Origin of the sequence: Bifidobacterium apis (genome assembly GCF_036986835.1) — a bacterium.
GTDB classification, from domain to species: Bacteria; Actinomycetota; Actinomycetes; order Actinomycetales; family Bifidobacteriaceae; genus Bombiscardovia; species Bombiscardovia apis_A.
The window spans coordinates 692,059-807,401 of sequence record NZ_BTXD01000001.1; the positions used below are offsets into that span (position 1 = coordinate 692,059).

85 protein-coding genes, 1 tRNA gene, 3 pseudogenes and 2 riboswitches (2 of these 91 only partly in view) are annotated in these 115,343 nt (G+C 59.4%); of the genes and pseudogenes, 57 read left to right on the top strand and 32 right to left on the bottom strand.

The annotated features are described in order from the left end of the window. The 8 genes from AACP62_RS02890 to AACP62_RS02925 all read left to right on the top strand — a co-directional run. A protein-coding gene (locus tag AACP62_RS02890; RefSeq protein WP_339346183.1) for a primosomal protein N' family DNA-binding protein crosses the window boundary here: on the top strand, positions 1 to 831 show its end. It extends 1,473 nt beyond the left edge of the window; 831 of the gene's 2,304 nt are visible here — the last part of the coding sequence; the start codon falls outside the window, past its left edge; its stop codon occupies positions 829 to 831. A 101-nt stretch (positions 832 to 932) separates the two neighbouring features. Next, a complete protein-coding gene (locus AACP62_RS02895) occupies positions 933 to 1,637 on the top strand; it encodes an HAD family hydrolase (RefSeq protein WP_198205525.1) in 705 nt (234 codons plus the stop codon). A 45-nt stretch (positions 1,638 to 1,682) separates the two neighbouring features. Beyond that, complete coding sequence (gene fmt, locus AACP62_RS02900; protein ID WP_339346185.1) at positions 1,683 to 2,657, top strand: methionyl-tRNA formyltransferase; 975 nt, start codon at positions 1,683 to 1,685, stop codon at positions 2,655 to 2,657. A gap of 66 nt (positions 2,658 to 2,723) precedes the next feature. Further along, positions 2,724 to 4,286, top strand: coding sequence for a proteasome ATPase (arc, locus tag AACP62_RS02905; RefSeq protein ID WP_339346187.1), 1,563 nt, complete (start codon positions 2,724 to 2,726; stop codon positions 4,284 to 4,286). Continuing rightward, entirely contained in the window at positions 4,283 to 5,791 is a 1,509-nt protein-coding gene (gene dop, locus AACP62_RS02910; RefSeq protein WP_339346190.1) for a depupylase/deamidase Dop, read from the top strand. Before arc ends, dop begins: the two co-directional genes overlap by 4 nt. A gap of 90 nt (positions 5,792 to 5,881) precedes the next feature. Continuing rightward, positions 5,882 to 6,718, top strand: coding sequence for an inositol monophosphatase family protein (locus tag AACP62_RS02915; protein WP_045935548.1), 837 nt, complete (start codon positions 5,882 to 5,884; stop codon positions 6,716 to 6,718). A gap of 54 nt (positions 6,719 to 6,772) precedes the next feature. After that, positions 6,773 to 6,946 carry a ubiquitin-like protein Pup gene (locus tag AACP62_RS02920; RefSeq protein WP_415873639.1) on the top strand — a complete coding sequence of 58 codons (174 nt, stop codon included), beginning with the start codon at positions 6,773 to 6,775 and terminating at the stop codon, positions 6,944 to 6,946. Between the two features lie 3 nt (positions 6,947 to 6,949). Continuing rightward, positions 6,950 to 8,377 (top strand): proteasome accessory factor PafA2 family protein, encoded by a 1,428-nt coding sequence (locus AACP62_RS02925; RefSeq protein WP_339346195.1) that lies wholly within the window; start codon positions 6,950 to 6,952, stop codon positions 8,375 to 8,377. 100 nt (positions 8,378 to 8,477) lie between these two features. On the opposite strand, the gene AACP62_RS02930 is transcribed toward AACP62_RS02925, so the two are convergent. From AACP62_RS02930 to AACP62_RS02985, 12 genes are all read right to left on the bottom strand, one after another. Beyond that, the gene (locus AACP62_RS02930; RefSeq protein WP_015022121.1) at positions 8,478 to 8,765 is read right to left on the bottom strand and encodes an HU family DNA-binding protein; all 288 of its coding nucleotides are present in this window, start codon (positions 8,763 to 8,765) and stop codon (positions 8,478 to 8,480) included. A gap of 169 nt (positions 8,766 to 8,934) precedes the next feature. After that, positions 8,935 to 11,406 carry a lysylphosphatidylglycerol synthase transmembrane domain-containing protein gene (locus AACP62_RS02935; RefSeq protein WP_339346196.1) on the bottom strand — a complete coding sequence of 824 codons (2,472 nt, stop codon included), beginning with the start codon at positions 11,404 to 11,406 and terminating at the stop codon, positions 8,935 to 8,937. A 2-nt stretch (positions 11,407 to 11,408) separates the two neighbouring features. Continuing rightward, a complete protein-coding gene (gene purB, locus AACP62_RS02940; RefSeq protein ID WP_339346197.1) occupies positions 11,409 to 12,854 on the bottom strand; it encodes an adenylosuccinate lyase in 1,446 nt (481 codons plus the stop codon). A gap of 71 nt (positions 12,855 to 12,925) precedes the next feature. Then, the gene (locus AACP62_RS02945) at positions 12,926 to 14,353 is read right to left on the bottom strand and encodes a PGAP1-like alpha/beta domain-containing protein (RefSeq protein ID WP_339346198.1); all 1,428 of its coding nucleotides are present in this window, start codon (positions 14,351 to 14,353) and stop codon (positions 12,926 to 12,928) included. Next, a complete protein-coding gene (locus AACP62_RS02950; RefSeq protein ID WP_339346200.1) occupies positions 14,350 to 14,676 on the bottom strand; it encodes a hypothetical protein in 327 nt (108 codons plus the stop codon). The genes AACP62_RS02945 and AACP62_RS02950 overlap by 4 nt, the downstream gene beginning before the upstream one ends. Before the next feature lie 201 nt (positions 14,677 to 14,877). After that, positions 14,878 to 15,429, bottom strand: coding sequence for a DUF6466 family protein (locus AACP62_RS02955; RefSeq protein ID WP_339346202.1), 552 nt, complete (start codon positions 15,427 to 15,429; stop codon positions 14,878 to 14,880). Beyond that, positions 15,426 to 16,454 (bottom strand): vWA domain-containing protein, encoded by a 1,029-nt coding sequence (locus AACP62_RS02960; RefSeq protein ID WP_339346204.1) that lies wholly within the window; start codon positions 16,452 to 16,454, stop codon positions 15,426 to 15,428. The genes AACP62_RS02955 and AACP62_RS02960 overlap by 4 nt, the downstream gene beginning before the upstream one ends. Continuing rightward, a complete protein-coding gene (locus tag AACP62_RS02965; RefSeq protein ID WP_339346206.1) occupies positions 16,451 to 17,527 on the bottom strand; it encodes a vWA domain-containing protein in 1,077 nt (358 codons plus the stop codon). The genes AACP62_RS02960 and AACP62_RS02965 overlap by 4 nt, the downstream gene beginning before the upstream one ends. Further along, positions 17,524 to 18,057, bottom strand: coding sequence for a hypothetical protein (locus tag AACP62_RS02970; protein WP_339346207.1), 534 nt, complete (start codon positions 18,055 to 18,057; stop codon positions 17,524 to 17,526). The genes AACP62_RS02965 and AACP62_RS02970 overlap by 4 nt, the downstream gene beginning before the upstream one ends. Next, positions 18,054 to 18,986, bottom strand: coding sequence for a DUF58 domain-containing protein (locus tag AACP62_RS02975; protein ID WP_288805822.1), 933 nt, complete (start codon positions 18,984 to 18,986; stop codon positions 18,054 to 18,056). Before AACP62_RS02975 ends, AACP62_RS02970 begins: the two co-directional genes overlap by 4 nt. Then, a complete protein-coding gene (locus AACP62_RS02980) occupies positions 18,983 to 20,038 on the bottom strand; it encodes an AAA family ATPase (protein WP_029678580.1) in 1,056 nt (351 codons plus the stop codon). Before AACP62_RS02980 ends, AACP62_RS02975 begins: the two co-directional genes overlap by 4 nt. A gap of 45 nt (positions 20,039 to 20,083) precedes the next feature. Further along, positions 20,084 to 20,872, bottom strand: coding sequence for a uracil-DNA glycosylase (locus AACP62_RS02985; RefSeq protein WP_231578864.1), 789 nt, complete (start codon positions 20,870 to 20,872; stop codon positions 20,084 to 20,086). A gap of 150 nt (positions 20,873 to 21,022) precedes the next feature. Between AACP62_RS02985 and AACP62_RS02990 the strand changes: the two genes are divergently transcribed. The 3 genes from AACP62_RS02990 (at position 21,023) to groL (ending at position 23,976) form a co-directional block, all read left to right on the top strand. Continuing rightward, complete coding sequence (locus AACP62_RS02990; protein WP_339346214.1) at positions 21,023 to 21,667, top strand: LytR C-terminal domain-containing protein; 645 nt, start codon at positions 21,023 to 21,025, stop codon at positions 21,665 to 21,667. 169 nt (positions 21,668 to 21,836) lie between these two features. Then, positions 21,837 to 22,040 (top strand): cold-shock protein, encoded by a 204-nt coding sequence (locus tag AACP62_RS02995; RefSeq protein WP_015022108.1) that lies wholly within the window; start codon positions 21,837 to 21,839, stop codon positions 22,038 to 22,040. Between the two features lie 316 nt (positions 22,041 to 22,356). After that, positions 22,357 to 23,976: a chaperonin GroEL gene (groL, locus tag AACP62_RS03000; protein WP_015022107.1), complete on the top strand. Its 1,620-nt coding sequence runs from the start codon at positions 22,357 to 22,359 to the stop codon at positions 23,974 to 23,976. A gap of 193 nt (positions 23,977 to 24,169) precedes the next feature. Here groL and AACP62_RS03005 read toward each other — a convergent pair whose 3' ends face one another. Further along, the gene (locus tag AACP62_RS03005; RefSeq protein ID WP_015022106.1) at positions 24,170 to 24,463 is read right to left on the bottom strand and encodes a WXG100 family type VII secretion target; all 294 of its coding nucleotides are present in this window, start codon (positions 24,461 to 24,463) and stop codon (positions 24,170 to 24,172) included. A 75-nt stretch (positions 24,464 to 24,538) separates the two neighbouring features. On the opposite strand from AACP62_RS03005, the gene AACP62_RS03010 reads away from it, so the two are divergent. The 6 genes from AACP62_RS03010 to AACP62_RS03035 all read left to right on the top strand — a co-directional run bounded on the left by AACP62_RS03010 (position 24,539) and on the right by AACP62_RS03035 (position 32,331). Next, positions 24,539 to 25,324: a TPM domain-containing protein gene (locus AACP62_RS03010; protein WP_339346215.1), complete on the top strand. Its 786-nt coding sequence runs from the start codon at positions 24,539 to 24,541 to the stop codon at positions 25,322 to 25,324. Positions 25,325 to 25,328: 4 nt separating this feature from the next. After that, positions 25,329 to 26,087, top strand: a complete 759-nt coding sequence (locus AACP62_RS03015; protein WP_198177501.1) for a response regulator transcription factor — start codon at positions 25,329 to 25,331, stop codon at positions 26,085 to 26,087. Then, entirely contained in the window at positions 26,077 to 27,996 is a 1,920-nt protein-coding gene (locus AACP62_RS03020) for a sensor histidine kinase (protein ID WP_339346217.1), read from the top strand. Before AACP62_RS03015 ends, AACP62_RS03020 begins: the two co-directional genes overlap by 11 nt. A gap of 122 nt (positions 27,997 to 28,118) precedes the next feature. Then, on the top strand, positions 28,119 to 28,508 hold the full coding sequence (locus tag AACP62_RS03025; RefSeq protein ID WP_015022102.1) for a cold-shock protein: 390 nt from the start codon (positions 28,119 to 28,121) through the stop codon (positions 28,506 to 28,508). A 68-nt stretch (positions 28,509 to 28,576) separates the two neighbouring features. Then, the gene (locus tag AACP62_RS03030) at positions 28,577 to 29,581 is read left to right on the top strand and encodes a DUF3027 domain-containing protein (RefSeq protein ID WP_339346218.1); all 1,005 of its coding nucleotides are present in this window, start codon (positions 28,577 to 28,579) and stop codon (positions 29,579 to 29,581) included. A gap of 101 nt (positions 29,582 to 29,682) precedes the next feature. Beyond that, positions 29,683 to 32,331: an ATP-dependent Clp protease ATP-binding subunit gene (locus AACP62_RS03035; RefSeq protein ID WP_045935535.1), complete on the top strand. Its 2,649-nt coding sequence runs from the start codon at positions 29,683 to 29,685 to the stop codon at positions 32,329 to 32,331. Positions 32,332 to 32,748: 417 nt separating this feature from the next. Here the strand turns inward: AACP62_RS03035 and AACP62_RS03040 are convergent, their stop codons facing one another. From AACP62_RS03040 to AACP62_RS03055, 4 genes are all read right to left on the bottom strand, one after another. Further along, complete coding sequence (locus AACP62_RS03040; protein WP_253269670.1) at positions 32,749 to 35,193, bottom strand: energy-coupling factor transporter ATPase; 2,445 nt, start codon at positions 35,191 to 35,193, stop codon at positions 32,749 to 32,751. A gap of 21 nt (positions 35,194 to 35,214) precedes the next feature. Further along, entirely contained in the window at positions 35,215 to 35,820 is a 606-nt protein-coding gene (locus AACP62_RS03045; protein ID WP_015022098.1) for an ECF transporter S component, read from the bottom strand. 5 nt (positions 35,821 to 35,825) lie between these two features. Continuing rightward, positions 35,826 to 35,960: riboswitch (FMN riboswitch) on the bottom strand. A gap of 136 nt (positions 35,961 to 36,096) precedes the next feature. After that, a complete protein-coding gene (locus AACP62_RS03050) occupies positions 36,097 to 36,870 on the bottom strand; it encodes a histidine phosphatase family protein (RefSeq protein ID WP_029678403.1) in 774 nt (257 codons plus the stop codon). A 51-nt stretch (positions 36,871 to 36,921) separates the two neighbouring features. Further along, complete coding sequence (locus AACP62_RS03055) at positions 36,922 to 37,701, bottom strand: nitroreductase family protein (protein WP_029678404.1); 780 nt, start codon at positions 37,699 to 37,701, stop codon at positions 36,922 to 36,924. 173 nt (positions 37,702 to 37,874) lie between these two features. On the opposite strand from AACP62_RS03055, the gene ppgK reads away from it, so the two are divergent. The 4 genes from ppgK to AACP62_RS03075 all read left to right on the top strand — a co-directional run bounded on the left by ppgK (position 37,875) and on the right by AACP62_RS03075 (position 43,726). Continuing rightward, the gene (gene ppgK / locus AACP62_RS03060) at positions 37,875 to 38,645 is read left to right on the top strand and encodes a polyphosphate--glucose phosphotransferase (protein ID WP_015022089.1); all 771 of its coding nucleotides are present in this window, start codon (positions 37,875 to 37,877) and stop codon (positions 38,643 to 38,645) included. Between the two features lie 75 nt (positions 38,646 to 38,720). Continuing rightward, a complete protein-coding gene (locus AACP62_RS03065) occupies positions 38,721 to 39,908 on the top strand; it encodes a pyridoxal phosphate-dependent aminotransferase (RefSeq protein ID WP_339346224.1) in 1,188 nt (395 codons plus the stop codon). Between the two features lie 125 nt (positions 39,909 to 40,033). Then, positions 40,034 to 41,410, top strand: a complete 1,377-nt coding sequence (locus AACP62_RS03070; RefSeq protein ID WP_253269671.1) for an MFS transporter — start codon at positions 40,034 to 40,036, stop codon at positions 41,408 to 41,410. Between the two features lie 78 nt (positions 41,411 to 41,488). Further along, entirely contained in the window at positions 41,489 to 43,726 is a 2,238-nt protein-coding gene (locus AACP62_RS03075) for an exo-alpha-(1->6)-L-arabinopyranosidase (protein ID WP_339346225.1), read from the top strand. 18 nt (positions 43,727 to 43,744) lie between these two features. Here the strand turns inward: AACP62_RS03075 and AACP62_RS03080 are convergent, their stop codons facing one another. Then, positions 43,745 to 46,003: a hypothetical protein gene (locus tag AACP62_RS03080; protein WP_339346226.1), complete on the bottom strand. Its 2,259-nt coding sequence runs from the start codon at positions 46,001 to 46,003 to the stop codon at positions 43,745 to 43,747. Between the two features lie 50 nt (positions 46,004 to 46,053). Between AACP62_RS03080 and AACP62_RS03085 the strand changes: the two genes are divergently transcribed. From AACP62_RS03085 to AACP62_RS03095, 3 genes are all read left to right on the top strand, one after another. Next, positions 46,054 to 49,458, top strand: coding sequence for a tetratricopeptide repeat protein (locus AACP62_RS03085; protein ID WP_339346229.1), 3,405 nt, complete (start codon positions 46,054 to 46,056; stop codon positions 49,456 to 49,458). Then, positions 49,451 to 52,015 carry an NAD-dependent DNA ligase LigA gene (gene ligA, locus AACP62_RS03090; protein ID WP_339346231.1) on the top strand — a complete coding sequence of 855 codons (2,565 nt, stop codon included), beginning with the start codon at positions 49,451 to 49,453 and terminating at the stop codon, positions 52,013 to 52,015. The genes AACP62_RS03085 and ligA overlap by 8 nt, the downstream gene beginning before the upstream one ends. A gap of 69 nt (positions 52,016 to 52,084) precedes the next feature. Beyond that, complete coding sequence (locus AACP62_RS03095; RefSeq protein WP_198177512.1) at positions 52,085 to 53,281, top strand: Mrp/NBP35 family ATP-binding protein; 1,197 nt, start codon at positions 52,085 to 52,087, stop codon at positions 53,279 to 53,281. A gap of 133 nt (positions 53,282 to 53,414) precedes the next feature. Here the strand turns inward: AACP62_RS03095 and AACP62_RS03100 are convergent, their stop codons facing one another. The 5 genes from AACP62_RS03100 to AACP62_RS03120 form a co-directional block, all read right to left on the bottom strand. After that, positions 53,415 to 54,761: an MFS transporter gene (locus AACP62_RS03100; protein ID WP_339346233.1), complete on the bottom strand. Its 1,347-nt coding sequence runs from the start codon at positions 54,759 to 54,761 to the stop codon at positions 53,415 to 53,417. 202 nt (positions 54,762 to 54,963) lie between these two features. Continuing rightward, entirely contained in the window at positions 54,964 to 56,400 is a 1,437-nt protein-coding gene (gene glnA, locus AACP62_RS03105) for a type I glutamate--ammonia ligase (RefSeq protein ID WP_029678414.1), read from the bottom strand. 144 nt (positions 56,401 to 56,544) lie between these two features. Continuing rightward, a complete protein-coding gene (locus AACP62_RS03110; protein ID WP_198180000.1) occupies positions 56,545 to 57,279 on the bottom strand; it encodes a DUF4191 domain-containing protein in 735 nt (244 codons plus the stop codon). A gap of 48 nt (positions 57,280 to 57,327) precedes the next feature. After that, a complete protein-coding gene (locus tag AACP62_RS03115) occupies positions 57,328 to 58,815 on the bottom strand; it encodes a dihydrolipoyl dehydrogenase family protein (RefSeq protein WP_339346235.1) in 1,488 nt (495 codons plus the stop codon). A 141-nt stretch (positions 58,816 to 58,956) separates the two neighbouring features. Continuing rightward, positions 58,957 to 59,583, bottom strand: a complete 627-nt coding sequence (locus AACP62_RS03120) for a DUF3043 domain-containing protein (protein ID WP_339346237.1) — start codon at positions 59,581 to 59,583, stop codon at positions 58,957 to 58,959. Between the two features lie 66 nt (positions 59,584 to 59,649). On the opposite strand from AACP62_RS03120, the gene AACP62_RS03125 reads away from it, so the two are divergent. From AACP62_RS03125 to AACP62_RS08345, 5 genes and pseudogenes are all read left to right on the top strand, one after another. Next, positions 59,650 to 61,026: a dipeptidase gene (locus AACP62_RS03125; RefSeq protein ID WP_339346238.1), complete on the top strand. Its 1,377-nt coding sequence runs from the start codon at positions 59,650 to 59,652 to the stop codon at positions 61,024 to 61,026. A gap of 27 nt (positions 61,027 to 61,053) precedes the next feature. Next, a riboswitch (TPP riboswitch) is annotated at positions 61,054 to 61,169 on the top strand. Positions 61,170 to 61,218: 49 nt separating this feature from the next. Then, positions 61,219 to 61,893, top strand: a complete 675-nt coding sequence (locus tag AACP62_RS03130) for an ECF transporter S component (protein WP_339346239.1) — start codon at positions 61,219 to 61,221, stop codon at positions 61,891 to 61,893. Positions 61,894 to 61,903: 10 nt separating this feature from the next. Continuing rightward, positions 61,904 to 62,464, top strand: a pseudogene (locus AACP62_RS08335) (energy-coupling factor ABC transporter ATP-binding protein); the annotation flags it as partial. Between the two features lie 213 nt (positions 62,465 to 62,677). After that, positions 62,678 to 63,361 (top strand): annotated as a pseudogene (locus tag AACP62_RS08340) (energy-coupling factor ABC transporter ATP-binding protein); the annotation flags it as partial. Positions 63,362 to 63,670: 309 nt separating this feature from the next. Continuing rightward, positions 63,671 to 64,399, top strand: a pseudogene (locus tag AACP62_RS08345) (energy-coupling factor transporter transmembrane component T family protein); the annotation flags it as partial. A gap of 112 nt (positions 64,400 to 64,511) precedes the next feature. On the opposite strand, the gene AACP62_RS03140 reads toward AACP62_RS08345, so the two are convergent. Beyond that, positions 64,512 to 65,132, bottom strand: a complete 621-nt coding sequence (locus tag AACP62_RS03140; protein ID WP_015022073.1) for a superoxide dismutase — start codon at positions 65,130 to 65,132, stop codon at positions 64,512 to 64,514. A gap of 235 nt (positions 65,133 to 65,367) precedes the next feature. Between AACP62_RS03140 and AACP62_RS03145 the strand changes: the two genes are divergently transcribed. The 20 genes from AACP62_RS03145 to AACP62_RS03240 all read left to right on the top strand — a co-directional run bounded on the left by AACP62_RS03145 (position 65,368) and on the right by AACP62_RS03240 (position 87,412). Then, positions 65,368 to 66,288: a TrmH family RNA methyltransferase gene (locus AACP62_RS03145; protein WP_339346243.1), complete on the top strand. Its 921-nt coding sequence runs from the start codon at positions 65,368 to 65,370 to the stop codon at positions 66,286 to 66,288. A 69-nt stretch (positions 66,289 to 66,357) separates the two neighbouring features. Next, entirely contained in the window at positions 66,358 to 67,425 is a 1,068-nt protein-coding gene (gene pheS, locus AACP62_RS03150) for a phenylalanine--tRNA ligase subunit alpha (protein ID WP_339346244.1), read from the top strand. A 7-nt stretch (positions 67,426 to 67,432) separates the two neighbouring features. Next, positions 67,433 to 70,039 carry a phenylalanine--tRNA ligase subunit beta gene (gene pheT, locus AACP62_RS03155; protein WP_339346246.1) on the top strand — a complete coding sequence of 869 codons (2,607 nt, stop codon included), beginning with the start codon at positions 67,433 to 67,435 and terminating at the stop codon, positions 70,037 to 70,039. Positions 70,040 to 70,064: 25 nt separating this feature from the next. After that, entirely contained in the window at positions 70,065 to 70,676 is a 612-nt protein-coding gene (locus AACP62_RS03160) for a DUF4190 domain-containing protein (protein ID WP_288805424.1), read from the top strand. 267 nt (positions 70,677 to 70,943) lie between these two features. Continuing rightward, complete coding sequence (locus AACP62_RS03165; RefSeq protein WP_339346249.1) at positions 70,944 to 71,543, top strand: DJ-1/PfpI family protein; 600 nt, start codon at positions 70,944 to 70,946, stop codon at positions 71,541 to 71,543. Positions 71,544 to 71,617: 74 nt separating this feature from the next. After that, positions 71,618 to 72,709: an N-acetyl-gamma-glutamyl-phosphate reductase gene (argC, locus tag AACP62_RS03170; RefSeq protein WP_339346252.1), complete on the top strand. Its 1,092-nt coding sequence runs from the start codon at positions 71,618 to 71,620 to the stop codon at positions 72,707 to 72,709. Beyond that, positions 72,706 to 73,875, top strand: coding sequence for a bifunctional glutamate N-acetyltransferase/amino-acid acetyltransferase ArgJ (gene argJ / locus AACP62_RS03175; RefSeq protein WP_154312516.1), 1,170 nt, complete (start codon positions 72,706 to 72,708; stop codon positions 73,873 to 73,875). Before argC ends, argJ begins: the two co-directional genes overlap by 4 nt. Positions 73,876 to 73,939: 64 nt before the next feature. After that, on the top strand, positions 73,940 to 74,887 hold the full coding sequence (gene argB, locus AACP62_RS03180) for an acetylglutamate kinase (protein ID WP_044097800.1): 948 nt from the start codon (positions 73,940 to 73,942) through the stop codon (positions 74,885 to 74,887). Continuing rightward, positions 74,874 to 76,190: an acetylornithine transaminase gene (locus AACP62_RS03185; RefSeq protein ID WP_154312515.1), complete on the top strand. Its 1,317-nt coding sequence runs from the start codon at positions 74,874 to 74,876 to the stop codon at positions 76,188 to 76,190. The genes argB and AACP62_RS03185 overlap by 14 nt, the downstream gene beginning before the upstream one ends. A gap of 48 nt (positions 76,191 to 76,238) precedes the next feature. Next, on the top strand, positions 76,239 to 77,213 hold the full coding sequence (gene argF / locus AACP62_RS03190; RefSeq protein WP_029678429.1) for an ornithine carbamoyltransferase: 975 nt from the start codon (positions 76,239 to 76,241) through the stop codon (positions 77,211 to 77,213). After that, positions 77,213 to 77,749, top strand: a complete 537-nt coding sequence (locus tag AACP62_RS03195; protein WP_339346258.1) for an arginine repressor — start codon at positions 77,213 to 77,215, stop codon at positions 77,747 to 77,749. Before argF ends, AACP62_RS03195 begins: the two co-directional genes overlap by 1 nt. Positions 77,750 to 77,808: 59 nt before the next feature. Beyond that, positions 77,809 to 79,059 (top strand): argininosuccinate synthase, encoded by a 1,251-nt coding sequence (locus AACP62_RS03200; RefSeq protein WP_198177530.1) that lies wholly within the window; start codon positions 77,809 to 77,811, stop codon positions 79,057 to 79,059. 17 nt (positions 79,060 to 79,076) lie between these two features. After that, on the top strand, positions 79,077 to 80,522 hold the full coding sequence (argH, locus tag AACP62_RS03205; RefSeq protein WP_339346529.1) for an argininosuccinate lyase: 1,446 nt from the start codon (positions 79,077 to 79,079) through the stop codon (positions 80,520 to 80,522). Between the two features lie 92 nt (positions 80,523 to 80,614). After that, positions 80,615 to 81,346 carry an SGNH/GDSL hydrolase family protein gene (locus AACP62_RS03210; protein ID WP_154312512.1) on the top strand — a complete coding sequence of 244 codons (732 nt, stop codon included), beginning with the start codon at positions 80,615 to 80,617 and terminating at the stop codon, positions 81,344 to 81,346. A 244-nt stretch (positions 81,347 to 81,590) separates the two neighbouring features. After that, on the top strand, positions 81,591 to 82,922 hold the full coding sequence (gene tyrS, locus AACP62_RS03215) for a tyrosine--tRNA ligase (RefSeq protein WP_029678434.1): 1,332 nt from the start codon (positions 81,591 to 81,593) through the stop codon (positions 82,920 to 82,922). 23 nt (positions 82,923 to 82,945) lie between these two features. Beyond that, a complete protein-coding gene (locus AACP62_RS03220) occupies positions 82,946 to 85,054 on the top strand; it encodes a helicase (protein WP_229281542.1) in 2,109 nt (702 codons plus the stop codon). After that, positions 85,051 to 86,115, top strand: coding sequence for an HAD-IIA family hydrolase (locus AACP62_RS03225; protein WP_324611987.1), 1,065 nt, complete (start codon positions 85,051 to 85,053; stop codon positions 86,113 to 86,115). The genes AACP62_RS03220 and AACP62_RS03225 overlap by 4 nt, the downstream gene beginning before the upstream one ends. A 6-nt stretch (positions 86,116 to 86,121) precedes the next feature. After that, entirely contained in the window at positions 86,122 to 86,424 is a 303-nt protein-coding gene (locus tag AACP62_RS03230; protein WP_339346264.1) for a hypothetical protein, read from the top strand. Between the two features lie 47 nt (positions 86,425 to 86,471). After that, positions 86,472 to 87,230 carry a TlyA family RNA methyltransferase gene (locus AACP62_RS03235; protein ID WP_324612025.1) on the top strand — a complete coding sequence of 253 codons (759 nt, stop codon included), beginning with the start codon at positions 86,472 to 86,474 and terminating at the stop codon, positions 87,228 to 87,230. Between the two features lie 105 nt (positions 87,231 to 87,335). Then, positions 87,336 to 87,412: transfer RNA gene (locus AACP62_RS03240), tRNA-Arg, on the top strand. A gap of 148 nt (positions 87,413 to 87,560) precedes the next feature. Here the strand turns inward: AACP62_RS03240 and AACP62_RS03245 are convergent. Both AACP62_RS03245 and AACP62_RS03250 read right to left on the bottom strand, forming a co-directional pair. Further along, entirely contained in the window at positions 87,561 to 88,436 is an 876-nt protein-coding gene (locus AACP62_RS03245; RefSeq protein ID WP_154312460.1) for an Ltp family lipoprotein, read from the bottom strand. A gap of 905 nt (positions 88,437 to 89,341) precedes the next feature. Then, positions 89,342 to 90,424 (bottom strand): MFS transporter, encoded by a 1,083-nt coding sequence (locus AACP62_RS03250; RefSeq protein WP_339346267.1) that lies wholly within the window; start codon positions 90,422 to 90,424, stop codon positions 89,342 to 89,344. Positions 90,425 to 91,523: 1,099 nt separating this feature from the next. Here AACP62_RS03250 and AACP62_RS03255 point away from each other — a divergent pair. Then, positions 91,524 to 95,288, top strand: a complete 3,765-nt coding sequence (locus tag AACP62_RS03255) for a hypothetical protein (RefSeq protein ID WP_154312458.1) — start codon at positions 91,524 to 91,526, stop codon at positions 95,286 to 95,288. A 949-nt stretch (positions 95,289 to 96,237) separates the two neighbouring features. Here AACP62_RS03255 and AACP62_RS03260 read toward each other — a convergent pair. From AACP62_RS03260 to AACP62_RS03270, 3 genes are all read right to left on the bottom strand, one after another. Then, a complete protein-coding gene (locus AACP62_RS03260) occupies positions 96,238 to 97,047 on the bottom strand; it encodes a hypothetical protein (RefSeq protein ID WP_339346271.1) in 810 nt (269 codons plus the stop codon). A 251-nt stretch (positions 97,048 to 97,298) separates the two neighbouring features. Next, complete coding sequence (locus tag AACP62_RS03265) at positions 97,299 to 98,177, bottom strand: cysteine hydrolase family protein (protein ID WP_339346273.1); 879 nt, start codon at positions 98,175 to 98,177, stop codon at positions 97,299 to 97,301. Positions 98,178 to 98,235: 58 nt separating this feature from the next. Beyond that, positions 98,236 to 99,543: a purine-cytosine permease family protein gene (locus tag AACP62_RS03270; RefSeq protein ID WP_339346275.1), complete on the bottom strand. Its 1,308-nt coding sequence runs from the start codon at positions 99,541 to 99,543 to the stop codon at positions 98,236 to 98,238. Positions 99,544 to 100,673: 1,130 nt separating this feature from the next. Here AACP62_RS03270 and AACP62_RS03275 point away from each other — a divergent pair. The 7 genes from AACP62_RS03275 (at position 100,674) to AACP62_RS03305 (ending at position 111,784) form a co-directional block, all read left to right on the top strand. After that, complete coding sequence (locus AACP62_RS03275; protein ID WP_339346277.1) at positions 100,674 to 102,308, top strand: AIPR family protein; 1,635 nt, start codon at positions 100,674 to 100,676, stop codon at positions 102,306 to 102,308. Between the two features lie 2,167 nt (positions 102,309 to 104,475). Further along, on the top strand, positions 104,476 to 105,141 hold the full coding sequence (locus tag AACP62_RS03280; RefSeq protein WP_339346278.1) for a helix-turn-helix transcriptional regulator: 666 nt from the start codon (positions 104,476 to 104,478) through the stop codon (positions 105,139 to 105,141). Between the two features lie 1,081 nt (positions 105,142 to 106,222). Next, entirely contained in the window at positions 106,223 to 106,852 is a 630-nt protein-coding gene (locus tag AACP62_RS03285; RefSeq protein ID WP_339346279.1) for a Panacea domain-containing protein, read from the top strand. 87 nt (positions 106,853 to 106,939) lie between these two features. Beyond that, positions 106,940 to 107,449 (top strand): hypothetical protein, encoded by a 510-nt coding sequence (locus AACP62_RS03290; protein WP_313837922.1) that lies wholly within the window; start codon positions 106,940 to 106,942, stop codon positions 107,447 to 107,449. 1,543 nt (positions 107,450 to 108,992) lie between these two features. Then, positions 108,993 to 109,907, top strand: coding sequence for an ABC transporter ATP-binding protein (locus AACP62_RS03295; RefSeq protein WP_339346283.1), 915 nt, complete (start codon positions 108,993 to 108,995; stop codon positions 109,905 to 109,907). A gap of 31 nt (positions 109,908 to 109,938) precedes the next feature. Then, entirely contained in the window at positions 109,939 to 110,694 is a 756-nt protein-coding gene (locus tag AACP62_RS03300) for an ABC transporter permease (protein ID WP_339346284.1), read from the top strand. A gap of 322 nt (positions 110,695 to 111,016) precedes the next feature. After that, entirely contained in the window at positions 111,017 to 111,784 is a 768-nt protein-coding gene (locus AACP62_RS03305; RefSeq protein WP_339346286.1) for an LOG family protein, read from the top strand. Between the two features lie 18 nt (positions 111,785 to 111,802). On the opposite strand, the gene AACP62_RS03310 is transcribed toward AACP62_RS03305, so the two are convergent. From AACP62_RS03310 to AACP62_RS03320, 3 genes are all read right to left on the bottom strand, one after another. After that, entirely contained in the window at positions 111,803 to 112,480 is a 678-nt protein-coding gene (locus AACP62_RS03310) for an O-methyltransferase (protein WP_339346288.1), read from the bottom strand. A gap of 73 nt (positions 112,481 to 112,553) precedes the next feature. Further along, complete coding sequence (locus AACP62_RS03315; RefSeq protein WP_425332898.1) at positions 112,554 to 113,693, bottom strand: succinate dehydrogenase/fumarate reductase iron-sulfur subunit; 1,140 nt, start codon at positions 113,691 to 113,693, stop codon at positions 112,554 to 112,556. Positions 113,694 to 113,835: 142 nt separating this feature from the next. Beyond that, a protein-coding gene (locus AACP62_RS03320) for an FAD-dependent oxidoreductase (protein ID WP_339346290.1) crosses the window boundary here: on the bottom strand, positions 113,836 to 115,343 show its 3' portion. 394 nt of this gene lie beyond the right edge of the window; 1,508 of the gene's 1,902 nt are visible here — the last part of the coding sequence; its start codon lies off the right edge, out of view; it ends in the stop codon at positions 113,836 to 113,838.

Here is a 115,343-nt window from a genome sequence, read left to right on the forward strand (position 1 = left end):
CCGGATTGTGGGGGTTCACGGCTTCGGGTGGTCAGGGTAGGCGCCGCTGGGACGGCCCAGGAGCTGCGCATGCTCTTCAGAAATGTGCCCATCGTCATCTCTTCGCCCAGCCAGCCCCGTGGGGTGGTCGAGCGTGTACAGGATCGTCCCAGTCTGGTCATCGCCACCCCGGGCGCCGAGCCCAGGGTGGTTGGTTCGGGCGTTGATGGCAACAATAAAGACACTGGCGATCCGAATCTGCCCAGGCTGTCGCGAGGATACCGTGCGGTGGCAATTCTGGATGCCTGGACCAGCCTGTATGCCCCTGGCGTCGATGCACGTATGGACACTCTGGGAGCCTGGATGCGCGTGGCCTCCTTCTGTCGCCCCCGGGCCCAAGGAGGTCAGGTGCTCCTGCTGGGGGAGTGCGATCCCCAGCTGGCCCAGGCGCTGATGACCTGGCAGGGGCCGGTGTTGGCCGCCGCCGATCTGGAGGACCGCCGGTTGACTGCCATGCCCCCTGCTGTCGGCATGGCTGCAATCTGGGGCGAAAGGGAGGCCGTTGTCTGGATGTTGGACGCCGTCGGGATTGCGCCGGGTCAGGAGGCTGTGACGGATGCCGGCCCTGAGCCAGTTCCTGCCTTGCTTGGGCCTGTGCCCATACCGGCACCGTCCACGCTGAAAGCCGGCTATCTGGAGGGAACCCAGGACAGGGTCCGAGCCCTGGTTCGGGTGCCCACCAGCCGCCGGGACAAGCTGGCTGACGATCTCAAGCAGGCTCAGGCCAAGTATGTGGCCGGTCGCGGGCGAGGAGAGCTGCGCTTCCGGATGGATCCCAAGGATCTGACCTGATTGGCGATCCAGGTGGATACGCAGGGGGTCTATGCGGCGTGGTTTCATGAGGGGACGCAGGCAAAGGCGTATATGAACGAATTCAGGAAAGGCGGAGCGTCATGAAGGGCTGGCCGGGCGAGATCCAGGTTGAGGCAGATGTGATCCAGGCTGGGCGGCAAGCGGCTCAGGCCCAGGGTCAGCCCATTGAACAGGTCATCTTCGACTTCGGCAACGTCCTGATTCGTTGGCAGCCTGAGATGGCCATGGTGGCCCGATACGGGCGCAGCAGCATCGAAGCCATGCTGGACGACAACCGTTCCGGCTTCTACCGGGCCAACAACATGATGGACGGCGGAGCCACCTGTGCCCAGGCCTGTGACTGGGTGGCCGCCGAATGCGGGTCCCCCTGGGATGCCATGTTCGCCTACTACTGTGATCACTTCGTCGATTCGCTGACCGGCCCGGTGCCTGGTGCCCGCATGCTGGTGGAGGATCTGAAGGCGGCAGGCCTGGGCGTTTGGGGGTTGACCAACTGGGGTGCTGAGCTCTTCCATCACGCCTGGGACGGCGACTCCTTCCTGCATAGGCTGGACGGGGTGGTGGTCTCCGGGCCCATCCACATGCGCAAGCCTGACCCGGCCATCTACCGTTATGCCCTGGATCAGTTCGGAATCCAGGCTGGCAGGACCCTCTTCGTGGATGACAAGGGTATGAATGTAGTCGGCGCCAACAAGGCCGGCATCCGCAGCCTGCGATTCAGCGACCCCTACGGACTGCGCACCGCCCTGATCGAGGCCGGGGTGAACATTCCTCAGGTGCAGTGAAAGCGCGGAGGTCCACAGCCGTCGGATGAAAAGGAGATTGCCGATATGGTCATGACATTGCTGTTTGCGGGCACACCTCAGGTCGCCTTGCCATCTCTGAGATTGCTGGCGGCCGATCAGGAGCATTTCCGGGTTGCTGCCGTGCTCACCAGACCCGACGCCCCCCAGGGGCGTGGAAGGCATCTGCATCCCAGTCCGGTCAAGGCTGAGGCACTGAAGCTGGGGATCCCTGTTCTTGAGGACGACCCATCCGATCCGGATTTCCCGGCGCGGTTGCAGGATACGGGTGCCAGCTGTGCGGCCGTCGTGGCCTACGGGCGGATCCTGCGTCAGCCGGTTCTGGACGCCTTTGAGGGTGGCTGGTACAATCTGCACTTTTCCTTGCTGCCGCAGTGGCGGGGGGCGGCTCCGGTGCAGCGGGCCATCTGGGCCGGGGATGCCATCACCGGCGCCACGGTTTTTCGGCTGACGGCCGGCATGGATGAGGGGCCCATCCTGGCTCAGTCTACCGTGGAGATTGGGCCGCACGAGACCTCGGGCGAGCTGCTGGATCGGCTGGCTGAGGATGGGTCCCATCTGCTGGCTGCCAGCCTGGAGGCCCTTGCCGAAGGTCGGATTCAACCCAAGGAGCAGACGCAGGGCGCCTACCAGGTGGCCGCTAAAATCACGCACCAGGATGCTCACATGCGTTTCGATGTGCCCGTCTTTGCCCTGGATCGACAGGTTCGGGCCTGCAGCCCGGAACCGGGAGCCTGGTGCATGTATCAGCAAGGCGATGGCCCGCAGGACAAGCAGACAGGGCTGACCGTGCTCAGGGCGGCACCAGCCCAGGGGGATGAGCCCGGTCTTCCCTCGCATCTGGAGCCGGGTCGGCTGGCCATGGACCGTCGCCACCTCTGGGTGGGCACCAAGACCCTGCCTCTGGAGCTGCAGATGGTCAAGGCTGCCGGCAAGCGTGCCATGAAGGCCATGGACTGGGCCCGTGGCGCTCGCTTGGAAGACGGGGCCCGCTGCAGCTGAGCTCTTCCGCTCGGCTGGCGGTCCAAGCTGAGAGGGGATTCCAGGGACGGACGAAGGAGAGAAGCCATGCAGTCCGATGATGTCGAGCAGGCTGAACCTGCCAATGACCGGGACCAGGCCGCTGATCGGCGCAACCGGGCCTTGGCTGCGGCGCTGACCAGGGCTGCCAAGGAACTGGCCAAGGCCAAGAGCCAGTTGGCCCAGCTGGGTCAGCCGCCCTTGACGGTCGCCCTGGCCTTGGGTGTGGATTCCGTCGCATATGACAGCCAGGGGGTGCAGCAGGCCCGCCTGCTGATTCTGAACGGTTCCAGGCGGATGGTGGTTCCTCTGGCACCTGATATCCGTGCCGAACGGATAAGGGCCGGCCAGGAGGTTCTGCTCAACGCCGATATGGTGGTGGTGCGTGTGGGCGATCAACCAGTGACCGGGCAGGTCCGCACGCTGCGGGAGACCTTGGAAACCGGTGCCCTGCTGGTGGAAGACCCTTCCGGACAGACCCGCGTCGCTGCACGTGCGGGCTCTCTGCAGGACCAGCCCATCGAGGCGGGCAGCGCCTTGCTCATGGATGAAAGCTGTAGGATGGCCCTGGCTGTTCTGCCTGAGTCGGACCAGTCCGACATGCTGCTGGAGGAGACTCCTGATGTGGACTTCTCGGATATCGGCGGTCTGGACAGGCAGATCGAGCGGATTCGTGATGCGGTACAGCTGCCCTTCCAGCATGCCGATCTGATGCGCCGTTATGGGCTCCAGGCCCCCAAGGGTGTCCTGCTCTACGGACCGCCAGGCAATGGCAAGACCATGATCGCCAAGGCCCTGGCCCGTGCACTGGCCCAGGAGAGCGACGGCCACGGGGTCTTCCTATCGGTCAAGGGCCCCGAGGTGCTCAACAAGTTCGTGGGCGAGTCCGAACGTCTGATCCGCCGCCTGTTCGCCAGGTCCCGCAGCCTGGCAGGCCAGGGTGGACCCGTGGTGGTCTTCATCGACGAGATGGATGCCCTGCTGCGCACCCGTGGGTCGGGCATCTCATCGGATGTGGAGACCACCATCGTCCCCCAGTTCCTGACCGAGCTGGATGGTGTCGAGTCCCTGGACCAGGTCATGGTCATCGGCGCCTCCAACCGGATCGACATGCTCGACCCGGCGGTTCTGCGCCCGGGGAGACTCGATGTCAAGATCCGCATCGACCGGCCCGACAGGACCAGGTCGGCCGCCATCCTGGGCAAGTATCTGGGTTCTGATATGCCCATGGAGGATGATGCCAGGCCCGAGGAGCTGATCCAAACACTGGTCGACGGACTCTTCGCTCGGGATGATGACCACCTGCTGGGCAGGATCATGGATGCCACGGGCCGCTGGCAGCCCCTCTACCTGGAGTCCGTGGTCTCCGGCGCTATGCTGCACAACCTGGTTGACCGGGTCAAGACCATGGCGGTCAAGGCCTCCATCGAACAGGGTCGGCAGGTGGGTCTTGACCGTGGGTTCTGCAAGAGGGCGGTCCGCAGGCAGTATGAGGACACTCTTGAGGAGCTCCGCGGCCAGGACCCGGACCGTTGGGCCGATCTGGCCGGACTGCGCCCAGGGCAGGTCCAGGAGGTTCGCCCGGTCGACGGGCCAGGGGAGCGGTCATGAGTGCCGGGCGGGTCATGGGCACCGAGACGGAGTATGCCATTGCCGACCCCGGGGATCCCGGCGCTGATCCACGTGCTCTGGCCCTGCGTCTGGTAAGGGCCGCTGCCCAGCCGGACCTGGCTCACATCCGCTGGGACTATGGTGGCGAGGATCCGGTCAATGACGCCAGGGGAGGTCGGCTGCCGCGTTCCGCTGCCGCACCGAGCATGCTCACTGATGCACCCGGCGCCCGGCTGATCGATGTGGCAGCTGCCAATGGGGCACGGATTTATGTGGATCACGCCCATCCCGAGTATGCCTCTGCGGAAACGGTGAATGCCTTCGATGCTCTGGTCCAGGACCGAGCGGGTGACCGGATGATGGCCCAGGCCGCGGAAAGGGCCGGAGGTTTGGCCCTCTACAAGAACAACGTGGATGGCAAGGGTGCCGCCTGGGGATCCCATGAGAACTATCTGATGGATAGGGTGGTGCCCTTCGCCAGGGTGGCGGCCCTGATGACCATTCATTTCGTCACCCGACAGATCTATACCGGTTCGGGCAGGGTGGGTATGGGACCCAGGAGCGAGGGGGCCGGCTTCCAGCTCAGCCAGCGCGCCGACTATCTGACCAGCCGTATTGGACTGCAGACCACCTTCGGGCGGCCGATCATCAATACCCGGGACGAGTCACACGCCGGGCCGGGCAGCCGCCGTCTCCATGTGATCGTGGGCGATGCCAACCGTCTGGATGCGCCCCTGGTCCTCAAGCTGGGGACCACCGATCTGCTGCTGGGGCTCCTGGAGTCCGAGGGCGATTCGACAAGTCTGGTTGATGAACTGTTGGATCGCTGGATGCTGGATGATCCGGTGGCGGCCTTGCACACGGTTTCCCGTGATGTCACCTTGACCAAACCGCTGGCCTTGGCAAACGGAGGGTTCGCCGATGCGCTTGCCATCCAAAAGGCACTGCTGGGTGCGGTCCGCCAGGCCAGACGGGATGCCGACAGACCAGGTCCTGCCGACGACCGCGTTCTGAAACTCTGGGACCAGGCGCTTGAGGATCTGGCTCTGGTTCGGTCGGGCGACGACGAGGCCCGTCTGGCCATGCATGACCAGGCAGGCAGGTTGGAATGGCTGCTCAAGTGGCAGCTCTTGGAGCGTCTGCGCCGTCGTCGGTCCATATCGGACTGGTCGGATCCCCGTCTGGCGGCCCTGGACCTGGCCTGGGCACGGGTGGATCCCGGCCGTGATCTGCCTTGGCGGCTCAGAGGATCCGTTCTGCGACTGGCCGATTCCGACCAGATCACCAGGGCCATGGACCAGGGGCCTGAGCAGACCCGGGCCTGGTGCCGGTCCCAGCTGCTTCACCGTTGCCCTGATGCGGTCAGGGCCGTCTCCTGGAGTCGTGTCATCCTTGAGGAGCGGGGATCGGATGGGGAGCCTGGGACCAGGGTTGTGGACCTGTCCGATCCGCTGGGTCACACACGGTCTTCCTGCCGGGATGACCGCGACATATACTGCAGATAGCGCAGAAAACAGTCCGATATCCGACCGGACGACCACCGGTGGACCACGGTCGGCAATGCCTCGACCACCCGTTTGAAAGAGAAGAGAAGTATGGAATTGCGCGATTTGGCCATGCAGGCCGCCACCATCGCTGTGGAGGCCGGCCGTCATGCCCTCCAGGACCAGATCAACCCCCACGATCCCCGCTCCACCTCAGCCATCGGCCAGGGCACCCAGTTCTCGCCGGGCATCGATACGCGTCTGATCCGCTATTGCCGAACCAAGATCGCCGCCCTGGACCCCATGGACGGCTTCTGGGAGGAGGAAGCCGGCAACCGCCGTCCTGGCGGCCGCTACTGGTGCCTGGGCCACATCGACGGCCCGGTCAACTATGTGCGCAACATGGCCGAATGGACGCTGACCATCTCCCTGTTCGCCGTGGACGAGAAGGGCCACGCTTCGCCGGTCCTGGGCATCGTGCATGCGCCGGTCCTGGGCCTGACCTATCTGGCCGCCAAGGGCCAGGGCGCCATCAGGATCCGACGGACCATCGTGGGCGACAAGCGGGAGAAGATCATCCCCTCCACGATGACCACTCTGACCGGATCAGTGATCAGCTTCGGCATGTCCTACTTCCCCAACGAGTCCGAAAAGGTCCTGCAGATCGTCTCGCGCATGGCCGGCAAGCCTGCCGACATCAAGCGCGTCGGTCCGGTCTCGCTGGACCTGTGCCGGGTGGCGGACGGCAGCTACGACGCCTACTTCGAACCGGCCTTGCACTCCTGGGACATCCCTGCCGTCTCCGCAGCGGCTGTCGTGGTCCGGGAGGCCAAGGGCACCCTCTGGCGCTGGGACGGCGGGCATGTGCGTTGGGAGGGCAGCAACGACGTGGTGGCCACCAACGGACTCATCGCGGAGGATCTGAATACGTATCTGAGCGGGCGCTGATCCGCTCCGGAAAGGAGAGCGACCATGGCTGAGGCATCCCAGCAGGGACGGCGCATGGCAGCCGGGCAGCAGCAGGAGCAGGAAGAGGATCTGCCGCAGACCGGTGCACATGAACAGGACCAGGCGGCTGGGTCCGACCTGGATGCCGTCCTGGATGACATCGAGACCACCCTGGAGACCAATGCCAAGGAGTATGTGCAGGGCTTCGTCCAGAAGGGCGGCCAGTGATCCATGGCGGACGGGCAGGGGACTGACTCGGACTTTCGCAGGATATTCGGCATCGAGACCGAGTATGGACTGAGCCTGACCGGTGCCAGTGCCCCATATGCCGCCGGCAGGGTGGCCATGGCCATGTTCCGCCCGCTCATTGTTAAGCACGGTTCAACCAACATCTATCTGCCCAATGGCGCCAGACTCTACCTGGATGTGGGCTCCCACCCGGAGTATGCCACGGCGGAGGCGCGCGATCCGCTGACGGCACTGACCCAGGTGCTGGCCGGGGAGCGGATCATGACCGACCTCGCGGAGCGCGCCGGGAAACGCTTGGCGGAGGACCTGGGCAGGCCCGTGAAGGTTCACGTCTTCGCCAACAATGTGGATGCCCAAGGCCATGCCTTCGGCTGTCATGAGAACTACCTGTTGGACCGGCGAGTCCCCCTGGACATGATTGGGGCCTGTCTGGTCCCCTTTCTGGTAACCCGACAACTGATCGCCGGGGCGGGTCGTCTGAGTTCGGATGGGTTCCAGCTCAGCCAGCGGGCAGACTTTCTGGACGAGGCGGTCTCCTCGGCCACCACCCGTGCCCGTCCCATGGTCAACACCCGTGACGAGCCTCTGGCCGATCCTGAACGATGGCGGCGTCTGCATGTAATCGTAGGGGATACCAACCGGTCGCCGTTGGCCACTTGGTTCAAGATGGTCAGTACCCACCTGGTCCTCAACCTGATCGAGCAGGCCTGCCGTCGGGGTCGACGGCCAGACCTGGCCGACTGGGCCCTGGCTGATCCCGGTACAGCAGTCCGAGCCGTCAGCCGGGATCGGACCGGCCGGGTCACCCTGGAGCTGCAGGATTCCACGAAGACCGGCGGCATCAGCGCTCTGGGTCTGCAAGAGGCCTATTGGTCGGCCTGCAAGGCCTTGGTGGACCAGCAGGAGGATATAGGCATCGACCGGTCCCAGGCTCTGCGTGCCCTGCAACTTTGGAGGGCGGCCTTGGATGCGCTGGATGCGGGACGTTGGCGGGATCTGGCTGACTGGGTGGATTGGGCTGCCAAGCTGCGGCTGCTCCGGGGGCTGAGTCGACGAGGCGCCGGACGGGATCTGGACGAGGCGCTGGACCTGGACTATCACGATCTGAGCGCGGGAAGGTCCTACTCCGGCCTGATCAGTCATGGACTCATGCGCTCGCCGATCGACGATTCCGAGGTACAGCGCGCCATGGTTCAGCCTCCACAGGATACCCGGGCCCGTTTGCGTGGCGACTTCGTCCGTGCCGCAGACCGGGGAACACGCACATGGTCATGCGACTGGAGTCACCTGGTCCTGGGCGGTTCTCACCGAGTCGAGGTGGATTTGCCTGACCCCTTCGACCATCTGGGACCGTCCCGATACCACTCCCTGATGGACTTTCTAAAGAGTGCCGCAGAGCCTGGTGCCTAGAAGCCCGGTTTGCATTGCGGGACTTCAATTGGGTCTCTTCTGACAAGAAGGGTCCTGGCAACCGTGGATGGATGCCAGGACCCTTGCAGAAAGGCTGGTTTCACTTCTTGTTGGTGACGGCCTTCTTCAACAGCGAGCCGGCAGAGATGCGCACGCCATAGCTGGCCGGAATCTTGATGGTCTCACCGGTACGGGGGTTGCGGCCGGTGCGGGCGGCGCGCTTGACACGCTCGGCCGAGAACAGACCGGTCAGCTTCAGACCCTCACCGGACTTCATGGCCTCGACGAAGACATCCTGGAAGGCGTTGACAGCAGCTTCCGCCTGAGCCTTGGTCAGGTTGGACTTCTGCGCAATCTTCGAAACGAGATCAGACTTGTTGTATGCCATAGAACATCCTTCTTTCGGGGGCCTCCCATTGCTTGATTTGGGGAAAGCCCAACGGTCAATGACTGATATTACCGCAGATTAGGCCCAAACACCGCATTTTCCGGGGGTTTCCGACATTTCACCAGGCGATTTTTGAGGTCCTCTGGATTGGGCCTGCCCGAAGGGCCCTTCAGATGCGATTATGGCTGCCCAGCCAGCGCATGGCCAGGGCTCCCAGGGGGATGCGGAGCCAATAGGTGGCCACCCGGAAGACCAGAGTGGCCGATATGGCCACGCCCGAGGGAACGCCAGCCAGGCGGAAGGCGGAGAAGAGCACCGCTTCGATGGCCCCCAGGCCGCCGGGGGTGGGGACGGCCGAGCCTAGCGTGTTGGCCAGGAGGAAGACGAAGGTGGTCTCGAACACGTTGGTCCGACAGCCGAAGGCCATCAGGGCGGCCCAGAAACTCATGCCCAGGGCGGCTGACTGCAGTACGGCCCCAAGCACGGCCACCACCAGTTGCCTGGGCTGGGTCAGAATCTCCACAAGGTGGCGGGCGTAGGAGGCCACGATGGGCATCAGCCGCTCCATGACCAGTCGCCGTGTGTAAGGGATGGCCATAATCAGGGCTGCGACAATGGCCACCGTCCCGATGACGATGACCAGGGTGTTGGTGGGGATCATCCCGGATAGGGTGTTGCGCCCGGTGAACAGCCCGATGACGATCAGCAGACAGAAGGTGGTCGCAAACTGGACGGCAACCACGGCGCTCATGATGGCCGTGGCCATGGTGTTGTCATAACCGTCCCGCCGCAGGAACTGCAGGTTGACGAAGGCTGGGCCCACCCCGGCGGGCATGGAGACCGAGGTGAACGAGGAGGCCACCTGGGACAGGAAGATGCCCTTGAAGTCGCGCTTGGCTGGGTCGATGAAAACTCCCAGGGTGATGGCGCAGCCCACCCAGGACAGCGACCCCAGCAGGAAGGAGAGTCCGGCCATCCAAGGGTTGGCGTTGCGGACGGCGCTGATGACCTGGGGCAGGTTGAACTGGGTGACGATGACCGCCACAGCCACTACCAAGAGGGCCAGGGCCACGAAGCTGCGCAGGCTGAAGCGGGAGAGGGTCACCTGGCCGGTCTCCGCCACCGACTCAGGAGGAGCCAGGGCCCGCAACTGTTTGCGCAGGTCAGTCAGAATCTGTCGATCCCAGCCGGGCAGGGCCTGGGTCTGTGAGGGAATGGCCACCATCTGGCAGAAGGGCGACAGTCCCACCAGGGTCTTGACCCCCCAGGATGCGCGGGCGGCCTGGATGGCTTGGTCCACGCCGATCAGCGTGGCGACCAAGGTCAGAAGCTGGATTCGGTCCAGGGCGATGTTGGCCTGAGAGCTGGCGCTGTCGCCGTTCTCCCAGCCGGCGATGACCATGGATCCCGACTGGTCCATGGCCAGAGTCTCCGGACGGATGCGACGGTGCGTGAAGCCGCGCTCGTTGGCCCGGCGGAGGTAGTCCATCAGCTGCTTGGCCCTGTCCGTGTCCAGGCTTCCCGGTTCCAGGGGCCGAAGGTGGACGTCATCCTCCAGGACCAGAATTGAGGATTCCGCGCTCTCCGCCAGACCATAGGGATGCAGGGCGGTCAGCCCTAGGTCCCGCAGTTCAGCCAGCATGGCCATGTGATGTTGCATGGAGTTTCTGACCGACCGGTCCCGGCGCATGGAGACTCCGGACAGCTTGATCCACTGCCAGAGCTGCATCAGATAGCCCATGGTGTGCAGCTGGCCGTCCATGACCGACACCGTATAGTTATGGCCATCCCTGTCCCGGGCTCTGTAGATGCGGGAGGCCTCGATAAGGTCGTCGTCGAGGGCGGGCAGGGGCTGGCCATCAGTATCCAGACTGGGATCCTGACGTTCCAAGCTGGCGGCGTTGATACCGATGGAGGCTATGGCCTGTACCACTCCCTGCCCCCAGGCGCCCTTGTTCTGCGTGCCTGCCAGGTATCGGACGACCATGCCCATGATCCGTCCCAGAATCAGCGAGACCAGAACCCCGCTGGCCGAATTGGAGGATATGGCGACCATGATGATGGCCACAATATAGAGAGCGTTCCACCCCCACTTGACCGAGCTGCGCAGGCGACGGGGTCCTGCTGCACTCAGGAAGGCAGCCAGACCGGCATAGAAGTCAGGCAGCAGGACGGGAGACCCTATGGCGTTCTGGGAGCTGAATGAGGCGATCAGGGTCGGGTTGCCCGCCTTCAGGATCAGGTTGGAGGTCAGCATGACCAGCCCGAAGCCCAGGAACATGGCCAAGGGGGCAGTGATGGCCTGGATCCATTCCCTGTTGACCAGCAGATGGACAAGCACCGCCAGGACGACAGTCACGGTCACTGCTTGCTGAAGGAAGGCCGTGGGCACGTCCATGAGCCAGTCCATGGCATTGCCGGCCTGGCGCATGTCCGACTCGACCCCGGCGGCTATGCCCTTCAGATAGACAGCTGCCAGGGTGATCAGGATTCCCAGGATCAGGGCAGCCAAGGCTCGCAACAGGTCTTCGGCGTCGTGGACCCGTTGTGGAGGGGTATCCCGGATGACGACCTGATCTGTCTGATCGGTGTCGACAGAATCGGTGTCCTCGGGGGTGATGGTCGACTGGGACGGGGTCATGATCAGTCGCGATCGAAGTCCACCAAGGTTCCGGCTGCACCGGTGTAGGTTGCCGGTGTCAAGGCCTTGAGCCGACTGGCCGTGTCCTGGTCCAGGTCCAGGCCATCGATGAAGTGCTCGACATCCTCCCGTCCGATCCTCTTGCCGCGCATCAGCTCCTTGACCTGCTCATAGGGATGATCCATGCCTGAGCGTCCAGCCAGACCTGCAGCCCGCATGGCCGTCTGTATGGGCTCGCCCAGGACCTCCCAGTTGCTGTTCAGCTCGCGGGCCATCAGGGCCTTGTCAGGGTGGATGGTCTGCAGGCCGCCGTCCAGGTTGTCCAGAGCCAGCAGGCTGTAGCCCAGGGCCGAACCGATGTTGCGCTGGGTGGTGGAGTCGGTCAGGTCCCGCTGCCAGCGGGTTTCGGTCAGGGTGGCGGCCAGGGTGTCCAGCAGGGCTCCTGAGATCTCCAGATTGGCTTCGGCGTTCTCGAAGCGTATGGGGTTGACCTTGTGGGGCATGGTGCTGGACCCTGTCGCGCCTTTGACGGGTTCCTGGGCGAAGACGCCGCGGGAGATGTACATCCAGACATCCACGGCCAGGTTGTGCAGGATCCGCCCCAGGTGGGCGATGTTGCTGAAGAGCTCGGCCTGCCAGTCGTGCGACTCGATCTGGGTGGTCAGTGGATTCCAGACCAGACCCATCCGGTCCACGATGAAGGTCCGGGTCAGATCGATCCAATCCACCTGCGGCAGGGCGGCCAGATGGGCGCCAAAGGTTCCAGTAGCGCCATTCATCTTGCCCATGTAGTCCTGATTACGAATCCGGTCCAGCTGCCGGTGCAGCCGGTGGACGTAGACCGCCATCTCCTTGCCCAGGGTGGTGGGTGTGGCCGGCTGGCCGTGGGTCAGGGCGAGCATGGGCAGATCCCGGTATTGCTCAGCCATGGTGGCCAGATGCTCCTCGATCCGGGTGGCCTTCGGGAGCCAGACCTGCTCGACTCCGCCTCGGATGCAGCGGGCATAGGCCAGGTTGTTGATGTCCTCGCTGGTGCAGGCGAAATGGACCAGAGGCGCCAACCCAGGGAGTTGGCACTCGGGGCCAAGGGCTGTTGCTGCAGCCTCCAGACGGCGGTCGATGTAGTATTCCACAGCTTTGACATCGTGGTGGGTCTGGGCTTCGATGCCAGCCAGTTCGGTGATGCCGTCGGCATCGAAATCCTCGGGTATGGCTCGCAGGTAGGCCATTTCATCCTCGGTCAGAGGCTCTACGCCCGGCAGGACCGGGTGCTGGCCGTTGCTCTGGTAGCCGTTGGCCAACATGATCATCCATTCGACTTCGACCCGCATGCGCTCGCGGTTCAAGGCAGGTTCGCTCAGAAAGTCCACCAGATCGGCGGTCTGTCTGCGATAACGTCCGTCCAGGGGATTAAGGGGGATGACTGGGGTGATTCGGCTCAGGTTCATGCCTCCAGCCTAGACGACCGGGTCAACCAGCGGGAACCGGCATGGGCGCTCTGGGGGCCAGCGTGTCCCGTTCATCGTCGTAGTCTGCCACGGTAGTAGCGGGTCTCCTGCAAATCGCCCTCGATTGCATGGGCGAAGTGGTCGTCCTGACGTCGTACTGCGGGTGAGTTCTGATCTCGGGCATCTGCCCAGGCTGCCTGTTGGTAGGCCATGCCGTGGGTGGATTCCTTGCCGGGTCCAGCGGTGGTCACTGTCCGGCCAGTCTGGTCGCCGCCTGGAGGGGGAGGTCCGCCCGCTCTTCCCCTGACTGTCAGTCGATTGGGCCGGGAGGGGTTGTCGGCCCCATCAAGGCTGGAGACCAGCTCCTCGCGCATCTCCACGCTGGTGACCCAGGTGTCTGACTTTATTTTGCGATGGGCTATGGGCGATCCGACGGTCACGATGTGATCGAAGCTGTAGCGGTCCGAAAGATCCGAGGCCATGGTGGCGGCTACGATGCCACCCTGGGAATGGCCCACCAGGCTGACCGGATCGTCCGGGCGCACCCCCGCATCCCGCATGGCCTGGTCCACTAGACGTAGGGAGGCCGCCCTGTCGCGCACTGAAGCCTTGTCGCTCATGAGCTGGATGTTCTGGGCCCAGCCGATGGGGGAGTCCAGGTGGGAGCTGGTGCCGGGTATGTAGACCAGCCAGTGATCCTTGCCGTCGGCCTTTCGGTAGCGCTGTACGGCGACGGTTGCGTAGGGAATGCCGTCCCGGCAGGAACCCAGGGTCTCCAGGTTGTGCAGGGCGCCGGCGATGTCATGTGCCTCGCCCAATCCTTTGCCCTGTGGCTGAACGGGATCCATCGTGATTCGGTCACCCTGGAAATGAGCGAGTATCAGGGGCATCAGCAGGCCGGGGCCGGTGACCAATCCGCCGATGGGATCATGATGGTTCGAGGACAGGTCGGATGCGACGGCGGTCAGCAGAGGCTGTTGGATGCTGGCCGTGGTTTCCAGAAATTCCTGGAATTGCGATGCGTCCAGGTGGCCGGTTAGTTTGGCTACTCCCAGGACCAAACCGATGGATCCCAGCATGAGCGGGGCAATAGGCTGAAAGACGGTCAAGGCCTTGGAGGTCAGGGAGTTCATCAGCCTGTCCATGAACGATTCAGCCTGCGAGTACAGCCCGTAGGCCCTGGTCAGCCGGTCGGCCACAGACTGGAGCCGGTCGCGCAGGTCTTCGCAGGCCCGGGCCTGGTCACTGCAGAAGGACACCATCCGATCCATGGGCAGATGGGCATGGCCCGGCGGCGGTACGGCAGCCTGGGTGCAGGGGAGGGCAGGCAGTCCCGACATGGTTCTGCAGATGGCCTGATTGGTCAGAACCCATTGGGACTGCATGGTGACCAGGGCACCACCTGCCTGGTTGAGCCGGTCCGCCATGCCGGTCAGGTGGTCCAGCTCGGTGCGCGTATAGCCGTTGGCGTCGGGGGCGGCGGTGATTGTCCGCTTCATGGCCGGATCTCTTGATCGATCAGGCTCAGGGTGCGACCTGCCTGGATGCGCTGATCCTGGCAGACGGCATCCATGGCCCGCACCTGGGCCCTATAGGCCTCAGCAGCCTGGCCTTCCCAGTCGACCCTCAGAGCTTGGTCAGCTAATTCACTCAGATGGACCAGAGTGGTTCGCGACTGCCGTGCCATGTCGGACAGCATGGCCCGGCAGCGGGCCGTTCTAGCATGACAGGGGCAGGTTTGGGCCGCTTCCGGATCAGCCAGGAAGGATTGCTGCTCAAGGAAGGGACCCAGGGTGGGTAGTGACGAGGATGACCTATGCATGTCTCCACTACAACATTGCAATCATCCTGAAATGATCCCCGTAGGGCCATGTGGTCGAATGAGGTCCGATTCATCTGGCTGTGGACGGATTTACCGCTAATTCTGTCGGTCTGATAGTCATGGGACGTTCGTCTGTATGGGGATCGATTTGTTGGGAAAGAGGGTGGTGGAGTGACTCACACGAAAGGTTGTGTGGGCCGGTCACCAAGGCTTGACGTTCTTCCCTTGACCCTTGTTGTCGCTCGTCTTGCCTGTCGGCGTAGGGGAGACGGACGGTTCGGTCTGCTGCTGATTGCGCTTGAGCAGATCCTCCACCTCGGCCTCCTGCTGCTTGGTCAGCCCTGAGGAGGAGCCCTTGCCGGATCCGTTCTTTCCGTCCTGGGCCTTATCGGCATTCTGCTTCTTGAACAGACGCTCCGTGCGGCTGGTCAGCGCAGCATTGGCAGCGCGGTTGGCCTGGGCAGCCTGTCTGGTCTGTGGCAGAATCAGGGGTCCCGGCCGTTCGACCTGGGCGAAGAGGTGTTCAGCCTGGTCCTGCAAGGCCTTGATGGATGCTGGATCGGCATGGGGGTTTTGAGCCTGTCGAACATTGGTGCTTAGCGTGCGCGTGCCCTCGTTATAGGTGGCGATGGCCTTGACGTTGATCAGGCCCCAGGCTCCTGCCAGGGCTGCGACCAAGGCCAAGCCAGCCAAAATCAGACGCACCCGCAATCGGCGTCCGCTTCTTGCATCCTGCTGGGACTTCCTACTCATAGCAGTCTCCTAGAAGTGCGGATCCACAGCCCCGCCTCAATCAGGATCAGGACCAGCTCCACCAGAGCCAGCGGCCAGACCAGCGGGGTGACATGCTTGCGGACCTGATTGACCTTGGTCACCCGGTAGCGCTTGGAAACCGCAGCCGTGGCCCCCTCACGCACCGTGGTCCCCTTGGCCAGGGCCTGATAGTGGCCGCTCATCTCGTCGGCCATGGCCTTGAGGGTTTTCGGGTCCATGGAGGAGATGCCAGGCTGGCCGGTCTTGGGGTCCGTCACCCAGCCGTCGGCATCACTGCCAGCGACATCCGAGCTCATGGGCACCATGCCGCCCTTGGTTGAGCCCGTTCCCAGAACGAAGGCATCGTCCAGCCCCTCCCTGAGGACACTGAAGGATCGTCGTTCATCAGGTCCTGTCTGTTCGCCGTCGCTGATCAGGTAGAGCAGGATTCGGTCGTCGGGATGCCGATCCCTGGTCTGCTTCATGACCAGACTCAGGCGATCCAGCGGAGCATCCAGGCTGGAGCCGGCGGACCTGGATGTGGGCTCCGTAGCCAGCCCCCTGGCCCAATTGTCCACAGCCCGCACGTCGGGAGTCAAAGGCAGATCGACGCTGGCTGAGGCGCCGAAGCTCAGGGCTGAGAAGGAGGCATCCGGGTAGATGCGCGTCAGGTCGTGGACGGCTGACCGGGCCGCATCCAGTCGGCTGATTCCTTCCTGGTCGCCATACCCGGCATCCTTGACAGCCATGGACCCGGTCACGTCAACCGCAATGAAGACATCTGTGGCGTTGACGGCTTTATTGGTGGTCTTGCTTATCGTGCTGGGGGTCAGGACCATGAGGGCCAGAATCAGGACCATGGCGGTGCGTCGGGTCAGGGCCCAGCGATCGGCATCGGTATCCCGGCCCTTGCGCAGTCCATGGATGACCAGCGCAAGGGCCAGGAGCAGCAGCAGACCCGCCAGAAGGCCGCCGGCCACCCAGCCCAGGGCAGGCTCAAAGGTCAGGGATTTGAGTATGTTCATCGCTTCAGCCTCCAGGCCAGGAGCAGATAACCCGACAGTGCCAGGGCCAGGGCCAGGGTCCACCAGCCGGGTGCATCCACCAGGCTGGACTGCTCCTGCTGGCGGGGGTCGGCTCCGTGCCGATGCTCAATTTGGCGGACTAGCGCGTTGATGGAGTTCCCGTCCTGCCTTCTAAGGAAGATGCCGCCACGGGCCTCGATCAGCCGCTGCATCTGCTTGGTGCTCTCATCCTCGGTGCCCTGGTCCGGTCCCGAATAGAGGCCGTCCACGGCGATTCCTGCTGCCGAGGTCAGCTTGAGCGCCTCCTCCAGGGTGTAAGTGGGTTTGCCGGAGACCACGTTATCGGTGGCCAGGACCAGGGAGCTCGATCGTTGGCCGGCCTTTGCCGGTTTGCTCTGGTCCTTGGGGGCGAATTGCGGCAGGAGCGCAGCGCAGCCCACCAGCCCGTCGCCGATCAGTGAGGTGGTGTCCCGGCGGTTCTGTGTGCCCTCCAGCCAGTCGCTGATGTCCTGGTACTGTCGCCCGCTCATGGCATCGATGCGGTCCTGGGACTGCACCCCGTCCAGGATCCGCCGCGCCTTGTTCAATTCGGCGGTGATCATGTCGTAGTCATCGGTCAGGGGGAAGACGGTGCGCGAGGTGGAGTTGAATATGCTCAGAGCCATGCGTTCGCCCCGGAAGTTGCGGACCAGATCAAGGTAGGAGGCGATCACCTGCCGGTCGTAGGGCAGGGTGGAGCCGGACACATCCAGGCATAGGACAATATCGCGGTTATGGCCCTGCTCCAACGTCCGATCGACCCGGGCGGGCCTTGCAGCCAGGCTCAGAACCATCAACAAGGCCAGAGAGAGCAGGACTGCGGCGCAACGGTTCAATCGCCGCCAGCGCCGCAGGGCTTCGTGCCCCTCCTCGGTGTCCAGATCGCTGTTCAAGGTCCAGACCCGGGCTCCCGATTCCTGATCAGACCTGCCACGATGCGCCTTACGGTAGGCCAGCAGGCCGAACGCCAGGGCCAGGACCAGGGCCAGAACAGGCAGCCAGGGCCATCTCCAGGACAGATTGCCTATGCTCATCGCGGCCACCGTTCAATCAAGTCCCGTACCCAGTCGGCCGCCTGATTCACCGTGGCGTCGGTTCCTGCGCTGTCTCGGGGAAGGGCGAATTCAGGCGGGTAGAGGGCATATATGGTCTGCCGAAGCAGGTCCAGGCCCTTCCGGGTGCCCGGCGTACGGGGCTGGGCCTGGATTTCGGCCAGGGTCTTGGTCTTCATGTCGCTGTTCCAGGAGCGGGAGGCGAATCCACGAGCGATGGTGGCCAGTGCCGTCATGGCCTGGTCGCGGTCCAGCTCGCCGTTGTCGTACCGGGCCACCACCTGATCAATCCGTTGCCGCCATGCATCGCGGGAGTCGGAGCTCACCTGGGCCGGACCCTCCTCTTGCTGACGCCGGAACCTGGGCAGGAGAACGGCCGCTGCGGCCAGAGCCAGGGTCAGAATGATGGCGGTCGTCGTCAGGGTCAGCAACCAGGTGGGCTGGGTCATGGTGGGCATGACCTTGATTCGGCCATGACCTGACGCAAGACGAATAAGGGCGACAGCGTTCATGCCGCCATCACCGTCCGTCGCATGGGGATGCCCGGTCGGCCGGCTGAAAGCAGGTGGATGAACCTGTTGAACATGGCTGTGCTGGAGTCGGCACGGATCAGCGAGGCTCCGATTCTGGACAATTCCCGGCCAAAGGCTTCAATTTGATAGCGTCTGTGCAGGTCCACAGCCTTTGTTCCGTTCGCAGTGCGCAGGAATGCCGGGATCTTCCGTCCGCTGGGCGCATCCGTTACCGAGCCCACAGCGGGCTGCTGGCGCAGGGGGTTCATGGTCTCCACACCGATGAGATTCACGGGGTGGGTGGTGGCCAGCCGGCGGATGGTCGGCATCAGGTCAAGGTTCAAGGCCGACTGGTCGGTGGCGATGACCAGCATGGCCTGCCGGTCCTGGATGCCGGCGGCGTAACCCAGCAGGGCCTCAAGGTTGCGTGGCTGATCCGGCGGTGACTCCAGAGCCCGGTCCAGGGTCTGCTCGAAACGGGCGAAGCCGCCCTGGCAGGGTATGCGGCGGATGGCGGTTGAATCGACCAGGACCAGGTCCACCTCATCACTGCGGCGCAGGCAGAGGGAGGCGAACATGCACAGGGCGTTGGCCGCCACCTGGATGGCCTGCTCCCCATCAGGGCATGTTCCGGACATCTCCCGGCCGATGTCCAGCAGCAGCCAGACCCTGCTGGTGACCAGGCGCTCGCGCTCAACCACCATAGGCCGACCCACGCGTGCGCTGGCGTGCCAGTCGATCATGCGGGTTTCGTCGCCGAACTCATAGGCGCGCAGATCGGCACGTTCGTCTCCGCCGCCTCGACGGCCGGAGGAATGCTCGCCCTCCAACAGGCCCAGGGCCCGACGCACCGTGGGAAGGCGCAGGCTGGTATCCAAGGACTCGATCCGTCTGCGGACCGGGTCGCGATCCGAGCGTCGACGGCTCATGGCACCGGCACCGTGTCGACGATCTGGTCGATGACATCATCGCTGCTGATGCCGTCGGCCTGGGCTTCGAAGGTCAGCAGGATCCGGTGGCGGAGCACCGAATGGGCCCAGTCCTTCAGATCCTCGGGAATGACGTAATCCCTGCCTGTCAGCAGGGCTCTGGCCTGGCCGATGCGCACCAGGGCGATGGAGGCGCGTGGACTGGCTCCCAGCCTCACCTGCTCGGCCAGCCCTTGGATGGGCCGCGATCCAGCCCCCCTGCTGGTGGCTGCCAGATCGACTGCATATCGCATGATGGGCTGTGCCACGTGGACCTGCCGGGCCTTCCGCCTCAGGAAGTCCACATCGGCGATGGTCAGCGCATCCCGATCGTCCTTGCCGGGCATATCGGTGCCGCGGCTGGTCAGCATCTGCAGCATCCGGGTCTCCTGGTCGGCATCAGGATAGGTCATGACGGCCTTGAGCATGAACCGGTCCATCTGGGCCTCGGGCAGGTTGTACGTGCCCTCCTCCTCGATGGGGTTCTGGGTGGCGATCACCATGAAGGGCCTGGGCAGGGCTATGCGCTCGCCGCCGATGGTGGTGGCGCCCTCGGCCATGGCTTCCAGCATGGCCGACTGGGTCTTGGCGTTGGAGCGGTTGATCTCGTCCAGGAGGACGAAGTTGGCGTGGATGGGGCCCAGCTGTGTGGAGAATCGTTGGGTGGAGAAGTCATAGACCTGGGTGCCTACCAGATCCGAGGGCATCAGGTCGGGTGTGCACTGGATCCGTTTGAAGCTGCCGGAGACCGAAGTGGCCAGGGTCTGGGCGGCAGTGGTCTTGGCCAGTCCGGGAACGGATTCGATCAGGATGTGTCCGGAGGCCACCAGCGTCAGGATCAGTGCCTCGCGCAGGTTTTCCTGCCCTACCAGGGTCCTTGAAAAGCGGGTCCGGATGCGGTCGGCCAACTGACGGCAACGTTGCAGGTCGTCCTGGCTGATCGGCGGAACCTGCCGGTCCTGACTGGGCTGAACAGATGGGGACTGACTGGGTCGAGGTGGGAATAATGCCATAGCAGACATGGTAACGGCATTTCCTGACGACTCAGCCAGCAGGACTCAGGTCAGCGACCAGTCCACCGGCTCGGCGCCCATGGCCTCCAGCGCTTGGTTGGCCTTGGAGAACGGACGGGAACCGAAGAAGCCGTACCGGGCCGACAAGGGGCTGGGGTGCGGGGATTTGATGATGGCCGCGTTGGTCAGCAGGGGCTCCAGGCTCTGGGCCTGTCGTCCCCAAAGAATGGCCACCAGGGGACGGATCTTGCCCTCCTGGTCGCGTCTGTCGTTCAGAGCCCGGATGGCGGCGTCGGTGATCTCCTCCCAGCCCTTGTTCCGGTGGCTGGCCGGCTTGCCCACCCGCACGGTCAGGCAGCGGTTAAGCAGCATGACCCCTCGCCTGGTCCAAGGCGTCAGATCGCCGTTGGAGGGTGTGGGAAGACCCAGGTCGGCGCTCAGCTCGGCGTAGATGTTCCGCAGGGAGCCGGGGATGGGGTTGACAGCGGGGTCCACGCAGAAGCTCAGGCCCACCGGATGGCCGGGCGTGGGATAGGGATCCTGGCCCACGATCAGGACCTTGATGGAGTCGAAGGGGATGGTAAAGGCGCGCAGAATGTTTTTGCTGGCAGGCAGGTAGCGATGGCCCTGGGCCAGCTCGCTCCTGAGGAAGTCGCCCATCCGGTGGATGTTGGGTTCGACGGGTGCCAGAGCGCGGGCCCAGCCGGGGTCCACCAGGGCGCTCAAAGGTTTGCGCTGGGTTCGGCCCTGGCCTCCTGCTATGGTCGGAGGATTGGTACCGGTTCGGTTCGTCGGATCAGGGGAGGTTGCGGCAATTGGCTGGCTGCTGTTCATAAGGTCACTATATCGCTTGGCGTTATGGGCCGGTCAGGGCTGCCTCGGTCATTCCAGGGTTGGCGGAGGACGTCGAATGGCCGGTTGAATGTTGACCCGGCGACGCATTACTTATAATGGTTCATGATCCGGTGGAGCAGAGGAGAGTTCATGGCTAGCACGCGCGACAATGGGACGCAGGCGCGCCCTCAGGTTCATGATGCGTTCGACAACCCTCCCAAGGGGCCGGTCGGCGTGCATCGCGGGCCCCGTTCCCTGTCGGTCAGGGTCCTGCCCTACCTGTTGGTGGTTGTCTTGGCGGTGCTGTGCGGTCTGGGCGTATGGGCTGCGGTCAGCGGCTCCCTGCCCTGGCAACAGACGCACACTGAAGCCTCCAGGGTCATCAGCAGCCATCTGCCGAGGCGTTCAGCCTCCTCTTCGGCTTCAAGCAGCGCGACCGCTACCGATCAAGCCTCCCAGGAACAAACTTCTGAGCCCTCCTCCCAGTCGCCTTCAGCGAGCGCTTCCAGCAGCAGCCCGGCTCCTGTGGTCAACCGGGGCACGCGGGTAACCGTCATCAATGGAACCAGGGTCACCGGGTATGCCGGCAAGAAGCGCCAGGTTCTGGTCAATGCCGGGTACACTGCGGTCACGGCATCCAACCCGCAAGGTGCCCTGCCTGACGTAAGCATGGTCCGCTACCGTGACGAGGCCGACAAGGCCACAGCCCAAGAGGTGGCCAACGTGTTGGGTATTGCCCAGGTGGAGCAGTCCTCCGTGACCACGACTCCGGTTGAAGCCATCCTCATGAAGTGAAGTTCGGCCAACCGGAGAGTGGAAGAAATACCACGGCAAAACATTCGGAATTTCGGCTCGGCGTTTTGCAATTGCTCCATAAATAGGCCTAAACTGACCTTGCCGACCAGGCAGATGCGGTCAGTCTCGTATCTGTTGTGACGCGGCACCTATGTTAAGGAAGTTAGTTATGGCACAAGGCACTGTGAAATTCTTCAGCGCTGGCAAGGGTTACGGATTCATCAATCCCGACGATGGCGGCGAGGACGTGTTCGTGCACTACTCGGCCATTCAGTCCGATGGCTTCAAGACCCTTGATGAGGGAGATAAGGTCGAATATCAGGTGGAGCAGGGCCCCAAGGGTCTGCAGGCAACCAAGGTCACCAAGCTCTGATTGTCGTCTTCTGTATTCGTCATGGGGACCCCGGTCATTCCGGGGTCCTTTTTTATGGCACGTTGCCTATAGCCAGATCTGAGCCAGGACTGCACAGGGTGCGGATTGTTTGTCGGTGCGACCGATATTTCTGGGCAAATATGACATACAGCCTGCAGCGTATTTTCACTTCGGGTTGGCACTCGGCCACATCGAGTGCTAATCTGCTGAATTAGCACTCGAGGTGCGGGAGTGATAACGCGACAGCTGACGGTCGGGTTCCGTTCCACGCCGACGGTGGGTCATGAAACCTCAAGCCATGACGGAGGAAGCAACAATGGCAAAAATCATCGAGTATGACGAGGAAGCTCGTCAGGGCATGCTTGCCGGCCTGGACAAGCTGGCCGATACAGTCAAGGTCACTCTGGGCCCCAAGGGTCGCAATGTGGTGCTGGATAAGTCCTATGGCGCACCGACCATCACCAACGATGGTGTCTCCATCGCTAAGGAGATCGACCTGGAGGATCCCTACGAGCGCATCGGCGCCGAGCTGGTCAAGGAAGTCGCCAAGAAGACTGACGACGTCGCCGGAGACGGCACCACCACCGCCACCGTGCTGGCCCAGGCACTGGTGCATGAGGGTCTGAAGAACGTGGCTGCCGGGTCCAACCCGATCGCCCTGCGCCGCGGCATCGAGAAGGCTGCCGACGCTATCGTCAAGGAGCTCGTGGCCCAGTCCAAGGAAGTTGAGACCAAGGACCAGATCGCTGCAACCGCCACCATCTCCGCAGGCGACCCTGAGATCGGCAATGAGATCGCCGAGGCTCTGGACAAGGTCGGCCAGGACGGCGTGGTCACCGTCGAGGACAACAACCGCTTCGGCCTGGACCTGGAGTTCACCGAGGGCATGCGCTTCGACAAGGGCTACATCGCTCCCTACTTCGTCACCAACAACGATGACCAGACCGCTGTTCTGGATGATCCCTACATTCTGCTGACCTCGGGCAAGGTCTCCAGCCAGCAGGACGTGGTCCACATCGCCGAGCTGGTCATGAAGACCGGCAAGCCCCTGCTGATCGTGGCCGAGGATGTGGACGGCGAGGCGCTGCCCACCCTGATCCTCAACAAGATCCGCGGCACCTTCAACTCTTGCGCCGTCAAGGCTCCTGGCTTTGGAGACCGCCGCAAGGCCATGCTGCAGGATATGGCCATTCTGACCGGCGCACAGGTTGTCTCCGATGAGCTTGGTCTCAAGCTGGACTCCATCGACATGAGCGTGCTGGGCACCGCCAAGAAGGTCATCGTCTCCAAGGACGAGACCACCATCGTCTCCGGTGGCGGTTCCAAGGACGAGGTCTCCGCACGCGTGGGCCAGATCCGCACTGAAATCGAGAACACCGATTCCGACTACGACCGCGAGAAGCTGCAGGAGCGGCTGGCCAAGCTGGCAGGCGGCGTGGCCGTCATCAAGGTCGGCGCAGCCACTGAGGTCGAGGCCAAGGAGCGCAAGCACCGCATCGAGGATGCCGTCCGTAACGCCAAGGCCGCCATCGAAGAGGGTCTGCTGCCCGGAGGCGGCGTGGCTCTGGTTCAGGCCGCTGCCAAGGCCGAGAAGGATGTCAAGCTGGACGGCGACGAGTCCACCGGTGCCTCCATCGTCTTCCGCGCCATTGAGGCCCCCATCAAGCAGATTGCCGAGAACAGCGGCGTCTCCGGTGACGTGGTCATCAACAAGGTCCGGTCGCTGCCTGCTGGCCAGGGCTTCAACGCCGCCAACAACGAGTACCAGGACCTGCTGGAGGCCGGCGTGGCCGACCCCGTCAAGGTGACCCGTTCCGCCCTGCAGAACGCTGCCTCCATCGCCGGGCTCTTCCTGACCACCGAGGCTGTCGTGGCCAACAAGCCCGAGCCTCCGGCACCTGCTGCCGCTCAGCCTCAGGGCGACATGGGCTACTGATCCCTTGAGGTTCGGCCGGAGTTTCGGCTGAACCGGGTGATTGCCAGAGACAGGGGCCTGCGCACCGGACAATGGTGCGCAGGCCCCTGTCTCTGTTATGTTCTGCCTTTCCATGTGCCTGTCAGGTCTGGATCCGATACGTCATGAATACCCTGTGGTTGTATGGCTTTGAGCTGCCTCATCATCCAGGCGTTCAGGCTCCGGCGAAGAGGCGGGTGGCCTGGGCCTCGGTGTCTGCATAGAGAGCCGAGGCCTGGGTCAGGGCCGCCTGGATGCCTTCAAGCGCCTGCTCCATCTGGGCCTGCGAGGCACGCCACTGCTGGGCCACTGTGGCGAATTGGCTGGCTGCCGAACCCTGCCAGACGCTTTGGAGGTTGTCCAGATTGGTATACATTCCTGCGACGGCATCTCTGATGGCCCCTATCGAGCCGCTGACCGCGCCGGAGGCTGTCTGTATCTGATCCGAATCAACTTGGAATCGTGTCATGGTTGTCCTTTCCGTGAATGGCGGTGATGGTGGGGGAGTCCAAGGCCGTCAACCGCTACTGTGGACACTATGACAGTGTTCACGCAGTTGCCCCGTCCGCGCACCCATGTGGTCGAACGAGTTTCCCTCCACAAGACGGGTCTGTTCCGTCTTTCGACAGTGAGGCGGGTTCTGTCTCTTCTGCTTTTGATGGTTTTGGCGGTCGGCGCTCTTGGACCGACCAGTGCTTTTGCCGATGAACCTCAGACCGGGGCCGGAACCATGACCGATACAATCACCGATCCGCAGAATCTGCTGGGTTCTGATGTGGGCTCCGTCAAGGATGCAATCAAGGAGACTGCAGAGCAAACCGGAGTATCGGTCCGACTGCTCTACCTGCCGCATTTCTATGAGGGCGTCAAGCCGGAGACCTGGGCATCCCGGGTGCTCGAATCGATGAAGCCCGCCCACGACACAGTCATGCTGGCCGTGGCCTCCCAGGACGGCAAATTGGTCGTGGCGGTCTCTAGCAACTCGCAGGCCTGGCTCAAGGATCAAACCAGCGTGGATCAGCTCTCACAGGCTGCTCTGGAGCCGGTCACCAAGGGTCGGAACCCTGACTGGGTGGGCTCGGCCAAGGCCATGATGACCCAGGTGGAGACCCTGAACCAAAACCAACGGCATCACCGGATCATGATTATCGCTCTTTCGGCGACGGCTGTGGTCCTGGTCATTCTGGCCGTGGTCGTTGTGATCTGGTGGCGTCGCAGCAGCCGAGCCGGGGCTCATCATCGCAAGTCCAGAGCGGTGAAGAAGGAACCAAAGCCGACAGAGACGGTTAGCGAACTTTCAGACAATACCCAGAAAGAGGCGGCAAGCTGAAGTCATGAGCAAACCGACGCAAGCACAACTGGTCGTGGTCGACGACGAACCGTCCATCAGGGATCTGCTGGTGGCCTCCCTGCACTTCGCGGGTTTTGCTGTTGAGACCGCGGCATCCGGCTCCGAGGCCATTCAGGTCATTGAGCGCATCCAGCCAGATCTGATCGTCCTGGATGTCATGCTGCCTGACATCGATGGGTTCACAGTCACCTCCCGCATCCGTCAGGAGGGAATCGACGCGCCGGTGCTCTTCCTGACCGCCAGGGACGACACCCAGGACAAGGTCATGGGGTTGACTGTGGGCGGCGACGATTATGTGACCAAGCCTTTCAGCCTGGAGGAGGTTGTGGCCAGGATCAAGGCCATACTGCGCAGGACCCGCGAGCACCAGGAGGACGACCCGATCATCCGTGTGGGTGATTTGGAGATCAACGAGGATTCCCACGACGTCACCAGGGCCGGCAGACCCATCGACCTGAGCCCGACCGAATACAAGCTGCTGCGCTACCTGATGGACAATGAGGGTCGCGTGCTCAGCAAGGCACAGATCCTGGACCATGTCTGGCAGTACGACTGGGGCGGCGACGCTGCCATCGTGGAATCCTATATCTCCTATCTGCGCAAGAAGGTGGATGGTATCACTGTCAGCGACGGACACGGTGGGGAACGCAAGGTCACCCCGTTGATTGAGACCAAGCGGGGCATCGGCTACATGATCCGGGCACCCAGACAGAACGCATCGGATGGCGGCGATGGCGACTAGTCCCGAGGATCCGGCCCCTAAGACAGAACCGTCGGCCGCTCCCGACCCGAGGAAGGCTGACAGGTCCAGGTCCTTCATGGGTTCGGACTCCGGCAGGGCAGCCGGCTCCGGCAAACAGAGGGGTCGCTCCATGCCCAGGTCGCCTCTGGCTGCCATTCCCCTGAGCACCAAACTTGTGGCCAGCATGCTCATCCTGCTCATCGTGGGCACGGTGGGTGTTTCTGTGGCCATCTGTCAGATGGCAGACGACTATCTGATGAAGCGGACGGACACGCAGTTGATCCGCCAGGCCAACCTGGGCATTCGCAACGCCACCCTTCTGCGCCAGGAGGATCTGAGCAAGAACGGACTGGGTCCGACCGATTACTTCCTTCAGATTCGCGACAACGATCTGCACATCATTTCTGACGATCTGAATCCCATGCAGGTCAACGGAGTCATCTCCCGCCCGCGCCTTCCAGCCGACGGCAGCCTGGGCTCGATACCCTTGGGACAGCCGACCACGGTACCGGCCTACGTGCGCGTCTCCAAGCAGGCTTCGCCCGACCGGGATACCATGAAGCGAGCCCGTGCCTCCTGGCGGGTGGTGGCCATGCAGTGGAAGCTGCGCAACGAACTGGACGATTCCGAAATCAGCGGCGTGCTCTTCATCGGCTTGTCCATGAGCGACCAGGACGAGGCTGTGCATGATCTGACGGCTTTCTGCATGATCATTTCCGTCGTGGTGGTTCTTTTGGGCGGAGTCATCTCGGTCCTGCTGATCCAGTCCACCCTGGTTCCCCTCAAACGCATCGAGAAGACCGCTGCAAAGATAGCGGCCGGCGACCTTTCCCAACGCATTCCCAGCTTCCCGGAGAATACCGAGGTGGGCTCCCTGGCGGCATCCCTCAATGCCATGCTGGCGCGAATCGAGCATTCCTTCGACGAGCAGCGTCAGACCACCGAGAAGATGACACAGTTCGTTTCGGATGCCAGCCATGAGCTGCGCACCCCACTGGCCGCCATCCACGGCTACGCTGAGCTCTATAGGATGCAGCGCGACTATCCGGGGGCTCTGGAGCGGGCCGACAAGTCCATCCAGCACATTGAGGACTCTTCCACCAGGATGACGGTCCTGGTCACCGATCTGCTCTCGCTTGCACGCCTGGATGAGGGCAGGGGAATCGACCCGACCCTGCCGGTCGATCTGACCGGACTGGTGGGTGACGGGGTGGACGACTTGCATGCCCTGGATCCGGGAAGGGATGTGGCTACAGGAAAGGTTTGCCTGCACACCGAGGATCAGCCAGCCCCCCAGGAGGTCCCGGTCGCAGCCAACAAGGGTCTGCCGGGCCTCAAGGCACGCAGCAAGGAGAAAATCACGGTGGGCGGGCACCTGGGTCCATCCGTCAGCCTGGACATTCAGGAGGGCCCCCTGCCCCCGGTACAGGTGACTGGCGACCCCAGCCGCCTGCGTCAGGTGATCACCAATATCGTGGGCAATATCCACCGCTACACTCCGTCTGATTCGCCGGTTCAGGTGGGATTGGGCCTGGTCAAGGCGACCATTGCTCCAGCGGATCTGACCAGGCTGGAGGCCACCGAATCCTCTCTGGGACACCTGACCGAGGCGATCCAGGTGGCGGAGAACAGCCATGTGGGCACTGACTACGCCATCATCCGGGTGGTCGACCACGGGCCAGGTGTCCCGGAGGAATCCAGGTCCAGGCTCTTCGAGCGCTTCTACACAGCCGATCCGTCCAGGGCTCGGGAGAAGGGCGGCACGGGGCTGGGCCTAGCTATCGTCCAGTCCATTGTCAAGGCTCATCAGGGGTTCATCTGCGCCTCGCAGACCCCGGGAGGCGGTTTGACCTTCACCATCGTCATACCCCAGGGCGTCAGGCGGGATCAGGGGGGAGCTGAGGGTTAGGCCAATCCTGCCACCAACCGCCCCGTACGCCTATGACAAGATGGGTCGTCCTGCCCGTCCTGTTCAGGTAAACTGATTTCGGATATACCTGTTCAAGAAGCAACGTAAGGAAGTGGCAGAGCATGCCCAGCGGGAGAGTACGGTGGTACGACGCCAAGCGGGGGTTCGGGTTCATCACGGATGAACAAGGTGGGGATGTCTTCCTGCCCTCATCAGCCCTGCCCGCTGGTGTATCCACCATACGCAAGGGATCCCGGGTGGAGTTCTCGGTGGCTGAGGGCCGCAAGGGCCCCCAGGCCCTGGATCTGAAGCTGGTGGGGCCGACCCCCTCCATTCTGCGCGCCAAGCGACCCGATCCGGACGATATGGCCGCCATCGTGGAGGATTTGATCAAGCTGCTGGATTCGGCTGGCAATGGCCTGCGTCGGCACCACTATCCGGGTCGGGCCGAATCCGCCAAGCTGGCCACCCTCCTGAGGGCTGTGGCAGATGACTTTGACGTGCCGGACTGAGTGGACGGCGAGAAGAATCCGACGTGGATCGGTCTTGTCCGATCCCACTGATGATGAAGGTGTGATAGATGGTTCAAGAGGACCTGGATCCTGAGGAACTGGCCAGGCGGGTGGCTCTGAGCGTGGCTGCCGACAGCGATGAGGTCGGTGCGCTGGTCGGCCGTACCCTGATCGGGGATGGAGTCTGGGACTACCGGTTCGCCTCGGCCATCAAGGGCTATGAGGGCTGGCAGTGGTCGGTCACTCTTTACCGTGATGAGGATGCCGATACCTGGACTGTGGATGAATCCTCTCTGGTGCCCACCGATGCGGCCCTGCAGCCCCCGGCATGGGTTCCTTGGAAGGATCGTCTGCTGCCCTCGGATCTGAGCGTGACCGATGCCATGGGAACCGACCCCGACGACCCCAGGCTGACGGCCGGATACAAGCCTGTGCAGGCTAAGCCTCAGAATTCTGAAGTACAGCAGACCCCAGGGGACAATGAAGAAGGCCAGAAAGCATTAACCTCGGCGCAGACTGACGGCTCTGATCAGCAGACCGACGGTGCGGTCTTCCGCCTGGTGGAGCGCTCGGGTGACGAAAAAGACGTTCATGAGCAGGAAGCGGATGATCAGGTTTCATTCGGCGCACAGACCTCCTCCGACGACCTGGACGAGGCCGTCGATCGCTTCGCTCTGACCCGTCGGCACCTGATGACCCCTGAGGCCAGGTCCGCCACTGCCAAGCGCTGGTACGAGGGGCAGCACGGTCCCAAGTCCCTGTCGACCCGGACGGCCAAGGGCAAGGCCTGCGAGACCTGCGGCTTCATGATTCCCCTGGCAGGTGATCTGGGTACCATGTTCGGCGTCTGTGCCAACCGTTGGAGCCCGGACGACGGGCGCGTGGTCTCCTTGGATCACGGCTGCGGCGAGCATTCCGAGATCGAGCCCCAGGAGGAGTCCCATCTCTGGGTACAGTCCCAGCCGGCCTATGACGATCTTCATATCGATGTGGTCAGGCAGAAGCCACGGGAGGAGCGTCCTGAGGTGGAACTCATGGAGCAGATGCAGTCGGAAGACGGCTCAGAGGACTGATTCCAGGCCTCGTTGCGTTCAGAGCGCAATCACCGGCGGGCCGAGAATAAACGTCACCGTAAATCTGTAGAGTGAATTACGGATCAAAGGGAAGGACAAGTATGTTCGAACGGTTTACCGACCGTGCGCGGCGGGTGATTGTGCTGGCGCAGGAAGAGGCCCGCACCCTGCAGCACAATTACATCGGCACCGAGCACCTCCTCCTGGGCCTGATCAGGGAGGGTGACGGTGTCGCCGCCAAGGCCCTGGCCTCCAAGGGCGTGGAACTGGATGCCACCCGCAAGCAGGTCGAGGAGATGATCGGTAAGGGCAATGCGGTTCCCAATGGGCACATCCCATTCACGCCGCACGCCCGTCAGGTCCTTGAGCTGTCGCTGCGCGAGGCGCTTCAGCTGGGTCACTCTTACATTGGCACTGAGCACATTCTGCTGGGACTCATCCGCGAGGGTGAGGGCGTCGGCACCCAGGTGCTGATCAAGATGGGTGTGGACCTGGGCGATCTGCGGACCGCCACTATTGACATGATTCGCGGCAACCATGAGGGTGGCGATGCCGGCAAGGGCGATCTGGCCAATGCCGGCGGCGTTGCCAACAAGGGTGGACAGACCGGTTCGGCCATTCTGGACCAGTTCGGCAGGAACCTGACCCAGGAAGCCGCTGAGGGCAAGCTGGATCCGGTCATCGGCCGGGCCAACGAGATCGAGCGAGTCATGGTCGTCCTTTCCAGGAGGACCAAGAACAACCCTGTGCTGATCGGTGAGCCCGGCGTGGGCAAGACCGCCGTGGTCGAGGGACTGGCCCAGAAGATCCATAACGGCGATGTCCCCGAGACCCTCAAGGGCAAGCAGGTCTACTCGTTGGATCTGGGCTCCATGGTGGCTGGTTCACGCTACCGGGGCGACTTCGAGGAGCGTCTGAAGAAGGTGCTCAAGGAGATCAAGACCCGCGGCGACATCATTCTCTTCATCGATGAGATCCACACCATTGTCGGCGCAGGTTCGGCGGATGGGGCTCTCGGTGCCTCTGACATGCTCAAGCCCTTGCTGGCCCGCGGCGAGCTGCAGACCATCGGAGCGACCACTACCGACGAGTACCGTAAGTACATCGAGAAGGATGCGGCCCTGGAGCGGCGCTTCCAGCCCATCCAGGTCTCCGAGCCCACCATCGCCCAGACCATCGAGATCCTCAAGGGTCTGCGCGGCCGCTACGAGCATCACCACCACGTCACGATCACTGACAAGGCCCTGCAGTCGGCGGCCGAGCTCTCTGCGCGTTACATTCAGGACAGGAACCTGCCTGATAAGGCTATCGACCTGATTGATGAGGCCGGCGCACGTCTGCGCATCAAGCGGCTGACCGCCCCGCCGGAGCTCAAGGAGCTGGATGCCAAGGTGGATCGCATCTCCGCCCAGAAGGACCAGGCCATCAAGGACCAGGACTTCGAGAAGGCCGCTCAGCTGCGCGACAGCCAGGAGAAGCTGGAGGCCGAGCGCAAGGAGAAGGAACAGGCCTGGCACGAGGGCGAATCCGACGTCAAGATGGTTGTCGACGAGGATGTGATCGCCGAGGTGGTCTCTTCGACCACCGGAATCCCGGTCTTCAAGCTGACCCAGGCCGAGTCCAAGAAGCTCCTGGGCATGGAGAAGGAGCTGCACAAGCGGATCATCGGCCAGGATGAGGCTGTCTCCGCCCTGTCCCGCTCCATCCGCCGTACCCGTGTGGGCCTCAAGGATCCCAAGCGTCCCGCAGGTTCATTCATCTTCGCCGGTCCCACCGGCGTGGGCAAGACCGAGCTGGCCAAGGCTCTGGCCCAGTTCCTCTTTGACGACGAGAATGCCCTGATTCGGGTGGATATGTCCGAGTTCTCGGAAAAGTACTCCACCTCTCGTCTCTTCGGCGCCCCTCCGGGGTACGTGGGATACGAAGAGGGCGGCGAGCTGACCGAGAAGGTCAGGCGCAAGCCGTTCTCCGTGGTCCTCTTCGACGAGATCGAGAAGGCTCATCCGGACATCTTCAATACCCTTCTGCAGGTGCTGGACGACGGCCACCTGACCGATGGGCAGGGTCGCATGGTGGACTTCAAGAACACCATCATCATCCTGACCACCAACCTGGGAACCCGTGACATCGCCAAGGCGGCCAACACCGGCTTCAACGTGAGCGGCAACACCGAAACCTCCTATCAGCGGATGAAGGACCAGGTGACCAGTGAGCTCAAGCAGCAGTTCAGGCCCGAGTTCCTGAACCGCCTGGATGACATCATCGTCTTCCAGCAGCTGACCGAGCCCCAGGTCCGGCAGATCGTCGATCTGGACATCGCTCAGCTCAACGACCGTCTCTTCGAGCGCCACATGTCCCTGGATTTGACCGACAAGGCCAAGGATCTGCTGGCCGAGAAGGGCTTCGATCCGCTCCTGGGTGCCCGGCCCCTGCGCCGTGTCATCCAGCGGGATATCGAGGATGCCGTCTCCGAGAAGATCCTCATGGGCGACCTTACGGACAATGAGTCCGTCCAGGTCGATGCCGAAGGCGAGGGCATCCTGGGTGAGTTCACCTTCACTGGAAAGCCCTTCGAGGGACCCCGGCATGCGGCCAGCTCCGCTGATAAACAGGACCAGAAGTCTGAACTGGTGGGAGCTTCGGTGAGCTCTTCCGACGCTGATGTTCCGCCAGCAGGCGAGGCCGACAGCCAGAGCCAGGATGGTCAAGGTTCTGAGCAGTCCGCTCAGAGTTCGCCTGCCAGTGACTGAGATAAGGGTTGAGGCCCGACGCAGCTGACTGAAGAGGGGTTGGGGCACATTACAGTGCTCCAACCCCTCTTATTCTGTGCTGCCGGGGATTTGCGTCGATCTGTGTAATGCAGTTTCTGAAACGTCACTTGGAATCCATGGCTTCTATTGGCAGTGTGAGCTCGGCATTTGCTTTTGCTTACGAGTCCATCGAATGGTTCGATCATTCTCTTATATCAGGCTTAAGGCAGCGATGGAATTGGCAGGTAATTGACATCAGTGTTTGCCAGGTCAGCATTCCATGCATAACGGTTCGTTTACCCCAAACGGCCGGCGACTCAGGCAGTTGCGTGGTGAAGAACTCAGGCCAGGCGTGGAAGAAGGCCCTGTTGACCTTGAAGGAACAAGGAACCTAAATGCTTGACGTAGCCGGACCCCTCAGAACAGGGGATGCAGCAGCAGGGCCAACAGATAAAGGGCCATGAGAGCAATGAACAGGATGTCCATCCTGCCCAGTTGCAGCAATCGGTAGTGGGTGCGCTGTTGACGGCTGCCCTCGTAGCATCGGGCATCCAAGGCCCGGCTCAGATTGTCAGCGTGGCGCAGAGCTCCGGCGAAGACGGGAACCGTGATGGCTATGGCCGCATGCAGGCGTTGCGAGAGTGAGCCGGACTCGATGGATCCGCCACGGGCGGCCTGGGCTTCCACGATGGCCTGAACCTCACGTCCCAGTGTGGGGATGAAGCGCAGAGCCAGTGAGAGGACCAGGGCTATCTCATTGGTGTGGATGCCCAGCCTGGACAGTGGACTCAGCAGCGATTCACAGGCATCGGTCATCTGCGTTGGGGTGGTGGTCTCCACCAGGAGCGCGCCCAGAAAGATGATCAGCATGAAGCGGCAGGCATAGAGCACAGCCACCCAGATGCCACCGGTGGTCAGCACGAATGGACCCCAGGCAGCCAGTCTACGGCCGGTCTGGGTGACCAGAAGATTGAATACGGCCAGTAGAAGCATGAGGATCAGAAAGCCCTTGACTGATTTCATAATGGAACGAAGTGGGGCTCGGGCAGCGGTAAAGAGGCCGATAGTAACCACCAGCGCCAGAACAAGCTGCGCAGGCGTGGAAATGGCGAAAGCGGTGAACATGGCTAGGAGGAAGGTCACCAGCTTGGCTCGCGGGTCCAGCCTTGCCAGCAAGGATAAGGGTTTCTGGTCGGCTTGGGTGCGATCCGCTTTCCTGCCTGAAGTTTCTTTGCCAGCGGCCTCCTTCTCCGCTGCGTCTGTGGCGAGCAGCTGATGGTAGCGCTCCACGACTTTGGCAGTAGGCCCATAGGCTAGCGTTTCTCCATGCTCCAGGAGCAGGGTCTGGTCGGCCAGGTCCAGGGCCTCGCGATCGGCGTGGGTGCTCATGACGATGGTGACGCCGCGCTGATGGAGCACTCGAAGCAATGCCATAATTCGTACGCAGGCCTGGGGGTCGAGACTGGCGGTGGCTTCGTCCAAAACCAGCAGTTGCGGGCTGCAGGCCACGACTCCGGCGATGGCCACCAGGCGCCGCTGACCCCCCGAGAGGTCGAAGGGGGAGCGGTCGGCCAGGTCACTGATGTCCAGAAGCTTCATGGCCTCATCCACCCGCTGCTGCACCTGTTCGGGCCCATAGCCCAGGTTGTGCGGACCATAGGCGATGTCCTGGGCAACGGTGTCCGCAAAAAGCTGATGTTCGGGGTATTGCATGACATAGCCGACCCTTTGGCGCAGAAGCTTCAGATTCCGGCGTCGCAGATGCCTGGCCTTGGGCCGGTCGGGCCCGGCCAGGGGCAGACCGGCCACCTGGATGGATCCGCTGTCTGGGGTGGCCAGGGCGCAGATGAGCCTGGCCAGGGTGGACTTGCCGGATCCATTGCGCCCGATGATGGCTAGGGTCTGTCCTGCCGCCAGCTCCAGATTCACTTGGTTGAGGGCTTTGCTCCCGGAATCCGGAAAACTGTAAGAGACATCCGACAACTTGACCATGGGGAGAGCGTGGTCATCGACCGGGGTCTTCGCATCCGTGTCTGATACCTTGCTTTGGATCAGCGGATTTGGGTCAGGTTCGCCGACAAGGGCTGGCAGATCCTGCCTGTTCAGGATCTGGTTCGGACTTCCGGAGGCCACGATGCGCCCATGGTCAAGTACCAGGACCCGATCGGCCTGTCTGGCCTGTTCGAGCAGGTGGGTGATGTGCACGACAGCCGTGCCCTGGGTCGTCAGCCGGCAGAGGATTGATTGAATCTCCTGTCGACCGGCCGCGTCGAGCATGGCACCAGGTTCGTCCAGCACCATCATGCCTGGATTCATGGCCAGGCCGCCGGCCAAGGCCAGTCGTTGTTGCTGTCCGCCCGACATGCGGGTGGGATCATCAGTCATCCGCGTCTGCAAGTCGACCTGTTTCAGGGCCGCTGGCACACAGGAGAGCATCTTCTGGCGGGGCATGCCCAGATTCTCGGGTCCGAAAGCCACGTCGTCCTGGACGACGGTGGTCACGATCTGGTCCTCAGGGCTCTGAAAGACCATGCCGATGTTCCGCCGTACCTGTCGGTAGGCCTCAGTGTCGATCTGTCGGCCCTGATCCGGGGTGTCGAAGCAGACCGCTCGGCCCATAAGCTCGACCTGGCCGTGGTCAGGTGCCGTCGCACCCGAGAGGATGCTTCCCAGCGTGGATTTGCCGGAACCATTTGCTCCCAGGATGCATAGATGCTCGCCTGCATGCACCTCCATGGAAAGATGGTCCAGGGCCCAGGTCTGGCCTTCGTCATAGGAGAAAGAGACCTGGTTGAGTCGGGCGACGGTTGCCTTCGAATCCGCTGAATCGGAGCCTGTGGATTGGGTCATGGATGCTGCCATGACGTTCCGAACCGCCGTGGCCTACTTGTTGATCAGCGTGGAGATGGGCTTGTAGATCAGGAAAGTGACCACGCCGTGGATGGCGAACTTCATCAGGTTGAAGGGCAGAAGGATCGGCACGATCATGGCAATCACCTTGGCCATGGACATGTGCGCGTAGAAGGGGGTGATCACCACGTTGCACAGTATGGCTGCGATCACGCCCAGAACAGCGCCGGAGACGATTCCGATGACCGCTCCCTTACGGCTGTGCATCCTCCGGTAGACCAAGGCCGCCGGCACGCTCAGAGCCAGGGCCACGATCATCGAGATCAGAGCACCGAAGGGGTTGGTGAACAGGTGCGGGACGAATCCCAGGATGGAGATGATGGCGGCAGCCGCTGGGCCGAAGGCGAAGCCGCATACCAGGACGACGATGCCCGAGGGGTCATATTTGAGCCAGGGTGCGGCAGGAAAGATCGGGAAGGAGAAGAAGCTCAGAACCATGGCCAGGGCTACGAAGAGCGCGTAGACTGCAATCCGCTTGGTCGACCAGCGTCCTGAACCACCTGCACCTGTGGAATGGACATCGTTGAAGCGCGTGTCCTTGTTTGTAGTGGTGTGTGAATGAGAATTGGGCATGCTCATAGAGGGCCTCGTTTCTTCCATCCGGACTGTAACCGTTGGCTTCGGATTTTGACCGATATCCACCGCTTGCGCGGGTCGCGGGCTCCCGGCATTCAGCCGGATACCGCCAGTAAGGACTTTCACCTTCCCTGAAACTGACGATTTCAATATAGCTGCGGTCCTTGGAATGGTCAATTCCCTCTCGCTGCTTGTGCATTTTCAAGACAAGCAGGAAGGCAATAAAACCGCTAAAAGCCAACAGCCGGAGAAGTGCGGCGCGCTTGAACGTTCTGCCTGCTACTTGTCCTGGCTGCCTGCCTGGAAGTATTCCATGGAGCTGACCGGGCCCGCCAGGCGGAAGCCGTCATCCCCATAAATCACCTTGGTGACCGCGGTGTTGTCCATGTCGGGAATGGGGCAGTGGTCGTCGATGGCCACCAGGAACTGTTGCAGGCACATGCCCGAGGAGACCACCAGGACAGGTCCGCCTCCCTCTTCGATGGCAGACCGGGCGATGCGCGTCAGCGCGCCGATCATTCTACCGCGGACCTGGGCCGTGGTCTCAGCCCGATCCTCTTTCTCCAGTCCGGCGGACAGGACGTCCTGGGCATCCAGCCGATGGAAAGTGTCCTGCATATGGACGGGGATGTCCCTGCCGTAGGTTGCCTTGGCCGTGGCAAAGTCCTTGAAACCCATGGCGGCGCAGACCTGGTCCAGAGTGGTGGGCTCGTCCCGGCCCTCGAAACTGCCGAAATTGTCCTCGCGCAGATCGGGGTCCACCCCCACGCGCAGGTCTCCATTGCCGGACATGTCAAGGGCCAGGCGGGCCGTTTCATACTGACGACTCAGATTGCCGCTCCAGGCTGCCCGGAAGCGAATGGACCGCAGGCCCCGACCGAACTGGCGCACATCCTCGCGACCTTGCCTGGTCAGGGGGAAATCTGACCAGCCCTGCATCAGATGCATGACATTGGCCGTCGTTCTTCCGTGCCGGGTCAGGTACAGGGTTGTCGAACCTGCTTCAATGCTCGGTTCGGTGGTGGACTGGGATGAAGATGCTCCATTGTTCATAGTTCATCACCCTACACGGCCCCTTGCCGGGTCACTGGGATACCGCTACGGTCAGGACCTGATGAAACGGCCTCCATCGCCCCAGGTCCATGTGCCGCCCCCGGCCCCGATCTGGAAGTTCATTTTGGCTATGCCCAGGTCGACTGCGGACCCGTAGGAAACCGAGGGGTCCAGGGTGGCGATCGCATCGCCTGTGTCCTTGTCCCAGGCGAAAAGCACCGGCTGTCCGTTCATGGCCGAAGGAGCCTTGGCGGCGGCAGCCACGCCGGCCTTGAACCATTCCGGTGCATCCTGGCGGTCCTGCGCGCTCATGGCTGAGGTCAACTCCTCATAACTCTTGGAGGTTCGATGCTCACTCTGACGTTGGCAAAGCTTGTCGAAGTCCTGGTTGCCGTAGCCGACCTGGTCGGCCGGATAGCCGATGGTGACCACCAGATAGAGCGACTGGCTCGGGGTGATCCGGCAGTGGCGCTCGGCAGCCTGACGGTCCCAGCTGCCCGACACCCATCCTGTCCCCAGTCCATACAGCGTGGCGGCAAGAACCATGCGCTCGCCATAGAAGCCGGCTTTCTCCAGGCTCTCCTGATTATCCTTGGGTCCGACCAGGGCCAGGTAGTTGGCCGCATTGGTCAGGTGGCCGGAAGCGTTGTCGGCCGCAAAGGCGTCGGGTTTGCCCAGAACCAGCTGCATGTCCAGACCGCTCAGTGTGTTCAGAGCGTTCAAAGTGCTGCCCAGCTGCCTGGCCAGGTCGGGATCGATAGGCTTAGGATCGTATTCTCTGGTAGTGATGCGCACGTTAACTGCATCAATGAGCTGTGTGTGTTCGGTCATAGCCTTATTATTCCACTCAATTCTTCTTCCTGCAGTTTGTAGCACAGTGCCAGCGAAACAGCCTGACCCTCTTCCGGCTCATGCCGCTCCTACGAGTTGCAGAGGCATGGCTTGGGGTACAATCGCTACCGTGCCGGTTCGGACCCTCATCTTTGATCAGCTAAGGAGCAGCAATGATTGAAACAGCGCAGGCTTTCGGAGTGGATATTGGTGGATCCGGTATCAAGGCTGCCCCTGTTGACCTGACGATCGGTGATTTTGCAGAGCCTCGCAAGAAAATTCTCACTCCCGAGCACTCCACGCCAGAGGCTGTGGGGGTTGTCGTCAAGGAGCTCTTGGATCGTTTTGAAGTTCCTTCGGATGTGCCCGTGGGCATCGCCTTCCCGGCCCCTGTCAAGCCCGACAAGCCGCTCGATTTCATGGCCAACCTGGATCAGTCCTGGGTTGGCACCAATGTTCAGGAGGTCCTTTCCAAGGCCTGCGGCAGGCCCGTCAGCGTCGTCAACGATGCGGATGCTGCCGGTCTTGCCGAGGTGCAGTACGGGGCGGCCAAGGGGCAGAAGGGCCTGGTTATCGCCACGACACTGGGCACCGGCATCGGTACGGCTCTGATTTATAACGGTGTTCTGATTCCTAACAGTGAGCTTGGTCACCTGACGCTGGACGGCAAGGATGCCGAGAAGTACGCAGCTTCATCGGTGCGTGACCGCAAGAAGCTGAGCTATAAGAAGTGGGCCAATCGTCTGACCAAGTACTACCGCTTGCTTGAGCACTACTTCAACCCTGACTTCTTCGTTGTCGGTGGCGGAGTCAGCAGGATGAGCGAGAAGTTCCTGCCCCACATCGACATCAAGACCCCCATTGTGGCTGCCAAGCTGCGCAACCAGGCCGGTATCGTGGGTGCCGCTTATCTGGCTGACCTCCGGCAAAAGCATCTGGGGTGAAGCAGAGCGTTTTCTGCGACCAATCTACATGAGGCGTTTAGGCGGTTGCTGGATCGGATGAGGAGCTGAAAAATCATGCATTTTTCTCACCGTACCGGGTCTGACCGCCCCAATCGCATAGCTCTGGCCGAGTCAGAAGCACGAGCCCATGGTCTCAAGTTAGGCAGGTTGAATGATTCCAATCCCACCCGTTTCGGACTGGCCCCGGCATTTCTGCCTCAGGTCTACGAGGCCGAACCGAGGGGGCCTCGTAAGGCTCGGCAGGCTCTGGCTGAGTTTCTGACCAAGCGTCAGAGTTTGTACGGCAAGGATCGTGGTATTGCGGTTGATCCTGATAACCTCTACCTGCTCTCTTCCACATCTCAGGCCTATTCCTGGCTGATGAAGCTCCTCTGCGACCCGGGTGACGCCATTCTGGAGCCCAGACCCGGATATCCTTTGATTGAATCCATCGCCGGTCTGGAATGCGTCCGAACAATACCATACCGCCTGACCTATGACGGGTCCTGGGTCCTTGACCTGGCCACGGTAAGGCAGGCCCTGGAGGGGCCTGGAGGCGACCGTATCCGTGCCCTGGTCCTTATCAACCCCAACAACCCCACCGGTTCCTACATTCATCCGGAAGAGCGTCGGTCGCTGCTGGAACTCTGCCAGCGGCAGGGGGTGGCCATCATCGCCGACGAGGTCTTCTTCGGTTATCCTCTGGATCCCCTGCCGGGCCGTGCCCGGCTGGCTGGTGAGGATCGGGTGCTGACCTTCGCCCTGGACGGGTTCTCGAAGAGTCTGGCAGCCCCCCATGCCAAGGTGGGCTGGATCCAGGTTTCCGGGCCCGCAGACCAGGTTGCCGAGGCCAAGCGCCATCTAGACCTGATAGCCGATGACTACCTGCCCATGAGTCTTCTGATCACCAGGGATATGGAAGCCATGCTCTCGGATATTCCCGTTCAGACCAGCCGGGTGGGCAAGCGTATCAGGGGCAATCTCGGAATCCTCAGACAGACACTGGGCCAAAAGAAGTCCTGCGTCTCCCTGCTCAGGCCTGAGGGAGGCTGGAACGTTCTGTTGCGTTTTCCTCAGGTCATCGACGAGGAGGAGCTGATTCTTCGCCTGATTGGGTCCTACGGGTTGACTGGCCAGCCCGGATACTTTTTCGACATGCCAGGCAACGGATATCTGGCCCTGTCGCTCCTGCCGAAATCCTCGGAATTCCGCCGAAATGTGAACTCAGTCGTCTCAGCTATCGGAAAAATAACCTGTTTATAACCCACGTAATGCACTGTTCGCTCCGATAATATGTTCGGAACAATTGCCGGTTATGGAAGGGGGAGATTGGTACGGCTCAATGATGAGCCACTGATTGCAAGGCTGCACACGAAGGAGTGATAACGATGGTAGACGAAAATAAGGATCGAAGGGGAGGCCCAGCCGACGGGGCTGGTGCCCGGATCGGGGAAAACATCAAGGCCATGGCCTCTGTAGATGAGACCGGAGGTGCTGTGGCGAATCAAGGAGTGGATCCAAGCCTGGCTCCGGATACGGGCAGAAGGCTCAACAGCGCGGAGAAAGTCCGCTTTGCCATTGGGTTCGTCCTGGTATCCCTGCTCTGGGCCGCGCCCTTTACCATGGGGTCCGGGGTCCTCCTGCCTCAGATTTTCAATTCCCTGCATGGAGTCAGCGCTGAAGCGGCTCTGGGGACAATGAATTCGATTGGCTGTGTGTTCGCCCTGGTGGCCAACGTTGTTTTCGGCGCTCTCTCTGACATGTCCAGGTTCCGAGTCGGCAAGCGCACCCCCTGGATCGTGCTGGGCGGCATCATCGGCGCCCTTGGCTTCCTGCTGGTCATCCAGTCCCATACACTCCCCATGATCATCTTCGGCTGGTGCATTGTGCAGGTGGGCATCAACTGCCTGATAGCCCCGGCCGTGGCGGTCCTCTCCGACAGGATTCCCGAGTCGACCAGGGGAACCTATTCGGCACTCTATGGGGCCAGCCAGGTCATCGGCCAGCAGTTGGGAACCATCATCGGCAGCTCATTCATGGCCAACATCCATACCGGCCTTGTAGTCGCCATGATCATCTTCCTCTTTTCCGGCATTCTCACCGTGCTGATCTGGCCCCGGGAGAAGTCGGCTGCCAACACGGTCGTGGAACGGACCTGGGCGGATGTCGGCCGGTCCTTCATACCGCCCACCAAGAATTGCCGCGACTTCTACCTGGCGCTTCTGGGCAGGTTCACCTTCGTCGTCGGCTGCTTCATGATTCAGGGCTACCAGCTTTATATACTGCAGAAGTACTGCCACCTGAGCGATGCCCAGGCAGCATCCACACTCAAGGTCATGGCACTGATCTCGGTGGTGACAACCATCCTGGCCTCCGTGGTCTCGGGTCCGCTCTCGGACTTCCTGCACAGGCGGAAGGTGATTGTAGCCACCAGCTGCCTGATTCTCGCCCTCGGCATACTCTTCCCCTTCCTGATGCCGACCGCCACTGGCATGTACTTCTATGCCGCCCTGGCTGGAATCGGCAACGGCTGCTACATGTCAGTCGACCAGGCGCTGAATGTCGATGTGTTGCCGAACGCCAAGGAGGCGGGTAAGGATCTGGGCATCCTCAACCTGGCCAATACGATCGGTCAGGTGATTGCCCCCGGGTGCACCACGCTGGTCATTGGCGTTTTCGGCGGCTACAGGATGATCTTCCCAGTCGCCATCGTCTGCCTGCTGGTGGGAACCGTCTTCATCATGATGATCCGCAAGGTCAAGTGAGTCTGAAAACCTGTAATCTGGACCTGTGCTGAGCCGCGGACTGGCTAATCGAACCCGAAAACTCGAAAGGAAAAAGACATGACAGAACAAACGCATACCAAAGCCAAGGATCTGGACCTGGAAGAGGAGGCCTCGCTGACCTCGGGGTCCGACTCCTGGCATCTGCAGGGCCTGCCCGACAAGGGCTATGAAGGCTATATGATCACCGACGGCCCCTACGGCCTGCGCAAGGCCACCGGTTCTGACGTCTACGGATCGGTTCCGGCCACTTGCTTCCCTCCGACCGCCGGATTGGCCTCCTCCTGGAATCCTGATCTGACATATCAGGTGGGCCAGGCCATGGGCGAGGAGTGCGTCCAGGAGAAGGTGGCTGTAATCCTGGGACCAGGCATCAACATCAAGCGAAGCCCGCTGGGCGGCCGTAACTTCGAGTTTTACTCGGAGGATCCTGTACTGGCCGGGCATGAAGCCGCAGGTCTGGTCGAAGGGGTCCAGTCCAAGGGGGTGGGAACCTCTCTGAAGCACTTTGCAGCCAACAACCAGGAGACCGACCGGCTCAGGGTCAGCTCTGACGTGGACGTGCGCACCCTGCGCGAGATCTACCTGCCGGCCTTCGAATATGTGGTCAAAAATGCCAAGCCCTGGACCATCATGTGCGCCTACAACAAGATCAATGGCGTCTTCAGCTCGGAGAATCGCTGGCTGCTGACGGACGTTCTGCGCGGCGAGTGGGGCTACCAGGGCATGGTAATGTCCGACTGGGGTGCCGTCCACAACAGGGTCAATGCCCTGCAGGCCGGGCTCAATCTCGAAATGCCGCCCTCCCGTACCGATGATCAGGTGGTCCAGGCCGTGCAGGCTGGCAAGCTGGACAAGGAGCAGCTGGACCGGATGGCCCAGGGGATCCTGGACCTGATTGACAAGGCCCGTCCGGCCATGTCCCAACAGGGTTATCGCTACGACGTCCAGGAACACAACGACATGGCCCGTCGCGCGGCCCAGGAGTCCATCGTCCTCTTGCGCAATGAGGACAGGATTCTGCCTCTTGATCCGAAGCAGAAAGTTGCCGTCATCGGCGAATTCGCCCGGACTCCGCGCTATCAGGGTGGAGGTTCCTCGCACATCACGCCCACCGAGGTCTCATCAGCGCTGGATGGCTTCAAGGAGGCCGGTGTGAATGTGGACTTCGCACCCGGGTTCACGCTGGACGAGAAGGAACAGGATCCTGCTCTGACCCAGCAGGCGCTGGATGTGGCGCGCGGAGCCGACACCGTGGTGCTCTTCCTGGGATTGCCTGAAGATGCCGAGTCCGAGGGCTTCGACCGCACCAGCATGGATCTTCCCGACAAGCAGGTGGCTCTGCTCAAGGCCGTGTCCGAGGTCAATGACCGGTTGGTCGCCGTCCTCTCCAATGGAGCCGTGGTGACTGTTGCCGACTGGATGGACAAGACCAAGGGTCTACTGGAGACCTGGCTGCTGGGTCAGGAAGGTGGACGCGCTGTGGTGGATGTGTTGACCGGTGCAGCCAACCCCTCGGGCCATCTGCCTGAAACCATTCCGGTTCGGTTGGAGGACAACCCCACCATCACCTCCTTCCCCGGCGAGGAGGGTCACTCCCGTTACGGTGAGGGCGTCTACGTGGGCTACCGCTACTACGACACCTTCCAGCGTCCGGTGGCCTTCCCCTTCGGATTCGGTCTGTCCTATGCCGACTTCGATCTGGATCAGGTCGTGGTGACCAAGACCGGAGCCAACTCGGCTCGGGTGGAGGTGACCGTGACCAACACCTCGCAGGTGGATGGCGCCCAGACCGTGCAGGTCTATGTGGCCCCCTGCGCCAGCCGGGTGAATCGGCCCAGTCATGAGCTCAAGGCCTTCACCAAGGTCTTCCTGAAGGCGGGACAGTCCAGCCGGGTGAGCATGGACCTGACCGGGCGCGACTTCGCTTACTGGTCGACAGCCATGGATGCCTGGCATGTGGAGGCGGGCACCTACCGCATCCAGGTGGGTACCTCCAGCCGCGATCTGGTTGCAGAAGAGAATCTGCAGGTGGATGGCGACGGCCGGTTCATTCCGCTGAATGCCGAATCGACCATGGCCGAGTGGCGCGAGAATTCAATCGGCGGACCTATCCTGCGCGATCGTATCGATCAGGATGGCATACCGCTGCCCGACGATCCCAACACAGCCCAGCTCTTCGACACCATGCCTCTGGCCTCGGTCATCACCTTGTCGGGTGGCGATGGCAATGGCATCGTGGCTGACATGGTCGACCGGTATCACCAGGCCCTCAAGCAGCAGGGTCTGGACTCCTGATATCACTGTCGGCTGGGCTCAGGGTGCTATAAACCAGACGGCTACGTTCATGGCCTGACTGAGGTCGAAGTGCTCCAGCAGGACCATGGCGTTGATGAACGTCAGGACCAGTCCAGCCAGACAGGCCAGTGTTAGCAGGCTCATGACGGCCGCTCCCGCTGAGGAGCGGCCGTCTTCGTATGTTGAGGATGCGGTGGCCATGACCACAACAGCAACCAGGCAGATCAGCCAGGCGAAATCGATGCTGTAGCGCACCGAGAACCCGCCTATATAGGAGTCTGCAACCATGACCAGGACTGCCAGAGCCAGGGCCAGGATCAAGGCGGGCATCCACCCCCGACGTTGCAGTTCCTTTCGCATCCTGGGCAGAGCAAGAAGTGCAAGGGTCAGTATGAGTACCGGTGTAGTGATCAGCAGCCCGCCTAGGCCAGGTTCGGTGAAGTGCCAGAACCGCATGGGAGCAGGGGAGAATTGCAGGTAGGGGAAGACCGGCAGGGTGGTCAACGGCTGCAGCAGGTAGTAGCCAAAGACCTGAAGCAGGCCCCGGGTGCCGGGATGATAGTTGGTCAGGTCCAGGACGGTCATCTGATACCGGTTGCCGAAGTCCAGCAGGGACCCGAAGCGCCAGCGGTTGTACCAGAGCAGGGGAGCGGCCACCAGGAGGACCGGCAAGAGGCCGCAGACCAGCAGGGACAGCGCCCGCCTCCGAGACAGGTCTGCAGGATGGCTCCTGCGCGTGAACAGGGAGTTGATGACTGCCCTTATTTCCTTGGCGAACAGAGGCAGCGCCAGCAGGCCTGCAGCCAGGAAGGTGGGTCGGCAGCCCAGGGTGGCAGCCACCGACAGCGATCCCAGGAAAAGCCGTGGTCTGGACAGATGCCAGGGTCGGTCCCCATCCTCCACGGTCCACATCCGTGTTGATCCACGACCCGAATGTTCGCCAGTGTCCGCAGACTGTCGTTGGACCCGTCTGGCCCCCATCCAGAGCCAGAGTCCCGTCATGACCGCCAGCAAGGAGGCATCGAAGGGAATCGTATAGAAGTTGCGGCGGCACCAGAGGTAGACCATGCCGGATCCTCCCAGCATGGTTATAAGGGCCATGCCGACAACGGCCAGGTTGACCCGGGGGAACCAGCGGGCCAGCAGACGGATGGTGGCCAGGACGGTCATGATGGTGGCCGCAGCAACCAGCAGGGCTGCGGCCGAGCTGGTGGGCAGGGCATAGCCGCCCGGATGCACCAGGCTGGTTATCACTCGGTAGGGCAGGAAGAGCAGCAGCACCGGCAGGACACCGAAGTAGGAGTACCAGTGGCCGTTCCGGTAGACGTAGTCCCAATATATGGGTTGCTGGTCCTGGGCCAGCAGCGCGTTGCGGGTGGCTATGTCGAAGGGGTTTGCTGCCTGGGCCAGACCCGGTGCCTGGCCAAGATCCAGCCAGGGGCGTCCATGCAGCAGTGCCCGGGCCACGTGATCGTACTGGTTGAAGTCGTAGACATAGGCATGCGGCTGGTGGTAAGCCATGGGAGTGAAGGTGGACAGATCGTGCTGGATGTTCCAGCAGGACCAGGCTGCCAGCGGAGCCAGAATCAGGGCCAGGACCAGGCGCTGGCCCACCGAGCCAGTATCCAGCCGTATCCGCCAGAGGACCGAGCCGGGCAGGTAGCCCAGGATCAGCGCCGCCATGCAGGCCAGCATCAGTATCCGCGCCGGGTTGAGGTCCAGGGGGACCACCCTGACCGGAGTCATTCCGGTCAGCTCCAGCCGGGATCCGATGGGCTCCTGTATCCACAGTCGCATGGCCTGGATCCGGGCTCCGCTGGGTTTGCCCCTGATGCGCAGATAATGGCTGCGGGCCTGACCGGGGCAGATCAGCCCTCGGGTACCCTGGGTCCAGTCCCTGTCGCCGGCCAAGTGTAGGTCGAGACGTACATGGATCTGCGACAGGAATGAACCCTCGATGTCCTCTGCAAAGTAGGCCTGGGCGAAGGATGCCTGTCCATCTGCGACAGGGACATCCACCCAGGCGCCAGCCGGATCGGTGACTTTTAGACCCCCGCCATGCAGCCGGGACAGCCCTGGTCCCAGCCGGTCCGGTCGGGATTCAATATTGTCTGCAGTCCCTGCCGAAGAGCCCGATGCGGAACCCGCCAGCGACTGCCAATGAGCCAGGTTGAATACCCCCAGTTCGAGGATGAGCACAACAATAAGTGCTACCAGCAGTCGGATGGTCGTGCCCCTGGCCGGGGTGGGGCGTCGCAGGGCTGGCAGAGTCATCACGGTTTTATTCTAACGGCGACATGTCGGGCTGGATTGGGACAATCAAAGGTATGTCCAAGAACGCGAAGAAGTCCCGGGGGTTCGGGAATCTGTCCGGCCTGGGCCGTTCCATTCTTTCCGCACTGGAAGGACTGGTAGGCTCCTCTCGGCCGACCACAGGGGGTCGCGGGGATCGTCCCCTGGATTCTTCGGTGGCCGACATGGTCAATCTGATCAACCGGACGGGGCGTCATCCTGACGATCGGCAGATGCGCGAATTTCTGGCCTCCCACAGCCGTATTCTGGGTATCGCTGTCAAGCGCCGGCTTTTTCCTCGGCTGCAGGGCGTGCCCGAGGGGCTGACGCTGGGCTGGGTCCAGTGGCCTGACGCGCCGGGCCGCGGCTTCGCGCTGGGGATCTTCACCGATCGTCGTCACTTTGCCCAGATCGCTCTGGCCGACGACCATGGCCGTGTCTTCATCGGCGAGCAGGGTCGGATGGACCTGCAGAACATGGAGCCCGCCTTCCTGCTGGGTCGGGAAGAGGAGGTGACCCTGGCCGACGGTCGTCGGCTGGGCCGCGATCCGGGTCAGGATTCGGGGCCGGTCCGTGCCTTGCAGGGTGCTGTGGCAGGCCGTGACGATGCCGGCCATATGCGTTGGTTGGCCTCCTGGCTGCGAGCCGATGGCCGCTATTCCCTGGAGCAGTTGCGTCCACTCCTGCCTCCGGAGATGCGTCTGGACCTGGAGTACCGGGATGCCGTGGCCATCGCCTTTTTCGCCGCCTACCTGATGCCGCGCATCCAGGGAACCTTCACCGGGTTCGGCTCGGGCAACATCTTCTACCGGCTGAACCGGGAGGCGCCAATGGGTGCCATCCGACGCAGTGTGGGCGACATGATCCAGGCGCGCTCCCACGGAAAACGGGTCTCCGGCTTGGAGGATCTGTTCGCCGACCTGATGCGCGAGGCCGGGGCCTTATCGCCCGTCTCCGGTCTTGAGGCTGTTCACGGGGCCGAGCCCCTGCATCTGTATGCTTCCTCGTATTCCGGCGCCTACTTCCTGAGCTGGGACAACGGACTGGAGTTCACCGCCGCCCTTGCGGCCCTGCGTATCGAGGGCAATCTCAATAGGTTCGCCGCAGTCAGCGCCTGGCTGGAGCGCAATGCCCGCCTGGGTACGCTGCCCACCGAGGACTCGATCAACCGCGTCCAGGCAACCCGGCTGGACCAGGCTCTGTTGGACGATCCTGCCATTGTCGCCCTGATGCGCCCCGGGGACTATCCGATTCGCTTCGATCCCCTGGAGGACGACGGGCGGACTGCCATCAACGCCATGGTTGACAAGGCTGCGGCTACCGCCGTCATGGTCCGTCAACAGGCTCCCCAGGCTCTGCCGGTGCGAGCGGACGGCCAGGGTCAGGAGCCGGTGCGTTCCGAGTGGGTCTACCGGCAGACGCTGTCCATGCTCATGCGATCCCTCCGGCTGCCCTTCCGCTTCGATGTGGAGTTCAGATCCGATCTCGCCCAGGGGAAGGTGGCCCTGGCCTTCACTGCGGCAGGACGCACCATGATGCCCTCCAGCCGCTATGAGGATCAGTCACGGGCCTGGCGGGACCTGGACGACGGTGAGCGTTCCGCCATGAGCGCTGACTACAACCTGCGCGTCGGACTGATGATGGCTGCCCTGGCATTCGGGGTGGATCCGGCCGTGCGCGAGGTCAGCCTGCAGATCGACTCCATCGGTCTGGAGGAGGCTGTCGACCAGCAGAACTCGGCCATCAGGACCATGATGGGACAGGCCCTGGAGGCCTTTGAGCGCATGCGTTCCGGCGAGGTGGCCCCCACTGGGTCCAAGGCTGATCCCAAGGATGGCGACGTGCATGGCGATCCCACCAAGCCCATCGCCTCCCGTATGGCTCCTGAGCAGCAAGAGGGCAATGAGGAGGACAAGGCCGAGGATCAGGGTGAAAAGGAATCCGTGGACAGAGAATTCAAGGATCTCATGCAGGGTGTGGACCTTGACTCTGCCGCCTTTGCGCCGCCGTCGTCAGCCAATGATGATGCATCCAAGGAGGATGCCTCGGATGAGGATGTCTCTGCGGATCAGACTGGCGACGATGCATCCCGGAATCCGCTCAGCGCCTTGCAGAGCAATCCGACCATCCGCACCCTGGTCTCGGTGGTCTTCAGCAGGGAACTCTTCCTCTCCCGCATCCGTTCGCAGGGTCTGAAAGAACCACGTGGCATATACCGCTTCTTCGATGCGGCCATGCAGGTGGATTCCCAGGGTGGGCTCAAGCCCACTGAGGCCGTGTTCGACATGCGTGATGACCGCTTCAGCCCCCACGGCAGCCAGGAGGAGCCCGAGTTTTCCGAGGTGACCTTTGCCGACAAGTCTGCCAAGGCCCTGGGCGCACATAAGGCCGTGGACCTTTCCATCCAACGGGCCGACCTGCTTCAGAGGGCTGTAGGAGGTTTCCACCAACTGGCCTCGGACCGGACCATGACTTCAGCAGCCAAAGCCCAGGAGGCTACAAGCATCATCGAAAGCATCGGCGACCCGGAGCTGGAACAGTTGGCCCCGCAGGTTGCCAGCGCCATGATCGACGGCAGCTCTGTTCCAGACTTTGACTTCTCCCTATCCTCCCAACTGGACAAGGAGCGTGTCAGGGCCCGCGATCTGCTCTTTTCCGGCGGAGCGGCCCAGGGCATACAGGTGGAGCAAGACGCCATCGCCCATCTGGATGCCGTCTTTGCGGCTGAGGGCCAGGTGCCCCGCTACTTCAATTCATACGCCGAGCGTGTGGTCTATAACCGCCTCTTCGCCACACCGGGGGAGCGGACCCTGCTCATTCCTGACAACCTCTTCTACGCCCACCTGGAGATAGCCGATCTGCTGGCCCAGCTCAAGGAGGACCAGGCGGCCCTCAAACACCTGAACGCCATGGTGGCCTATGCGCCCGCCTACCCGCTCTCCCACCTGAAGCTGGCAGTCATGCTGGCCAACCGGGAGGACTGGGATTCGGCCCGGGCTGCCACACTCAATGCTCTGAGGGTGGCTCTGGACCGGGACGATGCCTCCTTCGCCTACTACCGTCTGGCCTATGCCTCATGGATGCGCGACGAGTTCGACGTGGCTGCAGCTGCCTATCTGATGAGCGAGCACATCAGTCCCGACCGGATACCAGCCCTCAAGAGCGAGCTGGCCGAGCTGCAGGCCAGGGCCCGCTCCCAGTGCGTGGTCCTGCCCGAAAACCACAGACAGGCTCGCCGGGTGCTGGCCGAACATGGCCTGCCGGTCTGGCCTCACACCGAGGTGGCCTCCATAGTGCGCCAGGCCGCGCGCATCTGTGTGGACGGTGGGCTCTTCGTCCCGGCCCGGACACTGTCAATGGCGGCCGCCAGGATGAACGACGACGATAATGAAGGTGTTGATGTGGTACAGGCACAGTTCATGAGGTCGCTCAATGCATGACAAAACAGCTCAGGAAGATAATCGGCAAACCAGTGATGAGGGCGGGAATGCCGAATCCAGGCCCAGGCCGGGCACTGACCGATGGATAGCCTCCCTGCAGCCTGACGATGCTGATGCCATGCGACTGGGGGAGCTTGACCTTGACTCCTTGGGAGCCCAACAGGCCCAGCGCCTCTGGTCCAGGCTGGCCGCCTGGGTGGAGTCCGACCAGGTCGCCTACTACATAGACGATGCGCCGGTCTCCTCCGACGCGGCCTATGACGCCAGGATGCGTTGCCTGCAGGAGCTGGAGTCCCGCTTCCCCAGCCTGGATACCCCCCAGTCGCCAACGCACCGGGTCGGAGGGACCTTCTCCAACGACTTCGCCTCCGTCCGCCACCCCTCCCGGATGCTCAGCCTGGATGACGTTTTCAGCGTCGCCGAGCTGCGCCAATGGTATGACGGGCTTCGCAACGAGCTCGACTGGCCGCAGGACAAGGCCCTGCCCATGACCAGCGAGGTCAAGATCGACGGCCTGGCCCTCAACCTCCTCTACCGCAACGGGGTCCTGGAGCAGGGCCTGACCAGGGGGGACGGGGTGACCGGCGAGGACATCACCCTCAACGTCAGAACCATTCCGGGCATTCCCCAGAATCTGTCGGGCCCGGCCCGCGACATCCCCGAGTTCGTGGAGGTCCGTGGTGAGGTCTTCATGCGGTTCGACGACTTCAATGCCCTGAACGGGCAGCAGGAACAGGAGGGCAAGGCGCCCTTCGCCAACCCCCGCAACGCCGCCGCCGGGTCGCTCAGGCAGAAGGATCCGCGCATCACCGCCAGTCGCCGTCTGAGCTTCTACGCCCACGGCCTGGGCTCCCTGAGGTGGGGCCCGGCCCACCCCAAGGGGACCCACGACGAGGTCATCGACCAGTCCCAGGCCTACGACCTCTACAAGCAGTGGGGGATTCCGGTCTCGCCCCACAACCGGGTTGTCACCTCCTTCGATCAGATCCTGGACATGATCGACTATTACGGTCAGCACCGCAATGACATCGAGCATGCCCTGGACGGCATCGTGGTCAAGCTTCAGGACCGGGATCTTCAGCGCAGGCTGGGTGCCACCTCCCGTGCCCCCCGCTGGGCCGTGGCCTACAAGTACCCTCCGGAGGAGGTCAATACCCGGCTTCTGGACATCACCGTCCAGGTGGGCCGGACCGGGCGGATCACCCCGGTGGCGGTTCTCACCCCGGTCACCGTGGCCGGGTCCACGGTCTCCAGGACCACCCTTCACAACGCCTCCGAGGTCAAGCGCAAGGGCATTCTGATCGGGGATACGGTGGTGGTCCGCAAGGCGGGGGATGTGATCCCCGAGCTGGTCGGACCGGTCGTCGAAGCCAGGAAGGGGCGCGAGAAGGACCTGAGACCCTTCGTCATGCCCGATACCTGCCCCAGCTGCGGCGCTCGGCTGGCTCCGGCCAAGGAGGGCGACGTGGACATCCGCTGCCCCAATGTGGAGTCCTGCCCGGCCCAGCTGACCGAGCGGATCATCCATATGGCCTCACGAAAGGCCCTGGACATTGAGCACCTGGGGGAGCAGAGCGCCATAGCCCTGACCAATCCGGATGAGAACCGGCCCGATTCCGTTGAAGTCTATGCCCCCGGCCTGCGTGAGGTCCTGGTTGACCAGGGCGGCCAGGCTGCTGCCTACCAGCCGGACCCGGATCTGAAGCTTCCCCCGCGTCAGGATCCGGTCCTGACCAGCGAGGCCGGCCTGTTCGACCTGAAGGTTGAGGACCTGCGTCAGGTCTATGTCTGGCGTGAGGTTCCCCTGATGGAACAGGTGGAGGTGGAAGGTCGGCAGGGTCGCACCACGACCAAGCGTCGGACTGGCGGCAGCGGTCTCTGGTACCGGGTGCCCGCCTTCTATAACCAGGGCGAACGGGCCATGAACAGTCATGAGACCCAGGTCCAGGAGGCCGCCCTGGGCACTGCCGATGCCCAACCCTCCAGGAACACCCTGCAGATGCTTGAAGAGATCGACAAGGCCAGGCATGCCGACCTGTGGAGGGTCCTGGTGGCCCTGTCCATCCGGCACCTGGGACCGACCTCGGCCCGGGCCATAGCCACCCGCTTCCCGTCGCTCAAGGCCGTGGAGGATGCCAGCGTGGAGGACCTGTCCGAGCTGGACGGGGTGGGCCCGGAAATCGCGCACTCCGTCCACGACTGGTTCCAGGGCGCTCGACAGCCCGGCGACTGGCGTGGACGTATCCTGGATGCCTGGCAGGCCGCCGGGGTGGGTGCTCACGTCGAACGCAGCACCAAGCCGCAGACGCTGAAGGGCATGACCGTTGTGGTCACCGGCAGTCTGGAGGACTTCTCCAGGGACTCCGCCAAGGAGGCCATCGTGGAGCGCGGCGGCAAGGCCTCGGGGTCCGTCAGCAAAAAGACCACCTATGTGGTGGTCGGCGCCAACCCGGGATCCAAGGCCGACAAGGCTGAGAGCCTGGGCCTGCCCATCCTGGACGAGGCGGGCTTCCACCGCCTGCTTGACACCGGCGACCCCAAACCGGCCCAAGGTTGATTGTGACATTCGCAATATCCGACCAGCCGTCCCCTGGCAGCCGATGGCTGGGCGCGATATGGTGACGGCATGGAACAAGTAGAGCATCGCAAGGAAGGGACCCGGAATCTGGAGGAGCTGCCTCGAAGAATAAAGGGGGAGGTCTATGAGCGGCTCAGTCGGGTCATCGATCCGGAACTGGGACGGTCCATCACCGATCTGGGCATGATCACCGACATCATCGTCGAGCCAGCCAGGGATGTCCAGGCCGACTATGAGGTGACCGTGCGGGTGGAGCTGACCATCAAGGGATGCCCGCTGTCGACCACCATCACCAACCAGATCAACGGGACCGTGACCTCCTATCCGCGAGCTCGGCTGCGCCCGCATATCGATGTCTCCTCCATGAGTCGGGAGAAGCTGGACAACCTGGTGGCCGACCTCAAGGCGGCCCGGCGCAGCAATCCCTTCTCCAAGCCTGGCGTGGGCACCCGCATCTTCGCCATCGCCTCGGGCAAGGGAGGCGTGGGCAAGTCCTCGGTGACCGTCAATCTGGCGGCCACGCTGGCAGCACTGGGTTATGACACGGCCGCCATCGACGCGGACATCTACGGGTTCTCCCTGCCTGGGCTCTTCGGCGTGCACAGCAGGCCCACCAATCTGCACGGCATGCTGATGCCGGTCACTGCCTGGGGGGTCAAGCTGATCTCCATCGGCATGTTCGCCGGTTCGGATCGGGCCATCCTCTGGAGGGGTCCGCGCCTGCAGCGCTCGCTGGAGCAGTTCCTCTCCGATGTCTGGTGGGGCGACCCCGACGTGCTCCTGCTGGATCTGGCCCCAGGCACCGGAGACATGGCCCTGTCCGTGGCCCAGGCTCTGCCCAACAGCCGACTGATCGTGGTCACCACCCCCCAACCTTCGGCCTCGCAGGTTGCCGTGCGTTCAGGGCTGGTGGCCCTCCAGCTGCCCACCAAGGTCCAGGGTGTGATCGAAAACATGTCCTGGTACGAGCACAATGGCGAGCGTCTGCGCATCTTCGGTCAGGGGGGAGGCCAGCGTGTGGCCGACCAGCTGACCCGGGATCTGGGGTATCAGGTGCCCCTGCTGGAACAACTGCCCCTGCAGACCGACCTGCGCGAGTCGGGGGAGTCCGGACGTCCGGCCGTGCTCAGACCAGATGGTTCCCTGGACGATTCTCCGCTGACCAGACGGTTTGTGGACCTGGCCAAGACCCTGATGGCGGGTTCGGAGCCCGGCGATGCCCATAGGGCAGCCGATGAAGACTGACTTTAAACGAGGACTGACTCTCAAGAGGTAACTCAGTCTGTCGGACTGGTCATTGCGGGTATGCCTTTTTGACCGCTCCTCGAATCGACCGCCCCTTAAAAGTTGTCGGTCCGGTGCCATGCCTTGCCTGAGGTCAGACGGCGGCCGGGCTCTTCTTGCTGGTGATCTGCTGCGAGGGGATGGCCAGGAACCAGGGGACGGCCAGCACGACCAGGCCGATGGCGCACATGGCCAGGAAGGGAATGGCCTCATGCCCGGCCAGGATGTAAGAGGCGAACATGGGTCCCACGATGTAGCCCAGGGAAGCGGCGGTGTTGAGCAGGCCAAACATGCGCCCGCTGAACGAGGGTCCGGCCAGCTCGGCGGCCACCACCGGCTGGGAGATGCCCATCATGACCTCGCCCAGCCCGAAGATGGTGATGCCCAGGGATGCCACGCTCAGGGCGCCGGCAGTGGAATCCAGGCGCAGGCCCAGGACGATGATCACCCAGGCCGCAGCCCAGAAGACCGGTACGGTGCGCAACATTCGCACATGGTTGGCGTCCTTGAGGCGGGGCAGCAGCACGATGTTCATGATGACCACCGAGAAGGTGTTGACCACATCCACCACCGACAGGGACCAGCGGGGGATGTGCGGATCGGAGATCAGGGTGGTGACCAGGCCGGCGTCGAACTGGGAGTAGCCGAACAGGTCCATGAAGAAGGTGCCCAGGGTCAGCAGGGCCATGGATGCCAGCACCCTGGTCAGGGAGCTGGTCCGTCCGCCGAAGGTGCCGTTGATGGCCATGCTTGCTTTGTTGTCCGAGTGCTTAGTCTGCAGGGCGCCGATGGCCCCAGCGGATTCCTGGACGACCTCCCGCTCCGCCTGGGCCTTGAGCTCGGCCGTCAGGCGACGCAGCTGCCAGTGGCGTTCGATGACCAGCAGGGACAGGCTGAGCAGGGCGAATCCCAGGGCCCTGCCGCCAAAACCAATGCGATAGAGGAAGTCCTGACCGCCTGCGGCCAGCAGTCCGCCCACGGCCGCTCCCAGGCCGATGCCCAGGTTGAGCTCGGCCTGGTTGATTCCGTAGACGATCCGGTGTTGCTCCCTGGTGGAGATCTGTGTCAGAATGCTGGCCCAGGAGGTCTGCATGCCCATCCCCAGGCCCGAGACGAAGGCGCCCGCCACCGCTGCCCGGTAGTCGTGGGCCATGGTGAAGATCAGGGGGCCGATGACCGAGAAGATCATGGCCGTGTGCATGGCCAGCCAGGAGGAGCGACGGTCCGAGACCCATCCGATGATGGGGTTGGAGATCAGGGACCCCACCGAGCTGATGGTCACCAGAAGGGCGGCCTCGCTCATGGTGGCGCCCAGGGAGTGGGTGGCGAAGAGCAACTCAATGGGCATGACCAGGCCGATGCCGAAGTTGCACATGAGGTCCACGATGAGCATGGCTCGCAGATATACGGGCAACTCCATGAACTCACGCAGCCAGCGCATCGGTCTCCACCTCCATCGGATCTGTTTCCATACCTCTCCTCATTCTGGCCTGACCGCCTGCCGGTATGCCGGGGCTGGCGTGTTGCCATCAATGGGCGAATGCCGATGGTTGTGTGACGACGCAAAAGGCCCGATCCCTCAGCAGGAAGAATCGGGCCTTTTGCGACCTGTCCGGTCAGCCGGCCTTGGTCGTCATGCGAACTCAGATGTGGAAGTAGAGCTCGTATTCCAGGGGGGTGGGGGCCAGACGGGTCTGGTCCAGCTCGCCGCGCTTCAAATCCAGCCAGGTCTGGATCAGGTCGTCGGTAAAGACGTCGCCCTCGCTGAGGAAGTCATGGTCCTCCTCCAGGGCGTTCAGGGCCTCCTCCAGGGAGCCGGGCACCTGCTTGATCTGGGCGTGCTCCTCCGGGGGCAGCTCGTAGAGGTCCTTGTCGATGGGTGCCGGAGGCTCGGTGTGGTTGAGGATGCCGTCCAGTCCTGCCATCAGCTGGGCCGAGAAGGCCAGGAAGGGGTTGCAGGAGGGGTCGGGGGCGCGGAACTCGATCCGCTTGGCAGCCGGTGAGGTTCCGGCCAGGGGGATGCGGATGGCCGCCGAACGGTTCCGGGCAGAGTAGACCAGGTTGACCGGGGCCTCATACCCGGGCACCAACCGCTTGTAGGAGTTGGTGGAGGGGTTGGTGAAAGCCAGGACGGACGAGGCATGCTCGATCAGGCCGCCCACATACCAGCGGGCGATGTCGGAGAGCCCACCGTAGCCATTCTCGTCATAGAAGAGGGGCTTGCCATCCTTCCAGAGGGACTGGTGGCAGTGCATGCCGGTTCCGTTGTCCCCGGCGATGGGCTTGGGCATGAAAGTGGCCGCCTTGCCGGCCAGGGCAGCGGTCTCGTGGACCACGTACTTGTACTTCATCAGGTCGTCGCCAGCGTGCAACAGGGTGTTGAAACGGTAGTTGATCTCCTGCTGGCCGGCGCCGCCCACCTCGTGATGGGAGCGCTCCAGAATCAGACCCACCTTCTGCAGGTTGGCCACCATGTCGTCGCGCAGATCCTGATAGTGGTCAATTGGCGGTACTGGGAAGTAGCCCTTCTTGACCCGGTTCTTGAAACCTATGTTGTCGGAGCCGTCCTCCTCGACATCCACGCCCGAGTTCCAGGGGGCCTCGATGGAGTCGACCTCGTAGAAGGAGCGTTGCATGCTGTTCTCGAAGCGGACCTTGTCGAAGATGAAGAACTCAGCCTCAGGAGCGAAGGAAGCCGTGTCGGCGATGCCGGTGGAGCGCAGGTAGGCCTCGGCCTTGGAGGCGATCTGCCGGGGGTCGCGGGAGTAGGGCTCGTCGGTCACCGGGTCCACGATGGAGAAGGCTACATTCAAAGTGCGGTGGCGGCGGAAGGGATCCAGATAGGCTGTTTCAGGATCCGGAATCAGCTTCATGTCGGACTCGTTGATGGCTTGGAAGCCTTGGACGGAGGAGCCGTCGAAGGCCATGCCGTCCGTGAAAGCCTCTTTGAGGAATTCGCTGGCGGGGACGGTGAAGTGCTGCTGGACCCCAATCAGGTCCGTGAACCTGACTGAGACATATTCCACGCCCTCCTGGTTTATCAGAGCTTCGCAATCGGCCTTTGACTTAAGTTCGCTCACTGAACTGCTCCTTTCGTGGAAACCGTAACGGTCACCCAGTCTAGGGGACCGGTTTTTTCGGCAATTCGCCACTGAGGTTACGGGGGTGTTTCATGCGAAGGTCCCGGCGCCTCCCTGCTGGAAGATGCCGGGACCTTCAAAACATCAGCGCCCGCGCATGGCCTTGCGGCTGACGTGTATCTTGGTCGGATCGATGCCCTTGGGCATTCCCAGGGCGCTCTGCCGCTTTTGCAGGGTGACCAGCCGGTCGTTCAGGGTCTCCAGCTCGGTGGCGGTCAGCTTGATCTTCTTTTTGACCACGGTGCGCTGGAGCTTGTTCAGCGGAACCTGGTCGGGACCGTGGCCCACGCTGATCCGGTATATGGGTATGGCAGACCCGCGGGTGATGCGGCGGATCTTCTCCTCCTCGCGGTTCATGGCCTTGTTGACGCGGTTGTAATCGCCCTCGGCTATCAGGTAGACCCCGGTGCGACCGGTGCCCCTCCAGACGGCATCCTTGGTCTTGGCGTCGATCCAGACGGGTTCCTGGGGGAAGGAGAAGCCTGCCTTGGAGATGCTGCTCAGCACGGCGGCGGCAGCGCCTGGACGACCCTCCATCTTGGCGTAGCCGACCCGGTCGGAACGTCTGGTCAGGGTCATGGTGGCCAGGAGCAGGCCGACCATGATGCCCAGAAGCACGGTCAGAATCCAGGACAGCCAGCCGAAGTGGGCCAGCAGGCAGATCACCACCGCTATCAGTGTGGGTACCAGAATGGCCGCGGCCAGCAGCCAGGGAAGGGCTTTGTCCTCTGCGTAAGTGAATTGATAGATCTTGACGATCTGGCTGATCGTGCTGGTCTTCTTTTTTGCTTTTTTGCCCTTGGTGTCCTCTGTAGCCATGCCATCCTCACTCGGAAACGTTCACTGGTTGACCAGTCTACCGCATGCCTATCGCATGTTCAGGGGTCTGCCGTCAGCCTTGAGCAGGGCCTCTCCAATGGCTTCCGAGAAGGTGGGATGGGGGTGGATGAGCCCGGCCGCCCGGTGCAGGGGGATCTGGTTGCCAACCAGCTGCTGGGCCTCGGCGATGTTCTCGGAGGCCTGGGGGGATACCATCTCCAGACCGACAACCATCTGCTTCTCCATGTCGGTGGCCGGGCAGGCGGTGATCAGACTGAGGGTGCCCTGCATGCCGCTCATGCGCATGCGCGAGTTGGACATCATGGGGTAGATGGTCTCCTTGACCTGGTTCAGCGATGGATCGTCCTCGGCCTCCTGACGGCTGAAGCCCACAGCTGCGGCCTGGGGGGAGGAGAAGACCACGCGGGGGATGGTGGCCTCGTTGACCGGCTCGGGGTCCAGGCCGGAGGCGGCATCGGCCAGGGTGATGCCCTGCTGGAAGGCCCTGTGGGCCAGATGGTGACCCGGGGTGATGTCGCCCAGGGCCCAGACCCGGTCACGGCTGGTGCGCCCCTGGGAGTCGGTCAGGACCTGGCCATGGTCGTCCAGATCGATGCCCAGCTCCTTCATGTGCTCGGGATCGGTATTGGGGTCCCTGCCGATGGCCACCAGGACCAGATCGGTCTCGATCGTTCCCGCCTGGCCCTTGTCGTCCGTTGGCTGGTAGTCGACCTGAATGCCTCCATCAGCGGGTAGATGGTGCCCGCCCGAACAGCGGGCATGGGTAATGATTTGAATTCCCTGACGCTCCAACTCCCGGGTCAGAATCTGACCGGTCCGCCGACCCCAGTGGGAGAGCACCCGGTCCCGTCTGATCATCAGGGTCACCTGGCAACCGGCTTGATTCCAAATGGTGGCGAATTCCAGGGCCACAGCCCCTGATCCGATAATCAGAGCCCGGTGGGGGAAAGGCTTGAGGGTCAGGGCCCGGTCGGTGTCGATGACCAGATCATCGAAGGGGAGTTCTTCCAGGGCCCTGGCATGAGAACCGGTGGCCAGGATGGTGTCGCAGGTTGTCAGGCGGGTTCGATTGCCGTCATCGTCGGTCACCTCTACCAGGCCGTCGCCGACGATGGTGCCGTGGCCGTGCACCACGGTGATGCCGCGTTGCTTCAGCAGGCTTGACAGGCCTCCGGTCATGGCATCAACCATCCGGTCCTGATAATCCTGGAGCTTCCGGTAGTCGATATCGGCCGACTTGACGTTGATGCCCATGGCGGCCCCGAGGTCGGCCTGTTCGAGAACCTGGGTGGCGGTCAGCAGGGCCTTGGTGGGGATGCATCCCCGGTTCAGACAGACACCGCCAACAACAGGGTCCTGCTCGACCAGGGCCACCCTTCCGCCCAGCTCTGCCGTGCGAAGGGCCGTGGCATAGCCGCCTGGGCCGGATCCGATGATGATGGTGTCGTACTGGCGGCTGTTGGCATCCCAGGGGTCCAGGGACTGCGTACCGGGTTGGTTGATCGATTGCTGCATAACAATCAATGCTAGCCGTAGAGGCTGGGAGAATGAAGACCATCAGCAGAATGTGGAGTGAATACGAAGAACGCCCGGAACCTCAAGTGGAACCGGGCGGCGCGGCTAATCGATGGGTCGGTAAGTCAGGACAACCGGCTGTCACTTAGGCCAGTGCCCACGCTTGCTCTGGCTGGGCTTGGGAACCCGCCAGCGCCGGACCATCATAGCCCGCTGCCATGCATAGGAGGCCGAGCGTGAACCCTTGGCCACCGAGCGCTCGCCGAACTTGTCGATCAGCAGCCGCTTGAGCTTGCGCCACATCAGCCAGGTGTCGATCAGGGCCACGATCAGGTAGCCATATAGAAAGATGGTTACCACCATGGTGAAAGTGGCGTAATGCTGCGGACCCACGAACATACCCATCAGGGTGGCCACGAACATGAGGATGATGGCCGGGAAGATCCATTCCAGCAGATTGAAGCGGGCATCCACATAGTCGCGGATGTAGATTCTCCAGGGAAGGCGCTCCGACTTGGGCATGTGGTCGATGTCGCCGGTCCTCATGGCCTCGTACTGGGCATCCTCACGGGCTCGGATCCGGGCCTTGGCGGCCTTGCGTGAGGCCTTGCGGTCCTTGGGTACCAGAGGGCGTAGGTTCCGGGCCTCGGCCTGCTTGCGCTTAGGGGTGGGGCGTCCCTTGCCTCGTGCCTCTTCAGTGGAGGCCTTCTGGTCCGCCTCCGCCTCTTTGTCCCGTCGATCCTTGCGTGAGAAGGGGTTCCATGTCATGCGAACAGGTTACGGTGACGCCTAGACTCGCAAGCATTGATACGCAAGCAATTATAGGAGGTAGCGATGGCGGGACTGGGTCTGGAGACGATCCGCACCCGTGTGCAGGACGATAGGAGCCGGATCGTCGATCTGCTCAAGGACAAGATCGCCCTGGCCTCGGTCTCGGCCAAGGGGATCACCGGGGATCACATGCGCCGCTCGGCCGACTATGTGGCCGGGCAGCTTAGACAGGTGGGCGTGGATGCCCGGGTGGTCCAGGCCACCAATCCTGACGGCACCCTGGGCGCCTTCGAGGTGATCGGATCCCGGCAGGTGGATCCCGATGCCCCGACTGTCCTTCTCTATGCCCATCACGATGTGCAGCCGGTGCCCGATTCCTCCCAGTGGTCCACTGATCCCTTTACCGGTGTCGAGAAGGATGGACGGCTCTACGGACGCGGATCGGCCGACGACGGCGGCGGCATCGCCATCCACTCGGGGGCCCTGCACGCCTTGGACAAGGACCTGCGCGTCAACGTCAAGGTCTTCATCGAGGGGGAGGAGGAGATGGGCTCGCGCAGCTTCATCCCCTTCCTCCAGGCTCATCGGGACGACTTCGCATCGGACCTGATCATCGTGGCCGACTCGGGCAACTGGTCGGCGGACACCCCAAGCCTGACCACCTCCCTACGAGGGAATGCGGACCTGGATGTCACGGTCACAGCCCTGGAGCACCCGGTCCATTCCGGGCAGTTCGGCGGGCCCATCCTGGATGCCAACACCCTGGCCGCCATGCTGATCGCCTCCATGTATGACGACCAGGGCCAGCTTGCCGTGCCCGGCCTGGAGGGCGGCCAACCCATCGGCGGCCTGCAGCGTGACCTGGACCAGGCCCAGCTGCGTGCCGATGCCGGAGTGGTGGACTCCTACCGGCTGGTCGGAACCGACTCCCTGGCCTCCCGGCTCTGGACCAAACCTGCGGCGGCCGTGATCGGCTTCGATGCCCACCCTGTAGAGGGTTCCTTCAACGTGCTGGCCGATAAGACCCGCTTCCGCATTTCCCTGCGCACCGCCCCCACCCAGCGGCCCGAGCAGGCCGCGCAGGCACTGGCCGATTTCCTGATTGCCCATGCCCCTCATGGGGCCAGGGTGGAGGTCACGCCCGGCGACATGGGCATGGGATGGGCCATGGACGCCGGCAGTCCGGTGGTCCGGCAGGCCGAGGAGGCCATGCGGCAGGCCTTCGGACGCGACCCGGTCAACAAGGGCGAGGGCGGATCCATCCCCTTCATTCCCGAACTCAAGCGGCTCTTCCCCGAGGCCCAGGTCCTGGTGACCGGTCCCGAGGATCCCCAGTCCAATGCCCACAGTCCGAACGAGTCCATCTCCCTGCAGGGCCTGGTCGACAACATCATCACCGAGGCCCTCCTGCTGGATTCCCTGGGCGCGGGTCAGAACTGACTTTTTGGCCACGGTGTGTTCTAGGGTTATTGGTGACACGGGGGCCGTATGCCTGAGGGCGTGCGGCTGAGAGGAGGCTCAGCCTCAACCGGACGAACGTTTACCGGGTAATGCCGGCGCACGGATGTCACTGGACCCGTGCCTGAACGGGATGGCGCTCATAGGGAGCGCCCCGAGGAAAGGCACAAGATCATGACCGATGGTCATTTCATGAACAATACTGTTTCCGGATCGGAGCCGGAGTCTGAGCGGACCCCCTCCCAGGTCAGGATCCCCTCCAAACGGTGGAGGGTGGTGGATATCGCCGTCGCCTCGGTCATCGGGGTGGCCTCCGCCGTCATCTACTGGGTGGTCGCCATGGTGACCACCATTCCCTGGTCCTTCCTGGATGGGGTTGTGCCCGGTCTGGGAGGTATCCTCAACGGCCTCTACCTATTCGCCGGGCCCCTGGCTTTGGTCATCGTACGCAAGCCGGGGGCTGCCGTCTACGCCGAGCTGGTGGCAGCCATCCTGGAGTCGCTGTTGGGCAGCCAATGGGTGCCTGTGGAGACCATACTGATCGGTCTGCTTCAGGGCTTCATGGCCGAGCTGGTCTTCATGCTGCTGCGTTATCGGCGTTGGAACATGCCCACGGTGGCGCTGTCCGGTGCGGCAGCTGGTTTCGGCTGCTGGCTATACTCCTTCTGCACGCACCTGCAGGCCATCAACCTGACCGGCCCCTACGGGGTGATCTATCTGATAGCCACCCTGATTTCGGGTGCTCTGATTGCCGGAGTGCTGGTTTGGTACCTCTATAAGGCCATCGCCGCGACCGGGGCTCTGGACCGCTTCGCCTCCGGCCGCGATATTCGTACGGTCGGGAAGTAGAGGCCCGAGCGTGGACCAGAGCATCCAGGACAACCCCTACCGACCAGCGGCCTTGGAACTGCGCGGCTGGGGTTATCGGCATGCCTACCGGAACCACTTCGCCGTCAGGGATCTGTCCCTGAGCATTCCTGCAGGTCAGCGGGTGCTTCTGCTGGGAGCTTCCGGCATTGGCAAATCGACAATCCTTGAGGGTGTGGCCGGGTTGCTGGGCGATCATGCCCCGCAGAGCAGCCAGGACCAGGTAGAGGATGACGAGGGCGGGGTGACCCAGGGCCAGGTCCTGATTGACGGTAATCCCGCTGTCTCCAGCCGGGGGCGTGTGGGCCTGGTCCTGCAGGACCCGGATGCTCAGGCCATCTTTCAACGGTTGGGTGACAATGTGGCCTTCGGGCCCGAGAACATGGGGCTGCCCCGCCAGGAGATTTGGCCACGGGTGCGGAAGGCCATGGCCGAGGTGGGTTTGGCTGACCTGCAACTGACCCGGTCCACCATGCACCTGAGCGGAGGGCAGATGCAGCGTCTGGCCCTGGCCGGCGCCCTGGCCATGCAGCCTGGGCTGCTCTTATTGGACGAACCTACGGCCAACCTGGACCCGGTCGGCGTCGAGCAGATAGTCGATGCCGTCAGGAAGGTCCTGGACCGGCAAGGCTCCACCATGGTTCTGGTCGAGCACCGAGCAGGGCCTTGGATGGACATGATCGACCGGGTCATCGTGCTTGGGCTGGGCGAGGTTGAAGATGGCACCGGCGGTTCGGGTGCTGCGGCTTATCGCAAGACTGTGATCATGGCCGACGGCAGCCCCCAGGAGGTCTTCACTGATTCCGGGTTGGACCTGGCATCCCTGGGTGTCTGGGTTCCAGAAGCCTACAGGAGCGCCGGGGATTCGCTCCCTGAGCTTGGACGGGTCCAGGCCAGGTCAAGGCAATCCTGCTCCGGCCAGGATGATCATCCCGTCCTGCTGGCTGCTCAGGATCTGGCGGTGGGTCGTCAGGGCAAGGCAGTGGCCGAGCACATCAATCTGGAATTCAGGGCCGGTCAGGTCACCGCCCTGGTGGGGGCCAACGGGGCCGGCAAGTCCACTTTGGCCATGACCCTGGCTGGTCTGCTGGAGCCGGTGACCGGTTCGGTCCTTGCCCGGGATCGCCTGCTTCGGGGACCCCAGGGGCAGATGCCTGCGGAGCCCGAGCCCATCCGGTGGACCTCATCCCAGCTGGCCGCGCGCATCGCCTACGTCTTTCAGAATCCTGAGCATCAGTTCGCCCGGGGTACGGTCCTGGATGAGGTCAAACTGGCCCCTATCCGCACCGGCATGAGCGAGGAGCAGGCCCAGACCCGCGCCCTGGAACTGTTGGGCCGCTTCAGACTGAGGCAGTACGGGCGAGCCAACCCCTACACGCTCTCGGGCGGCGAAAAGAGGCGGCTCACCGTGGCCTCGGCCCTGGCCGCTGCACCCCAGGTGCTGATTCTTGACGAGCCCACCTTCGGCCAGGACAGGAACACCTGGGTCAGCATGGCCCAGCTGATTGCAGACCTGCGCGACCAGGGAGCCTGCATCATCCTGGTCACCCACGACCGGGAGCTGGTTCAGGCCCTGGATGCCCGCCTGGTGGAAATGACGCCTCCGGGAGCCCAGAAGACCGTCTGGCCTGCAGCCGGGTCAGATTTGCAGACTCGTCAGAAGACTGTTGCCGCCAGGCTGACCGTCACACCAATGGACCAGCGGGACGAGCCGGTCAAGCCGGCCAGCCGGTCGCCATACATAGCCTCCATCAATCCGGCCTTCCGTCTGATCGGGGCCTTTCTGGCGGCTCTGCCCCTGCTGATCAGCCTGGACTCGGTCTCGGCCACGACGGCCCTGATTCTGGAGTTCCTGCTGCTGGGCTCGGCAGGCTTCACGCCCCTGCGCGTGGTCAGATCCACCTGGCCCATCTTCCTGGGGGCGCCAGGTTCGGCCCTGGCGATCATCCTCTATGGCAAGAGCGGCGGCGCGACCTTCTGGCAGTGGGGAATGATCCACATCACCCAGCGCTCGCTGGATCTGGCCCTGGCCACTGCCTTGCGAATCCTGGCCATCGGAATCCCCGCCATCATCACCGTACTGGGAATAGACGCTACCGACCTGGCCGACGCCTTCAGCCAGGTGCTCCACCTGCCTGATCGCTTCGTCTACGGGGGGCTGGCCGGTATGCGGCTCTTCACTGTTCTCAAGGATGATTGGTCGGCCCTGACCGCCTCGCGTCGCAGCCGTGGACTGGGCGATGAGAACCGTTTCAAGGCCTTTATGCCACAGGCTTTCGCCCTGTTGGTCCTGTCCATCAGGCGTTCGACGACCTTGGCCACGGCCATGGAGGCCAGGGGCTTCGGCGGCAGCACACCGCGCACCCATGCCCGGGTCTCCCAGATCAGACCACGTGATGCGGGCTTCCTGCTCATATGCCTGGCCGTGCCCGCGATTTCCCTAACCGTGGCTGCGCTGACCGGCTCCATCGCCTTCTTCGGCAACTGACTGTCGGGGATTTCTGCAGCAGACTCCGGATATGGAGGGACCCCGGTCCTTTCCGCCTCCCGCAGAGAGGGGAAAGGACCGAGGTCCGCCTGTGGGTGGAAGCGCTGGTCTTTTACCTGGCCAGTGTGGTGTTGATGTTGCGCACCTCGTCAAAGCGCTTGGAGGCATCCTCCCAGTTGACGATGTGCCACCAGGCCTTGACGTAGCTGGCCCGGTCGTTCAGGTACTCCAGGTAGTAGGCGTGCTCCCAGAGGTCCAGCAGAACCAGCGGGAAGATGGTGACGGGCAGGTTGCCCTGGTGGTCGTACATCTGCAGGGTGACCAGGCGCTCGCCCAGGGTATCCCAGGCAAGGACGGCCCAGCCGGAGCCCTGGATGCCTGCGCACATGGACTCGAAGTAGGTCTGGAAGCCCTGGAAGGACCCGAACTGGTCCTCGATGGCGGCCTTGAGCTCGCCAGTGGGCTCCTGGCCGATGGCCGGGGCCATGTTCTTCCAGAAGATGGAGTGGTTCTTGTGCCCGGCCAGGTTGAAGGCCAGGTTCTTCTCCAGCAGGTTGGACTGAGCCACGTTGCCGGACTCGGCCGCGTCGTGGATCTGCTCCAGAGCCTTGTTGGCACCGTTCACATAAGCCTGATGGTGCTTGTCATGGTGCAGTTCCATGATCTTGCCGGACACGTACGGCTCCAGCGCCGAGTAGTCGTAGGGCAGATCAGGAAGTGTGTATACGGGCATATCGTCTCCTCACAATGATTCTGGCCAAGCCAGATGAGTGATGGTCGGTCTGCGCCATACCAACGACGGACGTGGTCGACCCGACCGGTTCTTTCACACTAGCCCCTTGTCCGGCGAGCACAAGGGGTGAAGACCTTTCTTTCAGTGAACTTTCCCACAGATGTAGATTCACCGAGGTGAAGCCGCAGGCTTCTGGACTGCGGGGCTCTCGACTGGCGGGGCTAGAGTGGTGCCCATGCCCTTTGATGACACCCTTCTTGACAATCCCCGTGCCCAACGCGTTCATCGCTTGGCTGAACTGCAGGATCGGCGGGCCCGGCAGCGTCATGGCCGCTTCCTGATAGAGGGGCCGCAGAGCGTGCGCGAGGCGGTCCGCTGGCGTCCCGACCTGCTGACTGACCTTTATATTCAGGCGGATGAGTCCTCTCCTGCAGCCCGGGGAAGCCATCTGCGCCCGCTCAACGAGACTGTAGGCGCCATCATGGAGCAGGCTCGGGAGCTTCCTGACTGCTACGGGCACTTTGTCTCCGCCCGGGCCATGCGTGCCATCAGCGGCAATGCCCAGGGAATTCTGGCTCAGGCGCGCACGCACGGATTCCTGGCCCAACCTACGGACCTTGACGATTCCCGGAGCCTGACGGGGGAGGGGTCCGACCTGGTGGCAGCCTTCTGGCAGATTCGTGATCCAGGCAACGCCGGAACCGTCATTCGCACTGCCGACGCTGCCGGTTGCAGGGCGGTCATCCTTGTGGACCAGTGCGTGGAACCCGCCAATCCCAAGGTCATTCGCTCCACAGCTGGATCGGCCTTTCATATACCCCTGATAACTATGGGCACCGAGGACTTCCTGGCCCTGTGCAGACGGCAGGGACGGATCATGGTGGCGGCCGATGTCTATGGCACGCCGGACAAACCGGTCCGCTCCCTGACTGATTTGATGGCAAGCGGCGCCCTGTCACAGCCGGATTCAGCGGGTCAGCCCATGGCCCTGCTCTTCGGCAATGAGGCACGCGGACTGCCCAATGACCTGCTGCAGTCCATGGATCAGATCGTCCGCATACCCATATACGGGCGGGCTGAATCACTCAACTTGGCCACCTCGGCGGCGGTGCTGCTCTACGCCATGGCCATGTCGAGTCGTATTGAAAGAATGTGAAGGCGTCAACGACCGGGATTTCCGCTGATTCGCGGCCCGGACACGGCATTGGCAACAGTGGAAAGGTCCATGGTGGCACAGGAAGAATTCGACCCCGCGGCGATGACCGACGAGGTCAACGAGGGCATCGGCAGGATTCGCGAAGCCTCCGATCTGGAAGAACTCAAGGCGATCAAGGCCAAATATGCGGGGACAGGTTCAGCCCTGGCCGGATCCGGACGGATCATCGGACGGCTGCCAGCGGATCAGAAGAAGACCGCCGGGCGTCTGGCAGGCAAGCTCAAGGCTGATTTCGGCCGTGCCTACGGGCTCAAGGAGCGGCAGCTGCGCCAGGAGGAGGAGTCCCGCCGCCTGGCCGCCGAACAGGTGGACATGACCCTGCCGGTCAACCGCCGTCCCCAGGGCGCCCGCCACCCGTTGTCCAAACTCATGGAGGACGTGGAGGACTTCTTCGTCTCCATGGGTTGGAGCATCGCGCAGGGTCCTGAGCTGGAGGCCGAGTGGTACAACTTCGATGCCCTCAACTTCGGCCCTGACCATCCTGCCCGCCAGATGCAGGACACCTTCTACGTCAAGGGCAGCCAGGCCAGGGACGCCGCCGGTTTCGTCGGGTCCAACATGGTCATGCGTACCCATACCTCGCCCGACCAGGCCCGTTCCCTGATAACCCGTGGTGTGCCGCTCTACGTGGCCTGCACGGGCAGGGTCTTCCGTACCGACGAGCTGGATGCCACCCATACCCCGGTCTTCCACCAATGCGAAGCCATCGCGGTCGATCAGCACCTGACCATGGCCGACCTCAAGGGCACCCTGGACAAGCTCGCCGTGGCCATGTTCGGTCCCGAGGCCCGGACCAGACTGCGTCCCTCATACTTCCCCTTCACCGAGCCCAGCGCCGAGATGGACCTCTGGTTCCCCGACAAGAAGGGCGGTCCCGGATGGATCGAATGGGGAGGCTGCGGCATGGTCAACCCCAATGTTCTGAGGTCGGCCGGCGTGGACCCGCAGCGATACTCAGGCTTCGCCTTCGGTGTGGGGATGGAGCGCACCCTGCTCCTGCGCCACGACATCAATGACATGCACGACCTGGTCGAGGGCGACGTGCGGTTCAGTCAGCAGTTCGAGATGGGGGAGTGACCGTCAGATGCCAATGGTAGATATCGACTGGCTCAAGGAGCATGTGCAGGTCCCTGAGGATCTGACCTATGAACAGTTGGCCAAGGACCTGGTCCGGGTCGGTCTGGAGGAAGAGGACATCCACCAGTCCACGGTGACCGGCCCCATCGTGGTCGGCTATGTGGTGGATGCCGAGCCCGAGCCTCAGAAGAACGGCAAAACCATCAACTGGTGCCATGTGGATGTGGGCGAGCAGTACAACGCCGTGGACGACCAAGGCCGCAAGGTGCCCAGGGGCATCGTCTGCGGGGCCCCGAACATGGCTGCGGGCGAGAAGGTGGTGGTGACCCTGCCGGGGGCGGTCCTGCCTGGGGATTTCCGCATCGAACCGCGCAAGACCTATGGCCACATCTCGGATGGCATGTGCGCCTCCGAGCGTGAGCTGGGGCTGGGCTCGGACCATCAGGGCATTATCCTGCTGCGAGATTACGGGTTCACCCCCGAGCAGTACGATCAGCTCAAGCCCGGGGACGATGCCATGACCCTGTTGCATATGAACAGGCCCGTGCTTGAAATCAACATCACCCCGGACCGTGGCTACGCCTTCTCCTACCGGGGGGTTGCCCGGGAATACCACCACTCCACGGGCGCCGAGTACACGGATCCGGTGATCGAGCTGAACAAGACCGTGCCAGCCTCCGCAACTCAGGAGGATCAGGCTCCGCTGGCCGTGCATGTTGAGGACAACAACCCCATTCATGGTCAGGTCGGCTGTGACCGCTACTATCTGCGGGCCCTGACCGGGTGCGACCCCAAAGCCGCCACTCCCAGCTGGATACGTCGTCGGCTGGTTCGGGCCGGCATGCGCTCCATCAGCCTGCCGGTGGACATCACCAACTACGTCATGCTGGATCTGGGCCAGCCCCTGCACGCCTACGATCTGGACAAGCTCAGCGGCCCCATCGTCGTCCGCAGGGCCAGGCAGGGCGAGCACCTGACAACTCTGGATGGCAAGGATCGCGAGCTCAGCACCGAAGATCTGCTCATCACCGACTCACCCGAGGGACAAGAGGGCTCCCGCATCCTGGGTCTGGCCGGGGTCATGGGCGGTCTGTATGGGGAGGTGACCGATCAGACGAAGAACATCCTGATCGAATCCGCCCACTTCGACCAGGTGACCATCGCCCGGACCGCCCGTCGCCACAAGCTGCCCTCGGAGGCCTCCAAGCGCTTTGAACGTGGGGTCGATCCGCAGATGCAGCCGGCCGCCGCGGCCATGGCCGCCGATCTGTTGCATCGCCTTGCCGGTGGCCAGGACCTGGATGACCCGCTGGATATGGACCAGACCAAGCCCATGCCGGTCATCGACTTCGCGGTCAGCGAGGTGGCACGTCTGACCGGACTGGAGGTGGAGCCCCAGCGCATCGTGGCCATCCTGCGTGACATCGGCTGCACGGTCCAGGGTGATCCTCAGGACCGGCTGTCGGTGACCCCGCCAACCTGGAGGCCCGACCTGGGCGAGGGTTGCGACCTGGTCGAGGAGGTGGCCCGCCTGGTGGGCTATGACCGCATCCCCGTCACCGTGCCATCACCCAAGGTGTCTGGTGCGGTTGGCCTGACCGATCGCCAGCAGCGTCGCCGTTGGGTGGCTGACACCCTGGCCGAGTACGGGCTGACCGAGGTCCTGGACTACCCGTTCGTCGGCGATAATGATTTCAAGGCCTTTGGCATGGATCCTGACGAGGTCCATGTCAACAGCGTGGAGCTGGCCAATCCCATGGCCGCTGACCGGCCCTACCTGCGGCAGAGCCTGCTGCTGCCACTGGCCAATACCGTGGAGCGCAACCTGCGCCGCGGCAACACGGATGTGCGTCTCTTCGAGATCGGCTATGTCTTCCGCCGCGACCCTCAGGCTCCTGCTGTGCCCACCCTTCCTGGCGGCGTGCGGCCCAGCGACGAGGATCTGGCCCGACTCGACCAGGGTCTGCCGGAGCAGCGGTTGCATGTGGCGGCCCTGTTGACTGGCCGCGCCCAGGAGGACGGCTGGCTCAAGGACAGCAGGGATGTGGATTGGACCGATGCAGTCGAATCGGCTCGTCGGGTTCTGGATAGGCTGGGCGCCGACTATCGGCTGGAGCAGCCCCCGGCCGAGCAGGTGCCCGATCAGTGGCATCCGGGCCGTACCGCCAGACTGCTCCTCGATGATGGCACGCTTGCCGGTATGGTGGGCGAGCTGCATCCCCGGGTTGATCAGGCTCTGGGCCTTCCTGCCCATTCGGCCGCCTTCGAGCTGAGTCTGGACACGGTGCTGGACCACCTGGACTACACGCCCCTGCAGGCCAAGCCGGTCTCGACCTTCCCGCCGGTCCGCCAGGATCTGGCCTTCACCGTGCCGGACACGGTCTCGGCAGCGGACCTGACTTCCGCCATCAGAGAAGCGGCTGGGTCTAGTCTTGAATCCATCGAGCTGTTCGACGTTTTCACTGGCGATCAGATCGGTGAGCATGCAAAATCGCTGGCCTTCGCAGTCACTTTCCGCGCCCCGGACCGTACATTGACGTCCGAGGACAGCGAATCCCTGCGCCAGGCCATCGTTGACAAGACTGCGGGTCTGGGTGCCGTACTGCGCGCCTGACCGGGCATCAAGGGGACCGAGGGACATGACGGATTCTCAAGAACAGGGCACAGCCGGTGGACCTGACCGCCAGGATCATGATGGGGTCGACCAGCCCTTGTACGGCGCGCGCGCCGATCGTTATCCAGGATGGAATCCGTACATATACGGTCGCCCGGATCCCGAACCCAAGGCCAAGGAATCCGACTCGTCCCAGGGTAGCCCCGCCAACCGCCCCATGCCCATGGCGGGGCAGCCGGGCCCCGGTGGCGGCGGAAATCCTGGTAATCCCCAAACAGCCCGTCCTGGCACTCCGGGATGGCCTCCCCAGGGCATGCCCAATTTGAACGATCCCTCCCAAAATCCTGTCTACGGTCACTGGGATCCCTGTGCCATCATCGCCTTTTTCATGGCCCTCTTTCTTCCAATGCCTGTGGTTCCAGCTCTGCTCGGCGGCATTTCCATGTATCGGACACGTCACCTGCATATGAAGGGCTACGGGCTGGCCATGGCTGCCCTGATCATCAACCTGCTCTTCACCCTGGCTTGGCTCTGGCTGCTGGCCAACGGCATTTCCCTGAACGACTTCTACCAGCAGATGATGCCGTCGCCCTCAACGGGTGGCGGCGGCTCTGGCGGGGATGGCGTCAGCGCCTGAACTCTCAAGGTACAGGTGCCGCCAGTGTCAGCAGAGGTTTGCGCACCTGTGCAAGCTCATACCCCGTGGGCTGAGAGCAAGAAGCTGTGAAAGAGTACCAGGAAGGACCTGGCAGTTATGGGCCTGGCGGTACCATCGATTGAGGCGGTGATGTCACTTCCCGGAAGTGAGCATTGGCGCCAATGAGTATTCATGCCTGTGCGACTGATGTCAGCCTTGAGACTGATGAGTTGCAGGTCTGCCAGTGGGGAGAGGTTCATTCGAATGGTGCCGGATGTCAATATTGTCGTATTCGACGGATTCGAACCCCTGGATGTCTTCGGGCCCTTTGAGGTTTTCATCAACACAGATGGCGCCTGCGTGCGGATATTCTCCTTGGATGGTCCTGGCGTGAAAGTCAGCGAGGGCGGTGCCAGGGTCGAGGCCCTGGGACCAGAGGAGATCGATCCCAGGGGGGTTCTGCTTATACCGGGCGGGTCGGGCACGCGCGCCCTGGTTGACGATGACCGCTGGCTAAACAATCTGCGGAGCCTGGTTGCGCGGTCTTCGCAGGTGCTGACTGTCTGCACGGGTTCGGCTCTGCTGGCTGCTGCCGGTGCTCTGGATGGTCGGCGGGCAACCTCCAACGATCTGGCCTTTGACTGGGTGGTCAGCACGTGTGAGAGGGTGGATTGGATCAAAGAGGCCCGTTGGGTGGTCGATGGAAAGTTCCGCACCTCCTCGGGCATCTCGGCTGGCATCGATATGGCCTTGGATTATGTTGAAGATACTTGCGGGCCCGAGGCTGCGGACAAGGCCAGCACCCAGATGGAATACATCCGCAACCGGCAGTCCGGTTATGACGCTTTTGCACGGTCGAAAGCATAACGACACGCCAGATTGCATAATTATGCATTTTGTCGCATGACTATTTATGATGGTGCCCGGTGAAAGGAGCGTTCATGCACCAATATACAGTGGCCGTGGTGGGAGCCTCCGGGTATGCCGGTTCTGAAATGATCCGGCTCATGGCCGCTCACCCCGCATTCCGGGTATGCACGGTCACTGGGCGCGATTCAGCGGGTCGACAGCTGGGGGAGTTCTCGCCCAATCTTCCCAATTCACTGGCCTCGCTACAGATTCAGACCACGGATCCGAAGGTCCTGGCTGGCCATGATCTGGTGGTGCTGGCTCTGCCCCATGGTGCCTCCGGTCCCCTGGCAGAACAGCTGGATCCGAAATCCATGCTGATCGATCTGGGTGCCGACCATCGGCTGGAGGATCCGGCCGACTGGCAGGACTACTACGGCGGCCACTTTTTCTCTCCCTGGACCTACGGAATGCCGGAACTATTGACAGCAGAAGGCGTCCGTCAGCGTGAACTGCTCAAGCATGCCCGCCGGATAGCAGGTCCGGGTTGCAACGTAACCGCAGTCACCCTGGCCTTCCAGCCGGCCCTGGCTGCCGGATTGGTGCAGGCCGATGACCTGGTGGGCGATCTTGCCGTGGCCTACTCGGGTGCCGGTCGCTCCAGCAGCAGAATGGATCTACTTGCAGCTGAAGCCATCAATTCAGCCCATCCCTATTCGGTCGGAGGCACCCACAGGCACATCCCCGAAATTCTGCAGAACCTGCGCAAGGCGGAAGCATCCAATCCGGACCTGGGGGGAGGCCATCAACCGATTCGCCTGGGGCTGACCCCTATCCTGGTTCCCATGTCACGTGGAATCCTGGCCGTGGTTTCGGCCAAACTGAACGCGCGTGGACGTGCCTTGGGCGCGGAGGGCATTCGTGCCGTCTGGGAAAAGATCTACGCCAAGGAGCCGTTCGTTGATCTGCTGCCCCAGGGTAGGCTCCCCTCCACGGCTGACGTCTACGGTTCGAACCTGGCACAGGTTCAGGTCCTCACAGACGAACGCGCCGACCGTCTCTATGCTTTCGCAGCCATCGACAACCTGACCCGGGGTACCGCCGGCCAGGCCCTTCAGGCCGTCAACCTGGCCCTGGGTCTGCCCGAGGAAACCGGTCTGACAACCATAGGAGTGGCACCATGAGCATCACCTACGCCGCGGGCTTCCAGACAGGCACCGCCATCGCCCATCGCCCGGGAGGCTCACGCCGCCGCAACCTGGCCTTGGTTGTCAACAAGGGTCCCATGGACACTGCTGTAGGCGTTTTCACTCCCAACCGTTTCCGGGCCGCTCCGGTCATCTGGACCAGTAGGATTTTGGAAGAGGGCCGGGCAGGAGCCGTTGTCATCAATTCAGGCAATGCCAACGCCTGCACGGGTTCCGAGGGCCTGGACCAGGCCAAGGCCATGGCTGAGCGGACAGGCAAGAATCTGGGTCTGCCAGCCGAACAGGTTGCCGTCTGTTCCACCGGGATCATCGGCCACCTGCTGCACCTGGACCCCATACTGGCCGGCATCGACCAGGCGGCTCAGGAGCTGTCGACCAGCCAGGAGGCTGGCGAGGCTGCAGCCAAGGCCATATTGACCACCGACACCTGTACCAAGACTGTGGCCCTGAACGGTTCTGGCTGGCGGCTGGGCGGCATGGTCAAGGGCTCGGGGATGATCGCTCCGCAGCTGGCCACCATGATCTGCCTGATCACCACCGATGCCATTGTGGAGCCTGATCAGACCCGCCGCGCTCTGACCGAGGCCTGTCGGCTCAGCTTCAACCGGATTGATGTGGACGGTTGCATGTCCACCAATGACACGGTCCTGCTCATGGCCTCCGGTGCTTCTGGCGTTCGGCCTGACCCCGATCAGTTCCAGGAGTTGCTCAGCCAGGCCTGCGGTGAGCTCTCCCGTCGCATTGTGGCCGACGGCGAGGGCAGCCGCCACCGTATCCGTATCCAGGTGGACGGTGCCGAGAGCGAGGACGCGGCCCTGGCCTGCGCCCGGGCTGTCTCCGGCTCCACCCTGCTCAAGTGTGCCGTGGCTGGCGAGGATCCCAACTGGGGTCGCGTAGTGGCCTCCCTGGGCACCGTGCCGACTTCGACGGCGGCCTATGATCCGGACCGTGTGGATGTCAGCTTCAACGGAGTCAAGGTCTGCCAAGGAGGCCGCCCCGGCCAGGATCCCTCCCTGGTCGACCTGCACGTGCCCGAGGTCCATATCGATATCGATCTTGGTCAGGGTGACCGCCAGGCCACGGTTTGGACAGATGATCTGACCCACGAATATGTGACCATCAACGCCGACTACCACACCTGATCCGGAGCTTGCGCACGAGCGTGAGGCACCGGAGGCAGAAGCGGCAATGAGGAAAGGGAAAAGGATGGCAGATGGCGAGCAGGAGGCAGAAGCTGAACGGGCCTTGGACGATGTCAGCAAGGCCCAGGTGCTGATTGAGGCCTTGCCCTGGCTGGAGGAGTTTGCAGGTCAGCGGATCGTGGTCAAGTATGGCGGCCATGCCATGGTCGATGACCACCTGCGACAGTGCTTTGCTCAGGATATGGTCTTCCTGCGGCAGGTGGGTATGCACCCGGTGGTTGTCCATGGGGGAGGTCCCCAGATTTCTGACATGCTTCAGGCCCTGGGCATTCCCTCGGTATTCCGCGGTGGTCTTCGGGTGACCACGCCGGAAATCATGAAGGTGGTCCGGATGGTCCTGACTGGTCAGGTGGGCAGGGATTTGGTCGGTGCCATCAATGCTCATGGTCCTATGGCCGTTGGTCTGTCGGGAGAAGATGCCGGCCTGTTCAGCGCTGCCCGTCGTACCGGTATGGTGGATGGCCACCCAGTGGACTTGGGCCTGGTGGGCGAAGTTGTGGCTGTGGATGCTTCGGCCGTGGAGGATCTGATCGATGCCGGGCGGATTCCTGTGGTTTCTTCGGTGGCCCCGGACGAGCAGGACGCCACCCAGGTACTCAACGTGAATGCCGACGCCGCCGCCTCTGCCTTGGCCGCGGCCTTGGGAGCCAGAAAGCTGGTCATTCTCACCGACGTAGAGGGACTCTATGCCGACTGGCCCCAGACTGATTCCCTGGTATCCAGCATTGGCGTGGATCGCCTGGACGGTCTGCTTGGAGACATGAAGGCAGGCATGCGTCCCAAAATGGAGGCCTGCATGCAGGCTGTACGTGCCGGGGTCAGTCAGGCCCACATCATTGACGGGCGCCAGCCGCACTCCATGCTCACTGAAATCTTCACCCAAAACGGGATCGGCACCGTCGTTGTGCCGGGCCATGAAATGGTCATGAGGAGGAGCCATGAACAAGGCTGATCAAGATTGCGGCAAGATCGCGGAGCCAGCCGAAACGGTTGAGGGTCCACAGAGTCGCCAATGGGCCGATCGCTATGACCATGTCCATATGCAGGTCTTTGGAAGGCCAGGCAGGGTCATGGACCACGGCCAAGGTGCATGGATATGGGACGTTGACGGCAACCGTTATCTGGACATGTTGGCGGGGATCGCGGTCAACGCCCTGGGCTACGCCCATCCTGCTTGGAACAAGGCCCTGGCTGAGCAGGCCGGCAAAATGGCCCATATCAGCAACTTTTTCGCCTCACGCCCCCAGATCAAGCTGGCCGAGCGGCTGCTGGAGCTGGCCCAGGCCCCGGATGGTTCACGCGTCTTCTTCTGCAACTCCGGAACCGAGGCCAATGAGGCGGCCATCAAGCTGGCCCGGCTGCATGGCACTCGCATGGGCGGGCATCCCGGCCGAATCCTGGCGCTGACGCACAGTTTTCATGGTCGCAGCATGGGCTCGCTCAGCCTGACTTGGAAGCCAGCCATCCGTGAGCCCTTCCAGCCTCTGGTACCAGGGATGGGCTTCCTGCCGTCCGGTGACCCCAAAGCCCTGGAGGAGGCCATCTCCGGAGAAGAGGCTTCCGACCAGCCAGTAGCCGCCGTCATACTGGAGCTCATCCAAGGCGAGGCTGGCGTGCTGCCGCTGGAGCCCGACTATGTGCAAAAAGTGCGTGAGCTCTGCAGCCAGCATGGTGCGCTGATGATTCTGGACGAGGTGCAGACTGGGATGGGCAGAACAGGCCACTGGTTTGCCTTCCAGGATCAGAGCCTGTCCGGCGGCGCCTGTCCCGATGTGCTCACCTTCGCCAAGGGGGTGGCCGGCGGCTTCCCCATGGGAGGGATGATCACTTTTGGCTCCGGGCCTTCTGGTCTGCTGACCCCAGGTACGCACGGGTCCACCTTCGGCGGCAACCCCCTGGGATCGGCCCTGGCGCTGACCACCCTGGAGACTATCCAGCGGGAGGGTCTGCTGGAGCAAGCAAGACAAATGGGGGAGAGGCTGCGCGATGGCATAGCCGCCTGCGGCAACCCTCTCTTCACCCAGGTCAGAGGCAGAGGCCTGTTGGATGCCGTCCAGTTGAGTTCTCCATGTGCCGGCAAGGTGGGTGCCTGGTGCCTGGACCACGGGCTGATAGTCAATCCCGTAGCCCCTGATGCCCTGCGTCTGGCGCCGCCCCTGATCATCCAGGCCGATCAGATCGACTTGGCTGTCGACATCCTCTCCAAGGTCCCATCCCGTCTCGGGGACATGGGTTCGCAAGGGGATGATCGTTGATTTACAGCGTATAGAGACATTCGTGATGACAACGTAAGGGAGGTAGAGATGAACAGCGGTTTGCGGCACATGCTGCGTGACGACGACCTCAACCACGAGGAGCAGCTGGAGGTGCTTCGACTGGGCATGGCTTTCAGGGCCAATCCCTATTTATCCCAGCCTTACCATGGGCCTCAGGCCGTGGCGATCATCTTCGACAAACCCAGCACGCGCACCAGAACCAGCTTCTGCGTAGGCGTGGCCCAGCTGGGCGGCTATCCCATGGTCATCGACAGCCCGGGCTCGCAGCTGGGCCGCGGCGAACCCGTTGCCGATACAGCCAATGTGCTGACACGGATGACATCCACCATAGTCTGGCGCACCTTCGGCCAGGATCGGGTGGAGACCATGGCTGCCCATGCCACTGTGCCCGTCATCAACGCACTGACCGACTCCTTCCACCCCTGCCAGGTCCTGGCCGACTTCCTGACCCTGGCCCAGCACCGGGGCGGGGTGGATGCCCTGGCTGGCATGACCATCGCCTACCTTGGCGACGCGGCCAACAATATGGCCAACTCCTATATGCTGGGCGGGGCAGTGGCCGGCATGAACGTGCGGATTGCCGGCCCACATGGCTTTCTGCCCGATCCGAGTCTAGTGGACCAGGCGCGGACCCTGGCTGCTGAAAACGAAGGATCCATTCTGGTCACCACGGATCCGGTTCAGGCCGTGGAAGACGCCGACTGCGTCTTTACCGACACCTGGGTCTCCATGGGCGAGGAGGACCAGTATGCCATCCGCTCCCATCCATTCCTGCCCTATCAGGTCAACGCCCAACTCATGGCCCATGCCCGCCCGGATGCCCTTTTCCAGCACTGCCTGCCCGCCTACAGGGGCCGGGAGGTGACGGCCGAGGTTATCGACGGCCCCCAGTCCGTGGTCTGGGACGAGGCTGAAAACCGCTTGCACGCCCAGAAGGCGCTGATGACCTGGCTGGTGGCCCGCTCCCGGGGCGACGAATCCCTCCTGCAGGGGGTGTGCTGATGCGGCCGACGACCAAGGTGGCCCGGCTGGATGCCATTCGTCAGGCCCTGAACCGACACCGGGTCAACTCCCAGCAACAGCTGTCGGCCCTCTTGGCTGAGCAGGGCATCGAGGTGACCCAGGCCACCCTGAGTCGGGACCTGGACGACCTGCATGCCACCAAGCTGCGGTATTCAGACGGGAGCATGGCCTACTGGATTCCCGCCACCACCGATCAGCAGGCCATGGAGGCCGCTGCCGCCGAAGGGCCTGAGGTCGAGGGGGAGAACAAGACCGACGCCTACCTGGCCAAGATCCTGACCGGGCTGATCACCTCGGTGGCCCGGGCCCGCAACCTGTTGGTGGTAAGAACCCCGGCCGGCGCCGCCCAGTATGCGGCTTCCGCCCTGGACCGTCAGCCGATCAAGGGCATCCTGGGCACAATAGCCGGGGACGACACGATTCTGATCATCGCAGCCGACGATGAAGCGGCATCATCCCGGGCCGACTGGCTCATGACCATCGTCTCCGGCCAGGAGGACTCCCGGGCCCGATGATCGGTGAAAGCGCGAACTGAATATCTGCAAGTGTGAAATTAGAAGGAAAGAGGATCGCCATGACCGAAAACAATCGCATCGTGCTGGCCTACTCGGGCGGCCTGGACACCTCGGTGTCCATTCCCTACCTCAAGGAGCGCACCGGCAAGGATGTGGTGGCCGTCTCCCTGGATGTGGGCCAGGGCGGCGAGCGTCTGCAGACCATCCGCCAGCGGGCCCTGGACTGCGGGGCCGTCGAGTCCGTCGTGGTGGATGCCCGGGACGAGTTCGCCAGGGATTATTGCATGCTGGCGCTCAAGGCCAATGCCATGTACGAGGGCGTCTACCCGCTGGTCTCGGCCATCTCCAGGCCGCTGATCACCAAGCATCTGGTCCAGGCGGCCCACCAGTACGGTGCCGATACCATAGCCCACGGCTGCACCGGCAAGGGCAACGACCAGGTCCGTTTCGAGGTCTCCATCATGTCCATCGACCCCTCGCTTAAGGCCATCAGCCCCATCCGCGACCTGGGATTGATGCGCGATGTGGAGATCGCCTACGCCAAGGAGCACCACCTGCCCATCGAACAGACCGAGGAGAGCCCCTATTCCATCGACCAGAATGTCTGGGGACGGGCCATCGAGACCGGCTACCTGGAGGATCCCTGGAACGGACCCACCAAGGATGTCTACTCCTACACCGACGACCCGGCCTTCCCACCGGTCGAGGACGAGGTGACCATCGACTTCGAGCAGGGCATTCCCGTGCGCATCGACGGCAGGGCCGTCACCCCTCTGGAGGCCATCGAGGAGATGAACCGCCGCGCCGGAGCCCAGGGGATCGGACGTGTGGATCTGATTGAGGACAGGCTGGTGGGCATCAAGTCCCGCGAGCTCTACGAGGCTCCGGGGGCCGTGGCCCTGATCACCGCCCACCAGGAGTTGGAGAACTGCTGCCTGGAGCGCGAACAGCACCGGATCAAGCGCGACATCGACAAGCGCTGGGGCGAACTGGTCTACGACGCCCAGTGGTACTCGCCTGCCGTCCGTTCACTGAACGCCTTCATCGAAGAGACCCAACGCTATGTCTCCGGTCGCATCCGCATGGTCATGCACGGAGGACGGGCCGTGGTCACCGGCCGGCACTCCGACAGCTCCCTCTACGATTACAGCCTGGCCACCTATGAGTCCGGCGACAGCTTCGACCAGAACGCCTCCAACGGGTTCATCGCCATTTACGGCCTGGCAGACAAGGTGGCCGCCGCCCGTGACATGCGCTTCGGCAACGGCATCGCACAGGACGGACAAGAACAGGACGGACAAGAGCGGTGAGCAGCGGCGACAAGCCCATGGCCCTCTGGGGCGGGCGTTTCAGCAGTGGGCCCTCGCCGGCCCTGGTCGAGCTCAGCCGATCCACCCAGTTCGACTGGCGTCTGGCCGACGACGATCTGGCTGGTTCCCGAGCCCACGCACGGGCCCTCAACCGTGCTGGACTGCTGGATGATGGCGAGCTGGCACGTATGGAGCAGGCTCTGGATGAACTCCAGGACCAGGTGGACTCCGGCGCCTTCGCCCCTGAGCCTGGCGATGAGGACGAGGCCACGGCCCTGGAGCGCGGTCTGATCGACATAGCGGGGGACCAGCTGGGCGGCAAGCTGCGGGCCGGGCGCTCGCGCAACGATCAGATCGCCACACTGATTCGGATCTGGCTGCGCCGCCACGCCCGGGTGCTGGCCAAGGATCTGCTGCGCACGGCCCAGGCTCTGATGGATCAGGCCCGGGCTGCGGGAACCACGGTCATGCCCGGCCGCACCCATATGCAGCACGCCCAGCCCGTCCTGCTGGCCCACCAACTCATGGCCCATGTCTGGCCTCTTGTCCGTGACCTGGAACGCCTGAGGGACTGGGATAAGCGTGCCGATGCCAGTCCGTACGGGTCAGGTGCGCTCGCCGGCACCACCCTGGGTCTGGACCCCCTGCCGGTGGCTCGGGATCTGGGCTTTAGCCGGGTCTGCGCCAACTCCATCGACGGGACTGCCGCCAGGGATGTGGTGGCCGAATTCGCCTTCGTCGCTGCCATGATCGGCGTGGACCTGTCCAGACTGGCTGAGGAGATCATCATCTGGAACACCCAGGAGTTCGCCTTCGTTCGTCTGGACGACGGCTATTCGACTGGTTCCTCCATCATGCCTCAGAAGAAGAATCCGGACGTGGCTGAGCTGGCTCGTGGAAAGGCCGGTCGGTTGGTTGGTGATCTGGCTGGCCTGCTGACCACTCTCAAGGGGTTGCCGACGGCCTATGCGCGCGATCTGCAGGAGGACAAGGAGGCGGTCTTCGACCAGGTGGACACCTTGGAAGTCCTGCTTCCCGCCTTTTCCGGCATGGTCGCCACCCTGACCTTTAACAAGGATCGTCTGGAAGAGCAGGCTCCCACAGGCTTTGCGTTGGCCACCGACCTGGCTGAGTGGCTGGTCAGGCAGGGGGTGCCCTTCCGGCATGCCCATGAGCTTTCCGGGGCCTGCGTCAAGCTGGCCGAGGGTCGTGGTTGCGAGTTGGCCGACCTGGATGATGCCGATTTCGTCAGGGTCTTCGCTGACTGGGTGCCTGCCGATCGGGCTCCGGAGGTCCGTGCTGTCCTAACCACCGGGGGAGCCGTGCGTGCTCGCCGGGGCCAGGGAGGCACCGCGCCGGAGAGAGTCAAGGAGCAGATGGATCAGGCTGCACATGCGCTGGAGGAGCTGAAGACTTTCGCCGATTCGCAGTCTGATGGGCCTGCCTACCGTCCTCCCAGGTGAGCTGTCTGGCTTCGTCAGACCGGTGGCCGCGTTAGAATTCCGAACGGCAATTCCTCGAGAGGGACGCCAAACGGCGAAAGGCGGCGGTGATTATGAATCCGGTGGCACTGGTCCAGGCTTGGTGGGCCAAGCAGCACATCACTCTGGCCAAGGAGCCGCCCGGTTCACGCCAGGGGCTGTGTTCGCCTCCGAACCGAGGCCGCGACCTGGAACCATTGACCATGCTGGTGGTGGGCGACTCCATGGCGGTCGGTTGCGGTGTGAAGGACCAGAGCCAGGGCTTCGTTCCTGACATAGCCGCCTGCCTGGCCACCCGGCTGGGGCGTCCGGTATCCTGGTCGACCCAGGGTCGGCTGGGGGCCACCATCCGCAGGGTGCGCTACCGGTTCCTGCCCGCCCTGCAGGACCATCCTGATCTGCTGGTCCTGTGTGCAGGATCCAACGACATCATGGCCAACCGCACCGACGAACAATGGCGGGATGACCTGGCTGCCAGCATCGAGCTGGCCAAAAACAAGGGCCGTCAGGTGCTGGTCCTCAGTTCCGGTCAGCTCTATCGGGATCCTGCGCTCGGCCGGGCGCTCAGGGCCGAGGTGGAGCGCAGGATAGCCCGCCAGACGCAGACCAGCCGTCAGGTCTGTCAAGAGGCCTCGGTGCCCTTTGTGGATGCCACCCGCGACGATGTTGGCACTGACCGACCCGACTTCTGGGGCATTGACCATTTCCATCCTGGGGTTGAAGGTTACCGGCGCATGGCCGCCTGTGTGGTCGACCACATTCCCCAAGACCTGATCAATCAATTGTCTGTGTCTGTACATTCCTGACTCAGACGCGGTGGTTTTGCTGAGCGGATTCAGCCGGTCGCCCCGTCTTGGCAAAAGCAACTAGCGGTCAATCGTCAATCCGGAGTGGTCGATTCACAATGATCATCTGGTTTCGTCCCCTGGGGATTCCTGCTTGGTGAGGCCTTGTCTGCGGCGGTCCGGGGCCCCGCCGTGTCGGTATCTGTTGCAAGAATAGTAGGGTTTAGCGTACATTCATCAAATATTCGATAGGGAGTAGCCTCTCATGTCGCAGGTCACCGATTTCAGGCAGGCGGGTTTCGACTCGCTTTTCGACGAACTCAAGTGGCGCGGTCTCATTGCCCAGTGCACGGACGAGTCCGAGCTCAGGAAGGTGCTGGCCGACCCCTCGGTGACCTATTATTGCGGATTTGACCCCACCGCCCCCTCACTGCACGTGGGCAATCTGGTCCAGCTGCTCAACATGCGCCACCTGCAGGCTGCTGGTCTGCATCCCATCGCCGTCGTCGGCGGAGCCACCGGGCTGATCGGCGACCCTCGGCAGTCGGGGGAGCGCACTCTGAATCCCAAGCAGACCGTGGCCGAGTGGACCGAGCGCCTTCGTGGTCAGATCGGGCGCTTCCTGGACACCGAGGGAGACAACCCCGTCCGATTCGTCAATAATTATGAGTGGACCGGGTCTATGAGCACCATCGACTTCCTGCGCGATGTGGGCAAGAACTTCCGTATGGGCACCATGCTGGCCAAGGACACGGTGGCCCGCCGTCTGGATTCTGACGAGGGCATCTCCTTTACCGAGTTCAGCTACCAGGTGCTGCAGGGCAACGACTTCCTGGAGCTCTTCGACCGCTACGGATGCAGTCTGCAGCTGGGCGGCAGCGACCAGTGGGGGAACCTGACCAGCGGCCTGGACCTGATTCGCAAGGTGCGCAATGCCTCCGTCAACGTCATGACCAGCCCTTTGATTACCGACTCCCAGGGCAAGAAGTTCGGCAAGTCCGAGGGCAACGCAGTCTGGCTGGATCCCACCATGTTCAGCCCCTACCGCTTCTACCAGTTCTGGTTCAACCAGCCTGATGACCAGGTGGTCAAGCTGCTGAAGACCTTCACCTTCCTGCCCAAGGCCGAGATTGAGCGTTTGGAGGAGCGGACCGCCCAGGATCCCGGTGCTCGCGAAGCCCAGAAGGTTCTGGCCTGGCAGGTGACCTCATATGTGCACGGCGAGCATGCCGCCCAAGGGGCCATTGATGCCTCTGGTGCCCTCTTCGGTCGCGGCAAGACCCTGGAGGAGCTGGACGAGGATGTGCTGGATTCCGCGCTGGACGGACTCAAGGTCGATGACGGTCAAGGCGGTCGAGCTCTGCCCGCAGCCCGCGAGGGTCAGCGTCTGGTGGAGGCCGGGGTTGCGACCGGGCTCTTCCGTTCGGTCTCCGAGGCTCGTAAGACTGTGGCATCGGGCGGTTTCTATCTGAATAACCAGCGGGTCGAGGATCCGGATCAGGTATTGGAGAAGAAGGACTTTCTGCATGGGCGCTTCGCCCTGGTTCGCAGAGGAAAGAAGGCCCTGGGCGCGCTTGAGCGCCGGGCTGGCAAGTAGGAACGTAGGAATTAAGGACACTGATGGCAGAAGAACATAATCATTCCCGGGGCGATCGCGGACGGGGCCGGGGCGGTTCGCGTCCAGGCGGCTTCCGGTCGGGCGGCCATCGCTCTTCGGGCTTCCACAAGGGCGGTTCGCACTCGGGCGGATACCGCTCCGGAGGCTATCGTTCGGGAGGTCACCGTTCCGGCAACTTCCACAACCATGACGGCGAGGGCGGCGAAGAGCGTCGCTCCGAGAACAGGAATGGCCAACGGCCCTTCCGCGGGCGCAGGAACGATCGATTCGACCGCGACAATCGCGGATACAGGCATGACCGTCAGGATGGTCACGGCGGCTTCCGCAGGGATTCCGACCGGGACCGGCATTTCGACAAACGTGACGACCGCCACGGCCGTTGGCAGGATGGCGACCGTCCACGTCGCGACTTCCACGCCAACAGGAACGGCGGCTACGGGCATCGCGATCATGACAACGACCGCGGTCGGTCGGGGTATGGCTACCAGCGGCATGACCGTGACCGTGATCGTGGTCAGGGCTTCCACGGGAACCGTCGTCGGGATGACGACCGGAGGTTTGATCGTCGGAAGGATGAGCGGTCCGGTGGGGATCGCCCATGGAACAACCGCTCCCGTGATGACCGTCCACGCCAGGAGCGTTCACATGGAGATCGTCACTATGGCAACCGTTCCTATGGTGACCGTTCCCGTGATGACCATCGTCAAGGCGGCTATCGGGGCGACAGGTACCAGGGCCAGCATGGTCACGATGACCGTCGTTATGACGACCATCGTCATGACGACCGCCGTGGGGCCTATCAGCGTGACCGCCAGAATGGCTATGACCGCGGTCGCCGCAACTCAGACGGGACCATCTCCTACCCATCGCAGAACCCCTATACGGATCGTCGGCCTGGCGAACCCAAGATGCCCAAGGGCCTGGAATGGTCCATGCTCTCCAAGGATGATCGCCTGCGCTTGCGCGGACTGAGTAAGGAGCACGCGGAGAACATCGGTCTGCACATTCTGGCCGCCTACGCGCTGGAGGAGACAGACCCTCAGGGAGCCTTGGCCCATGCCAAGTGGGCTGCACGACAGGCCTCCCGGATCGATCTTGCCCGGGAGACGCTGGCCCTGGTGGCCTACCGTCAGGGCGACTACAAGCTGGCCTTGAAGGAGTTCCGTACTGCACATCGCATGAATGGCTATTCCGATTACCTGCCCTTCATCGCCGACTGCGAACGTGGCCTGGGCAATCCCCGCAAGGCCATTGAGGAGGCCACTTCTGAGGAGGGCAGCCAGCTGCAGGGCGAGTCCAAGGCGGAGATGTTCCTGGTTTATGCCGGAGCCCTGGGCGATCTGGGCCTGTGGGACAAGGCCATCGAGACCGTTCAGGCCCTGGTCAAGGCCCGGGGGCTCAGCGGCGACTACCGGATGCGTGCCGTGCAGGCAGAGCAGAACTTCCTCGAACAGGCTGGTCGCAGCCAGGAGGCTCTGGAGCTGGAACCTCTTCTGGATCGGCTGGAAGCAGAGTATGCCGACGAGGATGAGGACGAGGACGGCCAGAATGGCGGGCAGTCCGAGGAAATCCTGATTGACTACGACCTGGAGCACCTGGATCCGGCCATGATGGAGGATCTCTCCATTGATCCGGATGGTGGTGAGGATGCCGAGGCTGATGTCACTGACGCATCCGAGCAGGGTGCCGATGACGGTAAGGCTGAGGAATCTTCTGAATCAGTAGCCTCGTACGATTCAGTGGACTCAACTGGCACAGGTGACTCAACCGGCGCATCTGATTCTGCCGGTTCATCCGACAAAGTTGATTCGACAGGTTCGTCCGACTCAGCCGGTTCGTCCGAAATGCCGGAATCTGAAATGACAGAATCATCAGATGTTGTGAAGCAGACTGGTGAAGAGTCTTCCCGCCTTGACGCAGAAACTTCGGACGATGGTTCTCAAATCGGCCAGAACGATAGCGAAGCCGACGTAACTGTTACTGACAATGGTGATGCGACCATCCAGGATTCAGGATCCGAAGCAGACACTACCGATGTTCAAAGTGAACAGGTCAAGGATGAGCAGGTCAACCAGTCCGAAACCACTGATGAAGACAAGGCTGAATCGTGACCGTCTTCCTCAAAGGAACTGATGACGCTCCGGCAAAGACCTACCGCCTGGCTCTACTGGACCTGGACGGGGTGGTCTACCGGGGCGCCGACCCTGTAGAGCATGCGGCCGAGGGTATCGACCGCGCTCAGACGCTCGGCATGCGAATGGCTTACACCACCAACAATGCATCCCGGTTCCCACAGGTGGTGGCCGATCAGCTGCGCGGGTTCGGTCTGACCCTGAACGATGGCCAGGTCATCACCTCGGCCGTCGTTGCCGCACGGATGCTGCGCCGATACCTGCAAAAGGGCGCCAGGGTGCTGGTCATCGGATCTGATCATCTACGTGACCAGATCCGCCTCAATGGGATGGTGCCGGTAGACAAGGCAGCAGATCTGCCAGAGGCCGTTATTCAGGCTTGGTATCCGGAGTTGAGCTGGCAGGACCTGGCCCAGGCCGCCTTTGCCATTGAAAATGGTGCACGTTACTTCACTACCAACAAGGATCAGACCTTGCCCCGTGAAGGTGGCATGGCGCCCGGCAATGGAGCTATGCTCCAACCGGTAATTCTGGCTACCGGAAAGCAGCCGGAGGATTCGGCCGGTAAGCCGGAATCGGCCATGTACGACGAGGCTCGGCAGCTGTTAGCGGATAGCCAAGAGAAGATTTTCGACGTTGACCGATGCCTGCCCGTGGGCGATCGTCTGGACACCGACATCGAGGCAGCCAACCGGGGCGGGTACGACTCCATGGTCGTCCTGACAGGCGTGGCCCGAACCCCCGCCATCCTGACAGCACCGGCCAAGTTGCGGCCGACCTATCTGGCTGAAGATCTGCGCGGCCTGACTGCGCCACAGCCCCAGCCCAGTAAGGAGGCAGACCAAATCTGGCACTGCGGCGGCCAAACCGCAAGGGTGGACGATGACGGGCATGTCACCCTGCGCGCTCTTGAGGCAGGTGGCGATCCCCTGTCTGATTTGGATGCTGTGCGAGCCTGTGCCTGTGCGCTCTGGGAGTACCAGGATCGTGGTGGAGACATGGACTCGCTGGATCTGCCCGCCTTTGTCGTAGGGGCATAGTGGGCCATGTCGGAAGAAGCCAAGTCCGGACAGCCCGAAGCGAGCGTGTCATCCCAGGAATCCAATCACTACGGGCTACATGGGCAGTCTGTAGGGTCTGAGCGTTCTGCGCGGTCTTCACACGCAGATGATGAGGAAACGACTGCGTTAGCGCCTGAAGAGTCCATGGATAAGCAAGCCATGGTTCCTCTTTTGGAGCGTTTCCCTGATTTGGCTGACTTGGATAATCTGGATGATGCCCAACAGGTCGAGCTGCTCGGGAAAGTGCTGACCGGTCTCCAGCAGGACCTGGAGCGGGAGGGCAAGTGAACAATGAGGATACGGTCGTCAGCTCTGGGGACGGTCGGCGAAGAACTGTGGCTCTTGCCCACGACCGGCTTGACCGCGTCCTGCCCTCACAGGGGCTGACGGATTCGCGTGCCAGAGCCCAGGCTCTGATTCGTCAGGGACGGGTTACGGTTAACGATCATCTGGCTTCACGACCTGCTCAGAGTGTCCAGCCAGGCGATGTGATCCTGTTGGACCCGGGCGATGACTATGCCTCTCGGGGAGCGCTGAAGCTGGAAGGCGCCCTGACGACTTTTGCGGCGCAGGGGATGGCCGGTCCGCGGGACAGGCTCTGCCTCGATATCGGGGCCTCCACGGGCGGTTTCACTGACGTCCTGCTCAGGCATGGTGCACGGCGAGTTATCGCCCTTGATGTGGGCCACGGACAGTTGCTTGAACGGATTGCCGCTGATCCTAGGGTGATTGACATGAGCGGTGTCAACATACGCGAAGTTCAGCCGGGGGACCTGCCTTATCGCCCGGAATACGTGGTCTCGGATGTGTCTTTTATCTCGCTGACCTATGTCATTCCGGTCCTGCCTGCCTTGCTGGCGTCTGTTGCCAACTGCCTGCTGCTGGTCAAGCCCCAGTTTGAGGTCGGACGTAGCCTGCTGGGTCATCATGGCATTGTGACGGACGAGGACAGCAGGCAAGAGGCTTTGGAGCGAGTCTTGGCTTGTGCGCGTGAGCATGGATTTGTTGTCCGTGCTACCATGCCATCGCCCATAACCGGTGCCCATGGCAACATGGAATATCTACTTTGGCTGTCTTGGTCACAGTCGGCTTAAGGCCTGTGGCTTTACGCTTCCCGCACGACACACCAGACTGGACAGAATCTGCAGTTGCGGTAATATAAATGAGTTGTCAAAACGAGTTCCTCGTCGAGATGACATGCGCCAGTAGCCCAACGGATTAGAGCAGCTGACTACGGATCAGCAGGTTGCAGGTTCGAATCCTGTCTGGCGCACCACACGGAAGCCCTACAGCCACAAAGGTTGCGGGGCTTTTCCATTACTCGGGAAGTTTGCTTAAAACTTGATTTTGTGTGACATTCGTGTGACAAAGGTTCCCGCAAAGGAAAAGCCCCGCCGGAGTGGGGCTGATCCGTTGGGATCTGGTTACTGATTGAGATGCTGCATAGCGTAAGCCACTTCTTCGGGGGTGAACTTACCTCCGTACGGGCTGGCGAGCTGATGCTGGATTTCTGCTGGGCTCATGTGCATTTTCTGGTAGTCTTTGGCTGCGGCGAGAGCAGTGGCCTTGTAGTCGGCTTTTAGGCTATCTACGGCGTGCTGGGCGACATTGGGCGTGAATTTATCCTCGCTGGTGAGCTCGTAGTAGATGTCCTCCTTGCTCTCGTGTACTGTTTCCAAATAGTCTTTGGCTCTGGCGTAAGCAGCCGCGTTGTCGTCGGCTTGGAGGTTATCTACGGCGTACTGGGCGGCCTCGGGCGTGAATTTATCCTCGCTGGTGAGCTCATCGTAGATGCCCCGCTTGCTCATGTGTATTCTTTTCTGGTAGTGTTTGGCTTCGGCAAGGGCATTGGCGTTGTAGTCGGCTTTGAGATGGTCTACGGCGTACTGGGCGGCCTCGGGCGTGAATTTATCCACGCTCGTAAGCCTATCGTAGATGCCCTGCTTGCTCTTGTACAGAAGCTCAGAGTAGTCTTGCGCCTGAGCCAGAGCCGCCTTGTGATTGTCAGAGTCAGGGTTAGCAGGTTTTTTAGGGGCTTTTATAGTTTTCTTCATCTTGTTCAGTTGCTGTGATATGCCGGCTGTCTCGATCTTGGGGACGCTGATTGGCAACTTGATGTTTGATCCTGCGGTTGCGGCAAAAACAAGAATGGCAACGACTGCGATGACGACCCAGAACCAGACCTGCTTGTAAAACGGCTTTTCCTCCGGCGGCTGCATCCACGGGGGCACGGGTGTCGGCGGGGTCTGTGTGGTCTTTGGAGTCTGGGGGGTCTGTGGGGTCTGTTCAGCGTTGGACATGACTTATCCCTCTTTCTTCATCCTCTATGACTACCAGCAGGCTACCATTTATTCTGTACGATGGTCGTGCCTGTGGGGGGGGGGGGGGGCAGGTTCGTGCTTTGCAGCGCGTCTGGTTCGAATGGGTATGGGCTGGTAGCACTGGTAGCCCTGGTTGATTTGGAGGCTGACGTCGGGTTCGCAGACGATCCGATGTTCGAGGGGTTGGCGGGCTTCAGCGCGGTTTCGTGCCTTGTACGGCGTTTCAGGCGCAGGCCGTAAACGCTTGTTCTAGTGGCGTCGGTGTGCTGCCAGTGGATGGTCGCCGGTCTTGACTGTGTCCAAGCACATAAGCCGCCTTCTTATTTTCTGAGAGTCGAAGGAAATCCGCAGTCAGAGAGGATAGGGGCTAGGCTTTCCGTCATACGTTGCTCGGCCCTGCGGATGACCACCTTGATGTCCGACACGATATAGTCGCAGATCTCATTGGCAACTGCTACGTCTATCGGAGGCTTTGCATTTAGCCAGTTCGACATTGCGGATCTTGCATGGTCCAGGGCGTCTGCCACCTTGCCTTGGCTGTATCCGTGTGAGGCGTGGAACCCTCAACTCTACATCAATGTATTTCCGTACAAGATCGCTCTGTTGTGAACAGTACCGGTCGTGCAAGCACTAACCTGCTTTTTGGTGAGCAGTAGCTGAATCCAATGCGGGTAGGCTGACCGATGCGTCATCAACCCTTCCGGCTAGTCATACTTAGAAGCACAGCTATATCACGCAAAGAACCACGAGGAAGGTCAATACAGCTCTAAATGGATGCATGTATATCCGCGGACATCTTGTTGATACCTTATTTAAATATTGAATTATGATTATCAGATAATTACTTTTTCTTGTTGGACAAAATTGAACTAAATCTTTTCTACTTAATATCGAAGCATGGTCAATCCCGCAAAGATTCCCGCGCCTATTAGACTAACTGCCGCGAGAATTGCGGTATTCGTAGGACCGACCAAGTCTGATAACCAGCCGGTTAGAGATCCTCCGATTAGATATCCGACCGTACCTACCGCGCCTATAGTGGACATCACAGAAGCTCTATATTCATTGGGGGAGAGAACCTGCTCAAGTAATTCTTCAATTACATTGGCAATTGTATAGAATAAAGAAAATACAAAAAAACTGCAGAAAGCGAAAATCAGAGATTGACCGCTCAATGCAAACGCGCAGAAGGCTATTCCAGAAGCGATGAGGGACATCGACAAACTTTTTATTGCTGATCGGGTATTTGAGGAAAAAGGTGCAGCTAGTGCTGCTCCAATAAGTGCCCCAATGGATCCAATCGTGTTCAAATACCCGTAAACTGAGTTTGGAGCATGTAACACCGTACGGGTGAAAACGACGAGTAAAGTTTCTTGTAGTCCGAGGCCGGACCAAAGTGCGAGAACAACAATGGACAGGGCAGCAAGAAGTCGTTCCTTTTTGATAAGTCCAAAAACATTTTTTAATCGAATGTTGGTTGAAGAAATTATCCTTTTTAACTTAACCCAGAAGGAAATACTATGACTTTCCCGAAAACCATTGTGTGAATCGACAGTTCGCTTCGAATTATGCTCCTCATGTGAATAGCAACCGTCAAGTGAGGCCGCAATTAAGCTACCAAAAGCAGCAACCGCAAATGCAGCGACACCGTTGAAATTGGTGAGCAAACCGGCGAGGGCGCCAGAGGCGATACCTGCAGCATTGATCATGAACGATAAAACAGAATTGAGAACTGACAGTTTTGAATCTGAAACTAATTCAGCAGCTTTTGCATATCGCGCCGGCTTCATAACCGCAGCTATGCTTGTTATAACAAAAGCAAGAATAAATGAAAGAGCAATGTTATGGTTGAATGCGAGCAACAAACAACAAAGAGCTCGTAGCGTTCCGCCCACTGCTAAAACGATTCTGCGATTATATTTGTCAGCTATGCCAGAAAACAGTGGAGCTACAATTAAATTTGGCATAAAGGTAACTAAAAAAGGGCGCTGACCGCCAACGGAGACGATCCCGAAATATCGTATACATGAATGGTCAGTAAGAGATTAACGATTCCACCGACAAGACTGGTAAAGAAAGCACCAAGAGATAATGTAACCAATGGTTTGTGTCTCAAAACGTCTTTGAGGGCTACGAATGTTGTCGCTGCTTTACTTAACATGTGGCATACATCCTTCGTCTACTGATGGCTCAGTCAGCAGAATGGTTTAAACCTTCAAGGATTTCATCGTGTGGAATTCAAATTCCGTAATAGATAATATTATGCCATCCGTGACTTGTTCATCTTTGATTTCAAAATGGCCAATTTAGGTCTAGTAGAATCCGTGCTTCGGCTCAGTACTGCATTTTATGCTCCACGAGGTTAGGTTCAAGTGCTACGGGGATTGCTTAATTAAATCTTGTCTTCTTGGAAACGACATGCTGCATCTTTGCGGCATTTATATATCAGGTTTCCCATGTTGGTGCTACTGCTCGATATGCGTACAGCCATTAGGTATTCTTCATATATTTGTATTTGTTCGCAATCGGCAACCGCATGAGGGCAGTCAGAACTAAAATCCCGGCGATCCCAAGGGTAGTGATTGCGACATTTCGATCCGCGCTCCAACCTATGATCGGGTTGCAGACCATGCCAATCAAGCTTCCCAACGAGCTCGCAATATTAAGAACGGTAGAGCGCTGATTAGGCGGAATCAAACTATTCGCAACTTTCGAAGTTATGGGCCCTCTTCCATTCATGCCCACTGCGACGAGCAGGAATCCGATCGCTACGACGATGGCGAAGGAACTGCCATGTGCGCGAAATGGGCTGCCCCTATAGTAAAGGCTAAAAAGAGAGCTTTTGATCCTTTGAGGTATACCTCAAGCTTGTCAGAAAGGTAGCTATAAACTGCGGCTCAAATAAGAGCAGCGGACGACAGCAAGCCCCAGTATGACATAGGCAAATTCGTATGCTCATATAAGGGTTGATTTAACGTATAAACAGCGTTGAAAAGCACGTATTAAATCTTATGGGGTATGGAAGTAACGTAGGTGTAGTCGTTTCATAAGGTCAGGAAGGGAATTATGGGGAGACTGCCGTATTTAGCTCAGCTCAAAGATGTTTATTCATTTGGAAGAACAACTACAGCTCGTTCGACATTGCCTATCCTGATAAGAAGAATTATCTTGCAGTCGAATCAAACAATCACTTTTATTAAAATGCCCGGAGAGGAAGATACGGACCTAGGTGGATACGATGGTCAAGTGCGTGCTGGGCAAGGAAACGCATTTGTTCCATCAGGGTACAGTGTATGGGAATTTGGCACATCTCGTGGTATCAAAGCTAAAGCCAATTCTGACTATAACAAGCGTACAAAAAACCCATTAGGCATAAACCAATCCGAAACCACCTTCGTCTTTGTTACCTTGGGGAGATGGGCGGGTGCACAGGCTTGGGCTCGCGAGAAAAACAAAGAGGGAAGATGGAAAGAAGTCCGTGTATATACCGCCGATGACATATTAACAGCGCTTGAGGAAACTCCAACGGTATATTTGTGGTTTTCAGAAATGTGCGGGAAATCGGTTCATGGGTTATCCAGTCTGGAAACTTGGTGGAATGACTACCGAAAACCGTGTGATAATCTACTTACTTCTGAGCTTGTCTTGTGTAATCGATCTAATGAAAGAAGTCTTCTTACGAAGAAACTAAATGAAAGCAAGCCGAGTCAAATAATAATACGGTCTGTCACGATTGAAGATTGTCTTGCATTCGTGGCGGCGACTTTGCTTTCTGATGAGCAAGGAATGCTGTCTAAAGCGGTGGTCGTTAGTGAGGCAAGCGCACTAGAGTATTTAAGACAAGTGTCAGAACATCTAATTGTGCTTTTGTCAGATGCTGCTCTAGTAAGAGAAGCTCAACTACTTACCGGACACCATATAGTTATTGGTGTAAATAAAGTGCAGCAAGTCGCACCAACAATAAATTTGCCTGACATCTCGTATGAAAAAGCCGTAAACTATTTCAAAACAAAAAGTATACCGGATGAAAAACAAGCGGAGTATGCGCGTGCGGCACATAAAAGCTTACCATTGCTGCGTAATAAAATTGCTTTAATACCTCTTCCAGATGAGCTCTTACCGAATTCAAATTCTCCTCATGTAAATCAACTAGTTAGAAGAGCATGGATGCTTGGGCGGTGGGACGGTGCACTGAAAGGGGATGCAGACGTTGTTGCCCGTTTTGTGATAGACCCCAGCGATGAAGAGTTAACTGCTGCGCTACTTAAAGACGCTAATAGTGCTAATCCAGTTTTTTCAATGTTTGGAAGTGTGCGTGCAGTTATTTCACCCGTTGAGAGTGCTGAACGCTTTTTGCAAGCGATAACAAGATCCGATTTGGATGCCTTTCGAGAGGTAGTTTGTTCTGTACTGGAAGAAGTAAATCCCGCCCTTGCACTTCCAGAAGATCAGCGATGGGCGGCAAAAATTTATGGAAAGGAGAGGAAAGAATCTGACGATCTTAGAAAGGGAATTAGTACTACACTTTCCTTGCTAGGTTCCTCGAGTGCGACTGTAAGCGATTTTCCTTCTCTGTCTTTTTCGGATTGGGCGGCCAATGTTGTTTCAGATATACTGCGTTTCGCAAATGACGATTGCACCGGGGGCATATGGATTTCGATAAATGATGTTTTGTCGGAACTTGCTGAGGCGGCACCTGAAGAGTTTCTGGATGAATTGCAAAGAGCAATAAGTCCAAGCGGTGTATTCATGGATAAATTATTCCACGAATCATCTAATTGGTTGGCACCTACCAGCCCGCATATACAAGTGCTTTGGGCTTTGGAACGTCTGGCAATGATTCCCGATTATTTTGGGAGAGCTATGTGGTTACTTGCATTACTTGCTGATCGCGATCCAGGCGGGAAACTCGCTAATCGGCCGTTAAACTCTCTCGCTACTATTCTGCGTGTAGGGTATCCTCAAACAGCTGCGTTATCAGATGAAAGGCATTCGTTCGTTCAAAAAGTCTGCAGAAAGCTACCTGAGGTTGGTAAATCACTAGTTATTGCTCTCATTCCTACGGCAGGAGAAAGCACTTCAACAATTATGCCGTTTGAATTTAGACAATCTGCTTCACCAAGTAAGCCGACCAATAATCAAATCGTTGATGATATTAACGTATATCTTGGCTGTGCTATTGACCTTGCTGAAAGTGATCCATCAATCTGGATCAAGATTATCTCTAAGTTGCCTTATTTGTCTCAAAAGAGCAAAAATACTGTTTTGAATAGGCTTAGTCTAGCTAAGTTGAAACCAACCGATACACGTGATGCGATATGGTTGGAGTTTTATAAACTTATCGGAAAATATCAGTCTTCAGCAAATGTGTCATCGTCTTTATCTCTCGAAGATATCAAATATTTCAAATCGGTCATGAAAGAGTTAGAACCAGTCGATCCTGTTGTTCAAGTAGCCCCGCTATTTACATACGACTGTTTGGTTTACGTCTTGGACAATAATAACCAGTCGATTGATAGAAAGCAGCTTCTAGGAAAAGCCAGAAATGAAGCAATTAGTGAGGTCTTTGAGGAAGGTGGTCTGGAGAGCGTATTGCGACTTGCCAAAAGAGTTGAATGCCCTTGGATCGTTGGAGACGCGTTTGCTTGCCTCGGCCTACAGATACAAGACCACACGATTGCAAGACTCTTAGAAAGCGAGTTTTCCAAAGTATGTTATTTTGCGAGTTCAGCTTTGTATAGGCTAACTAATGGTAAATTAAGCAATCTACTGGAGATAATGCATAGTGATAGTTTGTCCAACACGGTGAAAGCTCGCTTGCTCTTGCTCTCTAATGAATTCGAGGAAGTATGGACATCTCTTGATAGTTATGATAAAGAAGTGGAGATGATATATTGGCTAGAGTTTCCAATTAATCACTTAGGATTCGATTTCATGCTGGCCAACGAAGCAGCAAAACAGCTGGCAAGTCATGGACGAATCGTGGGCGCTCTCAAATTGCTTGCATTGTATCGTGATGCTGGTGCTGTTAAAGTCGATCCGGGCTTAGCGGCTGATCTTATGGAAAAGTTGCTGATATGCCATGATCATGAAAGTGAGACATTATCTAGTTTTGAAATAGAAGTGCTGATAAAACTCCTCCAAGATAGTGAGAGTGTAGAACGTACTCGCCTTGAAAAACTTGAATGGGCCTATTTGCGAGCAATTAATGATGGACGTGTGTGCTTATTTTTACACCGGAAACTCGCTGATAACCCGCGCTATTTTGCTGACATAATCTCTCTCGTCTACCCAGAAACTGCTAATGTTGGAAAACAGCCGAATGTTCCGAAAGAACAGTCGGAAAATGCTTGGCTTCTGCTAAATACTTGGAGAACGATTCCAGGAGCGGTCAATGAGTCAAATGAAATCGTCGAGGAACAACTCAGAGCCTGGATTCAAGAAGCACAAAAGATATTGGGCTCGCGTAACCTAATTAAACAAGGAAACTACTATATCGGGAAAGTACTGGCTCACGCTCCTGCTGATGATGACGGAACATGGCCATGTAAATCAGTATGTAATGTAATAGAAGACTTTCAGTCCACATTTTTAGATAAAGGTTTCAGTACTGAATTGTTCAATAAAAGAGAGGCATTTTTTCGTGGTTTAGAAGAAGGCGGGAAACAAGAGTACGAGCTTGAAGATGAACTCCAAAAATGTGCTAACAGAATTAATGTTCAATGGCCAAATGTGGCTGCGCTGCTAACAAAACAAGCAAGAGAATATCACTCAATGGGATTAAATGAAGATGAGCAAGCTAGAAGGTATAAAGAGGGAATAGATTATTGAGTCTGGTGCTCTGGACTACGGATAATGTGGTTTTGCCTTTGGTAGTTAAGCAGTAAAACTGGTAATAGTCCTACTCCTCGGCATTTTGAGTGGTACATATACGGCCTGAAGGCTTTTATTTTATTCTTGTTCGGTGTATTCCATACAAGTAATGTGCCTGTGCCTTTTGCCATTCAAAAGAGTAAAGAATAAATCAATTAGTGTGTAGAAGCGTATCAAGCAGCTGCCATACAACCGTTTCTTCACTATGCCAGGCTTGCATGCGGCATGTAGTACACGTTTAGGTGATTAAGGTGGGTAAAGGAGAGGCTGGGATCATTGCGGGAGACCAGCAGGATCCAGAAATATTTGATACCAACCCAGGTATGGGCTAGAAAAGCTGTGATCCGATCTCACCAACTTTACTGGTCGAAGATCTTTTCTATCGCGTATTCCACATCTTTAGATGACTTAGAGTTGTGGAATAAGACAGTATGCAAACAAGGTGGGCAAAGTTCAAATGAACAGCATTTGAAGTAATCACCAAAACATACGGCAACGGCATGAGCCTGATTAATGACTCTAAACAAGTCGCCTTTACGATGCAGGAAGGCAAAGTTTTTTGATATTTCGGATGCGCGGGCCGATCCATTGAAGACGAATCTTGTTCCACAGTAGTTTCATGTGGTTTGTCGTCATTGTTTAACTGGTTTTATACCCTAGTAAAGTTGGGGCGTGCTGATTACCATGATGAGAATCTTGAGGCAAATTTGCGAGTTTTACAGTATTAGATGACGTATTTCAGAAAAATACGTCTATTCCGACTGCTTAGAAGAATGTAAGAGAAAACGACAGACAGTTAAAATCAATGTAAAAGATAAATCGAACCATCCCCGTCCATTTCAAAAAGATTCCAAAATATTGTGCATAAGGTAATTGCTGTTTTAGACTAATTGAATATTATGTCGCTTTATCTGAAACCTGCTGTCTGACTGCGAACGCATTCTTGGGTAGATTTTTGATGGTGAAGGAACAAGTACTGGCTTTTCCTATTTATCTTCAATGAAGAATATGTCCCATCGCTGCCTAATGTCCATGTACCGGCAAGTACTATCTTGCTATCTTGATTGTGAAAAATCGTGTCTTTGAATTGGCTATAGATTCTGTAGTCAGGTACTCTAATATTCAACTTATATGGATGTGTTGTTGCAGTTTTCAAGAATATCTTGTGCCCTTCATTCTCAAAAAACCATGGTTTTTTGACAGCTTCCACAAGCATCTGTCCGCTTGGGCCATTTGAATGCATGTCTTCGCTGCGCTCGTCAAATAGTATTTCACCAAACTTGGAATTGTTGAATTCCTCATTAGGAAGGTGTTGCTTGCAAAGTGTATAAAGCTCTCGCACAGTTGTTGGCTGTCTGCACGATATGTTGCTGGTTGCTTGTATACCAATGCGTCTATCTTCCGTTTGCCTTGATGGACGATAAGGAACTCTTGTTTCTATTTTTAATATAGCTTTTTTATAGTCGAACTCAGATTCAACATACTGCTCAGCAATCGTAGCATCGCCTGAACTGTAAGGGCAGTATTCAATATGCCGGTGCAGTTTTCGATTTGCTGCAAAGTACCCATTTCTATTGCCATCTGTTTGGCATATGTAGAGATAGGCATCACAGCGCGGATTTGGGCAAAAGTATCGTATATTGTGATCCTCAACCAAGGCTTGCAGAACACTTATATACTGAGTCCTGTCTGAATCCAGATAGGCATGATCAACCATTTGATCTCCTTTAGCTGGTTGTAGCACTCTCTACACTGACGGCGTGTGGGGTCACTTCTAGCCAAACTTGCTCTTACAATTTTATCACCGTGCTGTCTACTGGTACTTGTGTTTAAAATGCAGGACGGTAATCAATGAAAGGCAACTGCGAATCTTTATATGCGTGGGATAGGTCCGAGCTGAGCTGGGTTTATATTTGAACTGTTATATGGTAGTTGCTGTCAAAGCCGATTGAGTAGCGACCCGTCTGTTTAGACCTTGGAAAAGTGGTAGATTCGGATTGCATTGTCGAGGACGTCAACAGACGCGATTGCGATCCACAACCTTTGTTTTTTTTTGCACCAGTTTCTAACCCTAGAGTAGAAGATATTTTGAGTTAGGCTACAGCTAAATTCGGTTTCTGCTACTCGTGAGTTTAAGTGCGGTAACTTATAGGGTCTTAACTTGTGTATATGGAGCAGACGGCTGCGACGTGTTGAGATTCGTGCCGTTGGGTTCTTTCCTGCTTGTGAGGAAAGAACCCAACCTACATACATATCAAGAATGTCAAAGGTTAGTCTGTTTGAAGATCTCTCAACAGCGAATCGGTGTCGGTGATGGTGATGAGGGGTGTGAACAGGGCCATCGTATCGATTGCCAGCTCGTGGTTTTCTGGCGTGGATCCGGCGCAGGCATCTGCTGCCAATCAAACGGCGATACCTTGGTCTGCAGCAGCCAAGGCGGTCTGCAACACACAGGCATCGGTGGACGACACCGCACAGGGCTATCTTCTGGGATCCCTTTATTGCCGCCTGCAATTCCGGCCCCCGCTTGCCGAAACTGCTGAGCGAGGCAATTAGATGCCCCTTGGCGAGCTCGGCGGTCTCTGGCGTGAGGTCATACATGGGATCGTCGGGGGGGACCTGGAATTCCGGCCATTCGTTCATGTATTCCACCCATACACCTTTTGGCGGCTGCGGCGCAATGTATCTGGTGTAAGCGACGCGGTCGCCGTATACCTTGGCGAGACGGGTATAGTTCTTGTCTGTCTGGTAGTAGGCCCCGTCGGAGCAGGCCCAACGGGACCACTCATTGTGGGCGAATGCCTCCTGGCGATCAATCACCACCAGCCATTCATCATTGTTGATCATGATAATTTCCTTTCATGTTGTGAAGTATGGAGCGTATCCCTCTGCACCCCTTACGGTTTCAGTCGATGCTCTCCTGACGACGGATATCGCCCTTCTGAAAGAGCAACGTTCCGAGGAATCCGACAGCCAGGGCTATGATGACACCCAGGTTTGCTGCCGCCCAGGTCCCGTCCTTGCCTCCGATGGGGCCCAGAAGGTATCCCTGCCAGTTGAGCCAGCTTGTTGAGGAGTTCACCACCAGTTCCCATCCAAGTAAGGTGGCGATGGCAAAGATGGCAAAAGCGGTGATGTTCCATGAACCGTATCGTCCCTCGGATCGGTAGAGGTCGGTGGTGTCATAGTCTTTTCGGCGAAGCAGAATATCGGCTACGAACATGCCTGCCCAGGCGGCCATAGGTACGCCAAGCGTAATCAGGAAGCCTTGGAATGGGCCGATGAATGTGGAGGAGAAGAAGGTTACATAGACCAACCAGATTACGGTCAGCACGGCGGTGATGGCTGCTGCGAGTGTCCGCGGGAGCTTGATGCCGAAGGAGAGCAGAGCCAGACCATTAGAGTAGTTGTCCATGATGGCCCCAGCTATCAACCCCAGCACTGCAACGATGGTGAATGGAACCAGATACCAGTTGGGCAATATGCTGGCCATGGCGCCGATGGGATCATTGCCCACATTGTCGGCCAGGGCTTTGTCGGAGACGGCCAGAAGCAGGCCGTAGACAATAAGGAAGATGTTGGCGATGGAGGCGCTGAAAGTGGTCCAGGCAACGATTCCGGTGTTGGATGCGCTGTGTGACAGGTACCGCGAGTAGTCCGCAGCGATGTTGACCCATCCCAAGCCAAAGCATGCCATCACGAAGAAGCAGCAGCCCAGCATGGCTGGTAAAAAACTGGAGCGAGCGGAGGAGATGGTGGAGAAGTCGATATTGCCCCAGCCGACGTTGAAGAAGCCCCCAATTACAATTGCGGTGATGATGGTGATGATCTGCTGAAGTCGCATGATCAGGTCATAGCCGTAAATACCGGCAACTAAAACCAGCCCAATGATTACCAAGGTCAAGATGATTTTGAGGCTTGCGCCTGACCCCCTGCCGAGTTTTTCGATGGTCGAAGATGCTGCCAGTACGGCCGTGGTCGTTAGGGATATCTCCCACCCTAGTGTGGCTATCCAAGACATGGCGGCCGGTACTTTTGCACCTTCCACGCCGAAAATAGCTCGGGTGAGGACCATGGTCGGAACGTTGCCTCGCTTGCCTGCGATGGAGATGACGCCGGCAAGCAGGAAGGAGATGACGACACCGGCAATGGTGGTTAATGTGGCCTGCCAGAAGGAGATTCTGAATCCCAATGCCCAGGCGCCATAGGACATGGCTAGTACTGAGATGTTGGAGGAGAACCAGGGTCAGAAGAGACTTGACGGCTTGCCTTTGCGCTCAGACTCAGCAATGGTGCGATGCCTTGGGCTTCGACGCTGAGGGCTGAGCCTTTGCCGGTTCCTTCTTTGGATGTATTGTGCTCATTCATATTGGTTCCTTATATCTCGTGGTGTTCATTGACGGAGTGTGGACGGACGCCATGTTGGTGTTGGTAAAGTCTTGGATTTTCAGTGATGTGGGTGGATGGCTGGACCGGCTTTTGCTATAGACGAGGCTGCGGGCCGGCTTGGCGTTGGAGTTTGTATCGGGCAGGGTCACTCCTTGCATGGTTTTGAACAGAGAATCCTATGTATGGCAGTCGCCTGCCCTTTGATATCCGCTGGGATGAGACGGGGAAACCATGGATGTCTCGGACCTGCTGTCCAGACAAAGATGGGCACTGTGAGAACCGACCTGCGCAATCAGAGTCGAGTCAAGGGTTTCGGCTGCTGCAGGCAGGCCACTGTGCTTCCGTCCTCTGTATCGGCCGGTGATTCCATATCAATTTTCTGTATGATGCTCGGGTACTTCGCCAAAGTTACAGGACCAGATTCTGTAGTATTCCACCAGGGCGTGCGCATCCCTATCTTCAGCCTAACCGCGCACGGGTGAGGCATTGAAAATAGTAGTGAGTTGTATTGGGCACGGGTGAGACCGAAGGAATCGGAGCAGCGCCTGGGCAGTGTAGTGCACCAAATGGTGTCTCGTGCAATGCCCGACTTTTGGGCAAGTTGAAGTTTCAAGGCAAGTCGATCGCCGTTTAGTAGTTCACCTGCTTGAGTTCGTTTGACAAGATAGTTCACCATGCTTTGCGATTGGGTCTGGCGACCATTGTCAACCGATCTGGGCATCTGTGTCAAGCCTCCAATATTGTACCGGTTTTTTGGTTGTCTGGTTCTGGTCTAGCTGAGAATGGTTTCCGGGAACTGAGTTAAAGATGACTGACGGTATACTCTCGACAAAGACGAAACTTGATGTCTTTGTCGAGAGGTCCATTAGCTAGATATCTATATGCGCTCTGAGTCTCATCTTGGTAAAGTTAATAATGTTCAATTAATTGACGGAAGTGGGGAAGAGTATGAAAATGTCTAAAAACGAACCGTATAAGGGAACGGTCTTAGACTTCAGAACTATTGAAGCATGTGTAAAGAGTAAATCCCAGGAACTAGATATCGATCCTTCGCGTGCCTTTATAGTGTCTTACTTGGAAGCGAAGTTCGATTTAGCAGATGATGATGCGCTGGATTGCATAGTTGATGGCAGCAATGATTGCGGCATTGACGCTGTGTATATTGATAACGACTCCGATAATGATGCGACGGTTACTTTATTGCAATCAAAATATCATAACAGCGAGAAAAAGTTCGACCGGGCCTTTGAAGGTGTTGCTATTGATAAGATGCAGTATGCAATCAAACAGTTCATACTATCTGTGCCTAAATCGTCTGACTTTATGTGCGATGACCTTAAGAACAAAATTGCCGATATTCGTACTTTGAAGAACCCCAAATACAACATAGTGTTCATTTCGAACACTTTTCCCCCAACTGTGGAGCAGAGAAAAAAATTTGATGACTTTCTTAAAGAAGAAAATCATGGCCAGGATTACCTCCGATGTGAGTATGAGCACTTATTAGAGATTTCGGATTTACTGGCACCGATTCAACGGTCGACCATTGAAGATGATTTGCAATTGTCGGGTGAATACATGAATGTGGACGACCCTGCCGGTCGTACATTGATTGGTCGCATTTCAGGCGAACGTTTGGCTGGTTTGATGGATCGACATGGCAATGCTCTATTTGAAAGGAATGTACGCGGCTACCTATCGCCGAATAAGGATGTCAATAAAGCTATAATGAAAACTGCCACCGGTAGCGACTCGTATAAGTTTTTCTTGATGAATAACGGCATTACCATCGTTTGCGATGACATGAGTTATACCCCCGTTAGTGATAATCCTCTGGTTCATGTTAAAAACTTACAGATTGTTAATGGCGGACAGACGACGAATACGCTTTATGAAGCATATAAGGCAGGTAAGCTACGTAAAGATGTTTCTGTGCTGGTGAAAATCATCAAGGCTTATGATGCTGAATTGTTGGGAAGAATTACTGAATCGACCAATTCGCAGTCCACAGTTACCGCGCGGGATTTGCACAGTAACGACCGTATACAAAAGAGAATCGAAGCGGCTTTGCTTGCCAAAGGCTATTACTACGAAGCCAGGAAGGACAAGTATAAGGGCAAAAAAGACGTGTCTGTAGGGCAGAGAATCGATGCTCTAAAGGCTGCTCAGGCATACTATGCAGGTGTTATACACAAACCTGCTGATGCTAAAAACCGTCGTAGATATTTATTTAGCACCTATTATGATGACATCTTCAATGACCAGTTGAATATTGATGCATTTCTTGATTCCTACCTTTTGTGGAAAGATATCCGTAAGAGAAGCCGAAGCTATAAGAATGAGTATTCATTCGCCAATTACAGTGTTTATCATGCTCTTGCAGTTCTTAACGCATTTGGTTTTACTCATGTTACCGAGTCTGACCGATTGGATTCCGCTTTGAAATCTGTGATGGAAATTATTGCATCAGTGGTGGAAGAGGAACGTAAAAAAATAGGTGATGAATACAGCCATCGTGTCCTTTTCATCAACCCGAAAACGTATGATCGTATTATCAAGGTTGCAGAACAAACAGACCGAATTCATTAACCGCAAGTCTAATAAGCTGTGTCGGTATCCGCATGTGGTGCTTGGCTGTGATCGTTTATTGACTGTGGTAGCACTCATATAGAGTCGGTTGGAATATGGCTGCTCTGACATGCAAGGGTAGCCATATGTAATGGAGCTATCGCATTATGATCGTCTACATGCGCTCATTTTAGGAAACAACATTGTGAGTCGCTTGAAACGTAGCGAAGTTCTGTCAATTCGTAAAATGGTATTAATGTCGGCTGAACTGAAAATAAGTGGTTCCAATCTGTGAGCTTGCTATCTTCAGCTTGGCAGGATGACTCCTGCGGACGTATGAACCCGTCTCTAAGCAAGGCGGGAGGAAATAGACATTAATGAATTTGAGCCGATCGAATAGTAAGAAGCGCATCTGTTCTGCTCGTTGCTGTTTAGTGCTGGCGCATTGCATTTCATTTTCTGTCCAAACCTGTTTGGCAAAGTTGAAACACAACGCAGGAGTGCAATGTGACTATGTCCGAAACCGTTTTAGAGTCTCATCGATATCCGCAACATGCTCTGCTTCAGGACCTTGCCTTGCCCGACGGAACGAAGCTACCGAGGGTGGAGTGGGAGGTCATCCGTTGCGGACTGGCATGCATCCAGTCGATTCTGGATGCCAAAGGACTTCCTGTACCGACTCTCGACACCTTGTTGGCTGAGGGGATTGAGAGCTGAGCTTACGATGTTGCCAAAGGGTGGCTATTGAGGGGTCTTCTTGAATAAAGACGTTCCCATGTCTTGGATGTTGAGGTTTTCCCTGAACCCCTAACCGGTTTTTTTTAGAGAGTCTTCCTGTAGTTCACGTCGCTCCGATAGTCTCTGTATCTTGCAACTTTCCACTAAACCCGAAAGCGAAAGGTGGCTACTTGGTTGTATTTCGCGTCACTCGAGTGTCGAATAGAGAAGGTGAAGTCTGATGTTGTGATGATCCCTTGACCTACGGAGCCACTGTAGATGAGGTGGAGCGAACCAGACTTTGTTCAAGCTTCTCCGGTCGTGCGCTCATCTTTAAAAAAGTGCTAAAGCCTGGCAGAAGCTGCGTTTAGTTATCGTGGATAAACGCTAAGAAGCATTTACCCGGTTCTGAGAAGGCAGAGAATCTCCCTGCCTTATGGCTCGATGTCCTGCTGATTGATGGCATTGAGCGCAAAGGGCATAAGTAAAGATATGGGATGGATATGCATGTGCATTTCTTGATATTTGGTGCGGGATCACGAGCTGGGCAGTGTTGCTGCCCTGGATGCCACCAACTAGTTTTCTGGAGCGGTTGCCTGCGCCAAGTCGGCCCAAACCGTATCCGTGTCCTGCAATTTCCTCCTGAATCCGACTTTCAAGGGAGGATACTCCGTCGTATTCTGAAGCATTCGATCATCTGGTACAAACGGTGAAACGTGCTGCTGCGAAGCTCGCTCGACCAAAAGAGCCTGTGTCAATGAAATAGAACAGTGCAAGTCCCGGCCGGGATTTCTGAACACCATAAGTGTTGAACATCTGGGTATCCACCTCGATACAGCTGTTGATTCCCGTCTGTTCCTTGGTCAATTCATAGTTGTTCTGAACTCTCTTATAGCATTGTCTGATTCCGGTGTCATGACTTGGTATGTAAGCCACTTACCCAAGTTGCCTTCTTAGAGTCGCCTTGGCAAGTGGCTGCCTTTTCCAGGATAGGACCGTAATCCATGCCGATGAGTATCTACGGACTGGATCCGTCAAGTCTTGCCGCGGAAGCGATGGCCGACTTCCAAGCGTAAAGCATATCAGTTGACTTAATCCTTCGATGCCGCTCTTGGATCATGGGGAGTATGACCGGGTCTTGTCCCACTGGCTACACCTTCTTATCTTTGGATGGCCTAATTGCATGACAATACATAGGGCTTGGCAATCGGCAACGTGAGGCGAGTGTGATTGATGTGACGTCGATAACCTGTCTGAGGTGTTTCCCCAGCCTGCATTTTGGTTGAGCCATGCTGCTAATCCTTGAAAATGAGGGTGTCAAAGACTTTTGGCGGGGAATTTTTGCTGGGCAAGGGGTTGGGTTGATAGCGTGAGGGGGTCGGACTTGCGCAGGTCACGATGATGCAACCACAAAGTCATTAACCAACAATCAGTCAGCGAACGATGGTCAGGGAAAGCGAGTGGCAGTGGTATGGAACTGGGCAATCAGATTCGCCGGTATCGCTCGGAGCGGGGCATGTCCCAGGATGATCTTGCGGGGAGGATATTTGTGTCCCGCCAGACCATATCCAACTGGGAGAACGATCGCACCTACCCGGACGTGCAGAACCTGCTCCTCCTGTCCAACCTGTTCGATGTGGCCATAGACCAGCTGATCAAAGGAGACCTCGACATCATGGATAAGAGCATTCATGCGGAAACCAAAAACCTTCGCCGACTCGGCTTGGTCTGTGGAATTCTCACGGTCTTCATGTTTTTGACCCTTATCGTCGGGTTCGCTCTCTATTTGAAGTTGAATAAGTCGGATGTGATTCTGTATGCCACGCTTGCCTTGGCTCTGATAACGGGCATTTTTGGTATCATAGCTGCCGCGTACATTGAGCAGATTAAAGCCCGCAATGATGTGCAGACCTATCGGGAGATCAAGGCCTTTCTGTCTGGCGAGGAAGTGGACCGCAGTAAACGAACCCACTTTGAACGAAAGTGGCTCATGCCCGGGAATCGATACTACAGTCAGGCGTTCAAGTCCCATCCGATTGTGGGGCCGGTCATCAATTTCTGTGTGACTTCTGCCGTTGGATTCTTTCTGGGTGCAGGTATCGTCTGGATTCTGATTCATATCTTTGGCATGATCTGACCTGCATAGGGAAAGCAGATCGCACCTTTACTGCGGACAGGACATCTCACATTTTGGTTTTATTCACTGCCTATGGCTTCATGAGGGGATGTCCGCTTCAGCTGTCTCAGGCATCAGGCCGATTACCGTCAGAAAAAGGAATTTATTCTCTGTTTTCGTGCCACCCGGGAAATCCATTCGACTCTTCTTGGAGGACGCCGTCTACTGCATCGCACAAAAGTCTGTCAGAAACTGGCCGGACGGGATTATAAAGATACCGATCAGGCCAATAAAGTCGGAAAGGTGCCTGAACCGGTCCCACTGATCTATGACGCACTCGCAAGGACTGGGGCAACTCACCAGTCGGTTAGTCCAAAGAAACCCCCAGTTATCAACGACTACGGTAAATTGAAAACCAGTACAGAAACTATCGCCCTGCGTTTGGCCCAAGACTATCCTATACAGCTTCGTCTATGTGTAGCGGTAGGCGTGATGGGAAGCTATCGTGCTCCTATGCTGGTCCGGGACGGAATACCTATCGTGCTGGGCGGCATTGTAAACTCGTCCTTTTACGATCAGCGCCGTGACCGATTAGATTGGTACTGAGGATGTGAGTATGAGACTCTAAGGTTACAACTACGAAGATTTTGGCGCCGCGTTGAATAGTCACATGCAGATAAGAGCACGGCTGGCACGCCAGAAAGACTGGCTGTTCAACCTTCTTCAAGTTCCACTTGTTCGCTGCAGATCATCGCATCCCGGAAAACCAGGAAGGCTGAAATACAGGCGGATGTTGCCTTGAAATGCGTCGGGACAACGATACGCTCTTCCAACGGCTGGCCACCAAGCACCTTTGATTCAAACCACAGCTGTGGTGGCACAGCAGCAAAACGAAGCGCAATAGCCTTGTGCGTTTGGGTTGCTTAAGTCAATTCACTTGGTCAAGTCTGCAGGAGTATGCCAAGAAAGGGACATACTTGCCTTTATTGGTTGCATGCTTCCCTGTGCGTTCTATGTGACAAGCTGCTAAGAGCATAAGGGGGATTGGGAGATAATCAGACGTTCCGTGTAGAATTATAGCTAAGGAAAGGAGATGAGATTCATGGTGGCTGAAATGAGTTCACGGGATGAGACGGTTGATTTGTATGACACCGTGTTTCACTATAACGCTCCTACCGATGTTGTAGCTGATGCTTTCCTATCGCTTGCTGAGCGCGATGCAATAACTGACGTGACCCAGATGAAGCTCAATAAGCTCATGTATTTGGCCCAGGCCCAGTATCTCGCGGCGACCAACCACCGACTGTTCAGAGAACGGTTGGAGGCCTACAGGCATGGGCCCATAGTGCCGAGCTTGCGGTACCGTTTTTCCGCTTGGAAGGATCGTTCTTTGACGGAGGCTCCTTTCGATAAGCATGCCTTGGACCAAGTTCCGCAGGACATGAGGTCGTTCATCGAGCAGGTCTGGGACAAGTACAAGGGTTATACCGCTTCACAGTTGCGTGACATGTCGCATAAAGATCCTGCCTGGAAGTCGGTTTATCGGCCAAATGCTCAGCATCTTGTCATGGATGATAAGCAGATTGCACAGACGGTCATCAACGCCCCGTGGCAGGAGCGGATCAGTAATCCCAATGTGGTGCTCGTCAACAATGACATGATGAACAGCATCAACTGGGATAAACGTGTCGCTGATGCGGTGGCCCGCACGAAAGCAAAGCTGAGCGTCTGACAAAACATGTGCATCCTAAAGAGAGCTCTATGGGATGAAGTGCGGCATCCGCGTCCGGGTGACCCATTGAAAAGCTTCTCTTGTGGTTTGCCGGATGTTGATCATGTGATCCACCGCAAAGGATTTGGTGCCTGGAAAAAAGAGAAGAGCACCCCGTATATTTGTCTGGATTCGCAGACAGGGGATATACAGGGTGTCTTTGTCCTGAAAACAATCGGGGTAAGCGAACACGATATCCATATCAACCCGGCCGACGACCAAGCCCAAGAACCAGCTACTCAGGCGATTACTGATACGTTGACGAATAAAAGTGGTTTGTATTCGGGGATCCTGCTATGTCAATTGGGGCTCTCACAGAAGGTCGTCCGCCATCAAAAGCAGGGCACGCTGCTGCTACTCCAGGCCATGAAAGCCGCGGTAGCCGCCCATCTGCAGTCTGCTGTGGATTTCTTCATTGTTGATGCTGCGACGCCGGAACTTGTTGACTTTTACCTTGATGCCTCAAGTGGTCTCCTCTTGCCGACGGACAATCTTCGTCTCATGGCTCCTATGGTGGGAATCCGCAATTATTTAAAAGGTTTGAATATCGTGAAGTAGCTAGAGCTCAGGAAGTAATCTCCAGACAGGTTCCCAAAAGGTATAAACCTCTTGGAAGCTACACTTCTTTCGAAAGACGTCGTAAGAAGGCCGGCATGGCCTTGATGTCGTAAACGATTGTCCGTAATGGGGAACTCGGCTGTGCGTCACGTTGCGCAAACACGAGGATGGGTATCAAGGCTATAGCTGCGCAGATCTTCGAGCTGAAGAAGATCTAGTTCCAGGCGGCGATACTCGTAATGAATGATTCTGCTGGAAACCCGATGGCTATGGCTTAGGATAAGGCCGGCATTACTATGCCCTGACCTTGCTTATGTTCTTCTTCGAGGAATTGTCCCTAGATACAGGCGCACACAGCGGAAATGAACATAGCCGCTCTCAAACCAGTTAGTGACGGGAATGTGCAGAATATGGTCATAGTACCGGTAGCTCAGCAGAGAAAGGTTGCCAAAATAAGGATGTTCAGCCCGATCATAATTATCGGATTGCGTAATACACATTCGGAAAATGAGGCAATGATAGGGGCGCCCACCGCCTCGAATACAGCAATGAAGAATTCAACCAGCGTTGGCTTCTGCGACTATTTCAGACAAGCAGTTATGTCTTCTCTCCAGTAATCAGAAAACGCCGCAACAATATTTTCAAACAGATGAAAATATAGAGAATCTTGCCATTGATTCGCATGGGAAACGCAGGGATCTCCCCGTCTGCAATAGCGTCGTTAAGAACTCCAAAGGAAATTGTTTTAAGATCTTTGGCTATATATCTAAGACCTCAACACTCTTATACGTAAACATAGCTGACTCCATCTTTTGAGCGATGTTGTTTGGTAACTGCGATTTCAGTTGATCGAGTGATTCATATACAGACATCTTCCGAATAACATCTTCTGGAAAATCCATGTACCAATTGCTTGGATCCTCGCGTAGTTGAGTGGCGTGCTCGGCAATCATCGACCAGTGGTAAAAATTCGTTCGTACAAAACATAGTTCTTCTTCTTTGTTAGGAATATCTCCGTAATGTGCCTTTCCTCGGAAGTCCTATCACTGGATTTAAAATTCTTTTACCCTCGAATCTTTTTATGATCTCTCGGCCATTCGATAACACTTTCAGTTCTATATCTTTGTTTCCTGGCTCTTTCTCTTTCTCAGAATCAATGAAAAGTCGTAGACCTAGCACAACAGTTACTGAGAGATTGTCTGCATACTTCGCAGCTTCCTTCAAAAGAGGTAAATCTTGCTATGAGACATAAATATTTTTTGTAACCATGCGTATAAGCATACTCATCTTAAGAAGCAAGTTGCTGCTTCTTAAGATCAACCAGTGTTCGATACGGTTGGCTCGCTTGATTCCTCAATAAGCTGCGTAACAGCTCTGCTGTAGGCCGCACTCGAATATTTGGACGCAGTAGCTTGCGGTTCTTATGCTGATGTATTTCAATCACCATTGGTGGTACTCTTTTCGAAGAGTGTCTGGCAGGTTTGGCCGCTCAATGCAATGAAACTTTAACGAACCGCTGTACCTACCATAAAGGGTGGCACCAATGAATGCTGCTATAGAACTTGGGAATCTGGTTAAAGAGTATGAAACGCCGGCAGGGGTTATCAAGGCGCTGGATCACCTGGATCTCATTGTCCCTGAAGGGGGCATCTTTGGTCTGCTGGGCCCTAACGGTGCTGGAAAATCAACAACGCTCGAAATAGCTGTCGGCTTGAGAAAACCGACTTCCGGAACTGTCATAGTATTCGATAGGAATCCGCAGACTGATTCGCAGTGGGTTCATCAGCGGGTGAGTATTCAACCCCAGGAGTCCACTATCTTTCCCCAGGAAAGAGTGGGGGAGATACTGTCATTCTGGGCCAGTCTTTATGATCACCCGCGCGACGTGGATCAAGTAGCAAAATGGATGGGCTTGGACGAATTGCTGCTCCGCAAGGTGGCGAAATTATCAGGTGGACAAAAACAGCGCCTGAATGTCGGTTTATCCATCATCGGGCGGACGAAATTAGCCGTACTTGACGAACCTTCCACTGGTCTTGATGTAATGGCTCGAGACGACCTTTGGAAAGTGCTTCGGTTTCTGGCTGAAGAAGGTACGACGATTGTCCTATCGACACATGATCTAGATGAAGCGCGAGTTCTGTGCCACGAAGTTGCGGTGATAGATCATGGTCGGTCTGTAGCCCAAGGCAGTCCCGAGGAACTCATCAGGAAGCATGCCAAGGGGACGTTGGTATCCTGCCAAGTAACGCCATATGGAATATCGGACCTTGTGAGCATGCTTCGAACTTTTGGCGAACCGGAAGTCGTTGATAAGACAACCGTCTTAATACGTGCTGACGATACGGATCCTGTTATTGCTGTGCTGTCGAGCAATCCTGCGGTTTCCCAATTACGTATGAACGAACCAAGCCTTTATGATGCCTTCGTGAAGTTGACCGGGCATGATTTTGAATAATTGATAATACTCATTTTTGTTAGGACTCTAGATGATAGAAAAAAGGCACCTTCGCCCCTTGTTGGCGCTGCAGACTCGTGAACTAGTCAGGAACACTTCGTATTTTATTTTTGTCATAATTTTCCCTTTTGCCATGGCGGGAATGTTTCTTCTCATGTCCGAGATGATGAAAGGACAGGCTGATGCTCCGGACTTCAGCCCATTCGTTATGCCCATGGCGCTCTTTCTGGCAGTGACCGGTACAGCTTTGACCATGACCGCAGGTCCTTTAGCCGAGGTCAGGCAATCAGGAGCTCTTCGGGTACTTTCAACAACGCCTATTCGAAAAGCAGACTATTTGATGACGTATCTGGCTGTAAGGCTCATTATGGCGACCGTGCAGATCCTTGTCATAGTAGGCGCTTCGGTATTGCTGAATCTGCTTCCGCTTAGGGATGTGGGTCGAGTTTTTGTCGTGTCCTTATTGGGACTGGTCATGTTTCTTGCCTTGGGGTATTTAATGGGTGGCTGGCTTTCGTCACCGCAGTTGGCAACCAACTTGGGAGCTCTCGTGCAACTGTTGGCGTTGTTTTTGAGTGGCCTGGCCATACCCTTCGCCATCCTTCCGGATTGGTTGACGAATGTTATCAGATGGATTCCGTCGACTCTCTTTGGAGATCTCATTTTCTGGGCATCAAAAAATCCTCTGCAGCAAACGGGCGCCATGCTTTCAACTTCCATCGTGCTTGCTGTTACTGCAGTGCTTGTGTTTTTGGCAGTTCGTGGTTTCAAATGGGATGTGGAGTGAGTTTCGAGCCCGAAGTGTCATTGATTAAATATACTTGAACGTTGAAATATTCAAGCAAGTTGTAAGTTATCCATGCCACCAGCCATAGGACGGTTGGAGGTCAAACTCGGTTTTTCTCTTGGTTATTTGTCCATGTCTGGGACTGCAGCACCATACTCTGTTGATCTGATCCAGCTCGTCCTCACTACATTCAGTGCCTGCTGCTATTTCTCCTGATATGAATCCGGTCTTGCCGTCAGCCGGGCGGCGGGGGCCGCTATCATGAGAGCCGGAACAGGATCGAGCGGGTCCGTCGGTTGAGGCCCGATGGAGGATTGCGTATATGGCGGAGATGGTTGACAATCACAATGACGACGAAGGCCCGGACCTGGGCAGGACCTACCACAGTGGTCCGGTCATCATGCGCGGGCCCATGATTCCCGAGGCGGACGCCAATGCTGGTTTGCTCTCGTCGGGCGGTGACACGGACTGGCTGCATATGGATCCTTGGCGTGTGCTGCGCATCCAGGCCGAGTTCGTCGACGGGTTCGGCGCACTGGCAGAGCTGGGGCCGGCTGCCGCCATCTTTGGTTCAGCTCGGACCGGCCGTGAGGATCCTAACTATGCTGCCGCACGCAAGATGGGCGGCGACCTGGCCAAGGCTGGTATGGCAGTCATCACCGGGGGAGGGCCTGGCATCATGGAGGCAGCCAACAAGGGCGCAGCTGAGGTCGGCGGCAAGTCCGTCGGTCTGGGCATCGAATTGCCCATGGAGCAGGGACTGAACCGCTGGGTGAATCTGGGTATCACCTTCCGCTACTTCTTCGTACGCAAGATGATGTTCATGAAATACTCCTCGGGCATCATCGTCTGCCCCGGTGGGTTCGGCACCCTGGATGAGATGTTCGAGGTGCTGACTCTGGTCCAAACCCATAAGGCACCCAGCATGCCTATCGTCCTCTTCGACAGGGCTTACTGGCAGGGGCTCTTTGACTGGATTTCGGACACGGTGAAGCAGCGGGGCATGATTTCTGAGCTGGACCCCGATCTGGTCATCCGCACTGATGATCCCGATGAGGCTGTCCAGGCTATCCTGCGTCACCGTACCTGAAAATTAGGCGAGCGGCAGTCAGCGGGCGCGGGTGGCCATGATCATGCCCGTGCCGATGGGCAGCAGGCAGGATTCCCAGGCATTGTCTTTGCTTATGGCCTCCATGATGGTCCGTAAGGTGGTCGTTTTCTCGGATCTATTGGCCGGGTTGAGCACGCCGCCCTTGTCAGGCTCGTCCAGCAGGTCAAAGGCATCGGTAAAGATCAGCTGTCCTCGGTCCTTGAGCAGGCGTGGAGCCTGGTCCATAACCTGTTGGTAGTTGTCCCCATTGCCTGAGACGACGATAAGGTCGTAGTCGCTGGGGTTGAGCCTGGGGAAGTAGGTTCGGGCAGCCGCGTTGACCGCACGCAGCCTCATGCCTGGATGGACTTTCTCCATGCCCGCGAAAATTTTCTTGACCAGCGAGGTGCCTTGGGCTGTGGAGTCGACGGCGGTGAACTGGCCATGACCATGCAGGCCTGTCATCAGGCGCAGGGCTTCGACCACGGAGCCGTTGCCGACCAAAATGATGGAAGCCGGAGCGTTCCCGCCGGCCAGGAACTGCAGAAAGGCGCCTTGCGACCGGGAACATTGGGCGAATCCGGCCTCTGTAGCCTTGTCTCGCAAGGTCTGCAACTTGTCGGATTCGACGTTCAGAGCGCTTGCCTCGGCGAATTCCCATCCTCTGGCGATGTTGTTGTACGAGGTTTTGTCCATGCTAACCATGGTAACGACTAGAGGGCACAAGCCTGTCGCCGGCTCTTGCTGCCCTGTGTACGTATGAGTTCGGCTACTCCTTGACGGCTTCGACCAGCTTCCACATCTCTTCGCCCACGTCGATCCCTCGGGGGCATGGCCGGGTGCAGGCCCGTATGGACTGGCATGCCTGGATTCCGTCCACCTGGTCAATGGCCTCAAGGCGTTCCTGCCGATGGCTGTCGCGGGAATCGTTGATGAATCGTGCCGCTGCGATCATGGCTGCCGGCCCGGCGAAGGCCTCACCGCCCGCATAAATGGGGCAGGCCCCCTGGCAGAGTCCGCAGGCGATGCAGGTGCTGAGCAGCTCATACCGGGCCAGCTCTTCCGGGGTTTGCCGGTATTCCGACGCTGGTTCTGCCTTGGCTGCCTTTGCCGTGGCTGCTTGGCTGTTATCAACAGAGGGATCATCATGGAGCAGATAAGGCTTGAAGCGTTGGATCTGCTCAAACATGGCGTCGGTGTCCACTATCAGGTCTCTGAGTGGAGTGAAGCCGGGAAGCGGGCGGATCTCCACTACTGAAGATTCTGCATAGCCTGATGTTTCTGTAGGGTGCGAGGTGTCTGTAAGGCCTGTAGCTTCTGTATCGGCTCCAGTTTCTCTGGAATCTGTAGCCGAGAAGTTTGTGGCCGTTGAGTCTGGGACTGAATCTGAGTGCGATGCTGACGTGGATACGGCCGTTGCGGTGGTCGCTGTGCTGGTGCGACGGAAGGCTGGAGGCTGCTGAGCCTGCGGATTTGCATTAGCTACACCGGGTGTGGCGTATGCGTTTGGCATGGTTTTTGATGCGGAAAGGCAGTCGGCGATGGTGGCTGTGCAGAGCAGATCCGGACGGCCGTTGATGAGCACGGCATCCGATCCGCACATGCCATGCCCACAGGAGTACCGGAAGTTCAGCGTAGGATCCACTGCTCGCTTGATCTGCAGAAGGGCATCCAGAACAGTGCACTGTGGAGCAATCCGGATTGTGTACTCCTGCGTCCAGCGGTGGCCTCGGGCCCGTCGGTTGCCCGCCGTGGCGAAGGGGTTGCTCTTGGCGAATGGGTTGGTTCGTGCCGGACGCTCTGATTGAGGTCGTGGGGTAAACCGGGCTATTCTGAAGGTCACTGGACGGGGATCGCGATCCGGTGAGGATGCCTTGGATCCGTCTGATCCCGTGGACTGTGATGTCACGGTTGCTCCTGTTCTTGCTCGGGATCTGGCCCGATGCCCATTGATATGCGCGAATTCCATCCTAATCGCTGACTGGCCTGGATAGATGTCGAACAGGTATCTGTCTGAACAGATTGGGCCCAGAGTCCATCATCAGAGTCCATCAGTAGTCGCGGCCCTTGGGAGGCATGTCGACGATATGAACAGGCTGCCAGGAGACGTCTTCCTTGGCATCGATCACGGTGTGAGCCAGATAGTGTTCGTCATCGCGCTGCGGAAAATCGCGGCGATACAGGGCGCCGCGGGATTCCTGACGTTGCAGACTGGCATTCAACACAGCCCGGGCCAGTATCAGCAGGTTGTCCACCTCCATGATGGCGGTGACTTCCTGGTTGAGTACTGCTGTCTCACTGTGCGCATGCAGCTGTTTTGCGTCAGCATCCAGTTGATCCAGACCGCGCAAACCTTTTTCAATGCTGCCCTGATCGCATCGGACGGCAACGGCCTCCTCCATCAGCCCTCCTAGTCGGCCCATCAGCGCATAAGGGTTGTTCAGGCTGGCCTCGTCACCGGGGTCGGAGGCTTCGCCTTGGTCGTCAGCCAATGCTGGTTCCGAGGGTTCGCCGTTGCTTGCGCCAGCCAGCAACTCGTCCAGGAAGGCCTGACGCTTTTGCAGAGCTTGTGTGAGCGGAGATGTGTCGGTCGTGTCGTTTGTCTCGTCGGCTTTGGATATGGCGGCGGCGATGGTCTGCCCGGTCCTGGTGCCAAAGAGGCAGGCGTCCAGCAGGGAGTTGCCGCCCAGTCGGTTGGCCCCGTGAACGCTGACACAGGAGCATTCCCCGGCGGCGAACAGTCCGTCGACGATTCGACGGTGGCCGTTCTGCCAGCGGTAGACGCGACCACGATCGGTAATGGGAATGCCTCCCATGGTGTAGTGGGCGGTGGGTTTGACCGGAACCAGATCCACAGTGGGATCCAGGTGGGCGTAGCGATGGATGGTCTCGGTGACCTGGGGGAGCAGGGCAGCCATGCGTTGGGCATCAATGCCGGTCATGTCCAGCCAGACGCAATCATGAGGCCCGTCCGGGTCCGATGGATCGGCCACCCCGCGACCTGCATCAATTTCGGCCATGATGGAACGGCTGACCACATCCCTGGCGGCCAGGTCGCCGTGTCCCGGCGCATAGTCCTGCATGAAGGCCCGGCCCTGACTGTTCCTGAGCACGCCGCCTTCTGCGCGGGAAGCCTCCGACAGCAGGATGCCGGTGTGGCCCAGGCCGGTGGGATGGAATTGGATGAACTCCACATCCTCCAGTTGCAGACCGGCCTGCAGGGCGAGCGCCATGCCGTCACCGGTCAAATCCCAGGAGTTGGAAGTCGTATGGAAGAGTCGGCCTGCCCCACCCGTGCACAGGACGATATTGTCGGCTTGGATGGCCTGCAGCTTGCCGGCGTGGGTGTCCAGGACGATCAGTCCACGGGCCTGGCCGCCGGTTTCCTCATCAGCAGGCGGATCCACGACCAGATCGGTCACGTACCATTCCTCAGCGAACTCGACTCCTTGACGCAGGCACTGCTGCCAGAGGGCGTGGAGGATCTGGTGGCCGATACGGTCGGCTGCATAGGCTGCCCTCCTGACTGGATGGCCGCCATAATCGGCGGTATGGCCGC

Bases quoted from the DNA above. Each gene is read 5' to 3' on its own strand.
- AACP62_RS03210 (WP_154312512.1), top strand. From the start codon at position 80,615: ATGAATCCGGTGGCACTGGTCCAGGCTTGGTGGGCCAAGCAGCACATC.
- AACP62_RS02945 (WP_339346198.1), bottom strand. From the start codon at position 14,353: ATGAAGCGGACAATCACCGCCGCCCCCGACGCCAACGGCTATACGCGC.
- AACP62_RS03040 (WP_253269670.1), bottom strand. From the start codon at position 35,193: ATGGCAGCATCCATGACCCAATCCACAGGCTCCGATTCAGCGGATTCG.
- AACP62_RS03035 (WP_045935535.1), top strand. From the start codon at position 29,683: ATGTTCGAACGGTTTACCGACCGTGCGCGGCGGGTGATTGTGCTGGCG.
- AACP62_RS03070 (WP_253269671.1), top strand. From the start codon at position 40,034: ATGGTAGACGAAAATAAGGATCGAAGGGGAGGCCCAGCCGACGGGGCT.
- AACP62_RS02975 (WP_288805822.1), bottom strand. From the start codon at position 18,986: ATGAGCCGTCGACGCTCGGATCGCGACCCGGTCCGCAGACGGATCGAG.
- AACP62_RS03030 (WP_339346218.1), top strand. From the start codon at position 28,577: ATGGTTCAAGAGGACCTGGATCCTGAGGAACTGGCCAGGCGGGTGGCT.
- AACP62_RS02995 (WP_015022108.1), top strand. From the start codon at position 21,837: ATGGCACAAGGCACTGTGAAATTCTTCAGCGCTGGCAAGGGTTACGGA.
- purB (WP_339346197.1), bottom strand. From the start codon at position 12,854: ATGAACCTGAGCCGAATCACCCCAGTCATCCCCCTTAATCCCCTGGAC.
- AACP62_RS03275 (WP_339346277.1), top strand. From the start codon at position 100,674: ATGTCTAAAAACGAACCGTATAAGGGAACGGTCTTAGACTTCAGAACT.
- AACP62_RS03305 (WP_339346286.1), top strand. From the start codon at position 111,017: ATGGCGGAGATGGTTGACAATCACAATGACGACGAAGGCCCGGACCTG.
- AACP62_RS03295 (WP_339346283.1), top strand. From the start codon at position 108,993: ATGAATGCTGCTATAGAACTTGGGAATCTGGTTAAAGAGTATGAAACG.
- AACP62_RS03310 (WP_339346288.1), bottom strand. From the start codon at position 112,480: ATGGACAAAACCTCGTACAACAACATCGCCAGAGGATGGGAATTCGCC.
- AACP62_RS02925 (WP_339346195.1), top strand. From the start codon at position 6,950: ATGGCGGACGGGCAGGGGACTGACTCGGACTTTCGCAGGATATTCGGC.
- AACP62_RS03055 (WP_029678404.1), bottom strand. From the start codon at position 37,701: ATGACCGAACACACACAGCTCATTGATGCAGTTAACGTGCGCATCACT.
- argB (WP_044097800.1), top strand. From the start codon at position 73,940: ATGGCAGATGGCGAGCAGGAGGCAGAAGCTGAACGGGCCTTGGACGAT.
- argH (WP_339346529.1), top strand. From the start codon at position 79,077: ATGGCCCTCTGGGGCGGGCGTTTCAGCAGTGGGCCCTCGCCGGCCCTG.
- AACP62_RS03270 (WP_339346275.1), bottom strand. From the start codon at position 99,543: ATGTCCTATGGCGCCTGGGCATTGGGATTCAGAATCTCCTTCTGGCAG.
- AACP62_RS03125 (WP_339346238.1), top strand. From the start codon at position 59,650: ATGGCGGGACTGGGTCTGGAGACGATCCGCACCCGTGTGCAGGACGAT.
- AACP62_RS03085 (WP_339346229.1), top strand. From the start codon at position 46,054: ATGTCCAAGAACGCGAAGAAGTCCCGGGGGTTCGGGAATCTGTCCGGC.
- pheT (WP_339346246.1), top strand. From the start codon at position 67,433: ATGCCAATGGTAGATATCGACTGGCTCAAGGAGCATGTGCAGGTCCCT.
- AACP62_RS02965 (WP_339346206.1), bottom strand. From the start codon at position 17,527: ATGAGCATAGGCAATCTGTCCTGGAGATGGCCCTGGCTGCCTGTTCTG.
- AACP62_RS03260 (WP_339346271.1), bottom strand. From the start codon at position 97,047: ATGGTTGATCATGCCTATCTGGATTCAGACAGGACTCAGTATATAAGT.
- AACP62_RS02960 (WP_339346204.1), bottom strand. From the start codon at position 16,454: ATGAACATACTCAAATCCCTGACCTTTGAGCCTGCCCTGGGCTGGGTG.
- argC (WP_339346252.1), top strand. From the start codon at position 71,618: ATGCACCAATATACAGTGGCCGTGGTGGGAGCCTCCGGGTATGCCGGT.
- AACP62_RS03285 (WP_339346279.1), top strand. From the start codon at position 106,223: ATGGTGGCTGAAATGAGTTCACGGGATGAGACGGTTGATTTGTATGAC.
- fmt (WP_339346185.1), top strand. From the start codon at position 1,683: ATGGTCATGACATTGCTGTTTGCGGGCACACCTCAGGTCGCCTTGCCA.
- AACP62_RS02970 (WP_339346207.1), bottom strand. From the start codon at position 18,057: ATGAACGCTGTCGCCCTTATTCGTCTTGCGTCAGGTCATGGCCGAATC.
- AACP62_RS03020 (WP_339346217.1), top strand. From the start codon at position 26,077: ATGGCGACTAGTCCCGAGGATCCGGCCCCTAAGACAGAACCGTCGGCC.
- ligA (WP_339346231.1), top strand. From the start codon at position 49,451: ATGCATGACAAAACAGCTCAGGAAGATAATCGGCAAACCAGTGATGAG.
- AACP62_RS03065 (WP_339346224.1), top strand. From the start codon at position 38,721: ATGCATTTTTCTCACCGTACCGGGTCTGACCGCCCCAATCGCATAGCT.
- AACP62_RS03280 (WP_339346278.1), top strand. From the start codon at position 104,476: ATGGAACTGGGCAATCAGATTCGCCGGTATCGCTCGGAGCGGGGCATG.
- AACP62_RS03140 (WP_015022073.1), bottom strand. From the start codon at position 65,132: ATGCCCGTATACACACTTCCTGATCTGCCCTACGACTACTCGGCGCTG.
- AACP62_RS03300 (WP_339346284.1), top strand. From the start codon at position 109,939: ATGATAGAAAAAAGGCACCTTCGCCCCTTGTTGGCGCTGCAGACTCGT.
- AACP62_RS03075 (WP_339346225.1), top strand. From the start codon at position 41,489: ATGACAGAACAAACGCATACCAAAGCCAAGGATCTGGACCTGGAAGAG.
- pheS (WP_339346244.1), top strand. From the start codon at position 66,358: ATGGTGGCACAGGAAGAATTCGACCCCGCGGCGATGACCGACGAGGTC.
- ppgK (WP_015022089.1), top strand. From the start codon at position 37,875: ATGATTGAAACAGCGCAGGCTTTCGGAGTGGATATTGGTGGATCCGGT.
- AACP62_RS02985 (WP_231578864.1), bottom strand. From the start codon at position 20,872: ATGAACAGCAGCCAGCCAATTGCCGCAACCTCCCCTGATCCGACGAAC.
- AACP62_RS02950 (WP_339346200.1), bottom strand. From the start codon at position 14,676: ATGCATAGGTCATCCTCGTCACTACCCACCCTGGGTCCCTTCCTTGAG.
- AACP62_RS03220 (WP_229281542.1), top strand. From the start codon at position 82,946: ATGGCAGAAGAACATAATCATTCCCGGGGCGATCGCGGACGGGGCCGG.
- AACP62_RS03050 (WP_029678403.1), bottom strand. From the start codon at position 36,870: ATGAACAATGGAGCATCTTCATCCCAGTCCACCACCGAACCGAGCATT.
- AACP62_RS03145 (WP_339346243.1), top strand. From the start codon at position 65,368: ATGCCCTTTGATGACACCCTTCTTGACAATCCCCGTGCCCAACGCGTT.
- argJ (WP_154312516.1), top strand. From the start codon at position 72,706: ATGAGCATCACCTACGCCGCGGGCTTCCAGACAGGCACCGCCATCGCC.
- AACP62_RS02915 (WP_045935548.1), top strand. From the start codon at position 5,882: ATGGAATTGCGCGATTTGGCCATGCAGGCCGCCACCATCGCTGTGGAG.
- AACP62_RS03195 (WP_339346258.1), top strand. From the start codon at position 77,213: ATGCGGCCGACGACCAAGGTGGCCCGGCTGGATGCCATTCGTCAGGCC.
- AACP62_RS03250 (WP_339346267.1), bottom strand. From the start codon at position 90,424: ATGCCAAATTTAATTGTAGCTCCACTGTTTTCTGGCATAGCTGACAAA.
- AACP62_RS03120 (WP_339346237.1), bottom strand. From the start codon at position 59,583: ATGACATGGAACCCCTTCTCACGCAAGGATCGACGGGACAAAGAGGCG.
- AACP62_RS02990 (WP_339346214.1), top strand. From the start codon at position 21,023: ATGGCTAGCACGCGCGACAATGGGACGCAGGCGCGCCCTCAGGTTCAT.
- AACP62_RS03130 (WP_339346239.1), top strand. From the start codon at position 61,219: ATGACCGATGGTCATTTCATGAACAATACTGTTTCCGGATCGGAGCCG.
- AACP62_RS03230 (WP_339346264.1), top strand. From the start codon at position 86,122: ATGTCGGAAGAAGCCAAGTCCGGACAGCCCGAAGCGAGCGTGTCATCC.
- argF (WP_029678429.1), top strand. From the start codon at position 76,239: ATGAACAGCGGTTTGCGGCACATGCTGCGTGACGACGACCTCAACCAC.
- AACP62_RS03005 (WP_015022106.1), bottom strand. From the start codon at position 24,463: ATGACACGATTCCAAGTTGATTCGGATCAGATACAGACAGCCTCCGGC.
- AACP62_RS02895 (WP_198205525.1), top strand. From the start codon at position 933: ATGAAGGGCTGGCCGGGCGAGATCCAGGTTGAGGCAGATGTGATCCAG.
- AACP62_RS03245 (WP_154312460.1), bottom strand. From the start codon at position 88,436: ATGTCCAACGCTGAACAGACCCCACAGACCCCCCAGACTCCAAAGACC.
- AACP62_RS03100 (WP_339346233.1), bottom strand. From the start codon at position 54,761: ATGCGCTGGCTGCGTGAGTTCATGGAGTTGCCCGTATATCTGCGAGCC.
- AACP62_RS03015 (WP_198177501.1), top strand. From the start codon at position 25,329: ATGAGCAAACCGACGCAAGCACAACTGGTCGTGGTCGACGACGAACCG.
- groL (WP_015022107.1), top strand. From the start codon at position 22,357: ATGGCAAAAATCATCGAGTATGACGAGGAAGCTCGTCAGGGCATGCTT.
- AACP62_RS02955 (WP_339346202.1), bottom strand. From the start codon at position 15,429: ATGAGTAGGAAGTCCCAGCAGGATGCAAGAAGCGGACGCCGATTGCGG.
- AACP62_RS03115 (WP_339346235.1), bottom strand. From the start codon at position 58,815: ATGCAGCAATCGATCAACCAACCCGGTACGCAGTCCCTGGACCCCTGG.
- AACP62_RS03110 (WP_198180000.1), bottom strand. From the start codon at position 57,279: ATGGCTACAGAGGACACCAAGGGCAAAAAAGCAAAAAAGAAGACCAGC.
- AACP62_RS03045 (WP_015022098.1), bottom strand. From the start codon at position 35,820: ATGAGCATGCCCAATTCTCATTCACACACCACTACAAACAAGGACACG.
- AACP62_RS02935 (WP_339346196.1), bottom strand. From the start codon at position 11,406: ATGACCCCGTCCCAGTCGACCATCACCCCCGAGGACACCGATTCTGTC.
- AACP62_RS03265 (WP_339346273.1), bottom strand. From the start codon at position 98,177: ATGATCAACAATGATGAATGGCTGGTGGTGATTGATCGCCAGGAGGCA.
- AACP62_RS03200 (WP_198177530.1), top strand. From the start codon at position 77,809: ATGACCGAAAACAATCGCATCGTGCTGGCCTACTCGGGCGGCCTGGAC.
- AACP62_RS02980 (WP_029678580.1), bottom strand. From the start codon at position 20,038: ATGGCATTATTCCCACCTCGACCCAGTCAGTCCCCATCTGTTCAGCCC.
- AACP62_RS03185 (WP_154312515.1), top strand. From the start codon at position 74,874: ATGAACAAGGCTGATCAAGATTGCGGCAAGATCGCGGAGCCAGCCGAA.
- AACP62_RS03095 (WP_198177512.1), top strand. From the start codon at position 52,085: ATGGAACAAGTAGAGCATCGCAAGGAAGGGACCCGGAATCTGGAGGAG.
- AACP62_RS03255 (WP_154312458.1), top strand. From the start codon at position 91,524: ATGGGGAGACTGCCGTATTTAGCTCAGCTCAAAGATGTTTATTCATTT.
- arc (WP_339346187.1), top strand. From the start codon at position 2,724: ATGCAGTCCGATGATGTCGAGCAGGCTGAACCTGCCAATGACCGGGAC.
- AACP62_RS02930 (WP_015022121.1), bottom strand. From the start codon at position 8,765: ATGGCATACAACAAGTCTGATCTCGTTTCGAAGATTGCGCAGAAGTCC.
- AACP62_RS03160 (WP_288805424.1), top strand. From the start codon at position 70,065: ATGACGGATTCTCAAGAACAGGGCACAGCCGGTGGACCTGACCGCCAG.
- tyrS (WP_029678434.1), top strand. From the start codon at position 81,591: ATGTCGCAGGTCACCGATTTCAGGCAGGCGGGTTTCGACTCGCTTTTC.
- dop (WP_339346190.1), top strand. From the start codon at position 4,283: ATGAGTGCCGGGCGGGTCATGGGCACCGAGACGGAGTATGCCATTGCC.
- AACP62_RS02920 (WP_415873639.1), top strand. From the start codon at position 6,773: ATGGCAGCCGGGCAGCAGCAGGAGCAGGAAGAGGATCTGCCGCAGACC.
- AACP62_RS03025 (WP_015022102.1), top strand. From the start codon at position 28,119: ATGCCCAGCGGGAGAGTACGGTGGTACGACGCCAAGCGGGGGTTCGGG.